This window comes from Lacinutrix salivirga, assembly GCF_053604675.1.
In genome coordinates, this window is the sequence record NZ_JBSHNP010000141.1 from 229,336 (window position 1) to 344,678 (window position 115,343).

At 31.9% G+C, this 115,343-nt stretch carries 115 protein-coding genes and 2 tRNA genes (2 of these 117 only partly in view); 50 read left to right on the forward strand and 67 right to left on the reverse strand.

What is annotated here, in order from left to right; translation table 11 throughout:
• The 6 genes from ACVC5O_RS14880 to ACVC5O_RS14905 form a co-directional block, all read right to left on the reverse strand.
• On the reverse strand, positions 1–1,399 hold the 5' portion of the coding sequence (locus ACVC5O_RS14880; RefSeq protein ID WP_452222263.1) for an efflux RND transporter permease subunit. 2,330 nt of this gene lie to the left of the window's left edge; the window shows 1,399 of its 3,729 coding nt (coding positions 1–1,399); the start codon lies at positions 1,397–1,399; its stop codon lies off the left edge, out of view.
• A 108-nt stretch (positions 1,400–1,507) separates the two neighbouring features.
• Positions 1,508–1,921 carry an HYC_CC_PP family protein gene (locus ACVC5O_RS14885; RefSeq protein ID WP_203255973.1) on the reverse strand — a complete coding sequence of 138 codons (414 nt, stop codon included), beginning with the start codon at positions 1,919–1,921 and terminating at the stop codon, positions 1,508–1,510.
• An 89-nt stretch (positions 1,922–2,010) separates the two neighbouring features.
• The gene (locus tag ACVC5O_RS14890; protein ID WP_452222264.1) at positions 2,011–3,114 is read right to left on the reverse strand and encodes a DUF4238 domain-containing protein; all 1,104 of its coding nucleotides are present in this window, start codon (positions 3,112–3,114) and stop codon (positions 2,011–2,013) included.
• 4 nt (positions 3,115–3,118) lie between these two features.
• Positions 3,119–4,804 (reverse strand): hypothetical protein, encoded by a 1,686-nt coding sequence (locus ACVC5O_RS14895; protein ID WP_452222265.1) that lies wholly within the window; start codon positions 4,802–4,804, stop codon positions 3,119–3,121.
• Complete coding sequence (locus tag ACVC5O_RS14900) at positions 4,801–6,462, reverse strand: hypothetical protein (protein WP_418181876.1); 1,662 nt, start codon at positions 6,460–6,462, stop codon at positions 4,801–4,803. Before ACVC5O_RS14900 ends, ACVC5O_RS14895 begins: the two co-directional genes overlap by 4 nt.
• A 138-nt stretch (positions 6,463–6,600) precedes the next feature.
• Positions 6,601–6,682, reverse strand: a tRNA-Leu gene (locus ACVC5O_RS14905).
• Positions 6,683–6,895: 213 nt separating this feature from the next.
• Here ACVC5O_RS14905 and ACVC5O_RS14910 point away from each other — a divergent pair.
• Complete coding sequence (locus ACVC5O_RS14910) at positions 6,896–8,284, forward strand: dipeptidase (RefSeq protein ID WP_452222266.1); 1,389 nt, start codon at positions 6,896–6,898, stop codon at positions 8,282–8,284.
• Between the two features lie 175 nt (positions 8,285–8,459).
• Here ACVC5O_RS14910 and ACVC5O_RS14915 read toward each other — a convergent pair whose 3' ends face one another.
• Positions 8,460–9,830 (reverse strand): M28 family peptidase, encoded by a 1,371-nt coding sequence (locus ACVC5O_RS14915; protein ID WP_452222267.1) that lies wholly within the window; start codon positions 9,828–9,830, stop codon positions 8,460–8,462.
• 121 nt (positions 9,831–9,951) lie between these two features.
• Between ACVC5O_RS14915 and ACVC5O_RS14920 the strand changes: the two genes are divergently transcribed.
• The 8 genes from ACVC5O_RS14920 (at position 9,952) to ACVC5O_RS14955 (ending at position 19,958) form a co-directional block, all read left to right on the forward strand.
• Positions 9,952–10,317, forward strand: coding sequence for a BlaI/MecI/CopY family transcriptional regulator (locus tag ACVC5O_RS14920; protein ID WP_452222268.1), 366 nt, complete (start codon positions 9,952–9,954; stop codon positions 10,315–10,317).
• Between the two features lie 2 nt (positions 10,318–10,319).
• The gene (locus tag ACVC5O_RS14925) at positions 10,320–12,770 is read left to right on the forward strand and encodes a M56 family metallopeptidase (RefSeq protein ID WP_452222269.1); all 2,451 of its coding nucleotides are present in this window, start codon (positions 10,320–10,322) and stop codon (positions 12,768–12,770) included.
• 132 nt (positions 12,771–12,902) lie between these two features.
• Positions 12,903–14,003, forward strand: a complete 1,101-nt coding sequence (locus ACVC5O_RS14930; RefSeq protein ID WP_452222270.1) for a DUF4407 domain-containing protein — start codon at positions 12,903–12,905, stop codon at positions 14,001–14,003.
• Between the two features lie 105 nt (positions 14,004–14,108).
• Entirely contained in the window at positions 14,109–15,068 is a 960-nt protein-coding gene (locus ACVC5O_RS14935) for a bifunctional Delta(1)-pyrroline-2-carboxylate/Delta(1)-piperideine-2-carboxylate reductase (protein ID WP_452222271.1), read from the forward strand.
• A complete protein-coding gene (locus ACVC5O_RS14940) occupies positions 15,061–16,128 on the forward strand; it encodes a proline racemase family protein (protein WP_452222272.1) in 1,068 nt (355 codons plus the stop codon). The genes ACVC5O_RS14935 and ACVC5O_RS14940 overlap by 8 nt, the downstream gene beginning before the upstream one ends.
• Entirely contained in the window at positions 16,125–18,125 is a 2,001-nt protein-coding gene (locus tag ACVC5O_RS14945; protein ID WP_452222273.1) for an MGH1-like glycoside hydrolase domain-containing protein, read from the forward strand. Before ACVC5O_RS14940 ends, ACVC5O_RS14945 begins: the two co-directional genes overlap by 4 nt.
• A 44-nt stretch (positions 18,126–18,169) precedes the next feature.
• Positions 18,170–18,601: a YybH family protein gene (locus ACVC5O_RS14950; RefSeq protein ID WP_452222274.1), complete on the forward strand. Its 432-nt coding sequence runs from the start codon at positions 18,170–18,172 to the stop codon at positions 18,599–18,601.
• 43 nt (positions 18,602–18,644) lie between these two features.
• Entirely contained in the window at positions 18,645–19,958 is a 1,314-nt protein-coding gene (locus tag ACVC5O_RS14955) for a S28 family serine protease (protein WP_452222275.1), read from the forward strand.
• Positions 19,959–19,962: 4 nt separating this feature from the next.
• Here ACVC5O_RS14955 and ACVC5O_RS14960 read toward each other — a convergent pair whose 3' ends face one another.
• From ACVC5O_RS14960 to ACVC5O_RS14980, 5 genes are all read right to left on the reverse strand, one after another.
• Positions 19,963–21,183, reverse strand: coding sequence for a M24 family metallopeptidase (locus tag ACVC5O_RS14960; RefSeq protein WP_452222276.1), 1,221 nt, complete (start codon positions 21,181–21,183; stop codon positions 19,963–19,965).
• A 6-nt stretch (positions 21,184–21,189) separates the two neighbouring features.
• A complete protein-coding gene (locus tag ACVC5O_RS14965) occupies positions 21,190–22,482 on the reverse strand; it encodes an aminopeptidase P N-terminal domain-containing protein (RefSeq protein ID WP_452222277.1) in 1,293 nt (430 codons plus the stop codon).
• Between the two features lies 1 nt (position 22,483).
• The gene (locus ACVC5O_RS14970) at positions 22,484–23,731 is read right to left on the reverse strand and encodes an NAD(P)/FAD-dependent oxidoreductase (protein WP_452222278.1); all 1,248 of its coding nucleotides are present in this window, start codon (positions 23,729–23,731) and stop codon (positions 22,484–22,486) included.
• Positions 23,732–23,962: 231 nt separating this feature from the next.
• The gene (locus ACVC5O_RS14975) at positions 23,963–24,970 is read right to left on the reverse strand and encodes a 4-hydroxyproline epimerase (RefSeq protein WP_452222279.1); all 1,008 of its coding nucleotides are present in this window, start codon (positions 24,968–24,970) and stop codon (positions 23,963–23,965) included.
• A gap of 72 nt (positions 24,971–25,042) precedes the next feature.
• Positions 25,043–26,644: an aldehyde dehydrogenase (NADP(+)) gene (locus tag ACVC5O_RS14980; protein ID WP_452222280.1), complete on the reverse strand. Its 1,602-nt coding sequence runs from the start codon at positions 26,642–26,644 to the stop codon at positions 25,043–25,045.
• Between the two features lie 290 nt (positions 26,645–26,934).
• Here ACVC5O_RS14980 and ACVC5O_RS14985 point away from each other — a divergent pair, with 290 nt between their 5' ends.
• The 3 genes from ACVC5O_RS14985 to ACVC5O_RS14995 all read left to right on the forward strand — a co-directional run bounded on the left by ACVC5O_RS14985 (position 26,935) and on the right by ACVC5O_RS14995 (position 30,820).
• Complete coding sequence (locus ACVC5O_RS14985) at positions 26,935–27,903, forward strand: dihydrodipicolinate synthase family protein (RefSeq protein ID WP_452222281.1); 969 nt, start codon at positions 26,935–26,937, stop codon at positions 27,901–27,903.
• 219 nt (positions 27,904–28,122) lie between these two features.
• Positions 28,123–28,968 (forward strand): AraC family transcriptional regulator, encoded by an 846-nt coding sequence (locus tag ACVC5O_RS14990; protein WP_452222282.1) that lies wholly within the window; start codon positions 28,123–28,125, stop codon positions 28,966–28,968.
• Positions 28,969–29,053: 85 nt separating this feature from the next.
• A complete protein-coding gene (locus ACVC5O_RS14995) occupies positions 29,054–30,820 on the forward strand; it encodes a tetratricopeptide repeat protein (protein ID WP_452222283.1) in 1,767 nt (588 codons plus the stop codon).
• On the opposite strand, the gene ACVC5O_RS15000 is transcribed toward ACVC5O_RS14995, so the two are convergent.
• The 7 genes from ACVC5O_RS15000 to ACVC5O_RS15030 all read right to left on the reverse strand — a co-directional run bounded on the left by ACVC5O_RS15000 (position 30,817) and on the right by ACVC5O_RS15030 (position 35,987).
• Positions 30,817–31,395 carry a PhnA domain-containing protein gene (locus tag ACVC5O_RS15000; RefSeq protein WP_452222284.1) on the reverse strand — a complete coding sequence of 193 codons (579 nt, stop codon included), beginning with the start codon at positions 31,393–31,395 and terminating at the stop codon, positions 30,817–30,819. The genes ACVC5O_RS14995 and ACVC5O_RS15000 overlap by 4 nt on opposite strands.
• 113 nt (positions 31,396–31,508) lie before the next feature.
• A complete protein-coding gene (locus tag ACVC5O_RS15005) occupies positions 31,509–31,874 on the reverse strand; it encodes an MmcQ/YjbR family DNA-binding protein (RefSeq protein ID WP_452222285.1) in 366 nt (121 codons plus the stop codon).
• Positions 31,875–32,148: 274 nt separating this feature from the next.
• Positions 32,149–32,760, reverse strand: a complete 612-nt coding sequence (locus ACVC5O_RS15010; RefSeq protein ID WP_452222286.1) for a DUF4230 domain-containing protein — start codon at positions 32,758–32,760, stop codon at positions 32,149–32,151.
• Positions 32,761–32,815: 55 nt separating this feature from the next.
• The gene (locus tag ACVC5O_RS15015; protein ID WP_452222287.1) at positions 32,816–33,568 is read right to left on the reverse strand and encodes a cyclase family protein; all 753 of its coding nucleotides are present in this window, start codon (positions 33,566–33,568) and stop codon (positions 32,816–32,818) included.
• Entirely contained in the window at positions 33,565–34,716 is a 1,152-nt protein-coding gene (hemW, locus tag ACVC5O_RS15020) for a radical SAM family heme chaperone HemW (protein WP_452222288.1), read from the reverse strand. Before hemW ends, ACVC5O_RS15015 begins: the two co-directional genes overlap by 4 nt.
• 90 nt (positions 34,717–34,806) lie before the next feature.
• Entirely contained in the window at positions 34,807–35,361 is a 555-nt protein-coding gene (gene ruvC, locus ACVC5O_RS15025; RefSeq protein ID WP_452222289.1) for a crossover junction endodeoxyribonuclease RuvC, read from the reverse strand.
• Positions 35,361–35,987, reverse strand: a complete 627-nt coding sequence (locus tag ACVC5O_RS15030; RefSeq protein ID WP_452222290.1) for an outer membrane beta-barrel protein — start codon at positions 35,985–35,987, stop codon at positions 35,361–35,363. Before ACVC5O_RS15030 ends, ruvC begins: the two co-directional genes overlap by 1 nt.
• Positions 35,988–36,034: 47 nt before the next feature.
• On the opposite strand from ACVC5O_RS15030, the gene ACVC5O_RS15035 reads away from it, so the two are divergent.
• The 4 genes from ACVC5O_RS15035 to ACVC5O_RS15050 are packed head-to-tail and all read left to right on the forward strand — an operon-like array spanning position 36,035 to position 39,780.
• The gene (locus ACVC5O_RS15035; protein WP_452222291.1) at positions 36,035–37,003 is read left to right on the forward strand and encodes a hypothetical protein; all 969 of its coding nucleotides are present in this window, start codon (positions 36,035–36,037) and stop codon (positions 37,001–37,003) included.
• Between the two features lies 1 nt (position 37,004).
• Complete coding sequence (locus tag ACVC5O_RS15040) at positions 37,005–38,132, forward strand: glycosyltransferase family 2 protein (RefSeq protein ID WP_452222292.1); 1,128 nt, start codon at positions 37,005–37,007, stop codon at positions 38,130–38,132.
• Between the two features lie 35 nt (positions 38,133–38,167).
• Complete coding sequence (locus tag ACVC5O_RS15045) at positions 38,168–39,049, forward strand: hypothetical protein (protein ID WP_452222293.1); 882 nt, start codon at positions 38,168–38,170, stop codon at positions 39,047–39,049.
• Entirely contained in the window at positions 39,049–39,780 is a 732-nt protein-coding gene (locus ACVC5O_RS15050; RefSeq protein ID WP_452222294.1) for a Bax inhibitor-1/YccA family protein, read from the forward strand. Before ACVC5O_RS15045 ends, ACVC5O_RS15050 begins: the two co-directional genes overlap by 1 nt.
• Here the strand turns inward: ACVC5O_RS15050 and ACVC5O_RS15055 are convergent.
• From ACVC5O_RS15055 to ACVC5O_RS15070, 4 genes are all read right to left on the reverse strand, one after another.
• Entirely contained in the window at positions 39,777–40,193 is a 417-nt protein-coding gene (locus ACVC5O_RS15055; RefSeq protein ID WP_452222295.1) for a hypothetical protein, read from the reverse strand. The genes ACVC5O_RS15050 and ACVC5O_RS15055 overlap by 4 nt on opposite strands.
• Before the next feature lie 113 nt (positions 40,194–40,306).
• Positions 40,307–40,903 carry a hypothetical protein gene (locus ACVC5O_RS15060; RefSeq protein ID WP_452222296.1) on the reverse strand — a complete coding sequence of 199 codons (597 nt, stop codon included), beginning with the start codon at positions 40,901–40,903 and terminating at the stop codon, positions 40,307–40,309.
• 81 nt (positions 40,904–40,984) lie between these two features.
• Positions 40,985–42,406, reverse strand: a complete 1,422-nt coding sequence (locus ACVC5O_RS15065) for a M56 family metallopeptidase (RefSeq protein WP_452222297.1) — start codon at positions 42,404–42,406, stop codon at positions 40,985–40,987.
• On the reverse strand, positions 42,406–42,768 hold the full coding sequence (locus ACVC5O_RS15070) for a BlaI/MecI/CopY family transcriptional regulator (protein ID WP_452222298.1): 363 nt from the start codon (positions 42,766–42,768) through the stop codon (positions 42,406–42,408). The genes ACVC5O_RS15065 and ACVC5O_RS15070 overlap by 1 nt, the downstream gene beginning before the upstream one ends.
• A 134-nt stretch (positions 42,769–42,902) precedes the next feature.
• Between ACVC5O_RS15070 and ACVC5O_RS15075 the strand changes: the two genes are divergently transcribed.
• A complete protein-coding gene (locus ACVC5O_RS15075; RefSeq protein ID WP_452222299.1) occupies positions 42,903–43,406 on the forward strand; it encodes a DUF456 domain-containing protein in 504 nt (167 codons plus the stop codon).
• Between the two features lie 250 nt (positions 43,407–43,656).
• On the opposite strand, the gene ACVC5O_RS15080 is transcribed toward ACVC5O_RS15075, so the two are convergent.
• The 7 genes from ACVC5O_RS15080 to trxA form a co-directional block, all read right to left on the reverse strand.
• Positions 43,657–44,334, reverse strand: a complete 678-nt coding sequence (locus ACVC5O_RS15080; RefSeq protein ID WP_452222300.1) for a response regulator — start codon at positions 44,332–44,334, stop codon at positions 43,657–43,659.
• A 6-nt stretch (positions 44,335–44,340) separates the two neighbouring features.
• Positions 44,341–46,365: an ATP-binding protein gene (locus tag ACVC5O_RS15085; protein ID WP_452222301.1), complete on the reverse strand. Its 2,025-nt coding sequence runs from the start codon at positions 46,363–46,365 to the stop codon at positions 44,341–44,343.
• Between the two features lie 122 nt (positions 46,366–46,487).
• Positions 46,488–46,661 carry a hypothetical protein gene (locus ACVC5O_RS15090; RefSeq protein ID WP_452222302.1) on the reverse strand — a complete coding sequence of 58 codons (174 nt, stop codon included), beginning with the start codon at positions 46,659–46,661 and terminating at the stop codon, positions 46,488–46,490.
• 454 nt (positions 46,662–47,115) lie between these two features.
• Positions 47,116–47,189 (reverse strand) — tRNA-Asp (locus ACVC5O_RS15095).
• 80 nt (positions 47,190–47,269) lie between these two features.
• Positions 47,270–48,199: a DUF58 domain-containing protein gene (locus ACVC5O_RS15100; RefSeq protein ID WP_452222303.1), complete on the reverse strand. Its 930-nt coding sequence runs from the start codon at positions 48,197–48,199 to the stop codon at positions 47,270–47,272.
• Between the two features lie 32 nt (positions 48,200–48,231).
• Positions 48,232–48,777: a ClpP family protease gene (locus tag ACVC5O_RS15105; RefSeq protein ID WP_452222304.1), complete on the reverse strand. Its 546-nt coding sequence runs from the start codon at positions 48,775–48,777 to the stop codon at positions 48,232–48,234.
• Positions 48,778–48,854: 77 nt separating this feature from the next.
• The gene (trxA, locus tag ACVC5O_RS15110) at positions 48,855–49,172 is read right to left on the reverse strand and encodes a thioredoxin (RefSeq protein WP_452222305.1); all 318 of its coding nucleotides are present in this window, start codon (positions 49,170–49,172) and stop codon (positions 48,855–48,857) included.
• Positions 49,173–49,299: 127 nt separating this feature from the next.
• Here trxA and ACVC5O_RS15115 point away from each other — a divergent pair, with 127 nt between their 5' ends.
• Entirely contained in the window at positions 49,300–50,778 is a 1,479-nt protein-coding gene (locus ACVC5O_RS15115; protein WP_452222306.1) for a Fic family protein, read from the forward strand.
• A gap of 4 nt (positions 50,779–50,782) precedes the next feature.
• On the opposite strand, the gene dnaE is transcribed toward ACVC5O_RS15115, so the two are convergent.
• The 3 genes from dnaE to ACVC5O_RS15130 all read right to left on the reverse strand — a co-directional run bounded on the left by dnaE (position 50,783) and on the right by ACVC5O_RS15130 (position 56,672).
• Entirely contained in the window at positions 50,783–55,171 is a 4,389-nt protein-coding gene (dnaE, locus tag ACVC5O_RS15120; protein WP_452222307.1) for a DNA polymerase III subunit alpha, read from the reverse strand.
• 159 nt (positions 55,172–55,330) lie between these two features.
• Entirely contained in the window at positions 55,331–55,783 is a 453-nt protein-coding gene (locus ACVC5O_RS15125; RefSeq protein ID WP_452222308.1) for a ferritin-like domain-containing protein, read from the reverse strand.
• A 190-nt stretch (positions 55,784–55,973) separates the two neighbouring features.
• The gene (locus ACVC5O_RS15130; protein ID WP_452222309.1) at positions 55,974–56,672 is read right to left on the reverse strand and encodes a DUF6252 family protein; all 699 of its coding nucleotides are present in this window, start codon (positions 56,670–56,672) and stop codon (positions 55,974–55,976) included.
• Between the two features lie 141 nt (positions 56,673–56,813).
• Between ACVC5O_RS15130 and ACVC5O_RS15135 the strand changes: the two genes are divergently transcribed.
• The 5 genes from ACVC5O_RS15135 (at position 56,814) to ACVC5O_RS15155 (ending at position 61,178) form a co-directional block, all read left to right on the forward strand.
• Positions 56,814–57,329 carry a 30S ribosomal protein S16 gene (locus tag ACVC5O_RS15135; protein ID WP_452222310.1) on the forward strand — a complete coding sequence of 172 codons (516 nt, stop codon included), beginning with the start codon at positions 56,814–56,816 and terminating at the stop codon, positions 57,327–57,329.
• A gap of 170 nt (positions 57,330–57,499) precedes the next feature.
• The gene (gene rimM / locus ACVC5O_RS15140; protein WP_452222311.1) at positions 57,500–58,030 is read left to right on the forward strand and encodes a ribosome maturation factor RimM; all 531 of its coding nucleotides are present in this window, start codon (positions 57,500–57,502) and stop codon (positions 58,028–58,030) included.
• Positions 58,031–58,129: 99 nt separating this feature from the next.
• Entirely contained in the window at positions 58,130–58,843 is a 714-nt protein-coding gene (locus tag ACVC5O_RS15145; protein ID WP_452222312.1) for a tRNA1(Val) (adenine(37)-N6)-methyltransferase, read from the forward strand.
• 112 nt (positions 58,844–58,955) lie between these two features.
• The gene (locus tag ACVC5O_RS15150) at positions 58,956–60,134 is read left to right on the forward strand and encodes an acyl-CoA dehydrogenase family protein (RefSeq protein WP_452222313.1); all 1,179 of its coding nucleotides are present in this window, start codon (positions 58,956–58,958) and stop codon (positions 60,132–60,134) included.
• Positions 60,135–60,278: 144 nt separating this feature from the next.
• Complete coding sequence (locus ACVC5O_RS15155) at positions 60,279–61,178, forward strand: serine/threonine protein phosphatase (protein ID WP_452222314.1); 900 nt, start codon at positions 60,279–60,281, stop codon at positions 61,176–61,178.
• A gap of 155 nt (positions 61,179–61,333) precedes the next feature.
• On the opposite strand, the gene ACVC5O_RS15160 is transcribed toward ACVC5O_RS15155, so the two are convergent.
• The 7 genes from ACVC5O_RS15160 to trmB form a co-directional block, all read right to left on the reverse strand.
• Positions 61,334–61,666 carry a 2Fe-2S iron-sulfur cluster-binding protein gene (locus ACVC5O_RS15160; protein WP_452222315.1) on the reverse strand — a complete coding sequence of 111 codons (333 nt, stop codon included), beginning with the start codon at positions 61,664–61,666 and terminating at the stop codon, positions 61,334–61,336.
• 198 nt (positions 61,667–61,864) lie between these two features.
• Positions 61,865–62,926 carry an NAD(P)/FAD-dependent oxidoreductase gene (locus tag ACVC5O_RS15165; RefSeq protein ID WP_452222316.1) on the reverse strand — a complete coding sequence of 354 codons (1,062 nt, stop codon included), beginning with the start codon at positions 62,924–62,926 and terminating at the stop codon, positions 61,865–61,867.
• 228 nt (positions 62,927–63,154) lie between these two features.
• A complete protein-coding gene (locus tag ACVC5O_RS15170) occupies positions 63,155–63,397 on the reverse strand; it encodes a NifU family protein (RefSeq protein ID WP_452222317.1) in 243 nt (80 codons plus the stop codon).
• Positions 63,398–63,403: 6 nt separating this feature from the next.
• Positions 63,404–64,540 carry an Mrp/NBP35 family ATP-binding protein gene (locus tag ACVC5O_RS15175; RefSeq protein WP_452222318.1) on the reverse strand — a complete coding sequence of 379 codons (1,137 nt, stop codon included), beginning with the start codon at positions 64,538–64,540 and terminating at the stop codon, positions 63,404–63,406.
• Between the two features lie 169 nt (positions 64,541–64,709).
• Positions 64,710–65,039: an MGMT family protein gene (locus ACVC5O_RS15180; RefSeq protein WP_452222319.1), complete on the reverse strand. Its 330-nt coding sequence runs from the start codon at positions 65,037–65,039 to the stop codon at positions 64,710–64,712.
• On the reverse strand, positions 65,039–65,668 hold the full coding sequence (locus ACVC5O_RS15185) for a LysE family translocator (RefSeq protein WP_452222320.1): 630 nt from the start codon (positions 65,666–65,668) through the stop codon (positions 65,039–65,041). Before ACVC5O_RS15185 ends, ACVC5O_RS15180 begins: the two co-directional genes overlap by 1 nt.
• A gap of 2 nt (positions 65,669–65,670) precedes the next feature.
• The gene (gene trmB, locus ACVC5O_RS15190; RefSeq protein ID WP_452222321.1) at positions 65,671–66,345 is read right to left on the reverse strand and encodes a tRNA (guanosine(46)-N7)-methyltransferase TrmB; all 675 of its coding nucleotides are present in this window, start codon (positions 66,343–66,345) and stop codon (positions 65,671–65,673) included.
• Positions 66,346–66,434: 89 nt separating this feature from the next.
• On the opposite strand from trmB, the gene ACVC5O_RS15195 reads away from it, so the two are divergent.
• Entirely contained in the window at positions 66,435–67,493 is a 1,059-nt protein-coding gene (locus tag ACVC5O_RS15195; RefSeq protein WP_452222322.1) for a glycosyltransferase, read from the forward strand.
• On the opposite strand, the gene ACVC5O_RS15200 is transcribed toward ACVC5O_RS15195, so the two are convergent.
• Positions 67,467–68,510, reverse strand: a complete 1,044-nt coding sequence (locus ACVC5O_RS15200; RefSeq protein WP_452222323.1) for a sensor histidine kinase — start codon at positions 68,508–68,510, stop codon at positions 67,467–67,469. The two genes, ACVC5O_RS15195 and ACVC5O_RS15200, sit on opposite strands and share 27 nt — an antisense overlap.
• A 10-nt stretch (positions 68,511–68,520) precedes the next feature.
• Positions 68,521–69,204 (reverse strand): response regulator transcription factor, encoded by a 684-nt coding sequence (locus ACVC5O_RS15205; protein ID WP_452222324.1) that lies wholly within the window; start codon positions 69,202–69,204, stop codon positions 68,521–68,523.
• Positions 69,205–69,448: 244 nt separating this feature from the next.
• Here ACVC5O_RS15205 and ACVC5O_RS15210 point away from each other — a divergent pair, with 244 nt between their 5' ends.
• The 4 genes from ACVC5O_RS15210 (at position 69,449) to ACVC5O_RS15225 (ending at position 73,544) form a co-directional block, all read left to right on the forward strand.
• A complete protein-coding gene (locus tag ACVC5O_RS15210; RefSeq protein ID WP_452222325.1) occupies positions 69,449–71,107 on the forward strand; it encodes a T9SS type A sorting domain-containing protein in 1,659 nt (552 codons plus the stop codon).
• Positions 71,108–71,202: 95 nt separating this feature from the next.
• Positions 71,203–71,955, forward strand: coding sequence for a T9SS type A sorting domain-containing protein (locus ACVC5O_RS15215; protein ID WP_452222326.1), 753 nt, complete (start codon positions 71,203–71,205; stop codon positions 71,953–71,955).
• Between the two features lie 125 nt (positions 71,956–72,080).
• A complete protein-coding gene (locus tag ACVC5O_RS15220; RefSeq protein ID WP_452222327.1) occupies positions 72,081–73,061 on the forward strand; it encodes a LuxE/PaaK family acyltransferase in 981 nt (326 codons plus the stop codon).
• Between the two features lie 78 nt (positions 73,062–73,139).
• Positions 73,140–73,544, forward strand: a complete 405-nt coding sequence (locus ACVC5O_RS15225) for a YHS domain-containing (seleno)protein (protein ID WP_452222328.1) — start codon at positions 73,140–73,142, stop codon at positions 73,542–73,544.
• A gap of 258 nt (positions 73,545–73,802) precedes the next feature.
• Here the strand turns inward: ACVC5O_RS15225 and tyrS are convergent, their stop codons facing one another.
• On the reverse strand, positions 73,803–75,113 hold the full coding sequence (tyrS, locus tag ACVC5O_RS15230) for a tyrosine--tRNA ligase (protein WP_452222329.1): 1,311 nt from the start codon (positions 75,111–75,113) through the stop codon (positions 73,803–73,805).
• Positions 75,114–75,213: 100 nt separating this feature from the next.
• Here tyrS and ACVC5O_RS15235 point away from each other — a divergent pair, with 100 nt between their 5' ends.
• Positions 75,214–76,224: an NAD-dependent epimerase/dehydratase family protein gene (locus ACVC5O_RS15235; RefSeq protein WP_452222330.1), complete on the forward strand. Its 1,011-nt coding sequence runs from the start codon at positions 75,214–75,216 to the stop codon at positions 76,222–76,224.
• A gap of 3 nt (positions 76,225–76,227) precedes the next feature.
• Here the strand turns inward: ACVC5O_RS15235 and ACVC5O_RS15240 are convergent, their stop codons facing one another.
• Genes ACVC5O_RS15240 through ACVC5O_RS15250 form a run of 3 tightly spaced genes read right to left on the reverse strand, consistent with a single transcriptional unit; the run spans position 76,228 to position 78,853 of the window.
• Positions 76,228–76,722: a DUF4296 domain-containing protein gene (locus tag ACVC5O_RS15240; protein WP_452222331.1), complete on the reverse strand. Its 495-nt coding sequence runs from the start codon at positions 76,720–76,722 to the stop codon at positions 76,228–76,230.
• Positions 76,723–76,774: 52 nt separating this feature from the next.
• A complete protein-coding gene (locus ACVC5O_RS15245) occupies positions 76,775–78,121 on the reverse strand; it encodes a dihydroorotase (protein WP_452222332.1) in 1,347 nt (448 codons plus the stop codon).
• A 3-nt stretch (positions 78,122–78,124) separates the two neighbouring features.
• Positions 78,125–78,853 (reverse strand): polyprenol monophosphomannose synthase, encoded by a 729-nt coding sequence (locus tag ACVC5O_RS15250; protein ID WP_452222392.1) that lies wholly within the window; start codon positions 78,851–78,853, stop codon positions 78,125–78,127.
• Positions 78,854–78,961: 108 nt separating this feature from the next.
• Here ACVC5O_RS15250 and ACVC5O_RS15255 point away from each other — a divergent pair, with 108 nt between their 5' ends.
• Together ACVC5O_RS15255 and ACVC5O_RS15260 are read left to right on the forward strand one after the other, a co-directional pair.
• Entirely contained in the window at positions 78,962–79,606 is a 645-nt protein-coding gene (locus ACVC5O_RS15255) for a DUF4271 domain-containing protein (protein ID WP_452222333.1), read from the forward strand.
• A gap of 34 nt (positions 79,607–79,640) precedes the next feature.
• Positions 79,641–80,390, forward strand: coding sequence for a uroporphyrinogen-III synthase (locus ACVC5O_RS15260; RefSeq protein ID WP_452222334.1), 750 nt, complete (start codon positions 79,641–79,643; stop codon positions 80,388–80,390).
• A gap of 67 nt (positions 80,391–80,457) precedes the next feature.
• Here the strand turns inward: ACVC5O_RS15260 and pckA are convergent, their stop codons facing one another.
• On the reverse strand, positions 80,458–82,074 hold the full coding sequence (gene pckA, locus ACVC5O_RS15265) for a phosphoenolpyruvate carboxykinase (ATP) (protein WP_452222335.1): 1,617 nt from the start codon (positions 82,072–82,074) through the stop codon (positions 80,458–80,460).
• 66 nt (positions 82,075–82,140) lie between these two features.
• Positions 82,141–82,530: a DUF423 domain-containing protein gene (locus tag ACVC5O_RS15270; protein WP_452222336.1), complete on the reverse strand. Its 390-nt coding sequence runs from the start codon at positions 82,528–82,530 to the stop codon at positions 82,141–82,143.
• Positions 82,531–82,611: 81 nt separating this feature from the next.
• Between ACVC5O_RS15270 and ACVC5O_RS15275 the strand changes: the two genes are divergently transcribed.
• Both ACVC5O_RS15275 and ACVC5O_RS15280 read left to right on the forward strand, forming a co-directional pair.
• The gene (locus ACVC5O_RS15275; RefSeq protein WP_452222337.1) at positions 82,612–83,976 is read left to right on the forward strand and encodes a saccharopine dehydrogenase family protein; all 1,365 of its coding nucleotides are present in this window, start codon (positions 82,612–82,614) and stop codon (positions 83,974–83,976) included.
• 188 nt (positions 83,977–84,164) lie between these two features.
• Positions 84,165–84,635, forward strand: a complete 471-nt coding sequence (locus tag ACVC5O_RS15280) for an Lrp/AsnC ligand binding domain-containing protein (protein ID WP_452222338.1) — start codon at positions 84,165–84,167, stop codon at positions 84,633–84,635.
• Positions 84,636–84,760: 125 nt separating this feature from the next.
• Here ACVC5O_RS15280 and ACVC5O_RS15285 read toward each other — a convergent pair whose 3' ends face one another.
• Both ACVC5O_RS15285 and ACVC5O_RS15290 read right to left on the reverse strand, forming a co-directional pair.
• The gene (locus tag ACVC5O_RS15285; RefSeq protein ID WP_452222339.1) at positions 84,761–85,774 is read right to left on the reverse strand and encodes a T9SS type A sorting domain-containing protein; all 1,014 of its coding nucleotides are present in this window, start codon (positions 85,772–85,774) and stop codon (positions 84,761–84,763) included.
• A gap of 69 nt (positions 85,775–85,843) precedes the next feature.
• Positions 85,844–86,386 (reverse strand): phage tail protein, encoded by a 543-nt coding sequence (locus tag ACVC5O_RS15290; protein WP_452222340.1) that lies wholly within the window; start codon positions 86,384–86,386, stop codon positions 85,844–85,846.
• Positions 86,387–86,565: 179 nt separating this feature from the next.
• Here ACVC5O_RS15290 and ACVC5O_RS15295 point away from each other — a divergent pair, with 179 nt between their 5' ends.
• From ACVC5O_RS15295 to ACVC5O_RS15305, 3 genes are all read left to right on the forward strand, one after another.
• Entirely contained in the window at positions 86,566–87,009 is a 444-nt protein-coding gene (locus ACVC5O_RS15295) for a hypothetical protein (RefSeq protein ID WP_452222341.1), read from the forward strand.
• 645 nt (positions 87,010–87,654) lie between these two features.
• A complete protein-coding gene (locus ACVC5O_RS15300; RefSeq protein WP_452222342.1) occupies positions 87,655–88,443 on the forward strand; it encodes a sensor histidine kinase in 789 nt (262 codons plus the stop codon).
• Positions 88,436–89,113 (forward strand): response regulator, encoded by a 678-nt coding sequence (locus ACVC5O_RS15305; protein ID WP_452222343.1) that lies wholly within the window; start codon positions 88,436–88,438, stop codon positions 89,111–89,113. The genes ACVC5O_RS15300 and ACVC5O_RS15305 overlap by 8 nt, the downstream gene beginning before the upstream one ends.
• 68 nt (positions 89,114–89,181) lie before the next feature.
• On the opposite strand, the gene ACVC5O_RS15310 is transcribed toward ACVC5O_RS15305, so the two are convergent.
• The 3 genes from ACVC5O_RS15310 to leuS all read right to left on the reverse strand — a co-directional run bounded on the left by ACVC5O_RS15310 (position 89,182) and on the right by leuS (position 93,838).
• Positions 89,182–89,877 carry a zinc metallopeptidase gene (locus tag ACVC5O_RS15310; protein WP_452222393.1) on the reverse strand — a complete coding sequence of 232 codons (696 nt, stop codon included), beginning with the start codon at positions 89,875–89,877 and terminating at the stop codon, positions 89,182–89,184.
• 82 nt (positions 89,878–89,959) lie between these two features.
• A complete protein-coding gene (locus ACVC5O_RS15315; RefSeq protein WP_452222344.1) occupies positions 89,960–90,313 on the reverse strand; it encodes a hypothetical protein in 354 nt (117 codons plus the stop codon).
• A 183-nt stretch (positions 90,314–90,496) separates the two neighbouring features.
• The gene (gene leuS, locus ACVC5O_RS15320; protein WP_452222345.1) at positions 90,497–93,838 is read right to left on the reverse strand and encodes a leucine--tRNA ligase; all 3,342 of its coding nucleotides are present in this window, start codon (positions 93,836–93,838) and stop codon (positions 90,497–90,499) included.
• 223 nt (positions 93,839–94,061) lie between these two features.
• On the opposite strand from leuS, the gene ACVC5O_RS15325 reads away from it, so the two are divergent.
• The 6 genes from ACVC5O_RS15325 to ACVC5O_RS15350 all read left to right on the forward strand — a co-directional run bounded on the left by ACVC5O_RS15325 (position 94,062) and on the right by ACVC5O_RS15350 (position 97,909).
• Complete coding sequence (locus ACVC5O_RS15325) at positions 94,062–94,937, forward strand: cell division protein FtsX (protein ID WP_452222346.1); 876 nt, start codon at positions 94,062–94,064, stop codon at positions 94,935–94,937.
• A gap of 140 nt (positions 94,938–95,077) precedes the next feature.
• Positions 95,078–95,224 carry a hypothetical protein gene (locus ACVC5O_RS15330; RefSeq protein ID WP_452222347.1) on the forward strand — a complete coding sequence of 49 codons (147 nt, stop codon included), beginning with the start codon at positions 95,078–95,080 and terminating at the stop codon, positions 95,222–95,224.
• A 68-nt stretch (positions 95,225–95,292) separates the two neighbouring features.
• Positions 95,293–95,550: a DUF3098 domain-containing protein gene (locus ACVC5O_RS15335; RefSeq protein ID WP_452222348.1), complete on the forward strand. Its 258-nt coding sequence runs from the start codon at positions 95,293–95,295 to the stop codon at positions 95,548–95,550.
• A gap of 58 nt (positions 95,551–95,608) precedes the next feature.
• Positions 95,609–96,406, forward strand: a complete 798-nt coding sequence (gene uppP, locus ACVC5O_RS15340) for an undecaprenyl-diphosphatase UppP (protein WP_452222349.1) — start codon at positions 95,609–95,611, stop codon at positions 96,404–96,406.
• A gap of 1 nt (position 96,407) precedes the next feature.
• Positions 96,408–97,106, forward strand: coding sequence for a tRNA pseudouridine(55) synthase TruB (gene truB, locus ACVC5O_RS15345; protein WP_452222350.1), 699 nt, complete (start codon positions 96,408–96,410; stop codon positions 97,104–97,106).
• Positions 97,107–97,195: 89 nt separating this feature from the next.
• A complete protein-coding gene (locus tag ACVC5O_RS15350) occupies positions 97,196–97,909 on the forward strand; it encodes a TonB family protein (protein ID WP_452222351.1) in 714 nt (237 codons plus the stop codon).
• Here the strand turns inward: ACVC5O_RS15350 and ACVC5O_RS15355 are convergent.
• Positions 97,902–98,516 carry a thioredoxin family protein gene (locus ACVC5O_RS15355; protein WP_452222352.1) on the reverse strand — a complete coding sequence of 205 codons (615 nt, stop codon included), beginning with the start codon at positions 98,514–98,516 and terminating at the stop codon, positions 97,902–97,904. The genes ACVC5O_RS15350 and ACVC5O_RS15355 overlap by 8 nt on opposite strands.
• Positions 98,517–98,596: 80 nt before the next feature.
• On the opposite strand from ACVC5O_RS15355, the gene ACVC5O_RS15360 reads away from it, so the two are divergent.
• Positions 98,597–99,160 carry a DNA-3-methyladenine glycosylase I gene (locus tag ACVC5O_RS15360; protein WP_452222353.1) on the forward strand — a complete coding sequence of 188 codons (564 nt, stop codon included), beginning with the start codon at positions 98,597–98,599 and terminating at the stop codon, positions 99,158–99,160.
• A gap of 224 nt (positions 99,161–99,384) precedes the next feature.
• Here ACVC5O_RS15360 and aat read toward each other — a convergent pair whose 3' ends face one another.
• The 3 genes from aat to ACVC5O_RS15375 form a co-directional block, all read right to left on the reverse strand.
• Entirely contained in the window at positions 99,385–100,008 is a 624-nt protein-coding gene (gene aat / locus ACVC5O_RS15365) for a leucyl/phenylalanyl-tRNA--protein transferase (protein ID WP_452222354.1), read from the reverse strand.
• A gap of 88 nt (positions 100,009–100,096) precedes the next feature.
• Positions 100,097–100,471 carry a DUF3127 domain-containing protein gene (locus tag ACVC5O_RS15370; RefSeq protein WP_452222355.1) on the reverse strand — a complete coding sequence of 125 codons (375 nt, stop codon included), beginning with the start codon at positions 100,469–100,471 and terminating at the stop codon, positions 100,097–100,099.
• 46 nt (positions 100,472–100,517) lie between these two features.
• The gene (locus tag ACVC5O_RS15375) at positions 100,518–101,372 is read right to left on the reverse strand and encodes a flavin reductase family protein (protein WP_452222356.1); all 855 of its coding nucleotides are present in this window, start codon (positions 101,370–101,372) and stop codon (positions 100,518–100,520) included.
• Positions 101,373–101,499: 127 nt separating this feature from the next.
• Here ACVC5O_RS15375 and ACVC5O_RS15380 point away from each other — a divergent pair, with 127 nt between their 5' ends.
• The gene (locus ACVC5O_RS15380) at positions 101,500–102,645 is read left to right on the forward strand and encodes a sensor histidine kinase (RefSeq protein WP_452222357.1); all 1,146 of its coding nucleotides are present in this window, start codon (positions 101,500–101,502) and stop codon (positions 102,643–102,645) included.
• Between the two features lie 24 nt (positions 102,646–102,669).
• Positions 102,670–103,014, forward strand: a complete 345-nt coding sequence (locus ACVC5O_RS15385) for a hypothetical protein (RefSeq protein WP_452222358.1) — start codon at positions 102,670–102,672, stop codon at positions 103,012–103,014.
• Positions 103,015–103,097: 83 nt separating this feature from the next.
• Here ACVC5O_RS15385 and ACVC5O_RS15390 read toward each other — a convergent pair whose 3' ends face one another.
• Both ACVC5O_RS15390 and greA read right to left on the reverse strand, forming a co-directional pair.
• Positions 103,098–103,487 carry an HIT family protein gene (locus ACVC5O_RS15390; RefSeq protein ID WP_452222359.1) on the reverse strand — a complete coding sequence of 130 codons (390 nt, stop codon included), beginning with the start codon at positions 103,485–103,487 and terminating at the stop codon, positions 103,098–103,100.
• A gap of 115 nt (positions 103,488–103,602) precedes the next feature.
• Positions 103,603–104,076 (reverse strand): transcription elongation factor GreA, encoded by a 474-nt coding sequence (gene greA, locus ACVC5O_RS15395; protein WP_452222360.1) that lies wholly within the window; start codon positions 104,074–104,076, stop codon positions 103,603–103,605.
• A gap of 147 nt (positions 104,077–104,223) precedes the next feature.
• On the opposite strand from greA, the gene ACVC5O_RS15400 reads away from it, so the two are divergent.
• Entirely contained in the window at positions 104,224–104,673 is a 450-nt protein-coding gene (locus tag ACVC5O_RS15400) for a hypothetical protein (protein WP_452222361.1), read from the forward strand.
• A gap of 57 nt (positions 104,674–104,730) precedes the next feature.
• Here the strand turns inward: ACVC5O_RS15400 and ACVC5O_RS15405 are convergent, their stop codons facing one another.
• The 8 genes from ACVC5O_RS15405 to ACVC5O_RS15440 form a co-directional block, all read right to left on the reverse strand.
• A complete protein-coding gene (locus ACVC5O_RS15405; protein ID WP_452222362.1) occupies positions 104,731–106,992 on the reverse strand; it encodes a TonB-dependent receptor in 2,262 nt (753 codons plus the stop codon).
• A 434-nt stretch (positions 106,993–107,426) separates the two neighbouring features.
• Positions 107,427–107,912, reverse strand: a complete 486-nt coding sequence (locus tag ACVC5O_RS15410; RefSeq protein WP_452222363.1) for a hypothetical protein — start codon at positions 107,910–107,912, stop codon at positions 107,427–107,429.
• A 116-nt stretch (positions 107,913–108,028) separates the two neighbouring features.
• Positions 108,029–108,430 carry an alternative ribosome rescue aminoacyl-tRNA hydrolase ArfB gene (gene arfB, locus ACVC5O_RS15415; protein ID WP_452222364.1) on the reverse strand — a complete coding sequence of 134 codons (402 nt, stop codon included), beginning with the start codon at positions 108,428–108,430 and terminating at the stop codon, positions 108,029–108,031.
• A 3-nt stretch (positions 108,431–108,433) separates the two neighbouring features.
• Complete coding sequence (locus ACVC5O_RS15420; protein WP_452222365.1) at positions 108,434–109,987, reverse strand: DUF4301 family protein; 1,554 nt, start codon at positions 109,985–109,987, stop codon at positions 108,434–108,436.
• The gene (locus tag ACVC5O_RS15425; protein WP_452222366.1) at positions 109,984–110,553 is read right to left on the reverse strand and encodes an AAA family ATPase; all 570 of its coding nucleotides are present in this window, start codon (positions 110,551–110,553) and stop codon (positions 109,984–109,986) included. The genes ACVC5O_RS15420 and ACVC5O_RS15425 overlap by 4 nt, the downstream gene beginning before the upstream one ends.
• The gene (pnuC, locus tag ACVC5O_RS15430; protein WP_452222367.1) at positions 110,514–111,224 is read right to left on the reverse strand and encodes a nicotinamide riboside transporter PnuC; all 711 of its coding nucleotides are present in this window, start codon (positions 111,222–111,224) and stop codon (positions 110,514–110,516) included. Before pnuC ends, ACVC5O_RS15425 begins: the two co-directional genes overlap by 40 nt.
• Positions 111,221–111,952 (reverse strand): phosphoglycerol geranylgeranyltransferase, encoded by a 732-nt coding sequence (locus ACVC5O_RS15435; protein WP_452222368.1) that lies wholly within the window; start codon positions 111,950–111,952, stop codon positions 111,221–111,223. The genes pnuC and ACVC5O_RS15435 overlap by 4 nt, the downstream gene beginning before the upstream one ends.
• Positions 111,949–112,581, reverse strand: coding sequence for a 4'-phosphopantetheinyl transferase family protein (locus tag ACVC5O_RS15440; protein WP_452222369.1), 633 nt, complete (start codon positions 112,579–112,581; stop codon positions 111,949–111,951). The genes ACVC5O_RS15435 and ACVC5O_RS15440 overlap by 4 nt, the downstream gene beginning before the upstream one ends.
• 134 nt (positions 112,582–112,715) lie before the next feature.
• Here ACVC5O_RS15440 and ahcY point away from each other — a divergent pair, with 134 nt between their 5' ends.
• The 4 genes from ahcY to ACVC5O_RS15460 form a co-directional block, all read left to right on the forward strand.
• Complete coding sequence (gene ahcY / locus ACVC5O_RS15445; protein WP_452222370.1) at positions 112,716–114,032, forward strand: adenosylhomocysteinase; 1,317 nt, start codon at positions 112,716–112,718, stop codon at positions 114,030–114,032.
• A gap of 115 nt (positions 114,033–114,147) precedes the next feature.
• Positions 114,148–114,612, forward strand: coding sequence for a DUF1569 domain-containing protein (locus tag ACVC5O_RS15450; protein WP_452222371.1), 465 nt, complete (start codon positions 114,148–114,150; stop codon positions 114,610–114,612).
• Positions 114,613–114,700: 88 nt separating this feature from the next.
• Positions 114,701–115,117: a S24 family peptidase gene (locus tag ACVC5O_RS15455; protein WP_452222372.1), complete on the forward strand. Its 417-nt coding sequence runs from the start codon at positions 114,701–114,703 to the stop codon at positions 115,115–115,117.
• A protein-coding gene (locus ACVC5O_RS15460) for a Y-family DNA polymerase (RefSeq protein WP_452222373.1) crosses the window boundary here: on the forward strand, positions 115,114–115,343 show its 5' end (the start). The gene runs 1,042 nt beyond the window's last position; 230 of the gene's 1,272 nt are visible here — the first part of the coding sequence; the start codon lies at positions 115,114–115,116; its stop codon lies beyond the right edge, outside the window. Before ACVC5O_RS15455 ends, ACVC5O_RS15460 begins: the two co-directional genes overlap by 4 nt.

Below are 115,343 nucleotides of genomic sequence, written 5' to 3' on the forward strand. Positions count from 1 at the left end.
TCGCATTATAAACTACTTCATTCATAGTTAACTCTGTACCATCTTCTCGTAATCGTAATTTGTCATCATCGAGATGGCGAATCATATTTTCTGCGAGAATGACGCCTACATCTACCATAGTTCCAATTGCAATAGCAATACCAGAAAGTGCTACAATATTGGCATCTACGTTAAACAGTTTCATGGTTACAAATACCATTAATACTGCAACAGGCAACAATCCAGAAATTAAAATAGAAGCTCTTAAATTGAAAACCATAACAATAATAACCAAAATGGTAATTAATATTTCTAGTGTCAACGCTTCATTAAGCGTGTCTAATGTTTCTTCAATAAGCTCGGTACGATCATAGAAAGGAACAACTGTTAATTGAGATGTTCGTCCATCTGCCAATACCTTTGAAGGTAATCCGCCTTTCAGCTCCTCAATTTGCGCCTTTACATTATTAATGACTTCCATTGGATTTGCACCATATCGTGCAACTACAACACCACCAACGACTTCCGCACCTTCTTTATCCAATAAACCTCTTCGTGTTGCTGGACCTAATGATACTTTACCAATGTCTTTAATCTTAATTGAAGTAAAATCCTCTGAAGTAACTACAGTATTTTCAATATCTTCAACAGATTTCACATAACCCAAACCACGTACTAAATATTCAGCTTGATTAATTTCTATAGTCTGCGCACCAATATCTTGATTGCTACTTTTAACCGCTTTTACAATCTGGTTTAAACTAATGTTATATTGACGCATCAACTCTGGATTGACATCAACTTGATACTCCTGAACATAACCACCAATGGAAGCTACTTCAGAAACACCGCTTGCAGTAGATAAAGCATATTTTACGTAATAATCTTGAATGCTACGCAGTTCGTGTAAATCCCAACCACCAGTAACATTTCCATTTTCATCTCGACCTTCAAGAGTGTACCAAAATATTTGTCCCAAACCTGTGGCATCTGGTCCCAATGCAGGATTAACACCTTCTGGTAATAATCCACTTGGTAATGAATTGAGTTTTTCTAGAATACGACTGCGACTCCAATAGAATTCTATATCTTCTTCAAAAATGATATAGATACTTGAAAACCCAAACATAGAAGAACTACGAATGGTTTTTACTCCTGGAATACCGAGTAAAGAAGTCGTTAATGGATAAGTGATTTGGTCTTCTATATCTTGTGGCGAACGACCATCCCACTTTGTGAATACAATTTGTTGGTTTTCTCCAATATCTGGAATGGCGTCAACCGCTACAGGGTTGCTTGGCAAAAATCCTGTATCCCAATTAAAAGGTGCGTTTACAGTTCCCCATCCTACAAAAAGGACGAGTAACAGAACTGCTACGAGTTTATTTTCTATTAAAAATTTGATGCTTTTATTTAGCATTGGCTTTGATTATTAAACAGTTAGACATTGGCGTTAGGAAAACACCGAATACAGCAAATTATCCTTATGACATAAAGTCATAGGATAAATCAGTCTATTGTTTAAAAATCAAATTAAATACGTCTCGTCAATTTTGTAGAGTTGCCTTATGACGAGTGGCGGTTTGTATTCTTCAAAAGAAGACACATTGTTATCTAAACCTTCAAAAAGGTTAATATAGGTATAAACAAATGAAGCGATGAATACTTGTTGTTCAAAAGAAATTTTGTCAACTTGTAATTGTAGTTCGTCTTGACCATCAACTACCAATTGTTCATCATTACAACAATTCTTTTTTGTAATAGAACAACCTTCAGTTGAAGGATTATCCATTTCCATTCCGCATCCTTCTGCTTTATGGAACATAGCAGTTTCTACCAAAGTATCTCCACAATAATGCATACTGAGCGTAAATGACATTGTAGAGAGTAACACTACAAAAGCCATTGCCAAAGACATTGCTTTATGGAATACTTGTTTCATATTGAGTACAAAGGTATAAAATTTTAACAACTCCTAAATTTTGTTTAACAGAAGTTTAGATATAAAACTGCAAAAAACAAATAACCAATTTACCACTTACCCATTTTTGATAGCACCTTTTTGTACTTCAACATTTGGATATCGTCTTTACAATATGGATGTTCTAAAAGTTCTTTAAGTTTACCTATAAACTCTTTTGAAACAAACCCTTTTTTCTTTAAAACATCAAATAAAACGAGGGCTTGCTCTGCCCTGTATTTAGCTTTTTTCAAAAACTCTTCTCCATTTTCTGGGTTTTCATAATGGTTTTGAATATCAAAATGTTTATCAATATCTCCTTTGTATGCTACTAATAAGTTTTCAGCATTCTGTTGTGTAACTCCATTTGTTGTAAATACATAGTCTCTGTCTTGAGTAAGTCTATTAATTCTCGTTTGTCCATCTGCGTAATCATTAGGATGAATCTCTAAATAATGTGAACGATCCAAGGGTAAAGTAATAACTGCTTTGGGATCATATAAACCTTGAAATTTATTAGTTTCAAAATGCCTAATTGAAACTGGATTATCACAAGTAATTATTGGCGCATTTGAATCTTCTATTTTAATTACATTTATTGTACAATCGTATTTGTATTTAACAAAGTTCCCCCATTGTTCAAGATGGTTAACTAAGAAGGCCGTTCTTGAACGTTCATCGTACTGTTTTTTAACCTCCTCTATTTCATCAATATGAAATTCCATTTTCTCTCCAAATAAATTCATTTTTATCAAACCATGTTCATTTGCTGTTTGATCTGCCCTATCAAAGATTTGTTTATTCATACCTTTTTGAAGATTTAAAATTCTTGGTGTACGAAAATATAATGATAGACATACATATAGTATTTGAATTTTTTGCTCTTGACTAACTGTCAATACCTTTTCATCAACAAGTAATTTATATATTTTTGGAAACTCGCTATCAACATTTTCAGCATAATGTTTTTCTAAGGCGTATTTTACTTCATCTGATTCAGCAGGAATTGTATAAATGTTTTTTTCAAAACAAATATCTTTTGTGCTTATTTGCTCTAAAAGCATATCATTGTCCATTTTATAAACATCGACAAAATAATTTCTTTTTCTTCCTTCAACTGCAAAGTTCTTTAAATATGAACGTGGTATATAATGTTGCTTTATTGGATTTGACATTATTCTATTCTTTTGTTGAGACTTCTTGTTTCATTAAAACTCGCCACGTTAAAGGAAAAGGTTGGCTTTTGTAGTGCCTACTTGCAACGTGAGCAACAATATCGAAACTATGTTTAAAAATTTTAAAGTTCTTTTCTGGTCCGAAGAGTTCCATTTCTGATACCATTTCTTTTTTGTACTCTTCTACATTCTCGTATAGTGTTACAGAATGTTTTAGTGTTCCTTCGCCACGACTATAATCCTGAACACATATTTTATTTTCCATTTCTTCAAGTGGAAACCATATTTGTAAGTTCAAATCTGGAAAAAGTTCAGTAGGGATCTTGCGAACAAACTGATATAGGTCTTCATCCTTTAAAACTAAAGTGTATTCTGCCAATATAAGAACTATCATTGAAGACTGAATTTCACATTCTTCATCTCCATTATGAATATCCACCAGCTTATCATAACTTTTTCTAAACAATGGGAAAAACTTATTTATTTTATATCTGTTATTAAAACCTAAAGTCATTTCAGAAATCCATTTTTTGGCTGGGTTAAAGTTTCTTGTAAAATTCATTAAGTTAAGTGCTAAAGCTATTTCAATACTATGCACATCGTATTCTGGATATTTTGAAGGTGGATTGTTTTTTATAAACAAACATAATCCGTTACTAATTGAAAGAGCGCTTTGGTAATATGTTTGAGCATGCTCTTCATTACCTTCTCTATAATGGATTCTAAACTCTTGTATTTCCGTTAACCCTATAGTTGCTATAATTCCTATTTCTTCCCAAACATTAAGACTGTACTCTAGACTATTTCTGCTGTATTTATATATACTGTGCTCTGTTTTGTAATGTTTAGCAACTTTGTTAAAATAATAGACACCTATATTTCTTTTTAAAGAATGGATTTTGTAAAATTCCTGTCTTACAAAATTTTTCTTCAAATGATTACCTTCTTGCATAAAGTGCCAACTTAGTAACAAGCATCGTTCACTTGCATAAATTGAAGGTTTCAAATTATTATTGTCTTGAGACCATTTATATATAATGTTAAGGCATAATCGTACCAGTCTTAACTTTTTTAATATTTGTCTTTTTTGTTTGGGTTGCTTGTCTAAAATTTTTTGAATCAGCGTATAGAAATGTGATAAATCATAATCAGGTAAATCTAAAAATGCCAAAGACTTTCTTAATAATGATTGATATTCTTGTGGAAATAGTTTTTCACTAACAAGATAGTCGTCAAGCATTGCAGTTATTTCGCCTGTACCCCAAAAATCATATTCAACAGCATCTGTAGTATTCTGGTCGATATATTGTGTCCAATCAACTAAAACATTTTGATTTATAACACCATTAGTACAAACTATTATTTTTTTAGGAAGTTTTTTTAAACGATTTGTAAGTGATGTTGGAATAAATGTATCTTTAATTTGGTTTAGAGTTGAGCGTATGGCGTTGACATCTCCATCCCAAGTGGTTCTTGTTAGATTACCTTGTTTTACAGCGAACAAAAACACCTTCTTAATACTATCTTCTGGATCAATACCTACAGCTGAAATATCTACACCAAATTGACGACCTTTCATTGGCTTTGAGATAGTTGTAAATTTCATTCCAACTAGCAGATCAGTCAGCAACACATCAAGTTCATTATCTTCTTTTAAAAGATTAATATATTCACTCAGTAAAAATCTCATTGCCTTCTTTTAAAATTTTGCCATAGTAACCGTTCTGTTGCTTGACCTATGGGATCTATAAATTCGCCTCTTGGCATTTCGCCACTATGCGAAATAAGTGCTGGTGTCATCTTTTCGGTGTATTTGCCTTGGTATTTTGAAAATGTAGACTTTCCCGTTCTGTAATTGATATTCGTAATCATACTTAAAAATGATGAACTTTCTGACTCACTCTCTTTATAGGATTTATTAAATTTTCTATTCTGAATTTTATTATAATATATCATTCTTCTCTCTGAAGGCGCAAATTCTTTTAGGTTTTCTAAATCTGAATACGCCTTGTATTTATCTTCTCCTTCTTCAACAATATCTTTTATTATTTTTTTTAATTTCCTATTGGCCGTCTTCTTTTTTAAATTTAAAAATTCAATAGTTGAATAATAATTAAAAATTAAGTGGTTAATAAACAAATCAGCTAAGAAAACTACAACCTCTTTATTATCTACTTTTTGTTCAAGTATAGAATATACCAAAGACAGAGAGGTGTCTTTATCATAAACATAGGCAAGTATTTTGTACGTGATATATTCAATATCGTAATCTGAAAAGTCCTTTATTAGAACTTCTGAAACCGTCAATCCTGATAAATCTCTCATATATCTAGCACTATTCATTTCAAAAATGGCAATATGAAAATTTGGATTGTCTTTATTTAACCAATTTGTATATAGCTTTTGGAAATCTGAATAAAAATCATCGCAAAGTGTATTCAGCAAATGGCTGAAATATTCTATTTTTCTAGCATTTTTTGGACTTATCCCTACCCAATCTGTAATAAAACCAACTACCAAATCTAAATTGGTTTTAGCCATATTTTCCAATCGATAAGCCAATTGATTATACGCTCCTGCATGTTCTATATCAATGTGAAGCAACAATGGAAGATATTTTTTAAAGAGGTGTATTTCGTTGCCTAAATCTATATTGTAATCCAAAAAGTAAATGAGCTCTAATTGAATTTCAATAGTCTTAATACTTGATAGCTTATCTATAATTTTATCTGCATTTTTTAATTCATTTCTTTTATTTCTAATGGTAAAGAAAACGGATGGCCATAACTCCTCAAGAGTCTTATTATTAATAATACTATTGAATTGTTTCTCAATCCAGCTCACAAATGTTTTTGGTGTTGTTTTCGCTATCAAATCAATTTTGACGATAGATTTTATTCCTATTTCATTTAAGCTTATGTTATCATCTTCGATTAGGCGTTTAATTTCATCTATTGAAAACTTTTGGTCTGAATGATATAATCCGGATAGAATATCCATTAATATAAAATACGAATCAGGATTTTTCGTTTCAAGTGTTTTTAAATAAATTTCTTTACCAAAAGAAGCATCCTCTTTTGCTTCGCGAGTAATGGCTATTTGAAGATTTCTTACAGGATAATTACTTTTTAAGTTTTTAAGCAATTCTGGTAGTGCCTTAACATAAAGGTCTATATCAACATTTTTAATATTGTCACAAAAGGTTCTATAATCTTGCCATCGATTGGAAGGCTCTTTATTGTCTAATAAGTCTTGTAGAAATTGCAAATGAAAAGGGTTATAATTTTTGACTAAAGTTAAAAAAGAATTGATACCGTTCTGTAAAAGAGTAACAAAGTTTTTTTCCATTCTACCAAAAGAAATCAAACTATATCAAATACTATTAAATGGACAAAAAGAAACAAAATGTTGTACCTATGTTGTACCCAAACATTTTTCCGAGCTTATTTTAAATAAAAAAAGCCGAAGATTTCTCTTCGACTTTTGTACAGGCGGCGAGACTCGAACTCGCACACCTCGCGGCATTAGATCCTAAGTCTAACGTGTCTACCAATTCCACCACGCCTGCATTTTATTTTTTTAACACTAATAATTAGGTTAAATCCTAAGTCTAGCGTGTCTACCAATTCCACCACGCCTGCAACTTATTCCGATAATTTTCGGACTGCAAATATAAACAATAGTTTCAATATTCATAATATACCATCAAAGAAAATACTTTCGTTTTTGTACTTTTACATAAACTCATAAAAATTTCATTAAAAAATATAAAAACTAAACAATGAAAGACATTCAATCTTACGTAGAAAAAAATAAACAACGCTTTTTAGACGAATTAATTAGTTTACTCAAAATCCCTTCGATTAGCGCAGATTCCGCTTATAAAAAAGACACTATAAATACAGCAGAAGCTGTTGCAAAAAGCTTAACAGAAGCGGGTTGCGATGTGGTAGAAATTTGTGAAACCGAAGGCTACCCAATTATTTACGCTCACAAAATAATAGACAAAAATTTACCAACTGTTTTAGTGTATGGTCATTACGATGTGCAGCCACCAGATCCATTAGATTTGTGGCATTCACCACCTTTTGACCCTGTAATAAAACCAACCGACTTGCATCCTGAAGGTGCTATTTTTGCAAGAGGCGCTTGCGACGACAAAGGACAAATGTACATGCATGTAAAAGCAATGGAGTTTATGACTAAAACTAACCAGTTGCCATGTAACGTTAAATTTATGATCGAAGGCGAAGAAGAAGTTGGCAGTGTAAATCTCGCCAAATTTGTAAAACAAAACCAAGACAAACTAGCTAACGATGTGATACTAATTTCAGATACAGGAATGATTGCCAAAGACGTACCATCAATCACCACAGGATTACGTGGCTTAAGCTATGTAGAAGTTGAAGTTACAGGACCTAATAGAGATTTACATTCTGGTTTGTATGGAGGTGCAGTTGCTAATCCCATAAATATATTAACTAAAATGATTGCCTCATTACACGATGAGAATAACCATATTACAATTCCAGGTTTTTACGATAATGTAGAGGAGCTCTCCAAAGAAGAACGCGCAGAAATGGCAAAAGCACCTTTCTCTTTAGAGGAGTATAAAAAAGCATTAGATATAGACTCTGTTTACGGAGAAGCGGGTTACACAACCAATGAGCGTAACAGTATTAGACCAACTCTAGACGTTAACGGAATTTGGGGAGGTTACACTGGCGAAGGCGCAAAAACAGTAATTGCAAGCCAAGCCTTTGCAAAAATATCTATGCGATTAGTGCCAAACCAAGATTGGGAAAACATTACAGACTTATTTAAAAAACACTTTGAGAATATTGCACCAAAAGGAGTTAAAGTCAAAGTGAATCCGCATCATGGAGGACAAGGTTACGTTACACCAATTAACAGTATTGGCTACCAAGCAGCAAGTAAAGCTTATGAGCAAACGTTTGGCAAAACACCAATTCCGCAACGTAGTGGAGGAAGCATTCCTATTGTTTCGCTTTTTGAGCAAGAGTTAAAAAGCAAAACAATATTAATGGGATTTGGTTTAGATAGTGACGCCATTCACTCACCTAACGAACATTTTGGTGTTTGGAATTATCTAAAAGGTATTGAAACCATACCTTATTTTTATAAGTATTTTACCGAAATGAATTCTTAATATTTTTATGGTGTTACCACCTTTTGCTTTAAAGTGGCAAAAGGTGGTCGTGCCATCCATTATATCTTTATTTTGCCATATATGGCAGCAAAATAAAGGATGCCATTACTACCACTAACACGTTGCAAAAACACTAATAGAGCTCTATTTAAATTATTTTCAAATTATTTTCAACTTACTCCTTAACAACTTTATAAGTGCCAGACTTTGTGTTGGTTTTAGCTTCAATAAAATAAACACCAGCTTGTAAATTACTAATATTTAAAACTTTAAAATTGCTTTCTATCTTTGTCTTAATAAGCAATTTACCAGTAATATCGTAAATTTTTAAATCAACATTATCAGCTAAAAAAGTTTCAATAGTAAGTTGACCTTTAGTAGGATTTGGAAATATTTTAATTTCATTATCGTTAAATAAATCAACACTTAAACTATTAAAATTATAACACTCACTCACTTCTGTACAAGAGCCAGAAACAATTTCAACAGCATAATTACCAGTGTTGGTTGGTGAATACGTTTGGTTTGTGGCTCCAGAAATAGGCATTCCTGTATCACAATTTATCCATTGGTAACTTGCAGAATTTTGGTTAGCTATTAGAGAGGTACTGTTTTGTGTTACAGTATTATCTACATTAACAAGACCTGCTTTAGTAACCATGTAACCCATAATTAATTTAGAAAGCTCATGATAATAAGGGAAATTTAAAGTGTTATATCTATCGTTAGAACTATGGTAAAACGGCGTTTGATCGTTTGTTTCCCAAGATTCTCCAACCAAAACTGCGCTATAACCTCTGTTCCAAAATCTAGAATGGTCACTAGCTGTAGTTCCTGGGTTTACAACGTTTACATTTAAATTAAATCCATAAGCAGGCGTGTTTAAAATAGCTATAATATCGTCCTTCATACTCAAAGAATTAGCAATATCTCTAACATCTATATCAAAATCATTATCGTTATTACCATCGTAACCCATCATATCAATATTTAAAACACCCAAAATATTGTCTCCATTGGCTTGCGCTTGGTTAGCGTAGTAAGCAGAGCCTACCAATCCGTTTTCTTCTTCGTCCCAAAGTGCATAAACAAGGGTATTATCTAAACATTGTTTGGATAAAATTCTTGCAATCTCTAAAATTGCTGCAGTTCCACTGGCATTATCATCTGCACAGTAATCTGCTACAGAATCGTAATGTGCACAAATTATATATATATTATTTGGGTTTGTTTTTCCTATTTGTGTAGCGATTACATTTCTTCTTCCTGCTTCTCCATTAATTAATTGGTTAGTTACAGTGAGGTTGTCTAGCTTATCGAGTTTTTCGTATAAATAATCTGCGGCTAACTCATTATTAGCTTGTACTCTACTAGTAATTGTAACAGTACTCCCATTTACAATTGTAGCTTGTTCGCCAGTAAATTCTCTTAATGTTAATTGAAGCGAATCTAAATTCACTTCATTGATAACCTCTCCAATAGTTTGTCCTAATGCAGAAAACACAAAAACAAAACTCCCTAAAACACTAAAAATCAATTTTTTCATAACACAAAAAGCTGTAAACTATACTTACAAAGGTAACCGATTCGCAAAAAAAATGAATAATAATTTGTTAATTTAAAATATTGCTCTACATTTGTAGAGTACATTCTAATAATGTAGAACAATGCAATTATCAAAAACCGAAGAAGATTTAATGAACCATCTCTGGAAGCTAGAAAAAGCGTTTATGAAAGATTTGCTAGACGCTTACCCAGATCCAAAACCAGCAACAACTACTGTTGCCACCTTATTAAAACGTATGACAGACAAAGGGTTTATTGCCTATAATTTGTTTGGAAACTCAAGAGAGTATTACCCATTAGTGCAAAAAAAGGACTATTTCTCTAAGCACGTTAACGGATTAATTAAAAACTTTTTTAACGATAGTAGTACACAATTTGCTTCTTTTTTTACAAAAGAAACTAACCTTACTAAAGTAGAGTTACAAGAATTACGCGCTATTATAGATAACGAAATTAAAAACAAATAATCATGGTAATCCTGCTTTTAAAATCTGCAAGCTGTTTGGCTATTTTAATGCTATTTTACAAATTAGCTTTAGAAAAATTAACCATACATAAGTTTAAGCGTTTTTATCTTTTGGCTGCTTTAATTGCATCTGCAGGCATTCCATTTATAACATTTATTGAGTATATAGAACCTGTTGTAACTAGTAATACACTTAATTTAGGCACATTTCAAACGCCAAATCATATTCCGGAAGCTATTACCAACACTGAACCAACACATTATTTACCAATAATTTTATGGAGTATTTATGCCTTAGGTGTTTTGGTGTTTACTATTCGGTTTAGTCACAATTTATATAAAATAATTTCTAAAATTAATAGCAACGAGAAGCAAAAGCAACGTTCTTATGTTAACGTATTGCTTCAAAAATTAACAATTCCGCATACGTTTCTACATTTCATATTTTTAGATAAAAAATTATTTAAAAATAATGCCATTCCTCAGGAAGTCTTACTGCACGAGCAAACACATGCTAGGCAAAAACACAGTTTAGATATTCTATTTATAGAGGTGTTACAAATTGTTTTTTGGTTTAATCCCTTACTTTATTTTATTAAAAAAGACATTAAACTTAATCACGAGTTTCTGGCAGATCAAGCTGTTTTAAAGCAAGGTTTTGCAACCTCTAAATACCAACATACCTTGTTAGCGTTCTCATCAAACCAACAGGAGTTAGCATTAGTAAATGCAATCAATTATTCATCCATCAAAAAACGATTTACAATTATGAAAACACAAACATCAAAAAAAGCGACTTGGCTTAGAAGCTTTCTAATATTGCCATTATTAGCGTTATTAGTTTACGGATTTAGTACCACAAAAGAGGTTGAGGAAGAAATTGTTCCTAAAATGAAGTCAGACGCCAATACTATTTTAACTTCAACGCACACAGCAAGAAGCATTAACATAGAGGTATTTAAAGACGGAACTTATAAAATTGATGGAATTAAAGCTACCAAAACCAGCTTTCTAAACGTAATTAATAGATTACATCAAGACATTACACCTGAAATAAGAAACAACATCATAAATATTCATGTTAATAGTCCAAAAGACATTTCTGATAAAGAAGTATGGTTTATATTTAATTCTGTTCAAGAGTATGGCTTCCATCGGATTGTAGCTTACAATCAAGAAGTAGTTAGATCAAAAGGTAACACTCCTTTTGCAATTGTAAATACAAACCATCAAAACACAAAAATCCTAGTTAACGGAATAGAATGCGATGGCTGCCAACTTAATTTATCTAAAAAAAGTATTGAAAACCTTATACTTTCTACAACTACAAATAAAGACATTACAGCTTTCAAAATTAAATTTAAAGGTAAAAAAACAGAATCAATAAAAGGAAACAGATTAAATTCTACAGCAAGAAACAACTTAAAACAAGAAGTTAATGGATCCATCGTTCAGCTTTTTGATATTAAAGCTGGGAAACAAAAATTCTCTCCAATACTAATTACTTTAGTAGATAAAAACGATCCTAATTATTCTCATTCACCAACAGTAAAAAAGGGAGAACAATCGCCCTTACCTCCTCCACCTCCTGCTCCACCAAAAGTGAGAAAAGGTGATAAATCGAATATTCCTCCTCCACCTCCTACATCAACTCCAAAAAACGAAGGTGACACTGAGTCTGGCTACATCGACATTAATGGCGAAACACACTTTTATATTGTTTCAGATGGAAAAACAAAATATTACAATCGTTGGGGAGTTTTGGTAGATAGCAGTGGCAAAAAGATTTCCAACAAACAAACCGAAGGAGATAAAGTTGTAAAAGGACAAAACATTACTAAAGTTTATAAAGACAATAAAATAATTAGCGAATTTAAAAAAACTGGCAACGATAAGATGGATTCAACAATTCCTCCTCCTCCACCTCCAATGTCAACAATAGATCATGTGGTATTAATGGCAAAAAAAGGAGCTAATTTCTATTATAATGGAGAGTCTATAACTTCTGATAAAGCAATTGCTATTGTTAAAAACAACACTAAAATTAACATAAGTTCGCATACAGATAATGGAAAGTCCACAGTAAGCCTATCTACAAATCCAATTAATAGAAATAACAGATCTATAACCGTAGAACGTGGTAAAGCTATGGAAGAGAGAAAGCAAGCGCTAAACCAAAGAAAAACAATGAGAAAACAAGCTTTAATGGAAAGAAAGGAAGCGTTAAGAAATAGAAATAGTCGTTTACCACTTTCAGAGCGTTTTGTTGGCATGGAAGCCAATGGTACAATGTTTTATTATGAAGGCGAGAAAATTTCAGAACAAAAAGCCATAAAATTAATTGATGAAAATCCTAAATTAAATGTATCTATACATAGAGATAATAGCAAAGGCACTGTACATTTATCTAAAAAAGGAATTAAAACTATTAATGGAAAAGTGATTAAAAATTAAAATCATATTAAAAAAATTAATTCAGACCTGTTAAATTTTAAAAAATTAACAGGTCTTTTTTTGTTAAATAATGTAACAATAAACACCTTTTAGCGTTCTAATAGTCTAATCATCAATCAAAATCAACACATCATGCTAAAACAATTTTTCATTATCTGTTCTGGTGCAGACACCACAATTTTAAAAGAAGCTTCCAATGGCGAACAAAATAAATTCGCAGGTATTGGAGCCACAGTATTTTTTACGGCTTTAATGGCATTTATAGCTTCAAGTTATGCTTTATTTACTGTATTCGACAACTATTTTACTGCCATAGCTTTTGGTATAGTTTGGGGCTTACTTATTTTTAATTTAGACCGTTTTATTGTCTCCACAATTAAAAAACGAAATAGTTTTTTAGATGAATTACTACAAGCAACACCACGCCTTATTTTAGCAGTTATTATTGCTATTGTAATCTCCAAACCACTAGAACTAAAGATTTTTGAAAAAGAAATTAATCAGGTGCTTTTAACCGAAAAGAACCAAATGACTTTGGATAACAAAGATCAAATTGCATTACAATTCTCACCAAAAGAAAGCGCTTTAAATAGTGATATCGAAGCATTAAAAACTCAAATAATCACTAAAGAAAATGAAGTCAATGCGCTTTATGATATTTATATTACTGAAGCTGAAGGTACCTCTGGAACAAACAAACTAGGAAAAGGTCCTGTTTATAAAGAAAAAAGAGAAAAACACGATGCTGCTTTAGCAGAATTACAACAACTAAAAACAAACAATACCACTAAAATTGAAGCTTTAGAGACGCAATTACTTCAACTAGAAAATGATTACGCCACTCAAGTTGCAACCACGCAACCAATAATTGATGGTTTTGATGGTTTAATGGCTCGTATTACTGCACTTAACACACTGCCTTGGCTACCTTCGTTTTTTATATTTTTATTATTCTTAGCAATAGAAACCTCTCCAATAATTGCAAAATTATTATCTCCAAAAGGCGAATATGATTTTAAATTAGAAGCACAAGAAACGGCTTTAAAAACGTGGACAGAGCAACAAGTAAACCAAAGAAAAGAGTTACTTAAAGCAGACACGATACTAAATGATAAAGTGTATGGAACCATAGCCAAAGAGGAAGATCTTTTAGAGTATAAAACAAAACTAGCTCGAAATTTAATGAAAAAGCAACAGGACGCTTTTTATAGTAAACAGTCTCAGGTTTTATAGATTAAAAATCAACAGCTTGTACTAAATTATCCAAGATTAGTATAATTTTAGCAGATTCATGAGTAAATAGTGATAAAAATGGTAGTTTTTGTTACTTTTAACAGTATGGAAAATATATTGCAAATAGAAGCTAATTTTATTGAAAAAAATACGGTCTTTACAGAATTAATCCAAGAGTTAAAACAAAGCTTTTCTAATCAAGGCATTATTGTACCAATGCGTCATCATCATGATTTCCCAAATCCAGCAGTAAAAAAAGACTCTACTCTTTTATTAATGCCTGCTTGGAATACCAATGAAAATGCTGGCGTAAAAATAGTTACTGTTAGTCCAGAAAATGGTCAATTTAATTTACCATCTATTCAAGGAGTTTATATTTATATAGATGCTGTAAAAGGAAACATAAAAGCAATTTTAGAAGCCAAAAGTTTAACTGCAAAAAGAACTGCTGCAGCTTCTGCTTTAGCTTCCTCTTATTTATCTAAACCTGATTCCAAGTCTTTATTAATGCTAGGCACAGGAGCATTATCTACCAATTTAATTCAAGCGCATGCTTCTGTTAGACCTATAAAAACAGTTTATATTTGGGGAAGAAATTTTGAAAAAGCACAAGCTATTGCTTCCAAATTAAAAAATGATAAATTTACTATTCAAGCCATACCAACTATAGAAGAAAAAATTTCTGATGTAGATATCATTTCTTCAGCAACACTTTCAAAAAATCCTTTAGTTTTAGGTAAATATTTAAAAAACGGACAGCATGTAGATTTAGTTGGTGCTTATAAAGTGGACATGCGCGAAGCAGATGATGAAACTATTACTAAAGCTTCGGTTTTTGTTGATACTTTTCAAGGTGGATTAAAAGAAAGTGGAGATATTGTAATTCCGCTTCAAAATAAAACACTAAAAAAAGAAGATATTAAAGCTGATTTATTTCAATTGACTTCAAACGAAAAACAAGGAAGACAAAACAATAATGAAATAACTGTTTTTAAATCTGTTGGTCATGCTTTAGAAGATTTAGCTGCTGCAACTTATTATTATACTAAATTTAAAAATGAATAATACATACCAGAATATTCTCAACAATACCAATTTTAAAGCGCCTCAAGATTGGTTGCAAATAAAAACCATAGACATGCATACTGGAGGAGAACCATTACGAGTAATTGTAGATGGTTTTCCAGAATTAAAAGGAGATTCGGTTTTAGAATATAGAAGATATTGTAAAGAAAATTTTGATCATTTACGTACAGCTTTAATGTTTGAACCTAGAGGTCATGCAGATATGTATGGTTGTATTTTATTACCACCAAATGATGAAGAAGGAGATTTCGGAATTATCTTTTTACACAACGAAGGCTACTCTACCATGTGTGGTCATGCCATTATTGCAATTTCTACTTTAGCAATAGAAATGAATTGGATAGACGTAAAAGAAGGTGACAACATCATTAAAATTGATGCTCCTTGTGGCAGAATTACATCTTTTGCAAATGTAAAAGAAGGTAAAGTAACAGGAGTTCGTTTTCATTGTGTACCAAGTTTTGTGGTTGGTTTAAACAAGACTGTAGAAGTGGATGGACTAGGAAAAGTAACCTATGATTTGGCTTATGGAGGCGCTTTTTATGCGTATGTAGATATGGCAAAAAACAATTTTGATTTTGATTTAAGCGTTGCTTCTTACAGAAATCTAATTACCAAAGGAATGGATATTAAGCATGCTGTGATGCAATCTGATAAACATATTCTTCATCCTTTTGAAAACGATTTAAGTTTCCTTTACGGAACCATTTTTATTGATAACAACAAACAAGTTTCTGGAATAGATAGCAGGAACGTTTGCATTTTTGCCGAAGGTGAAGTCGATAGATGTCCTACAGGATCTGGAGTTTCTGGAAGAATGGCAATACATAAGGCAAGAAAAGAAATTGACTTTGGAGAAACAATGACAATTGAAAGTATTACAGGTTCTGTTTTTACAGGTTCTGTAGTTTCTGAAGAAGATTATGGACCTTTCCATGCAGTAATTCCGCAAGTAGAAGGAACAGCATATATAACAGGAAAACATACTTTTTTAATAGATCCAAACGATCCTATGAAAGATGGATTTATTTTAAGATGAAAAATGCACTAACACTATTATTTATAGTTTTCGTTTTTGGTTGCAATTCAAAATCAAAAAAAGAAACAAAAAAGGATTATCTAGTATTTAGTGAAAATATTTTAGATTATCGCGTTTCACCAAAAGACTCTGTAGATAAATCTGGTTTAATGTTTTCAGATCAAGGTGCTTGGTTTGCTTATAGTTTGCCAAAAAATTCTGGAAATTATATTGGCTTTTCTGGTCCTTTTTTAATGACGCAAGAAAATGGTGTTTGGATTAGCAAAAATTTAGCAAATATTGGTATAACACAACAATCTCAACCTATATATTTAAACAAAAGCAACTTAATCTCTCAAAAAAGTTTTGCTAGCCATTTAGAACAAATTTATCAATATAATAACCTTAATATTAAACAGGAATTGGTGTTTTTGTCTGGAAACACAGCATTTATAAGACACGCTTTTACTAATCTTGGTGAAGTTTCTCAAGAAATCTTTTTGCAAGCAAATTTTAATGTCTTTGATAACGGTTTTCTATTGAAGCAAAAATCTGAAAATGAAATTCATATTACATCTTCAAAATCAGATGCTGTTGGACTTATTATTTTACCTAAAGGAATCACTTCCACATTCATTGAAAACAAAAATGCCGAACAACAAAAAATTATTCTAAAACCTAACGAGTCTAAAAAATTTGTTATCTCACAAACTTTTATTTTTCTAGAATATAATTTAGAAACGGAAAAAGATTTAATCAAAACTTCCAATTTTGATTCAATATTACAAGCTAGAAAATCTGAAAAAAATAAAGAATTAAAAGCTTTAATTTCTAATAGAAAACCACAATTTAAAGACAGTATTTATGCTCATGTTTTAGCAAAATCGCATTTGACATTACAAAATAATTGGCGCATTGCAGCTGGCGAACTCAAGCATGAAGGTCTTTTTCCTAGTTATCATTACAAATGGTTTAATGGTTTTTGGTCTTGGGATTCTTGGAAACATGCAGTTGGCTTATCCTATTACAATACAAAATTAGCTAAAAACCAAATACGAGCAATGTTTGATTTTCAGCTTGAAAACGGATTTATAGTCGATTGTGTTTTTAGAGATACAACCATAGAACCTCATAACTTTAGAGACACAAAACCACCTCTTGCAACTTGGGCAGTTTCTAAAATTTACGAAAAAGATAAAGACCTAGAATTTGTAAAAGAGCTGTATCCAAAATTAAAAAAATACCATTATTGGTGGTACAAAGATCGTGATCATGATCAAGATGGTCTTTGCGAATATGGCTCTACAGATGGCTCTTTGATAGCTGCAAAATGGGAAAGCGGAATGGATAATGCCATCCGATTTGATACTTCTAAAATTTTAAAAAATGCAGAAAACGCTTTTTCTATAAACCAAGAAAGTGTGGATTTGAATGCCTATTTATATGCTGAAAAAATATTTTTAAGTGAATTAGCTTCTGTATTAAAACTTGATGAAGACAGTAAGCAATTTTCAATGGAAGCTATTGCGTTAAAAAATAAAATTCAAACGCAATTCTATGATACAACAGATGCTTGGTTTTACGATACAAATCTAGAAGGAAACACGTTTATTAAAGGAGAAGGAAGCGAAGGTTGGACAGCACTTTGGGCAAAAGCAGCAACACAAGAACAAGCAGAAGCTATAAAAAACAAAATGATGGATCCTGCAAAATTTTTCACTAAAGTACCTTTTCAAACTATGAGTGCTGACCATGAAAAATTCAATCCGTTAAAAGGCTATTGGAGAGGTCCAAATTGGTTAGACCAAGCATATTTTGGAGTAAAAGGTTTGCGTAATTATGGATTTAATAACGAAGCAAACCAAGCAACTATTCAATTAATTGAAGGAGCAGAAGGCGTTTTAGGCAAAGGAAAATCAATTAGAGAAAATTACCATCCAATTACTGGAGAAGGTTTAAATGCTAAAAATTTTAGTTGGAGTGCTGCACACCTCATCATGCTTTTACAAAACGATTAAAAAGCTTATATTGAAAATTAAATACAATCGTATTACACAACATCATGAAAAAAATCATTCTACTATTTTGTCTAATTAGTTTAACTAGCTGTACATCTCAAACCACAGAAAAAGAAGATAAAGACGCTATAATATCTGTTTTAAGACAGCAAGAAAAAGCTTGGACAAACAATGATATTGATGGTTATATGCAAGGCTATTGGAAAAGCGATTCTTTAAAATTTTATGGTAGTAGTGGACTTACAAAAGGTTGGCAACAAACGTTAGATAATTATAAAAAAAGGTATCCAACCAAAGACCATTTTGGTACATTAACTTTTAAAATAAATGACATTTCAAAAATTAAAGAGGAAAGTTATTGGGTTATGGGAACCTACCATTTAAAACGAAATTTTGGTGATGCAAATGGCTTTTTTATGATTATATTTAAAAAAATAAATGGTGAGTGGAGAATTGTTGCAGACACTACTTGCTAATCTTGAAATAATCCGATAAATAAAACTTAAAAAAATAACTACTATGAAATTATTTCGCTCTTATTTAATACTATCATTAGCCATATTATTTGTTAGTTGTAAGACTTCACAAGTTGCTACAAAAACACTTGCAGAAGTTTCTACTTTTGAAAAACTAGCAAGTATAAAAAACGTTGTTAGTATAGAAAAAAGAGATATTGTAAGTCATTTTGATGAAAATTACGAAATCTGGTTTGAGCAACCAATTGACCATAATGATTTATCTAAAGGAACATTTAAACAACGCGTATTTTTAGGTTTTGAAGATAAAAACAAACCTGTAATTGTAGAGCTACGTGGTTACGGAATTGGTTCTGATAGAGCTGGCGAATTAGCAGATCATTATCAAGCTAACCAATTAGCTATTGAACATAGATACTTTAATAATTCGCGTCCTGAAAATATAGATTGGAACACACTAACTGTAGAAAATGCAGCAAAAGACCAAGCTTATATTATTACTGCAATAAAAAACGCATTATATCCTGAAGCCAAATTTGTAACCACTGGAATTTCTAAAGGTTGCCAAACCACAATGGCTCACAGAAGATATTTTCCAAATACTGTAGATGCAAGTGTTTGTTATGTTGGTCCATTAAACTATCAACGTGAAGATCCAAGAGTATATTCCTTTTTAAAAAACGTAGGCACAAAAGAAGATCGAGATAAGATTACTGCTTTTCAAAAATTATGTTTTGAAAACAGAGCTGCTCTTCTAAAAATGATGAAAAATGTTGCTAAAGAGAAAGATATGTCTTGGGAGTTTGGTGTAGAAAAAGCTATTGATTATACCATACTAGAATACTCTTTTGCTTTTTGGCAATGGGGAACTCCAATAGATGCTATTCCTTCTAAAGACGCAAGTGTAGAAGCTATTTACAAACACTTAATTGATGTTGTTGGTTATGGCTTTTTTGAAGATAAATCGGTTGCAGGTTTACAACCATATTTCTGGGCTGCTTTAACAGAACAAGGCATTTATGGATATGAAACTGCACCTTTTAAAGAATATTTAAACACAGAAGAAATTTACAAATTTGATTGGGCTTTTCCTGAAGGAGTTTCTAAAAATTATAACTTGAAACCAATGCAAGACATTAAATCTTTTTTAGATACTTCAGCAGAAGACATGCTATTTATTTATGGCGAATATGATTCTTGGAGTGCTACTGCTGTTGAGCTTCCTGAAAATGCTTCGGAAAGAGAAGTGTATAAATTTGTAAACCCAAAAGGAAGTCATACCACAAGAATAAAGAGTTTTAATCCAGAAACGAAACAAAGAATCTATCTAATTATTGATAGTTGGTTATCAGAATAAAACATTATTTTTCTTCTGAATATCCAAACGGATTTTCAATGCTGTGCATTGGTTTTGTAAACCATTGTGGACCTTCATTTGTCATATAAATATGATCTTCTAATCTTATTCCAAATGTATCTGGAACACAAATCATAGGTTCATTACTAAAGGTCATTCCTGGTTCTAAAATCGTTTTGTCATTTCTAACAATATAAGGCCATTCATGAATTCCTAAACCAATACCATGTCCTGTTCTATGTGGTAAACCTGGTAATTTATACTCTGGTCCTAAACCATGAGATTCTAATACAACTCTAGACGCATTATCTACATCTGCACAAGTGTTTCCTAATTGTGCAGCATCAAAAGCAGCTTGTTGTGTTTCTTTTTCTATATTCCAAATGCGTGTTTGTTCTTCATTTGCTTTCCCAAAAACATAGGTTCTTGTAATGTCTGAAATATAATCGTGTAACAAACAGCCAGTATCTATTAAAACAATTTCGTTTTCCTCTAAATCTTTTGGTGATTTTACACCATGCGGAAAAGAGGAATCTACGCCAAACAACACGATACAGAAATACGATCCAGATGGAATTCCGTATTTAACATGTGCCTCATGAATAAAATTAGTTACTTCTTTTGCAGAAATACCTACTCTTAAAATTCTTGCTACTGCCTTATGCACTTCTAAAGTAATATTCATGGCATGTTGCATAATAGCAATTTCAGCATCAGACTTAATCATTCTACAACCTGCAGTAATAGGCTTTGCATCAATTAATGTATAGCTGTTTTGGCAACAATCAATTCCGTTTGAAATAAAAAAAGGAGTTGCTTCATCTATTGAAATTTCACCTGAAACTACTCCATTCTCTTTTAATACATTAACAAATAATTGGTATGGAGATTCATGTTCTTCCCAACATACAATCTCTCCTTCCATTAGCATAAAATCAAAAATAGTTCCTTTTTCAAATTCTGGAGCTATGTATATTAATTTTCCATTTGGAAACAATAAAGCACCAACCATGCGCTCACTAGAATTCCATTTCATTCCTGTAAAGTAGAATAAATTGGTACCAGCATGTAAATACATAGCAGGAACTTTTTGCTCTTGCATTAACAGACAAGCTTTATTTATTCTTTGTTGAAATTCTTCTTTTTGTATTGGCTGTACTAAATGTGCTAATGGTTTAATTGCCTTTAACTCTGCTTCTATGGTTGAACCTCCTATTCCTATCATTATTATTTAGTTATTCATTAAAGCTTCAATTGCATCTATTTCAATTGGCATAGCTTCGGTTAGATTGATATTTCCTGTTGTTGTAATTAGATAATTATTTTCTAATCTGCAACCAATATTTTCTTCTGGAATATAAATTCCAGGTTCGCAAGTCAATACCATTCCTGCTTCAAAAGGACGAGAATACAAACCAACATCATGCACATCTAATCCAAGATGATGAGCAGTACCATGCATAAAGTATTTTTTATACAATGGTTTTTCAGAGTCTTGCTTTGCAACTGCATCAGCATCTAACAAGCCTAATTTTATTAATTCGGTTTCAACTATACTAGCCATTTTAGATTCATAATCTAAAGAGAGTATTCCTGGTTTTAATAGTTTACTACCCTCTGTTAAACAATGTAAAACAGATGTATAAACTTCTTTTTGTCTTTTTGAAAATTTTCCGTTTACAGGAAAACATCTAGTAGTATCACTATTATAATTTGCATAGCAAACGCCAAAATCCATAAGCACCATTTCGCCATCTTTACAAACTTCATCATTGGTATTATAATGTAAAGCACAAGCATTTTTACCTGAAGCTACAATTGGTTTAAAAGCATGACGTGTTGCTCCAGATTTTATTAAATTATAGGCTAACTCTGCTTCTAACTCGTATTCTTTTATATTTGGTTTGCAAGTTTTTAATACGCGTTTAAAACTTGCAACACTTATATCTGCTGCTTTTTGAATTTGAGCGACTTCTTCTTCCGATTTAATTGGACGTAAATCTCTAGTTATTTTTGCTACTCTGTAATAATCGTGCAAAGGATATTTTTCTTTACACCATTGTATCATTCGGTCTTGTTGCGTTTCTTGATCTTTAGTTACACGCTTTAAATGTTCATTGTGTCCTAGATAAAATCCATCAGCTTCAAAAGCCATGTATTGTAAAAGCATTTCAAAATCTTGAATCCATTCTACTCTTTTAATCCCAGAAATTGCAGTTGCTTGTTCTTTGCTTAATTTTTCGCCATCCCAAATTTTTATATGTTCATTGGTTTCTTTAATAAACAAGATAGCTTTATTTTCTTTTTTATGTGCATCAGGATATAACACCAAAATGGTTTCTTCTTGGTCAATTCCTGTGAGATAAAACAGATCATTATTCTGTGCAAAACCCATAACATCATCTGCATTGTTATGCTTTACATCGTTAGACGCTAAAATAGCAATGGTATTTGGTTTCATTTTAGAAATAAAATTTTTTCTATTTCTAATGAATAATGTATTCGGAATTGGCTCGTATCTCATATTAAAATTTTCTATCTGGATGAAAGGCACTTAAATCTAAAGTAGTCTTTTTTTCTGAAATTACTTGAGAAACTAGTTTTCCTGTTGCTGGACCTAAACTCCAACCCATCATGGCATGACCAGTTGCAATGGTTAAGTTTTTACACTTTGAAGATTTGCCAATATATGGTAATCCATCTGGTGAACAAGGACGCAATCCGCAATCTGCAGACGCTTTTTCTGCTTCCGAAATAGTTAAATTCCCATAATAATTTTTCGCTGCATTAGCAATAGATTGTACTCTAACTGGATTAATTTTATGATTAATTCCTGCAATTTCCATAGTACCTGCAAAACGTGTAAAGCCTTGCATTGGAGTTACTGCAACTTTGGCTTCGCATAATATGGCTGGAATGGTAATTCCTGTTTCTCTTTCTACGTTTATTCTATAGCCTTTACCTGCTTGAATTGGTATTTGTAATCCTAATTTTTTAGTGAGTAAAGAGCTCCAACTACCTGCAGCCAAAACAACCTCATCTGCTTGTAATTCTTGTTTATTTGTAATTATTTTTGAAATGCTTCCGTTGGAAACTTCTATATCTTTTACTTCTTCATTGGCATAAAAAACAACGCCTTTACTCTTTAAATAATCTGCCATTTCAGACATGAAATCTGTTGGAGTCATGTGTGCATCAGAATCGTAATAAACTGCTCCTTTAATATTCAAATTTGCATGAGGCTCAAGAACATCCACCTCCTCTTTAGTTAGGTTTTTTACTCCTAAACCTTCTTCAATTCCGCGTTGTCCAACCTTCCATTCTTCTTCACCAACTTTATCAGATTGGTAACACATGAGCAATCCTTTGCGTTCATAGTGAAAATTAAAATCTTTGGATGCTTTTATGTCTTCGAATAGATCGCGACTTAAAAGATTAATATCTTTAATTACAGGAATTGCTTTTTCTACTTTTGAAGCTGTTGCAGATTTTTTAAACGCTAAAGTCCACTTTAAAAAATCAGCATTTAAACGAGGTTTTACATAAAAAGGACTAGACGAATTAAACATCCATTTAATGCCTTTATTAATCATTCCTGGAGCTGCCAACGGAATAAAATGACTTGGCGTAATATAACCAGCATTTACATACGATGCTCCACTTTTAAAGTTAGATTTATCAATAATAGTTACTTGATGACCATCTTTTTGTAGGTAATAAGCTGTGCTTAAACCTATGATTCCGCCTCCAATAATGATTACTTTTTTACTCATTTAATTTTTAATTAATTAAAAGGGTTGATAAATTTAATTTATTAAATCTTCTCGATACAATTTCGCTAAAAGCGAAATCACTCGAAGTGACAGCATGTTCTTACTCATTCCTAATTATAGTAGATGTTGTCACATCGAGTGAAATTCTTTTTTTTTAAGAATTTTGTATCGAGATGCTTTCTACAAAATGAATTACTATTTAAACTCATAATTAAGTAGTCTGAAAACAAATCAAATCACCTGAAATCCATAAGCATAAGGATCATCTTCATAATCTATAGTTATGGTGTTTTGTCCAAAAATTTTTGCCCAACCTTGAATGCTTGGTATGATGGCTTTTTTGCTATCTAAAGTGGTTTCTTCTTCTACGCGACCAATAAATTTACTTCCAATAAAACTTTCATGAATAAAAGGCTCACCAACTTGTAGTTTTCCTTTTGCATGTAATTGTGCTAAACGTGCTGAAGTTCCTGTTCCGCAAGGACTTCTGTCTATTGCTTTGTCTCCATAAAACACTGCGTTTCTACCAGAAGATGTTGGATCTATTGGGTTTCCTGTCCACAACATGTGCGTGACATCTCTAATGGTTTCGTTTTCTGGATGCACAAATAGATTTGGATATTTGGCATTAATTCTATCACGAACTACTTGAGAGTATTGAATGATTTTTGAAGCTGTAAAATCATGCACACCAGAAAAGTTTTTCTGTGGATCTACAATTGCATAGTAGTTTCCTCCATAGGACACATCAAAAGTAATTTCGCCTAATTCTGGACAATCAATTGTTAAATCTTGAGCTGCTAAATAACTTTTTACATTCGTCAATTTTACCCAATCTACTTTGTTTCCTGTTTGTTGGTATTCAATTTCAACCAAACCAGCTGGAGCTTCCATTTTAATTTTTCCAGGAATTTTTGGAGTTACCAAACCTTCTTCAATTGCAATGGTAATGGTACCAATGGTTCCATGTCCACACATTGGCAAACAACCTGAAGTTTCAATAAACAGAATAGCAAAATCGTTTTCTGGATTGTGAGGTGGAAATAAAATGCTTCCGCTCATCATATCATGACCACGAGGTTCAAACATGAGTCCTTTACGAATCCAATCGTATTCTTTTAAAAAATGTTGGCGTTTTTCGCTCATGGTGTTTCCAATTAAATTTGGACCACCACTTTTTACAACTCTTACAGGATTTCCGCAAGTGTGTGCATCAATACAAACAAAGGTTTTTTTCATAGTTATTTTCCGTGAAAGCGGGAATGTTATTAAAAAACCTACAAGGTTTTAAAAACCTTGCAGGATATTACTTTATATTTTTGCTTTTGTTTTTTCTCCATCTACATGTCGCAAAATGTTTAATGGATTTTCATTTTTTAATTCCTTCGGAAGTAATTCATTTGGCCAAGATTGAAAACTAAATGGTCTTACCCAACGTTTTATAGAATCTACACCAACTGCTGTAAAACGAGAATCTGTAGAAGCTGGATATGGACCACCATGTAACATGGAAGGACAAACCTCAACTCCTGTTGGAACACCATTAAATATTATACGTCCAACTCTACTCTGTAAAGCAGAAACAATATTTGGGTTTGCAGCAATTTCTTTATCTGTAGCTACAATTGTACCTGTTAATTGTCCTTCTAATGTATTTAAAATTTGTTCTAATTGTGCTTCATTTTCACTTTCAACTAATAAAGAAAATGGTCCAAATACTTCATGATGTAAGGTTGGGTTTTCTAAAAATGTTTTTCCGGAAACTTTAGACACTATTTGGCGACCATAATTAGCATTTGGTGTTCCATCATAATCTGCCAACACTTCTACACCTTCTTGAGCAAGCGCTTTTTCTTTATTGCTCTTATAATTACCAACAATATTTGGATGCAACATGCACGAAGGTTCAATTTTTACAATTTCTTCTGCTAATGTTTGCGCAAATTTATTTAACTCTTCTCCTTTAATTCCTAATAACAAACCAGGATTTGTGCAAAACTGTCCAGCTCCTAAAGTAATAGAACCAGCATAAGTTTTTCCCCAAGTATCTGCTTCAGTTTTTAAAGCTTCTGGTAAAAATACTACTGGATTTATGCTTCCCATTTCTGCAAAAACTGGAATTGGTTCTGGTCTTGTAGCTGCCAAATCATATAATGCTCTACCACCACGAATACTTCCTGTAAAACCTACACCTTTTACGTTTGGATGCTTTACTAATGCTTGTCCTACTTCAATTCCGCTAGAATTTAAATTTGAAAACACACCATTTGGCATTCCTGTTTTTTCTGCTGCTTTAATTACTGCAGAAGCTACCATTTCTCCAGTTCCTGCATGCATTGGATGCGATTTTACAATTACAGGACAACCAGCTGCTAAAGCTGCTGCTGTGTCTCCACCTGCTGTAGAAAATGCTAATGGAAAATTAGAAGCACCAAAAACAACAATTGGTCCTAAAGCCACATTCATTTTACGTAAATCGCCTTTTGGCATTGGTTGACGTTCTGGTTGTGCAGTATCTATGGTTGCTTCAACCCAAGACCCTTCTTCAACATAATCTGCAAAGGCTCTTAATTGACCTAGTGTTCTTCCTCTTTCTCCCATTGCTCTTCCTGCTGGCAAACCAGATTCTGAAGTATAAACAGTTAGCAAATCTTCTCCTAAATTTTCAATTTCTTCTGCTATTGCTCTTAAAAAAGCTGCTTTTTCTTTTCCAGATTTTTTGGAATAGACATGAAATGCTTTAGCTGCTAAATCTGCTGCTTGATTGATTTCTTCTTGCGTTGCTTCTGTAAAAACATGTTCATTTTCAATATTTAATTGCGGATTAAAAGTTGTGTATGTTTTGTTTCCTTTGGCAGATAATTGATTGCCTATATAGTTTTTTCCTGTAACTGTTGTTGCTGTTGTGTCCATTATTAATTTATTTTAAGATATTTTAAATTGAAATACATAAAATACTTCAACTTGATAACGATATTGATTTATGTAGTGTAAACTATTAATAAGCTAATAATAAATCTTTTGATTACAAAAATAATATTGATTTAATGTTTTTTTGCTCCTTTCTTATCTTATTGTAATACTATTTTATCCAATAATATGATTTTACCTATAATATGTGCAAATATAATACATATCGAGTTGTTTTTTCTAGGTATTATGCATAATTTTACAAAAATTTACTGACATAATTATTAGAAAATATGATACAAACAAACACTTCAGATTGGAGACGTAGCGTTATGCCAGCCGTTTTTACATGGCTGAAAGAGTCGAAAAATGGCGACGTTGAAATAGATTTAGATGCAACACAAAAATACGCTGCAGGTATTTTAAAAGTTCAAGGCAAAGGTGGAAGCAGAATGGGTGGACTTGTTGGTTCTGGCACTTTGGGTGAGAATAGTTACCTGAGCTCCGAACAGCGACTGTCTTTACTTAAAGCTCTTTCTGAGGTTGCTAAAGAATATAATGTGCCTTTAATTAGTGGAGCAGCTGCAGAAACTAAAGAAGAGCTTGCTAAAATCATTGAAGATCTTGCGACTGTTGGAGTGGATACTATTATGGTAATGCCTCCAAAAACTACAGCAGTTCCTTCTGATGAAGAAATGTATGAGTACTATGCGCTTGCTGAGGCAACTGCAAGAGGTGCAGGCGTAACTATTATGCCTTATAACAATCCTGATGCAGCTGGATATCATGCGCTTTCAACGGATCTTCTTTTACGAATTTCTGTTCTCCCTAATGTAACAGCACTTAAAATATCAACCATAGATGTTTCCATTATTGAAACATTAATGTTAGAGAACAAAGATCTAAAAGTTTTAGCAGGCGTAGATACAGTAACTGTGCATGCTGGACTTGCTGGAGCATATGGAGGAATTACTGGTGTTGGTTGTATCTTTCCAAAAGCTAGTGTTACTATGCAAGAGTATGTAGTAAATGGAGAATGGGCTAAGGCAAATCAAATTTCTCAGGCCATGAATTCAATTTCATACCTAGATGCGCAACCACTACTTATGGAATATCTTAAATATGCTTTCGGGATTCACCATAATGATGCTGATGGAGGACTCCGTACCTTTGGTAAGAAATTAACACAACAGCAAATTGACGATGTTCGTGTAAGATATATTTTAGCTAAAGAAAGACTTGAAGCTTTAGACTTATTATAGACTATTTCTTTTAAAAATTCAAAAAAGAAAAAGCTCCGTTTTACAGGAGTTTTTTTTTGCTCAATACGTTTACTTTGTCGAGTATTTTGGTTCAATTTGACCTAAAATTCACAAGAAAAAAATCTCTTTTAATAATACTATTTAATTCTTTTTTATAAAAATTAGACATATTTTGAATAGTACTTGCGTAATTTTGTTTTGAATAACACACAAAATTTAATGAAAGTTTTACCTTTTAAGATACCAAAACATCAAAATATTGGTTTGATTTATCAAGAAGATAGAGTACACTATTTTTATGATAAGTTACATCAACATGAAGAAATACAGTTAAGTTTTATTGTAGAAGGTGAAGGAACGCTTATTGTTGGAGACACTGTAAATTATTATACCAAAGGCGATATTTTGGTAATAGGTAGTAATATTCCGCATATTTTTAAAAGTGATTTGAAAGTTTCTGAAACATCACATATGATTAGTCTTTTTTTTACAAAGGAAGCTTTTGGTGAACATTTTTTTGAGCTTGAAGAATTAAAAGAGTTACAAAAATTCTTTAAACGTACCATGCATGGTTTTAAAATAACATCTAAACAAAAGCAGATAAAAACTTTGTTTTCAGCGCTTGAAAAAGCTTCAAAACTAGATAGATTTATTCTGTTATTGCAGTTATTAAAACACATCTCTAAAGCAAACTACAAAAGCTTATCTTCTTTTATTTACGATAAAAAATATACAGATAATGAAGGATACAGAATGCGAAATGTTTTTGAATATACTATGAATAACTTTGATAAAGAGATTACATTAAACTCGGTTTCTGAAGTTGCAAATATGACTAAAAATGCGTTTTGTAAATATTTTAAAAAACGCACAAACAAAACCTATATTCAGTTTTTAAATGAATTACGTATAGAACATGCAAGCAAGCTGTTATTAAGTGATAATGACTTCTCTAAAGCTGAAATTGCAGAACGTTCTGGTTTTAATAATATCTCTAATTTTAATAGACAGTTTAAGGCTATTAAATTATTAAGTCCTTCGCAGTTTAAAACTATTAAAAGCTAATTTGTAAAAGAAATCTATTTATTGTTTTAGGCTGATTTATAATTAATTGCTTAACTTATTGCTTTGTAAGCTATTAATCTATATTATGTTTCGGTTTTTTAAAGAATTAAAACGAAGAAATGTTCATAAAAGAGCCATTTCTTATGTTGTATTTTCCTGGTTAGTAGTGCAAGTTATTGCAACTATGGCTTCGCTTATTTCTCTTCCTGATTGGTTAGGAAAAACAACACTTATAATTTTATGTGTATTTTTTCCGATATGGCTAACTGTTTCTTGGTTTTATGATATTACGCCTTCTGGAATAAAGAAAATAGAAACCATTGAAGGCGACATTATTGAGGAGCAAAATGTAGCTATAGGGAAACGATTAAATATTTTTATTCTTGTGTTTTTATCGCTTGCAGTAGTTCTTTTAATAATAGATAGAACACGATTGGTTTCTAAACACGAAAACGTTTCTATTTCTAATCTCCTAAACGATTCAAACAGTATTGCAGTACTTCCTTTTAGAGATATTTCGGTTAATAAAGATCAAGCTTATTTTGCAGATGGATTAGCCGAAGAACTTATAAGTATGCTCTCTAAAATTTCTAATATAAAAGTGACTTCGCGAACCTCAGCATTTTCATTTAAAGATAAAAAAGCAGATATACCAACCATTGCAAAACAATTGGGTGTTAATTATATTTTAGAAGGCAGTGTGCGCACTTACGACTCTATTGTTAGAGTTAGTGTACAGTTAATAAATACTAAAGACGATAGCTATTCGTGGACACAAACTTGGGATAAAAAATTAAAAAATATATTTTTAATACAAGATGAAATTAGTAAGATTGTTGCACAAAAACTAGAACTAGAAATCACAGATAATTTTATTAATTCTGATAACAAAGTAGATCCAGAAGCGTATAGATTATACCTTAAAGCGAAATACGAAATGCGTAATTTTGTAGATGAGCAAAACTTAATTAAAGCTGAAGATTATTTAAACCAATCGATGGCTTTAGACTCTTTATTTGCGCCTTCTTGGAGCTTGTTAAGTGTTTTATACCATAAGCAAAATGTTGAAAGATTAATGACTTTAGAGCAAGGCTACAAAAAATCTAAAAACGCTGCTTATAAAGCTTTAGAAATAGATAGTACTTATGCAACGGTTTACGATATCCTTGCTACTATAGCTATAGATTACGAAAAAGATTATGATAAAGCGCAGAGGATGGTAGATAAAGGCTTAAGTATTGAGCCTCAAAATAGCGATGTTATTCTTCGAGCTTCGGAAGTCGCAATGATTAAAGGAAATATAGATAAAGCAATTAAATTTAACGAAAGGTTAGTTGCTCTAAACCCTTTAGACGAAGCCTCGTATTATAATTTAGGAAACACTTATTATGCTGCTAAAAAATTTAAAAAAGCTGAAAAACATTTAAACAAATCTCTTGAGTTAGCCCCTTCTACAATTCTAACAAACTACAAACTTTCTTTGGTATTAATGTACCAAAATAGATTAGAGGAAGCTTTAGAAACTATTAAAAAAGAACCTTTAGAATATATACAACCACAAGTATTCTCTATGATTTATTACGCAAAAGGTGATCAAGATAAAGCTAACACCTATTTAGATGAAATAATTAACAAACACGAGGAAGAATTGGCTTATCAAATAGCCTGTATTTATGCCTATCACAATAAAAAAGATGAGGCCTTTTTATGGCTAGACAAAGCCATACAATATAAAGATTTTGGAGTAGTTGAAGCTATAACAGAACCAACAATAGAAAGCCTTAAAAATGATGTGCGTTGGCAGACTTTTTTAGCAAATAAAAAAGCATTTATAAATAAGGCACATGATTAAATCTTTTTTACATATTCTGTAATAATTACTGTTAACGTTGGACCAACTTTACCTTCAATATACGTTTCGTTTTCACGGTCTAAACGAATATTCCTAACAGCTGTACCTTGTTTAGCGATTTGGCTAGAACCTTTTATTTTTAAGTCTTTAATTAAAACTACAGAATCTCCAGTTTCTAAGACAACACCATTAACATCTCTGTGGATTAGCTTGCCTTCTTCATCCTCGCCTTCTCCTGTAGATTTTGCAAATTCAAGAATGTCTTCTTCCAAATACATCATATCTAGTAAATCTTGTGGCCAACCTTCTTTTCGTAAACGCGATAGCATTCTCCAAGCTGCAACTTGCACTGCTTGGTGTTCGCTCCACATACTATCATTTAAACATCTCCAATGATTTGGGTCTGTAGCATCTGGATTATCTATTTGCTCAACACAGGTTTTACATGCAGTAAGTGTTTCTGTTAAGCTTTGGTCTTTTCTTGGTGCTAAAGTATATAACTGTAAGTGCTCTTCGTTTTTACATAATTCACACTTACCATCTGCACGTTTGTTTAATTCTCTTTCTAAACTCATAACTGTATTTGTAGATGGTAAAAGTAAGGAATATTATTAAGCTGATTTATTTTATACACATTATCGATACATAAATTCTAAAAAAACCAATTTTACTCAAACTAATACTGTGTTTAAGTATTTAAGCTTTCGCGAAGTTTTTTTGGCATGCCTTTTACAACCATATCGTAAGAATGGTCTATTAACTCGAAAATAAATTTGGGTTGTAATTCGCCTTTATAGATATATACAGAATTCCAGTGTTTTTTATTTGAGTGCCAACCACCTTCAATACTTTCATAGTTTTCACGAAGTTCTAATGCATAAACCGGATCGCATTTTAAGTTTATAAACGCTTCGCCACTTTCCCATTTTTTTAATGGCGCAAGTGCAAACATTTTATCCAATACTTTAAATACTAATGTATTTTGATCAAAAGGAAACTCTTCAGTCACTTTAGGCTTACTTAAACAATAATTTCTAAGTTGTTCAATATTCATGCAATAAAAATAGAGTTTATTTTATTGTTCAATAAATCTTTGCATTTAAGATACTGAATCTTCAGTTTTATTTTTTGACGTTTTAATTTGAGGAATATCTAAACTTTGTAAAATTTCATTTATATAGTTTAATAATATGGACATAGTAATAGCATTTAATTATTTAAAGCTAATAAAATCACTATCAAAGCCTTACAGAATTTTTATTTTATAAGAAATTTTCTATAAAAGGGTTGTATTTTCAGACCAACAGCACTTTTATAAACTAAACATACTACTTACTTATTTTTTTAACAGATTCAGAATCAATCTCTAAAGCCGAATAATCCAATGTCCAACCAATAGTTTCTACTATACTTTCTATTAAAGCAATAGTACCTATGGCTTCTTTTTGAGCAATCTCTATTAAACCACTTTCTGGTACTTTATCTAAAATATGTTTTTTGGCTTCTTTATTTAATCCTGTTAAATCTGAAGCTTCAAACTTATTAAAATAACCATCTTTTTTATCGTAATAATTTAAATTAGTTTCGATACTTAAAATTTCTGGTTGCGGAAAATGTTCTAAAATTATTCGTTTGGTATTGGTGTCTGACTTTAAATTAATTTTAGACAAATCGTAACCAATATGTGCTTTTGCATTGATAACTACTAGTGCTTTTTTTCTGCTAGATACTAATTTTAAAAAGCGTTCTTTTACATCTTCATAATGGTAAATTTCTGCAAAATCACCTTCGACTGTAATAAATTTACACACTGTTTTTATTTTTTCTAATAGGATAACAGATTGTGTGTTTACGCGCTTTTTTTCTTTTAAAGATTTAAAGTAAGTGACTGCTCCTAAACTTGCTAGTATGCCAATAATAACTCCTAAAAAGGCTTCCATAATAGTGTTTTGATTGTTAGTTTAGTTATAAGTTATCAATTAATATTCCAAACCTTTAATTGGTTTCAATTTTATATAAAACGGGTTTGCTTGGTGAAGCGTCATTCTCAAAAGGTGCAATTTGCAAATTTAAAAAATAGGCGCCATCTTCTATAGTATTTGGCACGTAAATAAGTTCGGTTATTGTTGCCTTCATCCTTAACTTACCATTGGTATTCCAAAAGGCATTATGTGCTAATAATAATCCATCGTCTTTTTCTTTATCTACACTTGGCAAATCTATTAATAAATGTTTAATCCCTTTTTCTTTTAAATACTGTGCAGCTTCCTCTAATAAATAAGGCGGATTTGTATGCGAGTAGTGTCTGGATAATTTATCGGTTGTGTTTGGTAACGTTCTAATTACAATGGCTTCTCTTTTTTTATTACCTATAGCAAACTGTAATTGTTTTTTAGAAATTACAAAATCGTCGTTTAATTTTTCTGGTGCAACAGTAACTACTTCTGCATGAAAAAAGAATTGTTTTAACTGCTTATTTATAGAGTGTACCTTTTCTGTTATATGCCCAACACATTCTGTATGTGTGCCATGAGCATGCGGATTAAAATTTATATTATTAAAATTTATCACTGCACCTTCTGCAACACTTGCTGTCCAATTATTGGAAGTCACTGGCTCAATTTTTGGAGCGTCTAAATACCATGCGTTTACATTGTTCTCGGAAGCCTGTAATGGAATTGAAATATCTAAAGGTTTAGATAAATTAATTACAAATTTCTGACTTTTATGTTCTATTGTTGTTTTCATTTTAAGTTAAGCATAAATAGGTTGGATGCCATTCCATCGGTTAAAAATTTACCTTTTTTTGTGGCTTTTAAATGGTCGTTTTCAATATACAATAATTGTTCTTTTAAATAATTATTGCATTGATTTAAAATATAGATTTTGTAGTGTTCTCCAAAGTCTTTTTCTACTTTTTTTAGAGAAACGCCCCAAACAGTACGTAAACCTGTCATTACATACTCGTTATATTGGTCTGTTTTGGTTAGTGTTTCTATCTCTATTGGTAATTCGCCAGCTTCAATTTTATTAATATATATTGAATTGTTTCTTACATTCCAACCACGTTGTGTACCGTTAAATGAATGTGCAGATGGTCCAATACCTAAATAATGCTTCCCTTGCCAATAGGCCGAATTATTTTTACTATAAAACCCTTTTTTAGCAAAGTTAGACAACTCATAATGCTCAAAACCTTCGGCTTTTAAAGTCTCTAATAATATATGAAACTGCTCGTGTGCCAACTCGTCGTCCACGTTGTTCACCAATCCTTTTTCAATAAAGCTAGCTAAAGCTGTTTTGGGCTCTACAGTTAAGGCATAGCTAGAAATATGTGGCACTCCAAACGACAGTGCTATTTGTATATTTTCTCTCCATTGCGCATTGGAAGCACCAGGAATACCATAAATTAAATCTAAACTTATATTCTCAAAATATTGAGTTGCTATTTCTAAACACTGTTTGGCTTCGTTGGCATTGTGCGCACGATTCATAAGTTTTAAATCGGTTTCAAAAAAAGATTGAATCCCAATACTCAAACGGTTAATTCCAATGGAAAGGTAGTCTTCAAAAATAGTTCTCGTCTGCGCTCGAACAGACAACAAATCGTCTGGATTAGCTTCGAGTGTGATTTCTGGTTGCTCAGTAACTGTGTAGTTTTTATACACCGAATCTATTAAAAATTTTAATTCTCCCAGAGTTAAAAGCGATGGTGTTCCGCCTCCAAAATAAATGGTTTCTACAGTTGTATTTTTAAATTCTGCTTTACGTAGCTCTAATTCTTTGGCTAAAGCCGAAAGTAAGGCATCTTTCTTTTTTAACGACGTCGAAAAATGAAAGTCACAGTAATGACAAGCCTGTTTGCAAAATGGTATGTGGATGTAGATTCCGCTCAATTCAATTATCAGTTATCAATTATAAATTATCAATTATTGAGATTTAGGCTATTTATTATTAATTCTTGTTGTTTTTAATATTGAAAAGAATTACTTTTTAATTCTTTTCTCATTCTGCTTCACAAAAGCACTCCAACCAGTATAACTTTTACCAATAGTAACGCGTCCTGCATTATAAAAATGGCACACTGCTGCTGCTAAGCCATCCATAGAATCTAAATTTTTAGGTAAGGTTTTAAGACTTAACATGCTTTGCAACATTTTAGCCACTTGCTCTTTACTGGCATTTCCATTACCAGTTATTGCCATTTTTATTTTTTTAGGTGCATATTCTGTAATTGGGATTTCGCGCGATAAACCTGCTGCCATTGCAACTCCTTGCGCACGACCAAGCTTTAACATACTTTGTACGTTTTTACCAAAAAAAGGCGCTTCGATTGCAATTTCGTCGGGATTATGAGTATCTATAAGTTCTATAGTACGTTCAAAAATGAGTTTCAATTTTAAATAATGATCGTCGTATTTTTTTAAATCCAACTCATTAAGCTGTAAAAATTGCATTTTTTTATTCGCCACTTTTATGAGTCCAAAACCCATAATTGTAGTTCCTGGATCAATACCTAATATTATTTTTTCGTGTGTCATTAATTACAAAAATAGCAACCACTTAATGAAACCGAAACACCTATTGTTGCAGTAAATAAGTTTCCGTTAAAGGATCCAAAACCTTCTGTAATGGGATCGAATTCGTCGCCAAAGCCTAATATATAAGAGGCATCTAAAAATACAGATGTTGTACGTCCCACTTTATAGTGTAACTCCAAGCCTGCCATTGCGTTTAAAAAACTTACTTTATTGTCTTTATAATCGCCTAACGGTTTTACCATACTATAACCAGGTCCTAAATGTGCTACTAAACCCATTTGTGTTGGTAAAAAAGTAGCATCTGGAGTTAAATCGTACACAAACTGCACATTAATACGTGTGTAGTTTATTTTAAATTCTGGTGTGTTGTCTTCATTTTGAAAACGATTATATCCAAAATCTAATTTTGCACCCAATTGTGGTTTAAACATGTGTTGCACACCTAAATTAATAGTTGGAAAGTTCATGCCTTTGGCCTCAAAAACATCTACAAAACCATCTTGCGACGGACTATTAATACCAACTGCAAAAAGCGCTTTCCATTCGCTAGTTTCACTTTGCGAAACTCCTTTAATTGAAATTAAAAAAAGGAATAAAAAACAATAGTATTTAAGTTGTGATTGCATAGCTAAAAATTTGTTTTAATTTGTGGTCTTACTTTAGCACTCTATTTATGTATAGCGCGTTGCCTTACAAAACTAAACAATTCTTTTTTGTACTCATTAAATTGAGCATAGTGTTTGGCGCTTTTTATTTTATTTACAATAAATTGGTAAATAACGACACGTTAGATTTTGTTGTTTTTTATGAGTATTTGAGCAAAAACAAGGTGTTTTCGTTAAAAAATAGTCTTTTTTTAATTTTTTTATCTGTTTTAAACTGGCTTTTAGAAGTATTTAAATGGCAGAATCTTGTTGGATGCATTCAAAAAATTGATTTTAAAACTGCTTTAAAACAAAGTTTAGGCTCGTTAACCGCTTCTATTTTTACACCTAATAGGATTGGTGAATATGGAGCAAAAGCCATCTATTATCCAAAATCATTTAGAAAACGGATTCTTTTATTAAATTTTATTGGAAACCTGTTTCAGCTTTTAGTCACTGTTATTTTAGGTCTTGTTGGCTTATATTGTTTTACACACTATTATAATCTAGAGATTAACTACAATAGAAGTTCTCGTTTTTTTATCATAATCCTTGTAATTACTGGGTTTTCAATTTTTGGATTACAACAAAGTAGGTTTAAAATCAAAGGGTTTTCAATTAAAAAGATTAAAGTGTTTTTTAAAAAATTACCTATAAAAACAAAAACACTAACTTTTGTATTTTCTGTGTTGCGCTATGCTGTTTTTTCGTTTCAATTGTACTATATATTAATACTTTTTGGTGTGGAAATAACCTATTTTAAAGCAATGATTGTGATTACTAGTATGTATTTAATGGCGTCCATAATACCTACACTATTTATTTTCGATGTGGTTGTAAAAGGCAGTATTGCTGTCTATTTATTTTCTATAGTTGGTGTAAATGCATTTACTATTGTGTGTGCAATTACGCTTATGTGGTTGCTTAATTTTGCATTGCCAAGCCTGTTAGGAAGCTATTTTGTGAGTACATTTACCTTACCTAAACAAAAGGATTAACATGGTTTTAGTCTCATTTATTTGTATTCTCAGTTATCTTATTTTAATAAGTGTACTAATTTATGGATTTGATAAAATAACCTCTTTTTATTTAGAAGAGATTACACCAAAAACTACATTTACAGTTGTAATTCCATTTAGAAATGAAGCCGAAAACTTACCGGATTTATTAACTTCTATTGAAGGGTTAGCGTACACTAAACGCTATTACAACATTATATTTGTTGATGATGCTTCCGAAGATGCTTCGGTTGAAATTATAAATACATTTATTACTAAAACTGAAGCCAAAAACATTTCAATACTTAATAATAAACGGCTTACTAATTCGCCTAAAAAAGATGCAATTACTACTGCAATCACTTCAGCAAAAAATAAATGGATTATAACTACAGATGCAGATTGTGTGTTGCCAAAATATTGGCTAGATAGTTTTGATGCGTTTATACAAAAACATAATAGCCAATGTATTGCTGCTCCTGTGAGTTATTACAAAGTAAATTCGGTTTTAAAACGGTTTCAAGTATTAGACTTTTTAAGTTTACAAGGTGCAACAATTGGTGGTTTTGGTATCAAAAAACCGTTTTTATGTAATGGCGCAAATTTTGCTTATAAAAAATCATTATTTGTAGCTGTAAATGGTTTTGAAAACAACGCTAATATTGCCAGTGGAGACGATATTTTTCTGCTTGAAAAAGCTTTAAAAAACCACAAACATCAGGTTCATTATTTAAAAAGCAAACAAGCCATTGTACTCACAAAACCTCAGCAAAACTGGTCGCAATTAGTCTCTCAACGTAAACGTTGGGCAGCTAAAACAAGTAGTTATTCTAATGGTTTTGGTAAATTTACAGGTTTTATAGTGCTATTAGCAAATGTGAGTTTGGTGGTTTGTTTAACACTAGCAGTATTGCAATTATTTTCATTTAAAACATTATTATCTTTATTTATTTTAAAAAGTAGTATTGATTTTTTATTACTCTATAAAACGAGTCGGTTTTTTAATCAGGTTAGTTATTTAAAGTCCTTTTTACTATCTAGTATAATGTATCCCTTTTTTAGCGTTTTTGTTGCTTTTTCTTCGGTTTTTAAATCTTATAAATGGAAAGACAGAACATTTAAAAAATAATTTTTACATTTACCTAAATACCAATCTACACAATCATGAAAAAAACACTTTTTGCATTTTTATTTATTAATGCATTTCTATTTTCTTTTGCACAAGAAACGTACACTATTAATAACGAAACTTTAGTTCTAAAAACTGAAGCTGATGGCGCTTTAGACTTACTTTGGAACACAATAGATGGTCAATATCGTTACTTTGTTAGAACCGAAAATGGAGACATAACCGAACTTAAAAACACTAAAGGAACAAGTAATAAGTTTCAAAACGAATATAGAGCAACATTAGAAGGTTTAACAAATGGCCTGCCTGCAGACCAAACTAAACTTACAGTTTATAGTTTAAAAGATTATGTCGATGCCTATAATAAATCTGTAGATAGCTCTTATATTTTTGAGGACAGAACTATTAAGCTAGGCACAAGACTTGGTGTTTTTGGAGGTTTAACCAACCAGCCTTTTGTAGAAAACCCAACTAATAAATCGGTTACTTTTTTTGGTGCTGAGTTTGAAATCTTTGATCAAAAAAATTATTACAATCACGCAGGTTTTTTAAATGTTAGACATAGCTTAGATAGTAATGAGTTACCTTACACCTCAACACAACTGTCTTTAGGTTATAGATATCGTTTTATAAATAAAGACCGTTTTAGTATTTACGGACAAACAAAATTTGCCACTTATACACATTCTAAAACCACAATAACATACGAGAATCCAAATAATTTAGGAACATTTATTACTCAAGATGAGTCTGGATCGTCTTTTAATGTGCCTTTTGTTTTTGGAATTGGAGCAGATATAAAAGTTGGTGATTCTGGTTACATTATTTTTGTTTATGACTCTCTATTTGCTGCATTTGTGGATAGCGAAGGTAATTTTCCGGTTGACTTTGCTATTGGATATAAATTTAATCTGTAATGGATTTCGGTAAAACATCGAACCCAGCTTTTTCAAATTACTTTTGGGATAGCCATCGTGATAATTATCACACAATGACTGTTCGAGGCATTTTTTTTAAATCTATGTTCTGCATAGCTATTATTGCGAGTATAGTAGTTGGTATTTGGTATTTATACACCAATGGAACAAGTATTAAATGGTTTTCTTCTGGTGGCATGTTAGCTGCTATTGTAATTAGTATTGTCATTTCGGTAAGACAACATTGGGCTCCATTTTTAGTGCCTCTATATTGTGTAGCCAAAGGGTTTTTTCTTGGTGGTATTACAGCCTATGCGCAAGAGCGTTTCCCAAATATGCCTTACCAAGCCATTGGTGTTACTATTGTAACTTTTTTTGTAATGCTTGTGTTTTACCAAACACGAATAATTGTAGTAACTAAAAAACTTAGAAGTGTAATTATAACTGTTGTTTCTAGCATTTTTGTAGTTTATATAATCTCTTGGATTTTATCGTTTTTTGGTATAAAATCGTTTATTTGGGGAACTTCTTGGATTGCTATAGGGTTTAACATTGTTGCAGCAACCTTTGCGGCTTTATCCTTGCTTTTAGATTTTGATTATATAGAACGTAAAAAAAATAGAGCACCTAAATATTTAGAGTGGTTTGCAACTTGGGGACTTTTGGTAACCATTATTTGGTTGTATGTTGAAATACTACGTTTGATGCGCAAATTCGCCATTCGTTTTTAATCAGATATTATAATTACAGGCAGTTTAAACTCAACGTTTACTTGTTGACCTCTTTTTATTGCAGGAAGAATTTTTGGAATAGAATCGAAACTCGATTTTAAAATGTCCTGAAGATTTGGAATCTTTGCTGAAGCTGTTGAGTCTATCTCTACAGATTTTACAGTTAGTTCGCCAGTGTTAGAAATATGCAATCCAATTTCTACAGTTTCGTTAAAATCACTATTAAGAACAATGTTTTCGTTTTTAAAATTTTTAGAGACTAAACGGTTTAGTTCGTTAACAAAACATTCTTTTTTAAAAGTACTCGTCATATTAGAATCACAAGTTTCGAAGGTTGGAAACTCATCTACATTAGACCAATTGAAGGTTTTTAACTCTTCTTCTAAAATAGCATTAGAGGAGGTTTTCTTCACATCAAAGTAATTACATGATGTTAGTGAACTACATAAAAGGAAAATCCAAAATTGCTTCATCGTGTTAAACTAGTGCTGAAAAGTACAATTTTTTAACTTATTAATTTTAAATGTTATTGGTCGTCGCTTAGTATTTCTTCTTCTAGCGTGCCTTTATCGTTTCGTTTAATTTCTTTTGTAGTTAAAACATCTGTGACTAACACACTTTTTATAAAGGATTTATCGCTTAAAAATTTTAGTAGCTCGTCTAATTTTTGTTGTTCGTTTTCGGTAATATTTTTAAGGTTATTTACTTTTAACTTTAAAATACTATCGTTAAAATTATCTTCCCAATTTGCTATGGCTTCGTCAGATTTTTTATATGCTAAATAGTCCTCGTAGGTTTCATATTCATTAACCTGTATGGCAATTTCTTTCTCATCTTCTGGAGTTAATGTACCTTCTAATATTTTGGCTTCTATGTATTTTTCTTTTGCAAAATCTAGTAAGACTTCTTTTCTATAAAATTCTTCTTTAGTGGCAATATATCGTTTTGTTTTTTGCTTTAAAAATGCAGTAAACAAATCCTGAAACGTTGCGCCTCTTTTATCCATTTCCACCAATTCTTTATACAGCTCTTTTTTAAGTTGTTGATCACTTTTACTCTGCGATTGCATTTGTAAGCAGAAAAACAGAGCGAGAATAAATAAAAGTAATTTAAGCTTTAGCATTTTTTAAAATGAAATGTTTTTATAAAAATAGAAAAACCGAAGGAATTCCTTCGGTTCTAATAGCTTTTTTATACGTTGAATTTAGTCAGTTTTAAATTTAATTGGTAAAAAGAAGGTGACGCTTACTGGTTTACCTCCTTGTTCACCAGGAGTCATTTTTGGTAATCCTTTTACTAGCCTAACAGCCTCTGCATCTAAATCTGGATGTGGAGATCGTGTTTTAATTTTTTCTATTTTACCTTCTTTATTAATAGTGAAAAAGATGTTTATTTTTTGAACTCCTTTGGCTAAATCTAAAGATTTGGCTAGTTTGGTATTGAAGTTACTCGATACATAATTACTTATACTTTTACTAAAACAAATTTTATTGTCTTCGTTAGAGTCTGAAATAGAACAACCAGGATATATTGGTACTTTCTCTATGGTTGCAAATGAAACAGCTTCTGGGTCAACAGATTTAAAATTATCAATAGCATACATGATTTCTAAAGAATCTTTTTTTGTGCCAAGCACAAGTAGCATAAGCTCTTTTCTTTCTTGTGCTGTTAACTCTTTACCCTCAATACTCTGTTTAAAAAGTTGAATTTGCTCAGAAACAGAGAGTTCTTTTTCAATAATTTCTTCTTGATTAGAGCATGAGGTGTATATTAACATACCAACTACCATTGGGATTAATAGCGCATACTTTAGTACATTAATTTGTTTTGATTTTGATTTACTTAACATAATAATTCGTTTTTTGATTGATGATTGTTTATAAAATGGATTGATAAATGAAAATTGCTTGACCGCAAAAACTTGCGTTAAAAGGTTTTGGTAATACGTTTGTCTATCATATTGCTTTGCCACTTTGGCATCTGCAATGTACTCGTGTAGAGTTGCTATTCTTTTTTGATACATATATACCAAGGGATTAAACCAGAATAGGATGCGCAATACTTCGAAATAAAGCAAATCTAATGTATGCTTTTGCTGTATATGAATGCTCTCGTGTGCAATTATACTAGCTTTATCTTCTTGCTTAATTTTATTACCTAAAAAAATGTATTTAAAAAATGAAAACGCAGTATTGGTATTTAGTAATTCAATAAGATAATATCCGTTTTGCTTTACTTTTTTATTGCTATATATTAGTTTAATTAATTGTAAAAGTTTAATTAAAAACAACGTTAAAGCAATACCTGAACCGATATAAAAAATAAACTCTAGAGGAATGGTTGTTTGTTCAGAAATCGTAATTTCTGGAAGATGTAACAACGATGTATTTGTGGTGTGTTCTGAAGCTTTACCATTAAAAAGCTCTGGTAATTTTACAAAGTACTCTTTAGGTATAGTGGTTTTTAATAATTCTATTTTTATAAAAGGTAATGCAAATGCTAAAAAAGAAGTTATTATTAAATACAAGCGATTGTAATTAAAAAATGTTTCCTTTTTTAAAAACACATCGTACACAATGATAAAAAATAATTGAAAGGCTATTATTTGAAATATAGAGTATAACATTATTTTTTGTTTTTATCAATTTCTTTTAATACAGATTCTAGCTCTTTTATACTAATGTCGTTTTTCTTTGCGAAAAAAGAAACCATGCTTTTAAAAGACCCTTGAAAATAATTATCTACCAATTTTGTAATGGATTGATTACTGTATTCCTGTTTTTTTAACAACGGAAAATAAATATGTCCTTTACCTTGTTTCTTATAATCTACAAAGCCTTTGGTTTGTAAAATTCTAACAATAGTGGAGACTGTGTTGTAAGCTGGTTTTGGCTTTGGCAACTGCTCTATAATTTGTTTTACATTAGCGTTTTCTAGTTGCCACAGCACTTGCATTATGTCTTCTTCTGCTTTAGTAAGTTGTTTCATTTGTTATTAAAATTTTAAACTAAACTCTTAGTTGAACATTACAAATATAACTAAAAAATTAGTTTAAACTAATTTTTTAGTTTAAAAGTGTAACATTTTCTATTTTATATCGTCTTACTTATAAATAAATGTTAATGGATATTTTTCTGGCCTGTATTGGCCTATTGTTTATGTTTTTAGGTTTAGCTGGTAGTATTTTACCTGTTTTACCTGGACCACCTTTAAGTTGGGTTGGACTATTGCTTTTATACTTAACTAATGCAGTCCCTAATAATTGGTGGTTTTTAGGAATTACTTTTGGTATTGCCATGTTAGTTTTTGCTTTAGATTATATTATACCTGCTATTGGAACTAAAAAATTTGGAGGTAGTAAGCTTGGTATGATTGGAACTACTGTTGGACTTATTGTAGGTTTAATTGCTCCTATTCCTGCAGGAATAATTATAGGTCCATTTTTTGGTGCTTTAATTGGTGAACTTATTAATGAAGCCGACTCTAAAACAGCTATAAAAGCAGCTTTTGGTTCGTTTTTAGGTTTCATTACAGGAACGTTTATGAAGTTTATTGTAGCAATCGTGTATTTTGGTTTTTTTATAGCAACAGTTTGGGAGTTTAGAGCGTCTATCTTTTCTCTTTAAATGAAGAAACCTCACGATTTTCAAAGTTTAGAGAATCGCAAGGTTTTATAAATGCTATTAATCAACCAAATTGTAAGGGATAAAATCAATTTAACTGTTGACTGATTCAAATATAATACAAACTTTAAATATGCTTTTGCGGATTTCCCGTAAAGAAATTGCGGATTTCCCGCAATTGCCTTTGATAGCGTAGCTTACCAAGGGAAAAGAAAAATGATAAAAATCAAAATTTTAACATTTTTGTTAATTTTTAAAGTATAAATCCCTTTTTTCTGGCTTCATTTATTAATGTTTCGTCATCGATATTATCTAAGGCAAAAGTTTTTCTTAAGTTCTTTTTTCTCTTTTCGATAGCGCTAGTAGATAATTTTATGTGAAGATGCAAGTTTTTTGTCCGTACGCCTTCTGATAGTAATTGTAAAATTTTACGATCTGTTGCATCTAATTTTATTTTGTTAGTATATTCTTGCTTAATGTAATTGGTAACGGTTGTACTGTAAAATGGAGGGTTTTTTAATACTGCCTGAAAAGCACTTGCAAGTTCTCTAGAGGTTAAATCACTTTTAATTAAAAATCCTTCTGGATCAATATTTTGAATAATACTTTGTATTCTATAAGGCTCATTAAACATGGTGAGTATAATGATTTTTGATTGATTAGATATTTCTCTGGCTATTTGTGCTAAATCTTGTCCATCTGCTATTTTACCATCGCTGCTTGGAGGTATGCTAATATCTACAAATAATATATTATAAGGGTTTTTTATTGCTAATGATTTTCTAATTAATCGGATGGCTTCATCACAATTGTGAGCCATATCAATTTTTAGTGTTAACGTTTCTTTTTTGGTAGCCATAATGGTGTTTTTATAGCCTTCGATAATCATTGGATGATCATCAATCGTAAGTATTTTAAGAAATTCCGCCATGATGTGTTAGTTTTGTTGCTGTGTTGGTACTTCTATATTTATAACTGTTCCTTTATTTTTAACAGACTTAATTACTAAAGTTCCATTAATTTCTTTAACCCTAGAGTTTATATTTTTAAGTCCTATCCCTTTTTTAGATTTATCGGTATCATAACCAATTCCATTGTCTGCTAAGAGAAGACAAATTACATTATTTTTTAATTTAAAACTAATAATAACTTGTGTTGCTTGTGCATGTTTGTAAATGTTTTGTAACGATTCTTGTATAATTCTATAGATATGTATTTTGGTTTTATTAGCTACATCTTCCCAATGTATGGCATCATCGTGCTTAAATTTATATTTAAATTTATAGGCTTTGGATTGGGTGTCTATAAGTGTTTTTACAATATCGACATAACTAGATCCTGAAACAAAATCTGTATTAAGATCGTGCGACACTTTTCTAATATCTTCTTCAATCTTTTTTAATTCTTCTATATAATCTCCTCTAGTTTCTGCAGCTTCTGCTGTAGTGATAAAATTAAGGCTGTCTAAACTTAATCGTGTACCAAATAAACGTCCTAATATTCCATCGTGTAGTTCTTCAGATATTCTTCTTTTTTCTTGGACACGTCCTTCTTCAATTTTATCTTGTTGAGATAGCATTAAATTATATATCTCTTCATTAGACTTTTGTTGTTGCTGTACAAATTGTAATTCTTTATTCTTTTCGCGTTGGTTTTTAATAATATAAAGTAATATTAATGTTAAAAGTAAGGCTATTGATATTGCCATAAACCATAGTCTTTGCTTAGATATTTCTCTGTTTTCCTCTTTTATCTCTTCAGTTTCAAATGCTATTCTGGCAAATTTATTTCTTATTGCTCTTTCTTTTAAAACCAAACTATCGTTTAATGCTATATGCTCTAATAAATATTTTTTTGCAGGCTCACCACCTTTTATTTTAGATTTTAAAATCAAGGCATTTAGTAACGAAATGTTAGCGTTTGTTTGTTTTGATTTTTCATAAGCAATTTGTGCATATTTAAATGCCGAATCGTTTTGTTTTTGTTTTAAATAGAAATCTGCTAAAAACTCGCTTATGCTTATGGTTTCTGCCATATCCTCTTCTTCAACAGCAATTACATAGGATTCTTTTAATGCTAATTCTATGTCCTTAATTTTAGTGCTTCCATTTAAAAATCTATTATAAGTTAATTCTGATTTAGCAGTTATATAACTTGAGGGATCGTTAGTTTTTAGATTTTTATCTTTTAAAATTTCTTCAAATAACTTAATAGCTTTGGCATACTCTCCTTTTCTTCTATACACCATTCCAATATTAGTTTTAGAATAAAGTGCATAATCTTTATCTTGCATTTTATCGCTGTAATACAAGGCTTTGTTATGGTATTCTATTGCTTTATCAAACCTATCGATTTGGCTAGATACGATTGCAATTAAATTATTAAAAGCCCAATAGGATAATAATACATCTTCGTTTAAAGGCAAGTCTTTTAAAATTTTTAAACCTTCAACTGCATTAATTTCGGCTCCAATAAAATCCCTTTCTGTTTCTTGAATATTAGACATATTTAGCAGCGCACCAACGACTAACTGTTTTTTGCCCTTAAGCCTATAATATTTTTGAGCATTGTAATAGTAATAATACGAACTGTCTAAAACCTTACTGTCTAAAAAATGATAGGCTACATTTTCTGAAGCATAAGCAATTTTTAAGGTGTCTTTTAGCTTAGTGGCTAGTTTTATGTTTTCCTTATTAATTCTATATAAAGAATCGTATTGTCCATTTACTAAAAACAAACCCGAAAGTACTTTATTGCTCGCTAACTTTGTTGAATCTAGCCCTAACTTGTTAGAGAGTTTGATTGCTTTTCTAGCATATTCAAAACTTTTATCTATAGCTTCTGTGGAGTTTGCAAGATTTCTATATTTTAAAATATTTTCTATACTAGCCTCAGTATTATCTTGAGCTTGCAAGACAACAGTACACATTAAGGTAAGTAAATATGGAATTAGATGTTTCAATATAGTTTTCAAAATCCTATTTAATCAAAAGTAAATAAATAGTTTAACATTAGTTAAAGTATAACACATAAAAAAGCTCCTCAATACGTATTGGGAGCCTCTATATATTTGATATTAATATCTTAACCTTGCGTAGGTAATTTAACTGCCTTTTTATCTTTCATAGCGGTTAAATCTATATGTACTTTTTTAACCTCGTGGTTGTTTGTGTCATTAGTTGTTTGCTCAGTTTGAGTAAAACTTGCTAATAAAGCGATTGAAAAAATGGCTACTGCAGTAATTTTTAGGAATTTCATAATTTAAGTATTTATATAGTTATTAATAAATTTTAGACATAAAAAAACCCACTATTTCTAGTGAATATGTACAATAACATAAAATACTAAGCTTAAAGAACACTAGGTAGTGTGTTCAATTCAATGGATTCCTTATTAATACAATTACTATTGCATAGGGATTTAATAAGGAGACCAAATATATGTTAATGCCATAGTGAAAAGAATAAAAAATCGATTATCGGTATTTTTTGACGTTATATTGCTAAAAATGAAGTCTTTAATACAAAAAGGAGGTAAAATAAAAAAGCATCCCAATTTTCGGTAAAGAAAAAAGGAAAGCTTTCCATCGGTTTGGCACTCAATAAAATTGGTGCCTCAACCATTGATAGACTTTAACATCTATCAAACAACACAACTACTCTTTATTGCTAAAAAAAGCTTCAAATTTCTTTGAAGCTCTTAAGCAATTTAGCGGTCTGGACGGGACTCGAACCCGCGACCTTCGCCGTGACAGGGCGACATTCTAACCAACTGAACTACCAGACCGTTGCTTTATTGCGAAGGCAAATATACACTGCAAAATTAATATGACAAATCTTTTTTTATATTTTTTTTAAAAAAAAGTACTAAACAAATTTTTGACGCTCTATCATATACGTTGTCAGTATGTTATTAAACGAATTATTTATATCGGCTTCCACATACTTTATTCTAAACTGAATACACTTTAACTTTAACTCTTCAAAATAATTACCAACGGCTTCTTGGTAGTTTGCTTTTATAGATTCAGCATACAAATTAATATGCTCGCCAGTTTCAACATCAATATAGCGTTTAGGTGTATTATCAAAATCAAAAGCGAGCTCCTTATTTTTATCTATAACATGAAACAACACAACCTCATGCTTATTATGCTTTAAATGCCTTAAAGCATCAAATAATTTAGTGTCATCCTCACTAGTCTGAAACATATCTGTAAACAAAAAAATTAACGAACGTCTGTGGATTTTTTCAGCAATTAAATGCAAATATTTATACGTTTCGGTTTGCTTATTAACTGGTTTTGATATAATAGAATCACTTAATTGATTTAACAACATTTGGTGATGCCTCTCGCTTCCTTTTTCTGGCGAATAAAAATCGTAAGCATCACTATAAATACTCAAACCTACAGCATCGCGTTGCTTTTTTAAAATATGCATTAACGATGCAGAAGCTAATGCCGAAAAGGCAATTTTATTTAACTTATTTATAGAGAAATTAGCTAATTCCGGATAATGCATAGAGCTACTGTTATCCAAAATAATATGACACCTTAAATTAGTTTCGTCGTCATAACGCTTAGTGTATAATTTATCGGTTTTAGCAAATAATTTCCAATCTATATGTCGTGTGCTTTCGCCTTGATTATAGATTTTATGCTCAGCAAATTCTGCCGAAAATCCATGAAACGGACTTTTATGCATCCCAGAAATAAAGCCCTCAACCACTTGTTTTGCAAGTAACTCTAGGTTTTTAAAACCACCAGCTTTATTGAGTTCAAACTGTAAATCCATTTCAGTAAAATTATTTACCCTTTAAATTATTATTATTTTAAAATACCATCTACAATACCATAAGCAACAGACTCGTCTGCTCCCATCCAATGGTCGCGATTAAAATCCTTCATTACTTGCTCAAAATCTTGTCCGCAATTTTCTGCCAAAATCCTAGCACTTAACTCTTTAGTTTTTACAATTTCCTGAGCCGTAATTTGTATATCACTTGCTTGTCCTCTTGCTCCACCACTTGGTTGGTGTATCATCACTCTTGCGTGCGGTTGGATAAAACGTTTTCCTTTTGCACCAACAGATAACAAAATAGAACCCATAGAAGCTGCCAAACCAGTACAGATTGTAGACACATCGCTATTTAAGGATTTTATGCAATCGTACATTGCAAAACCAGACGTCACATAACCTCCAGGACTATTAATATATAAATGGATGTCCTTAGTCTCTAAAGCATCTAAATATAAAAGCCTATCAATAACATGTTTGGCACTTTTATCGTCCACTTGTCCCCAAAGAAACACCTTACGCTCTTCAATTAATTTGCTATCAATAGCATCTTGTATTTTTGTTTGTTTACTCATTGTCTCAAATTTTTATCTAAAATAAAAAAAGGTTTACCATAATGGCAAACCTTTTAAGTTTTCTTTTAGTTTAAATATTATAAAAGGGTGTCAATAGCTTCTGTGTAAGCATTTTTTGGTGCTACACCAACTTGTCTTCCAACAACTTCACCATTTTGAAATATTAAAACTGTAGGTATGTTACGCACACCATATTTTGCAGCAAACTCTTGGTTCGCATCTACATCAACTTTACCAACAACGGCTTTTCCGTCGTACTCTGTACTAATTTCGTCAATAATTGGTCCAACCATTCTACAAGGTCCACACCAAGCTGCCCAGAAATCTACCATTACAGGCTTATCACTTTTTAATACTGTGTCTTCAAAATTTGCATCTGTTATCTCTAATGCCATAATACTATAATTTAATTGTGTTTAATTCACTGTTAATATACAATATTAGTCAAAAATTTTGCCAAAGCTTACAAACTGACAATTTGTTATGTTTATCTATGTATTGTTTTACTCTATCGCAATTTTTATGGCGCATAAACCAGGCTTTCCGTTATATCTTTTTTTGCCATTTATGGCAGCAAAAAAAGGATGCCACTGCAATCCTTTGCGCGGAATAATAAATAGTAAACAAAAAAAATTATATTTAATTTATATAAATATTATATTTGATATAATGGAAAATATAGAAAAAGCCATATTACTTAAAGGAGAACTTGACGAAATGAGACCTCTTAAAAAAGAGAACTTGCAAAGAATAATGCAAAAATTCCGTCTAGATTGGAATTATCATTCAAGTAAAATTGAAGGTAATAAACTAACCTATGGAGAAACTAAAGCTCTTATTTTACATAATATTACCGCTCAAGCAAAACCTTTAAGAGATCATATTGAAATGACTGGTCACAATGAAGCAATTAATTTAATAATTGATGTTGTTGATGGAGAAAGGCCATTAAATCAAACTTTTATATGTGAAATTCATAAGTTACTTCTTAAAGAACCTTATGAAGTTGATGCTATAACTCCAGATGGAAAACCAACAAAAAAGCTTGTAAACGTTGGAGAATACAAGAAAACACAAAATCACGTAAAAACAAAAACAGGAGAGATTTTTAGGTTTGCTGAACCTGAAGAAACTCCTGCAAAGATGACCGACTTACTAGATTGGTACAGAGAAATAATTAAAACTGAAAAAACTAATCCAATATTAATCGCATCTAAATTCCATTATGAACTAATAAGAATACATCCATTTGATGATGGGAACGGTAGAACAGCGCGATTATTAATGAACTTTATTTTAATGAAATTTGGTTATCCTCCAGTTGTAATAAAAACAGACGATAAAGAGAACTATTTTAAAGTGCTACAATTGGCTGACGCTGGTCAAATAGAACCTTTCGTAAACTACATAGCTAGAAATTTAATTCATTCGTTAGAAATAATGATAGCAGGAGGAAAAGGAAAAAATATAGAAGAAGATGATGATATAGATAAGGAAATTAAACTACTTGAAGATAGATTAAATAATATTTCTGACAAGTATAAAGATCTAAAAAGCAAAGAGGTTTTAAAGGAAGTTTATGAAAAAAATCTATATGACTTTATAAAGGGATTTATTCATTCAAATTTTAAATTTAAAAATTTATACCAAAACGTATCTTTTTCAATAAATACAGGGAGTTTAGGTCACACTTATAGTATAGATAATTGGGAAAACTTAAATGAAAGTTTTACAGATACTACAGTGCAAATACAAATTGATGTAAATTTTGAAAAACTAAAGAATCTTAATTATGAAGAACCGAATTACACATCACATTGTCGTATAATTTTTGAACCCTCTAAGTTTAGGATTAGATTACATCCTTCTGATCAAGAATTGAAGTTTTATTATAAAGAGGATATAGATAAAGATCAGCTTACAAAGCTCCTAAAAAATATGTCTGCACATCACAAAAAAGACATTCAATTCAAGATAAGCGAAGCAACAACAGAGAAATAATTCATTAATTCAACTTATAAAACACCTGTTGGTTATCCAACTCTTCCAACAACTCTTGCGAGACTTTTACTTTTTGTTTACGACTTGGCATTGTTAATTTTATTTGGTCTCTATTGTCATAAATCACAAAATTTAAGGCTTGATTACCAGGATGCATATTAAATAACTCTTTAAGACTATGTATTTTATCTTCTTCAAGCTCTTTAATATTTAATTGTATAGAGAGTTTTTTAGCATAATTATCTAAAACATCATGCAGTAATTGGAAACTATTAAATTGTAAACGAGGATCACTTTTTCTGCCTGTTTCTCTATTTACCCAACCTTCGCGAATAAAGGTTTTAACATACACAAAGTTGTTTTGCATTAAAAAATGCCTAAATTTTAAGTACTCTTCTCCAAAAATCCTAAATTCAAAACTATCTGTATAATCTTCCATGGTAAACATAGCCCAACCTTTGCCTTGTTTACTCACTCTATGTTGTATATCTGTGACTACACCTCCAAAAGTTATTTCTCTATTTACATAGGTTTCTAAATCATTAAATAAGGCTAAATTTCCATTGCAAAACGTTTTCATTTCGGTTTTAAAATCATCCAAAGGATGACCAGAAATATAAATTCCAACCACTTCGCGCTCTTGCGCTAATTTCTCCATAGTTCCCCATTCTTCACAAGGCGGAACTTCTGGCTCTGCTATTTGTACATCACTGGCTGCGCCAAACAAACTTACTTGAGCAGAATTCTCATTTTCTTGGTGTTTTGCGCCATATTTAATCGCTTTTTCTAAAAAGGTAATATCGTCGCCTTCTTTATGGAAATATTGCGCGCGATGTGTACCTTCAAAACAATCAAAACCTCCTGCTAAAGCTAAATTTTCAAAAGCCTTTTTATTTGCAGCTCGTAAATCTATACGTTTAGCAATATCAAAAATCGATTTATAAGGACCATCTTCTTTTCTGTTATTAACTATCGTCATTACTGCACCATGACCAACACCTTTAATTGCTCCCATTCCAAAACGCACTGCATTATCTTGGTTTACAGAGAATTTATAATAACTCTCGTTAACGTCTGGTCCTAAAACGGGTAATTTCATTCGTTTACATTCTTCCATAAAAAATGTAACCGATTTGATGTCATTCATGTTATTAGACAGTACAGCTGCCATATATTCTGCAGGATAATGTGCTTTTAAATACGCAGTTTGATAAGCAATCCAAGCATAGCAAGTGGAGTGCGATTTATTAAAGGCATAACTTGCAAAGGCTTCCCAATCTTTCCAAATTTTTTCGAGCTTTTTAGCATCGTGTCCTTTAGCTTCGGCTTGTGCAATAAATTTTGGTTTCATTTTATCTAAAACCGCAATCTGTTTTTTACCCATAGCTTTTCTAAGTACATCTGCTTCACCTTTGGTAAAATCTGCTAACTTTTGCGAGAGTAACATTACTTGCTCCTGGTACACTGTAATTCCGTAGGTTTCTTTTAAATACTCTTCCATTGCTGGTAAATCGTATTCAATATCTTCGTCACCATGTTTTCTACGTACAAAACTTGGAATATATTCCATTGGTCCTGGTCTATAGAGCGCATTCATTGCAATTAAATCTTCAAAAACTGTTGGTTTTAGGTCTTTAAGGTGTTTTTGCATTCCAGGAGATTCATATTGGAAAACACCAACGGTTTCTCCTCTTTGAAAAAGTTCGTAGGTTTTCTCATCGTCTAATGGAAAGCTATCTGGATCCAACAAAACATCGTGTTTTGCTTTTACAATTTTTACTGTATCCTTAATTAAAGTTAAAGTCTTTAATCCTAAAAAATCCATTTTTAATAATCCTGCATCTTCCACCACAGAGTTATCAAATTGAGTGACATATAAATCGGAATCTTTTGCAGTAGCAACAGGAACAAACTTAGTGATATCGTCTGGTGTAATAATAACTCCACAGGCATGAATTCCTGTATTACGAACAGAACCTTCTAATGTTCTTGCAAGATTTACGGTTTCGGCTTGTAAATCTTCTCCATCCGAAATATTAAGCAGTTCGTTTACTTTTTCTAAATCTTCAGCACGAAACATACTTTTTAACTTCTTCTCGTCTGCACCAAAAATCTTTCCTAACTTGGACATTGTTGGGATTAATTTCGCTATTCTATCGGCATCAAAAAGTGGTAAATCTAGTACACGAGCAGTATCTCTAATCGAAGATTTTGCAGCCATTGTACCATAAGTAATAATTTGTGCAACCTGATTGCTTCCGTATTTATCAATTACATAATCCATCACTCGACTTCGGCCTTCATCATCAAAATCGATATCAATATCTGGCATACTTACACGATCGGGATTTAAAAAACGCTCAAAAAGTAGGTTGTATTTTAAAGGATCTATATTGGTAATTTTTAAGCAGTAGGCCACAACAGATCCAGCTGCAGATCCACGACCAGGCCCAACAGACACATCCATATTTCTGGCTTCGCGAATAAAATCTTCTACAATAAGAAAGTAGCCAGGATAACCAGTGTTTTCAATTACACTAAGCTCAAAATCCAGACGCTCTGTAATTTCTTGAGAAAGGTCTTCGCCATAGCGTTTTTTAGCGCCTTCGTAAGTTAAGTGTCTAAGAAATTTATTTTCTCCACGTTTTCCTCCATCTGCTAAATCGGCTTCATCTTTAAACTCTTCAGGAATATCAAAAGCAGGTAATAAGACATCTCTTGCAAGTTGAAATGCTTCAACTTTATCGACTACTTCTTGAATATTACTTATCGCTTCAGGCACATCTTTAAACAAAGATTTCATTTCTTCAGAAGACTTAAAATAATATTCTTGGTTTGGTAAACCATAACGATAACCACGACCTCGACCAATTGGTGTGGCTTGCTTTTCGCCATCTTTTACACACAATAAAATATCGTGAGCATTGGCATCTTCTTGTTTACGATAATACGTGTTATTAGTAGCAACCAGCTTTACATCATGCTTTTTAGAAAACTCGATTAATACAGGATTTACACGGTTTTCATCTTCCTGATTGTGTCGCATTAATTCAATATACAAATCGTCTTTAAACGCTTCTTTCCACCATAGTAAGGCTTCTTCTGCTTGATTTTCGCCAACATTCAACACTTTACTTGGTACTTCGCCATATAAGTTTCCTGTTAAACAAATTAAATCGTCTTTATATTGCTGTATTAATTTTTTATCAATTCTTGGCAAATAATAAAATCCATCTACAAAAGCATGAGACGATAGTTTTGCTAAATTATGATAGCCATTTTTATTCTTGGCAATTAATACAATTTGGTAACCATTGTCTTTTCTGGTTTTATCTGCATGATCTTCACAAACAAAGAACTCGCAACCAATAATAGGTTTTATTTCTTTAAGGTTTGCTGGTTCGCCTTTCTCTGCAGCTTCAGTATTTTTTGCTTTAATCGCTTTATTATGATTGTTTACAGCTTTTACAAAATGAAAAGCTCCCATCATATTAGCATGGTCGGTTAGTGCGACTGCTGGCATATTATGCTCTGCTGCAGCTGCAACCAAATTAGGAATACTAATTGTAGATTGTAAGACCGAAAATTGCGAGTGGTTATGCAAGTGCACAAACTCAACTTCTGCTAATTCCGAAATATTTTCTTTTATTTCAGCATCTGAAAGATCACTTGTTTGTGCTTTTTGAAGTCGCTCATTAATTTTAGCACTTTCTTTTTTAAGGTTAATATGCTTTAAACCAATAAGCGTAATGGTTTGCGGATTCTCCTTATTAAAACGCTCAAAATAATCTGGCTGAACGTCTAATTGTTCTTCCGTATATTCTCGTAAACGTATTAATTCAAAAAAACAACGTGTGGTGGCTTCAACATCTGCAGTTGCATTATGCGCTTCGGCAAATGGTTTATTAAATAAAAACTGGTGTAGCTCTGTTAAGGTTGGTAATTTAAATTTACCATATCGACCACCAGGAATTTGGCAAAGGGCTGCAGTGTGTTCTGTACAGGTATCTAAAACAGGTAGTTCCTGTAGTTGGTTAGCTAAATCACCTCTTACAAATTCTGCTCCCATAATATTGAGATCGAACTTTACATTTTGTCCAACAACAAATTTTGTTTTTTCTAAGGCTTGGTTAAACTTTACTAAAACCTCTGCCAATGGGATACCTTGCTCTTGTGCTAACTCTGTAGAAATCCCATGAATTTTCTCAGCATCGTAAGGAATATTAAATCCTTCTGGCTGTACTAAATAATCTTGATGTTCGATACAGTTCCCCATCTCATCGTGCAATTGCCACGCGATTTGAATGCATCTTGGCCAATTATCCACATCAGTAATTGGAGCATCCCAACGTTTTGGTAAACCTGTAGTTTCTGTATCAAAAATTAAGTACATATTTTGCTTTTAAATAGTGAAGCTGTATTTGTAAAATCACAAATTACGAGCTTATAAAAATACATAGAATTTTCACTTTTTTAAAGTGAAGTTATAAACAATTGTAAACAAAAAACGCAACCAATAAGGCTGCGCTTTTAAAATGTATTTAATTGGTGATTATGACACTAATTCTTCGTGCACTTTCACTGTATTAATTGCAGATTGCACTGCATTTTTCTGTTTTGCTAATAATGAGTCTATTGATGGTGGAAATACCATATCTGAATTTATAATGTCGTTATACTCTTTTAAACTCGCTTCCTCACCTTTTAAGGCTTCTTCTAAAATAGCCTCTTCATCGTTTGAAGTGAATAAAGATTTTAAACTCATCCAGTTTCTATGCATTGTACCTTTAAAACTACCTGAATCTTCTGGTATTTCTCCATAACGCAGAATTTCGGTTCTTAGTTCTTTAGCAAATTCGCTTCTCTCTGAGGCTCTTCTTTTAAAAAACATTTTTAGGCGATCGCTTTCTACATTATCAATAGCGTTTAAATAGCCTTTTTCAGCATCATAATTTTTTACTAATAACTCATTTAACTTGTTTGAAATTTTTTCTGTGAACTTCATATTATCTTTTACATTTTTAAATTTCAATAACCTTCTTTAAAGATGCGTATTGTTCGACATCCTTCCTTAATATAACATAATTAAGAGTGGTTGTCAAGTGATTTAACAGTGTTTGTGATAGATTTAATAGTTTTTAACAAAAAAAACAGGCTAGTTAGCCTGTTTTAGTATGTGATAATGTATTTAAAGGTTAATTTGTACAATCACCTAAGCTATCAATAATATCTTGTAAGCTTCCATCTTCGTCTCCACATTCCTCAATTTGTCCTTCTAAAGCTATTCTATAAGCATTGCATACTGTTGGATACGTTGGAGCAGTAACATCTACAGCGTTAAAATTTATAAGCGTTACTGCCACAATTGCTTGTGCATTTTGGCAAGATAAATCAGGATCTGTTGGTTCTCCTGGTATTGCAATTGATCCTCCTACGGGAATTCTATGAAAATAACCTTTACTAAAATTAACGCCTAACAAACCTGCTGGAGTAAATGCATTAAAATGAAATTTCCCAGAAACAGTATTACTACTTAAGTTATATTCGGTTAATTCAATTTCTAAATCTGCAGGATATATTTGTAAGTCTTCATCTGGATTGTTGTTTGTAGAATAAAAAACATCTTGGAAGTCGGAAAAATTAGCTTCTGTATTCGCATTATCTTGTGTGTAAACTCCAGGTGTAAGTGATGGTAATATTAAATTTATTCTTTCAAAATTATCGCTTCCTGTAATCCTTAAGGTTCCATTAGATTGAATTTGCGCGTTAAAACTCACTGCATTCCAATCTACTCCATCCTTTTCGCCAGCTAAAGCAGGTGTATTGAATTTTAAATCATCACCACAACTCCAAACCAATAGTGTTGTTAAAACTAAAGCAAATATTTTTCTCATGATTAATTACAATTTGACTTCAAAAATAGCATAAAAAAATAAATAGAACAGAAAAGGAACAAAAACTTAATATTTAAATAAAAATTGTATCTTTGCAGAATTATTAATAATCGAGGTCGAGAACCTCACAAATTAATTTTTATGCCTGTAAAAATAAGATTACAAAGACATGGTAAAAAAGGGAAACCTTATTACTGGATCGTAGCAGCAGATGCTCGCGCGAAAAGAGATGGTAAATACCTAGAGAAATTAGGTGCTTACAATCCAAATACTAATCCTGCAACAATCGAATTAGATGTTGATGGAGCAGTACAATGGCTACAGAATGGTGCACAACCTACTGATACTGCCAAAGCATTATTATCTTACAAAGGTGCTTTATTAAAAAATCACCTTGCTGGTGGTGTTAAAAAAGGCGCTTTAACTGAAGAGCAAGCTGAGAAGAAATTCGCTGCTTGGTTAGAAGAAAAAGCTGGGAAAGTAAATGCTAAAAAAGACGGTTTATCTAAAGCGGAAGCGGAAGCTAAAGCTAAAGCATTTGAAGCTGAAAAAGCAGCAAATGAAGCTAGAATTGCAGCAAACGCTCCAGTTGTTGAAGAAGAAATTGCAGAAGAAGCTCCGGCTGAAGAAGCAAAAGCTTCAAACGAAGAAGAATAGAAAATTATTTTTTTATACTTTTAAACTCCGATAAAATTTATCGGAGTTTTTTTATGAAATAGTTTTTTAAAGCAAATTGCATAATTGAACAAATCCCATTAAAAATGGGATCTTAATCACTAATTAAAAAGATTCCCTATTTTTAAGGGAACGAAAAATAAAATTTTTCGATGACTAAAGACGATTGTTTTTTTCTAGGTAAAATTGTAAAAAAATACAGTTTTAAAGGTGAATTACTTATAAAATTAGATACAGATGAACCTGATTTATACGAAAATTTAGAGTCTGTATTTATTGATTTACGTGGTCATCTCATTCCTTTTTTTATTGAAAGTTCTCAACTGCATAAATCGGAATTACTTAGAGTGCGATTTGAAGATGTTGATACAGAAGCTGATGCAGATGCATTACTAAAAAGCGAAGTCTATTTACCTTTAGAGTTTTTACCAGAGCTGGAGGAGGATAAGTTTTACTTTCATGAGATTATAGGTTTTAAAGTAGAAGATAAAACTTTTGGCTTTGTTGGCACTATTAAAAGCGTTAATGATACTACAGCGCAATCGCTTTTTGAAATTGATAGAAATGGTGTTGAAATTTTAATCCCTATGAACGATGAATTTATTTATAAAGTTGATAAAGAGAATAAAACTATTTTTGTTGATTGTCCTGATGGTTTAATTGATTTGTATTTAGAGGAATAATGCTAGTCATTCGCAAGGGGTTCCAATTATCTTCGGATAACTAAAAAATCTTTTAAATCAAGATTCTTCGCTGCGCTCTGATTGGCAAAACAAATAGCTATGAATAAACCTTTTAAATTCAAACAATTTACTGTAAATCAAGACCAATGTGCTATGAAAATTGGTACAGATGGTGTTATACTTGGTGCCTGGTCTCCAATAGGGCAACAGCCTTTTGCTATTTTAGATATTGGAGCTGGTACAGGCATTTTGTCTTTAATGTTAGCACAGCGTAGCAACGCAGAAGTTATTGATGCTTTAGAAATAGATGAACAGGCTTACGAGCAATGTGTAGAGAATTTTGAAAACTCTCCTTGGAGTGATCGCTTATTTTGCTATCATGCAGATTTAGCTGAATTTACTGAAGAAATTGAGGACAAATACGACCTTATTATTTGTAATCCTCCGTTTTATGCAGAGGATTATAAAACTGAAAGTAAACAGCGAGATTTAGCGCGTTTTCAAGATGCTATGCCATTTGAGCATTTGCTAGATAGTGTATCTAAATTACTAATAGAAGATGGTGTTTTTGCAACTATTATTCCGTTTAATGAAGAAGCTAAATTTATCACATTAGCTTCTGCTGTAAACTTAAAGGCTAATAAAATTACTCGTGTAAAGGGGAATTTAAGTTCTGAAATAAAACGTTCTTTAATTACAATGTCTTTCAGCGAAAGCGAAATAAAAACGAATACACTTATAATTGAAAACGCAAGACACAACTACACAGATGAGTATATAAATTTAACAAAAGATTTTTATCTTAAAATGTGATATTTATATTGGGCAATGCCAAGCTTTTAGTTATTTTTGTTAAACTTTTAAAATAACGCTTCTGATTTTTGATATTTCTTCAAAATTTGAAGCCTTTAATACTAAAATTAGGATGAAACCAGATTTATTCGAAGCTCCAGATTATTATAATCTTGACGAATTATTAACAGAAGAACATAAATTAGTACGCGATGCTGCCAGAGAATGGGTTAAGCGAGACGTCTCGCCTATCATCGAAGAGGCTGCACAAAAAGCAGAATTCCCGAAATCTATTATTAGTGGATTGGCAGAGATTGGTGCTTTTGGTCCTTATATTCCTGAGGAATATGGAGGTGCTGGCTTAGACCAAATTTCTTATGGTTTAATTATGCAAGAGATTGAACGTGGTGATTCTGGTGTACGTAGTACTGCTTCGGTACAATCCTCATTAGTTATGTATCCAATCTGGAAATACGGAAACGAAGCACAACGTAAAAAATATTTACCAAAATTAGCGAGTGGAGAATGGATTGGTAGCTTTGGGTTAACAGAGCCTGACCATGGTAGTAATCCTGGCGGAATGGTAACTAATTTTAAAGATATGGGAGACCATTATCTTTTAAATGGAGCAAAAATGTGGATTTCTAATTCTCCTTTTTGTAACGTTGCTGTTGTATGGGCTAAAAATGAAGAAGGACGCATACATGGTTTAGTTGTTGAGCGTGGCATGGAAGGGTTTACTACTCCAGAAACTCACAACAAATGGTCACTTAGAGCAAGTGCTACTGGTGAACTTATTTTTGATAACGTAAAAGTGCCAAAAGAAAATTTGCTACCTAACAAATCTGGGCTTGGAGCACCTTTAGGGTGTTTGGATTCTGCTAGATTTGGTATAGCTTGGGGCGCAATTGGAGCAGCAATGGATTGTTATGACACTGCTTTGCGTTATAGTAAAGAACGAATTCAATTTGGCAAGCCAATTGGACAGTTCCAACTACAACAAAAGAAATTGGCTGAAATGATTACCGAAATCACTAAAGCTCAATTATTAGCTTGGAGACTTGGTGTAATGCGTGAGAATGGCACTGCTACTTCTGCTCAAATATCTATGGCAAAACGCAATAATGTAGATATGGCCTTAACTATTGCTCGCGATGCTAGACAAATGTTAGGTGGAATGGGAATTAGTGGAGAATATTCTATTATGAGACATATGATGAATCTTGAAAGCGTAGTGACTTACGAAGGCACACACGATATCCATTTACTAATTACTGGTTTAGATGTTACTGGCTTAAATGCCTTTAAATAGTCGCTAACCGATATTTAATTATCTTACTTTAATTAAAATGTTATAAAAAATTACTTTTAACTATACAACATTTATATTGAAAGAGTTTTAATATAAAATACGCATCTATTTGATGCGTATTTTTTTTATGCTATTTTTACTTCTATGTTTTCAGCAAAAAAGAAATTAGACAGAGCCTATAAAAACGCTAAAATTATAGATTTTGATGATAATTCTAAATTTATTTTATTTAGTGATTGCCATAGAGGTGATAATAGTTTTGCCGATGATTTTGCAAATAATCGAAACATCTACTTTCATGCCTTAAAGCATTATTATGCTGAAGGCTTTAGTTATGCTGAAATTGGAGATGGAGATGAGCTTTGGGAAAACATTTCGTTTACACCAATTTTGGAAGCTCATAAAAATGTATATATGCTAATGAAACTTTTTCATGAGCAATGTAGATTACACATGATTTGGGGAAACCACGATATGGTTTATCGCAATCCTGAATATGTAAAAAAGAATCTCTCTACTTATTTCGATCCTAAAACAGGGAAAGATGAAGTATTATTTAAAGGCATTGAATATCACGAAGGAATAATATTAAAACACACAGACACCAAACAAGAGCTTTTTTTAACGCATGGTCACCAAGCAGATTGGTGGAATTATACCTTTTGGAAATGGAGTCGTTTTGGTGTTAGAGCACTTTGGAAACCGCTTAACGTAATGGGAATTGCAGATCCTACTAGTCCTGCAAAAAACTACAAAGAGCTTATAAAAGTTGAAAAACGAACAAAAAAATGGATAAGCGAAAACAATAATTTAATTACAATTGTTGGTCATACGCACAGACCTCGTTTCCCAGAACCTGGAGACATTGCCTTTTTTAACGATGGTAGTTGTGTGCATCCAAGAAGTATTACTGGTATTGAAATTGAAAATGGAGCAATCTCTTTAATTAAATGGCAAATAGCAACTACAGATGAGGGTGTTTTAAAAATTGTTAGAATTTTATTAGAAGGTCCTCAAAAATTGATTGATTATAAAACGGAGTAATATTCCTGCGAAGGCAGGAATCTCATCAGTTCAGACACGATTCGCAATTATATATATTCAACCAAATTGTTTATATAGTTTGATGCTAACTTTGTATTTACAGTCAAGGGTTGTTACTTGTTTAATAAGAGATTCCTGCCTTTGCAGGAATTTGGTTAAGATTCTGGAGCCAACTCTACCTCTAAACCTTCCATTTCTGGAGTCATTTGTATTTGGCAACCTAAACGCGAATTATCTTTTACGTAATAAGCTTCGCTAAGCATTGCTTCTTCGTCGTCTTGCATTTCTGGAAGTTCCGTTTCACTTAATACATAGCATTGGCAAGACGCACACATTGCCATACCTCCACAAATACCAATGGTGCCTTCTGGAGCAAGCTCGTAAGAGCGCACGACTTCCATGAGGTTCATTGCCATATCTGTTGGAGCAAGCACCTTATGTGTTACACCATCTCTATCTGTTATTTTAATGTTTATGTCTTGTTCCATGTTAACTTTTAGTGAAAGCAGAAATCTATTTTAATTTACACTAAAACTGTCTGAACTTACAAAGAAGGTCACAGAGTTTTAATTGTTTTTGACCTGCAAGGTTTTAAAAACCTTGTAGGTCTCAAATTTTACTATTTTTATTTTTACAATATCCTTTATTACTTAAAGGTTTTAAAAACCTTGCAGGATAAAGTTAGTTTATTCTATTTTTTTTACAACTGCCTTTGGCGCTTCTTTTCTAGTACCATCAAAACCATCTACACCACTAACTGTTGTGTATTTAAGCACATATCTTTTTCCTGGATTTATAATTTGATAGGCTGCTTGGCACATTAATGTTGCTTCGTGAAAACCACAAAGAATTAATTTTAATTTTCCTGGATAGGTGTTTCCGTCTCCTATTGCAAAAATTCCTGGAATATTTGTTTGGTAATCTAAAGCGTTATTAACTTTAATAGCGTTTTTTTCTATTTCTAAGCCCCAATTTGCTATTGGTCCAAGCTTTGGAGATAAGCCAAATAATGGGATAAAATGGTCGCATTCTATTTCAAATTCTTTTTCAATATGCTCTGCTTGTTTAACAACTACGCCTTTTACTTTATCTGCTCCTAAAATACCAATAACTTCGGCAGGAGTCACTAAGTTTATTTTACCTTTATTTTTTAATTCTTGTACTTTGTCTACAGAGTCTAAATGACCTCTAAATTCGTTTCGTCTATGAATTAAAGTAACTTCGCTTGCAATATCACTTAAAAAGATGCTCCAATCTAAAGCTGAGTCTCCTCCACCAGCAATTACAACCTTTTTATCTCTGTACATTTCTGGTTCTTTAATCATATATTCCACACCTTTGTCCTCAAAGTCTGTAATATTATGTATTAAAGGTTTACGAGGCTCAAAACTACCTAATCCACTTGCAATTGCTATTACAGGAGCTTGGTGTTTGGTGCCTTTATTTGTGGTTACAATAAATGTACCATCGTCTTGTTTATCTATGGTTTCTGCACGCTCGCCTAGAGTAAAACCTGGTTCAAATTGTTTGCATTGCTCCATTAACTTGTTGGTTAAATCGCCTGCAAGAATTTCTGGATATGCTGGTATATCATAAATGGGTTTTTTTGGGTACAATTCGGAGCATTGACCACCTATTTGTGGTAAGGCGTCTATTAAGTGGCATTTTAATTTGAGTAGGCCAGCTTCAAAAACGGCAAATAAACCTGTTGGTCCAGCACCAATAATAAGTATATCTGTTTTAATCATTTTATTCCTGCGAAGGCAGGAATCTGATAATTGCTACCTTCATTTTTTTATTTTAAAACCTACAAGGTGTTTAAAACCTTGCAGGTTGTAATTTGTGTTTTACAAAGTTCTAATAATAAACTTTTATTTTTTATGATATTTATCAGTTTGCGTGAAGGATTGAACGGCTTGTTTGAGCTCCTCGCAGAAAGCGAGTAGTGAAAGCCTGACCCTTGTGGTCACGCCATATTAAGCTTCAATATTTATAACTTGTTCTATTTGAGGCGCGTATTTTTTAATTGTCATTTCTACGCCAGATTTTAGTGTCATTTGATTCACACTACAGCCTACACAAGCGCCTTGCAACTGTACTCTTACCAACTTATCGTCTTCTATTGAAAGTAATGAGATATCGCCTCCATCGCTTTGTAAAAACGGACGGATTTCTTCTAGTGCTTTTTCTACATTTACTCTTATCTCTTCTGTAGTCATTTATTATTATTTTTTAACTGCTGAACATCCAGCCATTGTAGTTATTTTAATTGCTTCGGTTGGAGGCAAATTGTCGTTTCGTTTTACAACTTGTTCAACTACGTTTTGTGTTATTTTTTCGAAAGATTGCTCTAACACTGTTGCGGTTTGCATAGCTGCTGGTCTTCCTACATCTCCTGCTTCTCTAATGCTTTGCACAAGAGGTATTTCGCCTAAAAATGGGACTTTTAAATCTTCGGCAAGGTTTTTAGCACCTTCTCTTCCGAAGATATAATATTTGTTTTCTGGCAGTTCTTCTGGTGTAAAATAGGCCATGTTTTCTATAATTCCTAAAACAGGTACGTTAATACTGTCTTGTTGAAACATTGCTACTCCCTTTTTAGCGTCTGCTAAGGCTACATTTTGAGGCGTACTAACAATTACTGCTCCTGTAATGGGTAACGATTGCATGATGCTTAAGTGGATGTCTCCTGTTCCTGGAGGTAAATCGATTAGTAAAAAGTCTAAAGTTCCCCAATCTGCATCAAAAATCATTTGGTTTAGTGCTTTTGCTGCCATTGGTCCTCTCCAAACGACTGCTTGATCTGGACTTGTAAAAAACCCTATAGATAATATTTTTACGCCGTAACTTTCAACGGGTTTCATTTTAGATTTTCCGTCAACATTTACAGCTAGCGGTTTCTCGTTTACAACATCGAACATTATTGGGACAGATGGTCCGTAAATATCTGCATCCAAAATTCCTACTTTAAAACCCATTTTTGCTAATGTTACTGCAAGATTGGCTGTTACTGTAGATTTCCCTACACCTCCTTTACCAGAGGCTACTGCAACAATGTTTTGAATTCCAGGAATTGTTTTTCCTTTTATTACGTTTGGTGCAGATTTGGCTGGTGCTTCTACTTTTATATTAATTGTAATTTTAGCTTTTTGGTAAACTTTATCGTGAATAGTTTTAAGGATATCCACTTCTGTCTTCTTTTTTGCTTGAAGGCTTGGGTTTTTTATAGTGATATCTACAATAACTTCGTCTCCAAAAGTGACTACGTTGGTTACTGCTCCACTTTCTACCATGTTTTGTCCTTCGCCAGGAACTGTAATGGTTTCTAGTGCTTTAAGTATGTCCTGTTTGTTTAATTTCATCTTTATAATTTAGATTTATTCTAAAGTGCAAAGATAATACATAAAGCTTGAAGTATAAAGCGTGCTATTTGAAGATTTTCTATACCATTATTGTTGAAATTTATGGCTTTAAAAAACTAGTTTTTTGTAAATTTTTAAAATATTAGGAAATAATAGGGAATTTAAAAAACTATAATTCTTTTGAAGGATCCCAATACACTTGTTCTAAATTCTGTATTTGGTTATCTAAAACCTCAATGCCTTCATTTTCTAAAAGCTGTTGCATAAGGTTGGTACCTTCAAAATGGTGTTTTCCTGTTAACAAGCCTTTTCTGTTAACTACTCTGTGTGCTGGCACATCTTTATTGTGTGAGCCATTCATAGCGTAACCTACCATCCTAGCGCTTCTGGGTTGACCTAAATAGTTACCAATTGCGCCATAACTTGTTACTCTCCCAAAGGGAATTTGCTTTGCTACCTTATAAACTTTTTCGAAAAAATTAAGTGTTTCTGGCTTCATTACATATCCTTAATAATATTAATAAGTGTAATTATTGAAATTATTCCTGTAACTGCTCCTATTATGTAATTCATCGCTTTTTGGGACTTGAGTTTTTTGCTTTTTATTTTTTCGAAAAAAAACACATAAATATAGAGCATGACAAATGTTCCTGTTGCTGCTCCTGCAACATAAGAGGTAATATAGGTTGCTTCGAAAACCAACCAACCAAAACCTGCAATAGTTAACACCATATAGGCTTGGTAAGGAATTGGAAACACATTTAATGCAGAAAGCAGCATACCTTGAAAAAAACGACTGCTTTTACTTTTTACCTCTAAATCTAATTTTGGTTTGTCTTCGCTTTTAGATATAAATAAAAAATAGACTGTAATTAGCACAAATATCACTAATGCAACGCGACGTAATATTTCTACAATTTGTGGATGATTACTTAAGTATTTGGCAAAATTAGCTGCAATTAATGTTTGGATAACTACCACGACACAAACTCCGAACGAGAATACTAATCCACGCGAATGCCCTTCTTTTAAACTAATTTTTGCAGCGCTTAGATTGAGCAGTCCTGGTGGAATTACACCTATAAGCGCAATAATTAGTCCTAATAAAAAGGTTATAGTAATATTCAAAATTAGTTAATTTTGAATCTAATATACGTAATTGGTTTGTTTTGCTCTAAATAGATGCTTTCGTAATGTGTTTGAATACTGGTTACTTCTTCTGGAGCTCCTTCTTGTTTATAGACATTATGATTGGCATACAGCACTTCGTGTCCTTTGCCATGTAACAAGCCAAGTGTATAGCCATGCATAAATTCGCTATCGGTTTTTAAGTTTACAATACCTTCTGGTTTTAGTATGGTTTTGTAGCGTTTTAAAAAAGCAGAATTTGTCATTCTATGTTTTGTGCGCTTATATTTTATTTGTGGGTCTGGGAAGGTAATCCAGATTTCGTCCACTTCATTTTCTGCAAAAGCATATTCTACAAGCTCAATTTGCGTTCTAATAAAAGCCACGTTTGGGATATTTTCTTCGATTGCTGTTTTTGCTCCTCTCCAAAAGCGTGCGCCTTTAATATCGATACCTATAAAGTTTTTATTTGGGTATTTTTTAGCAAGCTCTACACTGTATTCGCCTTTACCACAACCTAATTCTAATACTAGAGGGTTATTGTTTTTAAAAACTTTATTGTTCCATTCGCCTTTAAACTCATAGTTGCTTTTAACCAAATCGTCTCGTTTTGGCTGAAATACGTTTTTAAAGGTTTCGTTTTCGTTAAATCTCTTCAGTTTATTTTTACTTCCCACACTCTTAAAATTTGAGCAAAATTAGTAAAATAAATGGGAGTAGTATTATTGTTACCTTTGTTTTAAACATAGAAATGATTCTATTATAAATGAAAAAAAGAATCCTTGTTGCACCTTTAAATTGGGGATTGGGTCATGCTACACGCTGCATTCCTATTATAAAAGCGCTTATTAATGAAGGTTTTGAGCCAATACTAGCTAGTGATAATGAGGCATTACGCTTGCTATCTAAAGAGTTCCCAGATTTAATTTGTTTGCAGTTACCTTCTTATAATATAAAATACATAAAACAAGCTCGGTTTTTAAAGTGGAAATTTTTACTAAATGCACCTCGTTTTTTACAAACTATTAAAGCAGAACGGTTAAAAACGGATACACTAATTTTAGACTATAATATAAAAGGAATTATCTCTGACAACCGATTTGGCGTGCATTCTAATAAAGTTCCTTCAGTTTACATCACACACCAAGTTAATATTTTAAGCGGAAACACAACTTGGCTAACTAAAAATTTACATAAAAAATATATTAAGAAATTTAACGCGTGTTGGATACCAGATTACAGTACCACTGAAACTAATTTAACTGGACGACTAAGTAAAACCGATACTAAACACTTAGTTTTAAAATTTATTGGTCCTTTAAGTAGGTTTAAATATAAATCTATTGTTCCTGTTTACGATCTTATGGTTTTGCTTTCTGGTCCAGAACCTCAACGTACACTTTTAGAGCAAAAGATATTTAAAGAACTGAGTAATTTTAAGGGTTCGGTATTAGTTGTTAAAGGCATTATTGATGGCCAACAAACTATAGAAAAAAAAGGTGTTTTTACTATTTACAATTACATGTTAACTAAAGACTTGGAGAAAGCAATCCAAGGGAGTAAAATTATAATTTCTCGGTCTGGCTACACTACAATCATGGATTTAGAAAAATTAAAAAAGAAGGCTTTTTTTATACCAACTCCTGGCCAACACGAACAGATGTATCTAGCAAAGCGATTGGAGAAGTTAAACAAGGTACCTTTTTGTAAACAAAACAATTTTGATTTAAAACAACTAGATAGGCTTAAAAATTACGCAGGTTTAAATCTAAATGAAGAAAAAATAGATTTTAAAGAGTTATTTGCTCTTTTCCAAAGTGAATGAAAATTCGCTACCAACACCTAGTTCACTTTCTACATATATTTTTTCGTTATGCGCTTCTATAATATGTTTAACTATAGACAATCCTAAACCAGAACCACCTTCTCTGCGCGAGCCACTTTTATCTACTCTATAAAAACGCTCAAAAAGTCGTGGTATGTTTTCTTTAGCTATTCCTTCGCCATTATCTGTAACACGTATTATAACTTTATTTTTTATTAAATTTTCTATACTTATCTCTGTGGTCCCTTTTTGTCTTCCGTATTTTAAAGAGTTGACAATTAAATTACTAAGCACTTGCTGAATTCGATCTTTATCTGCTTCTACAAATATTTTAGAATCATACTCTTTATCGAACGTTAAAGTAATTTTCTTTTTTGCTGCTTTTATTTCTAAAAGCTCAAAAACATTTTCTATTAACTTAACAATATCAAACGTTTCTGTATTTAGACTTAAATCGCCAACTTCTAATTTGGTAATCATGTCTAAATCTTTAATAATATAAGTTAATCGTTCTACACCTTTTTCAGCTTGTTTTAAATATTTATCTCTAACCGTTTTATCGTTAATTGCACCATCTAAAAGTGTAGATATATAGCCTTGTATGGTAAATAATGGTGTTTTTAACTCATGCGATACATTACCTAAAAATTCTTTCCTATATGCTTCTCTAATTTTTAGAGCTTCAATTTCTACTTTTTTATCCTTTGCATATTTATCAATTTCTTCTGTTAGAGTAGCCATATCAGTAGTTATAGCACGATTGGTAAGTACAGAAGATTCTAAAAGGGTTAAGTCGTCGTATATTTTTTTAACACGTCTATAGATAAATCGTTCTACTCTATATTGTATAATAAAAAAACAAATACTAAAAATAAAAATGGCATAAGGAAAAAGATAGTGCCATAGTGTTATTTTAAATACGTAAAAAAATAAACTTGTAAGAATTATTAAAGATAAGGTAACGTATAGAGAGGTCTTAAACGCAAATTTATATGTTTTTTTAAATTTTGTATTCATTTAAAAATAGCTATTCTACAAACTTATACCCAACACCTTTTACGGTTTTAAAAGAGTGGTCTCCAATTTTTTCTCTAAGTTTTCTTATGTGAACATCGATGGTTCGTCCTCCAACAACCACTTCGTTTCCCCAAACTTTTTCTAAAATATCTTCGCGTTTAAAAACTTTTCCTGGTTTAGAAGTTAACAAGGATAATAATTCGAACTCTTTACGAGGCAAGATAATTTCTTCTTCTTTTAAAATAATCTTATACTCTTCTCTATTAATAGTTAAATGTCCTATTTTAGTAATAGCATCTGTTTGTTCTTCGTTTTTTAATCGTCTAAGCAACGCTTTTACTTTACTTACTAAAACTTTAGGCTTTATGGGTTTAGTAATATAATCGTCTGCTCCTGCCTCAAAACCAGCCACTTGCGAGTAGTCCTCTCCACGTGCAGTTAAAAAGGTAATAATAGTATGTTTTAAATCTGGTAATTTCCTAATATGTTCACAAGCTTCAATACCATCCATTTCTGGCATCATTACATCTAAAATAATAAGGTGTGGTTTTTGCTTTTTGGCTTTTTTAATGGCTTGGGTTCCGTTTTCTGCAGTAATAACCTGATAGCCTTCAGCAGATAAATTATACCTAACTATTTCTAGAATATCTGGCTCATCATCTACTAAAAGTATTTTAATGTCTTTTTTATTCATACTCATTGCATACTATGTGGTAAAGATAAAACATAAATAACAATCTATTTTTTATTTAAAAATAATAACTATAACTTAACATAAAGCGTTTGTTTCCCTCTTATAAATAGAGCAATAGCACATTGAAAACCAGCACACTAAATTTAATGTTATCAAATTGTAAAAACTGTTATTGTAAGTTAAAATTTTAGAATAAACTAAGATTTCTTCGTATATTTGCATCCTAATTTTACAACACTTTATTATGAAAAAAATTTACTTTTTACTTTTTACATTAATCGCTTCTGTAACTTACGGACAAAACTTAGCTGTAAACGGAAGCTTTGAAAACTGGACTGCTGGTGTTCCAGACTCGTTTACAACTATCGATTTTAATGACATGGATTTAACAGAAAACACCAATGCAGCTTTTGTTACAGATGGAACAAGCTCTGCAAGTGTTAATGTACTAACTCAAAGCCAAGGAAGCACAGATATTAGACAAACAATTGCTTTAACTGGAGGTGTAACTTACACAATGAGTTTGGATGTTTATGCTACAAATAACGAGGCTAGAGCTCGTATTTTTAATGGAGATGGTTTTTCGCCTTCTCAATATTCTGATGAAACGATTTTAAACACATGGCAAACAATTTCTATAGAATACACACCTGCTGCTAATGAGGATTTTGATTTAGGAATTCGTTTTTACGATATTGCTGCAAACTGGACTGCTGGAACGCAATCTTCTTTATTTTACATAGACAATTTACAAGTTGTTGCTGCTGTAGATCCAAGTATTGCAATTACTTCTCCTGCTGAAGGTTCTACAATACCAACAACAGATGTTGATGTAGAACTTAGTGTTCAAAACTTTACTGTTGCCGCAGCTTCTGCTGGAGATGGATACATTGAGTACTCTATAGATGGAGGAGCAACAATAGATAAATTTGATGTTACACCTATTAGTTTAACTGGTTTAGCAGAAGGTGCTCACATGGTAACTGTTGAGTTAGTGGATAACGCTGGTCAACCATTAGCAAATGCTGCTACAACAACGGTTAATTTTACGGTGTCTTCAATTGCACAGGTGGCTACAATTGGTGATTTAAGAGCAGGAACTATTGGAAATTTCTATGAGTTAACTGGCGAAGCATTAATTTCTTACATTGTTACAGATAATAGTAGAAATCAAAAATATATTCAAGACGCAACAGGAGGTATATTAATAGATGATACTGCTGGAAACTTAAGTACTGCATTTAATATTGGTGATGGTATTACTGGTTTAAAAGGAGAATTAAGTGCGTTTTCTGGTGTGTTACAATTTGTACCTTCAGAAAATGTAGCGACTGCCTCTTCTACAGGAAATACAATTACTCCAGAAGAAGTTTCAGTTTCGCAGTTCTTAGCTGCTAGTGAAGATTACGAAAGTGAGTTAATAAAAATTACAAATGTAACGTTTGAAGATACTGGTGTTTTTGCTAATAACACGAACTACAACATTGCAGATGGAGCAGATGTTACTATTGCAAGAGTTACTTTTGCTGATGAAGATTTAATAGATGCTAATATTCCTACTGGAACATCTTCAGTAATTGGACTTGGTGCAGAATTTAATGGTACTTACCAAGTATTACCAAGATATGTTGCAGATGTTGAAGGCGCAACACTTTCAGTAAACGAGTTTAATACTGCTACATTTAATATGTATCCAAACCCAACAAATAATGGATTTGTTACTATTAAAAGTGCCAATAATGAAGCAATATCTGTAGCTGTTTTTGATGTATTAGGTAAGCAAGTTTTAGCAAATGAATTAACAAACGAAACCTTAAATGTTTCTGGCTTAAACGCTGGCATATACTTAATTAGATTATCTCAAAACAACAATACAACAACTAAAAAACTTATTGTTAAGTAAATTTAACATTATGTTAAAGTTAAAAAGGCTAGTAAAATTTACTAGCTTTTTTTTTATACATATATTTGTAATCTAAATCTTAAAAAATTATAACTATGAAAAAAATTTACTTTTTATTATTTGCTTTAGTTACTTTATCTGTAGCTGCGCAAAACATTACTACTAATGGTGGTTTTGAAAATTTTACTGGTACAACTCCTGATGATTGGACAACAATTGATTCTGGAATAACAACTGAAGAAGAAACTACAATCGTTAATGAAGGTTCAAAATCTTTAAAAGTTACTGTAAATACTGCTAGCCAAAGTAGTACAGATTTTAGACAAAATGTAACTGTTGTAAGCGGTATAACTTATACAGTTTCTGTAGATATTTATCAAGTTGGTGGAGATAACGATGCTAGAGCTAGACTTTACGTTGATGGTTTTGAAAATTACTCTTCTCCAGGCACTGTAGATGCTTGGCAAACAGTAACTACAACTTATATTGCTACTGCAGACGAAACTATTGAAGTTGGTTTACGTTTTTACGATATAACTCCGTTTGATGGTTCAACAGTTATTTATGTAGATAATTTTCAGGTAATTGATCCTACATTAACAGTAGATCAAAACAATGTAGCTGAATTTTCTATTTACCCTAATCCTGCAACAAACGGATTTGTAAATATTAAAACCTCTAACAACCAACCTACACAAGTTGCTGTTTTCGATGTTTTAGGAAAACAAGTAATTAATACTACTTTAAGTACAGAGCGTTTAAACGTCTCTAGTCTAAAGGCTGGTATTTATGTTGTAAGATTAGCGCAAGGAAACAATACAATCACTAAAAAATTAGTAATTAAATAATTACCAATTTTAACAGTTTAAAAAAGCGTTACCTTGTGTAACGCTTTTTTTATTTTATCTATTTTTGTTTTCGGTTCACTGTTTTGTTTTATAAACAAAAAATCAATGGAACTGAAGAATTAGTAATGATAGACACTAAATCCATATTTAACATTAAAACCAAACAAGACTTCGAAGATTTGACGTTTCAAATTTTTAAGTTTCAGTTTGAAAATAATGCTGTATATCGTTCGTTTTGCGATTTATTATACAAGCATCCTAGTGCTATTGGCAAAATTGAAGACATCCCGTTTTTACCCATTCAATTTTTTAAATCACACCAAGTATTAGCCTCTAAAACCACTATTGAAAAAACTTTTTCTAGCTCTGGAACCACAGGAAGCATTACAAGTAAACACTTTGTAACTGATTTAGAATTATACGAAAAAAGTTTTCGTAAAGCTTTTAACCACTTTTATGGCGCAATAGAGGATTATGTTGTGCTTGCACTTTTACCTTCGTATTTAGAGCGCGATGGCTCGTCGTTAATTTACATGGTAAATGATTTAATACAGCACTCCAAACATAAAAAAAGTGGGTTTTATCTCGATAATCTTTCTGAATTAAGCACAACATTAAAAACGCTAGACAGACACAATAAAAAAGTACTATTAATAGGTGTGTCTTTTGCATTATTAGATTTAGTTGAACATGAAACATTCCATTTAAAAAACACAATAGTTATGGAAACTGGTGGCATGAAAGGCAGACGAAAAGAACTGGTTAGAGAAGAGCTGCATGCCATTTTAAAAATTGGCTTTGGAACCTCAGCTATCCATAGCGAATATGGCATGACAGAGTTATTAAGCCAAGCCTACTCCAAAGGCAATGGCGTTTTTGAGTCTCCTAATTGGATGCGTATTTTAACGCGAGACACGGAAGATGCGCTAACCATAAATCCTACAGGAAAAACAGGAGGAGTTAACGTTATTGATCTTGCCAATATTAATTCTTGCTCGTTTATTGCGACTCAAGATTTAGGAAAAACACTCTCAGACCACTCTTTTGAAATTATTGGAAGATTTGACACTAGCGATATTAGAGGTTGTAATCTTATGGTGTTATAAAATTTGAAAGGTTTTATAATTTTTACCGACTTAAAGTTAATGAAACATTTACTATTCATTATTTTTTTATTCGGAATTATGAGCACTCAAGCACAAACCGATTACAATACTAAAAAAGGCTTTGTTGCAGAAGGTTATGATGTGGTCGCTTATTTTAATAATGAAGCTATTGAAGGTGATAAAAAATTTACAGCATCACACGATGGCGTTAATTATAAATTTGCAACAGAAGCTCATTTAAAAACTTTTAAAGCAAACCCTAAACAATACGTACCACAATATGGTGGCTATTGTGCTTATGCTATAGCAGATAAAGGTAAAAAAGTAAGTATAGATCCAGAAACGTTTGAAATTAGAAATAATAAGCTCTACTTATTTTATAATAGTTGGGGAATTAATACGCTTAAAAAATGGAATGCTGAAAAGCCAGAACTACTAAGAGAAAAAGCAGATAAAAACTGGTTACAAGTTTCTAAAAAATAAAATAAAAAATAAAGTGTAAGGTATATAGATTAATAGCGACTAATTATATGCTTGAAAAAGGAAAATTAGTTTTTGGTTGGTTAACTAATTTTTAAAAGCCTGGTTATTTTATATAATCAGGCTTTTCTTTTTTATATGCTGTTACTTTTATTGTGTTTTAAAAGCTTATAAATAAACTTTAAGGTCTCGACTGCGCTCGACCAAACAATAAATTAGACTAAGCTGAAGCAAACATCTAAGTGTTATAAATATATAATCTTAAACCGCTTTTATAATAAAAGTACTTTTCTTTCCTCTATTAATAATAACGTATTTATTGTGTATTAAATCTTTAGTTGTTATTTGGTAAGCTTCGGTTACTTTTTCTTTATTAACAGAAACCGAATTTTCTTTTAAAGCTCTACGTGCTTCGCCATTGCTGGCTAAAAAATTAGTTTCGGCAGCCAGCGCAGCAATCATATCTAAACCAGCTTCAATTTTGTTGCTTTCAACTTCAGCCTGTGGTACGCCTTCAAACACATCTAAAAATAATTTTTCGTCTAGCGTTCTAATATCTTCATTAAAATTCTTGCTAAACAATATTCCAGATGCTTTTTCGGCATTTTCTAATTCTTCCTTAGAGTGCACAAAAGTGGTTACTTCTTCGGCTAAACGCTTCTGTAAAATACGTAAATGAGGTGTTTGTTTATGTTCTTCAATTAAAGCATCAATAGTATTTTTATCTAAAAAAGTAAAAATCTTAATATACTTTTCGGCATCTTCATCTGTAGAATTTAACCAAAACTGGTAAAATTTATACACAGACGTTTTATCGGCATCTAACCACACATTTCCTCCTTCAGATTTGCCAAATTTAGAGCCATCGGCTTTTGTAATAAGAGGACATGTCATGGCATAAGCCTTTGCTTGGTCGTCACCATCATGCATTCTTCTTACTAATTCTGTTCCTGTAGTGATATTTCCCCATTGATCGCTTCCTCCCATTTGTAGTTTACAACCCATAGTTTTGTACAAATAATGAAAATCATATCCTTGAATTAATTGATATGTGAATTCCGTAAACGACATTCCAACACTTCCTTCTTCTCCAGAAAAGCGTTTTTTTACAGAGTCTTTGGCCATCATATAATTTACTGTAATGCGTTTACCAACATCTCTTGCAAAATCGATAAAGCTAAAATCCTTCATCCAATCGTAATTATTAACTAAAACTGGAGTGTTTGCTGCTTTAGAATTAAAGTTTAAAAAACGAGATAATACACTTTTTATTCCTGCTACATTGTGCGCAAGCGTGGCCTCATCTAACAAATTACGCTCATCACTTTTACCTGAAGGATCACCAATCATTCCTGTGGCTCCACCAACTAATGCAATAGGCTTATGTCCTGCTTTTTCTAAATGCACCAATAAAATTATAGGCACTAAGCTTCCAATATGCAAAGAGTCTGAGGTTGGATCAAAACCTATATAAGCGGTTGTCATCTCTTTATTAAGTTGGTCTTCTGTTCCTGGCATGATATCGTGTACCATTCCTCTCCATCGTAATTCTTCAACTAAACTATTAGCCATAATTATGTGTTATTTTTATTATCTCGCAAAGATATGTTTATCGCGCAAAAGACAAAAGACAATTCTTAAAAAGACTATTTTTGAATAAAGTTAGTATTCTATGATTTTAGTAACAGGCGGAACAGGTTTAGTAGGCTCTCATTTACTCTACACTTTGGTAAGTGATGGCAAAACAGTAAAAGCAACTTACAGAAACGAAGCTAAACTAGCCTCAGTAAAACACGTTTTTTCTTATTATACTGAAGATTACGATGCCTTATTTAAAACTATAATTTGGGTAAAAGCAGAGCTCTCTAATATACCAGATTTAACGGAAGCTTTTAAGGATATTGACTATGTTTACCATTGTGCTGCATTAATTTCTTTTGATCCTAAACGCTACCACAACTTACGAAAAACCAATATAGAAGGTACTGCAAATATTGTAAACCTTAGTTTAGCCTATGGTGTAAAAAAACTATGTTATGTGAGTTCTATTGCTGCTTTAGGCAAAGAATTGGACCATAAATTAATTACCGAAACCACAGCATGGAATCCTGAAAACGATAATAGCGTTTATGCCATTACTAAATATGGTGCAGAAATGGAGGTTTGGCGTGGCACACAAGAAGGTTTGGATGCTGTGATTGTAAATCCAGGAGTTATTATTGGTCCTGGTTATTGGCATACAGGTAGTGGTTACCTTTTTAAATGGGTGTATAAAGGCTTATCGCATTATACCTCAGGAAGCACTGGTTATGTAGATGTTTTAGATGTTGTTGCTATAATGAAACAACTAATGGAAAGTACAATTAAAAACGAGAGCTATATTACTATTGCTGCAAATTGGTCTTTTAAACAATTTACTGAAGCTATTGCTAAATCCCTAAAGGTTTCGCCTCCAAAAAAAGAAGCGGGAAAATTACTTTTACAAATGGCTTGGCGATTAGATTGGCTTAAGCAAAAACTTACAGGAAAAAGCAGAAAACTCACCAAACAAACCGCTAACTCTGCACGTTCTAAAAGCGAATTTGATAATAGTAAAGTAAAAACAGCTTTAAATTATACCTTTATTCCTGTTGAGAAAAGTATAAAAGATACTAGCGCTTTGTTCTTGAAGGATGTTAAATAAGTATTAATTAACTACTGGATTTGGTTTTTGTCTGTTAATAGATTGATCTGGCTTATTTAGCTCTCTTTTTAATTTAATATTATACTTTTTTAAAGAATCTCTTCTTTTTAATTTATTAATTGAGTCTGTAACTCTTTTCTCCTCACTCTCTTTCTCGTCTAGTTCTTTATATATTTTTTTTAGCTTATTCAAACTATCTTTAACTCTAGCATAAATACTCTCATAGGTTTTCACATTATACGCATAATATTCATTACTTAAAGCAAATTGAGTACTGTCTATTTTATGTTTTGTGTACACGTAATGTTTTGGAACTACACCATTTTTTTGTAACGTTTTTTTGTCTAAGCCTTTAGCAGAAGAAAATAAGGACATGTCTAAAATAATAGCAACCATTTTATCTTCTGGTATTAAATTATCTGGAGTGTCTGGTTTATTTACTTTATAGCAAGCCGTAAAACAAAGAGTTACAATTATTAACGTTAAAAAATGTTTCATCTGTTTTTATATGTGTTTGTTTTACTATATACTATTAACACTAATTCCATTTTTAGCGATTAAACGTTAATTGTTTGGCATATTTAGTGTCGTAAAATTTAAAATTTTTATAGGCTAAACCTCCATTTACAAAGGTGTGTGTAATTCGAGATTTAAAGGTTGTGCCTTCAAAAGGTGACCAACCACATTTGTATAATATATTGTCTTTTTTTACAGTCCAAGGGTTATTTAAATCTACTAACACTAAATCTGCATAATACCCTTCCTTTACATAACCACGTTTTTCAATTTCGAATAATATGGCTGGATTGTGGCATAGTTTTTCTACTATTTTTTCAATTGAAATTTTTCCTTTGTGATGCATTTCTAACAATGCTGGTAAAGCGTGTTGCACTAATGGTCCACCAGAAGGTGCTTTTGTGTACACGTTATCCTTTTCTTCTATAGTATGTGGCGCATGGTCTGTAGCAATAACATCTATTTTATCCTCTAGTAATGCTTTTAATAAAGCGTCTCTATCTTTTGGTGTTTTTACAGCAGGATTCCATTTAATTTTTGTGCCTTTCTCCTCGTAGTCTTCACTAGAAAACCACAAGTGATGCACACAAACCTCTGCTGTTATTTTCTTCTCTTTTAATGGAATTCTATTAGTAAATAATTCCATTTCCTTTGCAGTAGATAAATGGAAAACATGCAAACGTGCTCCTGTTTTTTTAGCGAGTTCTATAGCTTGCGATGAGGATATATAACAAGCCTCTTCACTACGAATTATGGGATGAAAATGTACAGGAATATCATCGCCATAACGTTCTTTATAAATTGCTGTGTTTTTTCTTATAGTTGCTTCGTCCTCACAATGTACAGCAATAAGCATATCTGTACTCGAAAATATTTTTTCTAAAACTTCTGGATTATCCACTAACATATTTCCTGTAGATGAGCCTAAAAACAATTTTAAAGCGGCGACTTTGGTTTTGTCAACTTTAAGAATCTCGTCTAAATTATCGTTTGTACCACCAAACATAAATGAGTAGTTGGCATACGCTGTTTTGGCAGCAATATCAAACTTATTGTCCAAAGCTTCGATTGTAGTGGTTTGCGGATTGGTGTTTGGCATTTCTATAAAAGACGTAATACCTCCTGCTATTGCAGCTCTACTTTCTGTTTCTATATTGGCTTTATGTGTTAAACCTGGTTCTCTAAAATGTACTTGGTCGTCTATTGCACCTGGTAAAACATATTGTCCTTCGGCATCAAAAATATGTACATCTGCAGATTTTGCACTAATTGATGGACTTATTTGTTTAATAAACTCCCCTTCAATTAAAATATCTCCATTAAAAATTTCGCCTTCGTTTACAATCTTAGCATTTTTAATTAATGTAATTTTATTTTCCATTTTCTATTTTTCTTTTTTAAAAACACTGTTAAACTTCATTGTAATTACTCCAAATATAGCTTCGGAAATAATATTTGAACTCAGTTTCGACTTCCCTTTTATCCTATCGGTAAACACCACAGGAATTTCAATAATTTTAAATTTTTTAAGATAGGACTTAAATTTCATTTCTATTTGAAACGCATAACCTACAAACTTAATAGCGTCTAAATTTAATGTTTCTAACACTTTTCGTTTATAACATACAAAGCCTGCAGTTGCATCTTTAATTTTCATACCAGTAATTAAGCGCACATAAAACGATGCTCCATACGATAAAATAACTCTGCTTAATGGCCAATTTACGACGTTTACTCCTTTTATATATCTGCTTCCAATAGCTACATCTGCACCATCAATCTTACAGGTATTATACAAACGCTCTAAATCTTTTGGGTTATGTGAAAAATCGGCATCCATCTCAAAAACATACTCATAACTTCGTTTTAAGCACCATTTAAATCCATGTATGTAAGCAGTACCTAATCCTGCTTTTTCCGATCGTACTTCTAAAAACAAACGGTTTTTATATTGCTCTTGTAATACTTCAACTTTTTTATAAGTTTCATCTGGCGAATTATCATCAACTACAAGCACATCGAAAGCTATCGATTGAGAAAATACAGCATGAATAATAGCTTCAATATTTTCTATCTCGTTGTAAGTAGGAATAATTACAATAGCGTCTTGCATCAAATGGCTTATAAAAACAATGCAAATGTACATTTTTATAAACTCTTTTTTTTTAAATATTCCTTAATATTAAGTGTAAACTAAGATAATTTATAATAATTTTATAGCATGCTTAGAGAAGTGGCTTTTAACGATTTTTTTACTCTGCTATTTTTAGTCTGCTTAATAGCATTAGCTGCTGCTAAAACCAAATTCGCAAAGCGTTTTAACGAGTTTATTACCATTTCTATAAACTCCAAGTATTTAAAAAAATATGTAAAAGACCAGAAATTTATTGATGGTTTTGACGCATTACTTTACATAAACACTGTGCTTTCTATTGCCATTTTTTGTTTTTTAATGTTAAAACAACAGTTTTTAGAGTTTAAATCTATCGATATACTAGTATTAAAATTAGCTTTTGCTATTGGTGCTTTTATGTTAATTAAAATTATGTTAGAGCGTTTAATTGCAAGTGTATTTGATATTGATAGTATTGTAGATAAGTACTTATTTCATAAAATGAGTTTTAAAAACTTTTTAGGTTTAGTACTAATGCCTATTAATGCCTTTTTAATTTATAGCATTACTCCATCTACTATTTTAGTGATTGTTTTGGGAGTTATTGTCTTTGCATTTTATTTTTTTGGAATTCTTTCATTTTATAAAGCCAATCAAAGATTAATTAAAAACAACTTGTTTTATTTTATTTTGTATCTTTGCGCACTTGAAATTTCGCCTTATGTTGTACTGTATGAATTTATTACGGTTTAAATATTACAAAAGGCAACTAAATTAAGCTAGTTATATGAAAGTGAAAACGATTTTAGTCTCTCAACCTGAGCCAAAAATAGAAAATTCCCCTTATTTTGATTTACAGGAAAGACAAAAAGTTAAAATTGATTTTAGACCTTTTATCCATGTAGAAGGCGTGCCTTCCAAAGAAATTAGACAGCAAAAAGTTGATTTATCAAATTACACTGCAATTATTTTAACCAGTAGAAATGCTGTAGATCACTTTTTTAGAGTAGCAGAAGAAATGCGTTTTAAAGTACCAGATACCATGAAGTACTTTTGTCAATCTGAAGCTGTAGCTTACTATTTACAGAAATACGTAGTGTACAGAAAACGTAAAATTTATGTTGGTAAGCGTACATTCCCGGAATTATCTCCTTTAATTAAAAAATATAAGGACGAAACGTTTTTATTGCCTACAACAGATAAATTAAAACCAGAAGTTCCTCAAATATTAAATGATTTGGGAGTAACCTGGAAAGAAGCAGTATTTTATAGAACAGTAATTAGTGATTTGTCTGATTTAGCTAATGTGTATTACGATATATTAGTATTTTTTAGTCCATCCGGAATAGAATCTTTATTCCATAATTTCCCAGAGTTTAAACAAAACGATACACGCATTGCTGTGTTTGGCAATACAACCATTAAGGCTGTAGAAGAAAAAGGATTACGTGTAGATATTGCTGCACCAACACCAGAAACACCTTCTATGACTATGGCGCTTAAAAAATATATAGATAAAGTAAATAAAGGTAAATAACATAAAATTTACCTCATAAAAAAAACCGATGCTTGCGCATCGGTTTTTTTGTGTCTAATATTTTCTGTTACTCAGCGTAACGTTGTGGTCCTCCACGTCTAATTTCTTCAGATGCATTGTCTTCAAACTTCGTAAAGTTTTCTCTAAAGGCATTTGCTAATTTAAACGCAGTAGTATAGTATTTTTTATCGTCGTTCCAAGTAGTTCTTGGACTAAGTACTTCTTTTGGCACTCCAGGACATGTTCTTGGTTGTGCTACTCCAAACACAGAGTGTATATGGTAATCGTTATAATTATACAGTCCTAAATCGCCATTTAAAACAGCATTAATCATTGCTCTTGTATATTTAAGTTTCATACGTGTTCCAACACCATAAGGACCTCCTGTCCATCCTGTGTTTACTAACCATACGTTAACTCCAGATTCTTTCATTTTTTTACTTAACATCTCAGCATATTTTGTAGGATGTAAAGGCATAAATGGTGCTCCAAAACATGCAGAAAAAGAAGGTTGTGGTTCTACAACTCCTGCCTCTGTACCTGCAACTTTAGCTGTATAACCAGAAATAAAATGGTAAGCCGCTTGTGCTGGTGTTAATTTAGAGATTGGAGGCAAAACTCCAAATGCATCTGCTGTTAAAAAGAATATGTTTTTTGGGTTTTTACCAATAGAGGGTTGTTGTATATTATCGATGTTATAAATAGGATAACTAACCCTTGTGTTCTGTGTAATTGAAGTGTCTGAAAAATCAACCTCACCTTTATCATTTAAAATAACGTTCTCTAGGATTGCTCCTTTTCTAATCGCTCCATAAATTTCAGGTTCTTGTTCTTGAGATAGGTTTATAACCTTAGCGTAACAACCACCTTCAAAATTAAAAACAGTATTTTCTGCAGTCCAACCATGCTCATCATCACCAATCAAACTCCTTTCAGAATCTGTAGATAATGTTGTTTTTCCTGTTCCAGATAAACCAAAGAAAATTGCTGTATCTCCATCTTTACCAACATTTGCACTACAATGCATTGGTAAAGTGTTTTTATCTACTGGAAGTATAAAGTTTAAAGCAGAAAATATTCCTTTTTTAATTTCGCCAGTATAACCAGTTCCTCCAATTAAGGCTATTTTTTTTGTAAAGTTTAAAATGGCAAAATTATGTTGTCTGGTACCATCAACTTCTGGATTTGCCATAAAACCAGGCGCATTAACTATAGTCCATTCTGCATCAAAGTGCTTAAGCTCCTCCTCTGTAGGACGTAAAAACATATTATAGGCAAACATATTACTCCAAGGATACTCGTTAATAACACGAATATTCAGTTTGTAGTTTTCGTCTGCACAGGCATAACTATCTCTCACAAAAACTTCTTTTTCAGAAAGATAATCTACAACCTTGTCGTATAATTTATCAAAAGCATCTGGTTCAAAAGGAATATTAATATTTCCCCACCATACTTTATCTCCTGTAATCTTATCTTTAACAATAAAACGATCCATTGGAGAACGACCTGTAAACTCACCTGTATTAACAGCTAGAGCTCCAGATGAGGCTTCAACACCTTGTCCTTTTTCTATTGTAATGTTGTGAAGTTCTTCTGGTGATAATTGGTATTTAACTTTGGCATTTTTAATTCCGTAGTGGTCTAGCGAAATCGATTTCGTAGTCTTTGTATGGTTTACCATAATTGTTTGAGTTGTTTTGTCTTGCAAAATTACATATTATTATAAGACTACGCTTAAAAAAAAAGGTTAATTCTTATTATTTTTAACAAAGTTTATTAACAACATCAACCAAGCTACTATTAATAGCAAACCTCCAATTGGAGTTATTAAAGCAATAGATTTAAAATCGAAACTAGACATGCTATTAGTAGCTAAACCATATATAGAACCAGAGAAAAACACAATACCAATTAACACTAAGTAAAAAATTGTTTTTTTTGTTTGTTGAGTGACTTGATTAGACAAACCAACAAATAAAAGCAATAAAGCATGATACATTTGGTATTTAACTCCTGTTTCAAAAGTCTGTATGTTTTCCGCAGTAATAGCGTCTTTTAATCCATGTGCTCCAAAAGCACCTAAAACCACACTCAACAATCCTAAAACTGTTCCTAAAATTAACACCTTTTTGTTCATATAAATTATACGTTTTCGTTTTTATCCCAATCCAATTTTACTACATTCGCAACAATACAAAATTACTCAACAAAAACGATTATGCGAAAGATTTTAGTTATTGGTTCCGGAAAATCCACTTCCTATTTAATAAAATATTTACTAGATAAATCTAAAACCGAAAACCTACACATTACTGTAGGCGATCTCAACATAGAAAATGCCAAAGCCTTACTTGGCAATCATCCCAATGCTACAGCAATAACATTAGATGTTTTTGATGCATCTTCTCGTGTAGAAGCAGTACAAAATGCAGATATTGTAATCTCAATGTTACCAGCACGTTTTCATATAGAAGTTGCAAAAGACTGTGTAACCTACAACAAAAATATGGTTACAGCATCTTACGTTAGTGAACAAATGCAAGCTTTAGATGCAGATGTAAAAGCCAAAGGTTTAGTGTTTATGAATGAGATTGGTGTAGATCCAGGTTTAGACCACATGAGTGCTATGCAAGTTATAGATGGCATTAGAGAAAAAGGTGGTAAAATTATACTTTTCGAATCCTTTACTGGTGGATTAGTGGCTCCAGAAAGCGACACCAATTTATGGAACTATAAATTTACGTGGAACCCTCGTAATGTTGTGGTTGCAGGACAAGGTGGAGCAGCAAAGTTTCTGCAAGAAAACACCTTTAAATATATACCTTATAATAGGTTGTTTAGGCGTACCGAATTTTTAGAAGTCGAAGGTTATGGACGTTTTGAAGGCTATGCCAATAGAGATTCCTTAAAATACCAAAGCGTTTATAAATTAAACGATGTAAAAACGCTATATAGAGGTACAATGCGACGCGTAGGTTTCTCTCGTGCATGGAATGTTTTTGTACAACTTGGCATGACAGACGATAGCTACACCATAGACGACAGCGAAAACATGAGCTATCGCGATTTTGTGAACGCCTTTTTACCATACAGTCCTACAGACTCTGTGGAGCTTAAATTTAGGCATGCCTTAAAAATTGACCAAGACGATATTGTTTGGGATAAGTTTTTGGAGTTAGACATTTTCAACTCTAAAAAAATGGTAGAACTTAAAAAAGCCACACCAGCACAAATTTTACAGAAAATCTTAATGGATAGTTGGACGCTTTCACCAGACGATAAAGACATGATTGTAATGTATCACAAATTTGGCTACGAGTTAGACGGAAAACAACACCAAATAGATGCCACAATGGTAACATTAGGCAAAGACCAAACCTATACAGCAATGGCAAAAACCGTTGGATTACCAGTTGCCATAGCAACTTTAGCCATTTTAAACAACAAAATTACAACACCAGGAGTCCAAATCCCAATAACAAAAGAAGTTTACGAGCCTATACTTAAAGAACTCGAAGATTACGACATTACCTTTAAAGAAACTCACGTTCCTTATTTAGGCTACAACCCATTACATCTTTAAGTTTTTTATAGCGTTTCCCTACTTAGCTTTTTTTAAGAAAGCTAAGTAGCGTCAGGCTGTACGTTATATCTTTTTTTGCCATTTATGGCAGCAAAAAAAGGATGCCACTTCCATCCTTAACGCGAGCTTTTAGTTTCAAATTAAAATCATTTTACTACATTTAAGTTTTTAATTGAAACTATAGTACAATGAAAACTCAAAATAATACCATTATAATCGATGGTATCGATAAAAAAATATTACGAGCCTTAATGGAAGATGCCAGAACCTCAGTTCTGGAAATAGCTAGGCAAGTTGGTATTTCTGGTGCAGCAATACACCAACGCTTACGTAAATTAGAAAAATCTGGTTTAATCGCAGGCTCCAAATTTGTAATTAATCCAAAAGTATTAGGCTATACAACTATGGCATTTGTAGGTATTTATTTAGATAAAGCCATAAGTAATCCGCAAGCAGTAAAACAGCTAAAAAAAATACCAGAAGTATTAGAATGCCATTACACCACAGGAAACTGGAGTATTTTAATAAAAATTCTATGTAAAGATAATGCCGATTTAATGCATTTACTAAACAACGATATTCAGTCTATCGAAGGTGTGTCGCGTACAGAAACCTTTATCTCTTTAGATCAACAAATAGAGCGACAAATTAAAATATAGCTGTCGTGATTTCTTGTTTAATATGAAATATTTTCAAATAAAGTTTTGCAAAAAAACTCAAGACAACGCAAAAGAAACTCCTAAATCACTTTAGGAGTTTTTGTTTTTTAATATAAAACAAATTACTATTCAATAATTAGCTTTTTAGTAACTGTCCCTTTTTTAGATACAATAGATACAAAATATAATCCAGAAGATATTTCCGAAGTTAAGTCTAACGTCACATTAGCAGTTGTTCCCTTAAGGTTAATGGTTTCAATTTTACGACCATTTAGATCTGTAATATGTAACTCTTCAAGGCTAATTCCATTATTTCTAATATTAATTACACCATTAGATGGGTTAGGATATAAAGCCAAAGCGTCTAATTGATTAAAATTAACAGATAGCGTAGTAAACGTAAATCCACTGGCAACCATAGCATCTCCAGCGACTTCTCCAGTACCAGCATTAGAATTCTCACCAGTCCAATTAGCTATATTAGTTATAGCTGTAAGCGCTTCGGCTGGAGTAGCAAAAGTGGTAGGTCCTGTGTACCAAGAATTATCAAACTCACTATTAGGAGTGGCACCAAATGCAAAGGTTATACCTGAGCTAGGCTCCACAGATTCTGTTCCAGAACAGTTACCAGCACATGCAGCAACATCGTCCCAAGACGTGCCATCAAAAAAAGCACTATAAATAAACGTTGGTGCAAATTCAGGTCCAGTATATACAATTGTTTGGTCTCCAGCAGTAGAAACTGCATAACCTGTAGGTGAATTACCATCTGTAATTAAAGGTATATTGCTTGTTCTACCTTGGTTTAATTGGTCTTTAGACACTAAATCAATTACAGTTCCTGCGGTTAAATCAGTTTGCGCTGTAAATATAATTACACCTTCATCTAATTCTAAAGTAGAACCATTATTACTTCCATTCTCAGTAACTTTAAAAGTTGTTCCTGTAGCAATATCTGTTAAGAGTACTAATCCAATTCTATCAATATTAGCTGTAGTTCCTTCTGGTGTTGTGCTTGTTTCCGACAAATGATAAATCACCGCAACATCACCAGAAGCCAATGTAGTTTGAGCATTAGTATTAATGCTAAAAAGTAAAGCACTTATAAAAAATGCTGTTAAATGTAGTTTTGTTTTCATAATATTAAATTTAATGATGAAAATCAAAGGCTATACAAATTTTATAACCTTTGATTATTATTGTTTTTGTTAACTTCTTGACGGAAATACACCTTGCAATGCAATTATGTAATTAACTCCTAAATAAGGGTTTCTTATATTAAAAGCCTGACTTCCTCCTTGTGGTCCAGTATCTCCAGTTATATTTCCTGCTGCCATTGTAGCATCATTAGTATCACTGTTATAAGGCGTTCCAGATGTTGCTAAACCAAGGTTTCTTCCGTTTGGTTCTTCACTATTTCCATCAGACTCATTACAGCCTATACCAAGTCCAGAGCCACTGTGGTTATGATTTGGCATTTCATTAATTGTTAATGTATGAATTTCTGCACCTCCTCTTTGACCTCCTTTAATATTAGAAAGTCCTGGTCCAGTACCTGGATGTATTGGTGCTCTACCTCGTAAGTCTGGCAATGCAAACGTTGTGCGTCCATCACCTCCATAAGTTGTTCCTATTAACGAAAACAATGCTGTGTATTGGCTAATAGCTAATAATTGTCCATCGCATAATGCCCAACCTCGTGGCGCAAAATTCCCTCCGAACATGAGGATTTGTGCAATAAATGGTTCCATAATTTTAAGTTTTTATTGATTAATAACGACTCCAAAACTATTGATTATTAGGATGTTATGTGAGAGTAGATGTACTGAGAATAAAAACAAGTAAAAACACCTGATTTCAAAAATTTATAGTGTTATGTTAAAAATAACTAGTAGCTTTAAGAACTATTAATCAATAAAAACTTAAAATTATGTCAGCAAAAACTATTAAAATGCATGATGCTAAAATTTATGCAAAAAAGTGGCAAAGTGAAAATGGGTTTCATGCAAAAGCATTTCTAATTCCTGTGGATGATTTAATTGCTTGCCTTAAAGAAATGGATGTATTGGCAGAGCAACAAGATGGTCACTACCAAATACAAAATGTTGATGGTGCAGGAATAAGAGCCTATATGGCAATTAAACGCCCAAAAAACGATGTACCAACAGCATTAAGCGAAAAGTTACTAATTGTTGGAACATTAAAGGATAAAGATGGAATACACAGAGACCTTGTGGTAGATGAAGCTATGTCTAACGATTATGATGAAACTTTAGCCGCAAAAATTGCAATGATAGATGGCAGTGGAGTGTATGATTTTACAGAACCTTGCCCAAGCAATTGCGATCCAAACAGTCCTTTATTTAATCCATAAAAATGGAATGAAAGTAATTGACGATGTTCTAAAAAATTTTAGTTTATTATTACTTTTTGTAAACACCGTTTTATATATATTCAGTTATTTAAAAAATAATAAAAACAAAACAATTAAATACTTTGTGACGTATTTAACGCTTACTTTTTGTATTCTAATTGCAAGCTTAATTATTGTGCATTTTTATGAAGAACTTAATATTAAACAAGATAATTTATTTCTATCTCATTACTATTTTATATTTCAGTTTATTTTTTTGTCATTGTTTTATAATCAGCTCTTTAATAAAAAGCAAAAAACATATTTAAAAGCAATTAGTGTTGTAGTAGTCTTAATTTTAATAATACAGTACGCTACAAATCCTAACTTATATTACAAGTTTAATCTGTTAGAAATTTTTATCACTTCGTTTCCACTAGTTATATATTCTATTTTTCACTTATATAACTCGTTAAGCAAACCTGGAAAGTTTATGTATATAAATGCTGGAGTGCTTATTTACCTATCAATAAGTACTCTAATTTTTATATTAGGAAATTTATTAAACACTGTAGATAGGTCATTGTCTAAAGATATCTGGTTTTTAAATAGACTGTTTTATATTGGCTATTTGGTACTGATTTTAATTGAATGGAAAAAGAGTTTATGGAAAACGATAAATTAATTATACAAGCTTTAGTTTATGGTATCATTTTTTTAGTTTTAGTAACTACAGGGTTGATCTTGTTTTTTCACTATTCAAGACAAAAAATAGTACAAAAAGAACTTGAAAAAGCAGCTTTAAAATTGGAGAATCAGCAAAAAATATTGCAGACCTCAATTGCTATTCAAGAAGTTGAACGTAAACGAATTGCACAAGATTTGCATGATGCTATTAGCTCTAAACTCAATATTGTAAGTTTATCTACTAATGTTCTTTTGGATGATGACTCTTTAAATGAAAAACAAAAAACATCGTTAAAACAAATATTGGACATCACATCGACTACTTTAGAAAGTTCTCGGAAAATCGCACATGATTTAATGCCTCCAATTTTAGAAAAATTTGGACTTAAAGTTGCTTTAGAAGAGTTGTTTGAAGATATTTCGTCGCATACAAAAATTGATATTGAACATAATACCGAAGACCTTTTAAAACTTTCTAAAACAAATCAGCTTCATGTGTTTAGAATTTTTCAAGAATTAATAAATAATTCTATTAGACACGGAAAAGCTAATGAAATAGCTGTGTATATGGAACAAAAACCTAATGGCTTTAGTCTTCAATATCAAGATAATGGTATTGGTTTTAAAGTGAGTGAGATTGAAAAGAAATCTGGTATAGGTTTACAGAATATTAAAAGTCGAGTTCAGATTTTAAATGGCACATTAAAAATGGAAAGCACCAAAAATACTGGTAGTGTTTTTATAATACATTGTAACTATCATGAATAAAATTAATATAGTATTGGCAGACGACGAGCAATTGTTTCTTCAAGGTCTTAAAGCTATTTTAGGTAATGAAGAGCATATAAACATTCTTTTTGATGCCAAGGATGGAGACCATTTAATTTCACAATTACGCGAAGCAGAGGTATTACCAGAAATAGTGGTTACAGACCTAAAAATGCCTGGTTTAAATGGCGTGGAAGTCACAAAAATTATAAGAAAAGAATTCCCTAAAATAAAAGTAATTGCACTTACAAGTTATTTTAGCAAACCATTTATTTTAAATATGATATCCATTGGAGCTGTTGCCTATTTGGCTAAAAACAGCACACCAAAATTGATGCTTAAAACTATAGAGGAAGTGGCTAAAAAAGGGTTTTATTACGATGGTAAAGTAATGCAATATGTACATGAAAGCGTTACTAATCCAAAAGAAAAAAAAACAAAATCTACATTCGATACTAATTATTTTACCAAACGAGAATTAGAAGTATTAGAGCTTATTTGCAAACAATGTACAACTAACGATATTGGCGAGAAGCTATTTATTAGTCCACGTACTGTAGAAGGTCATCGCAATAATTTGCTTTTAAAAACGGAAGCAAAAAATGTTGCTGGCTTAGTTATTTATGCTTTAAAGAATAAATTAGTTTCTTTGGATAATAATTCATTTTAACAAAAAAAGCATCACTTGTTTACAAATGATGCTTTTATATTTTTATGTAAATTTTAATCTCTACACTTTTAATCTCTTCCTCCAAAAACTTGCATTGCCCAATACAATAACGAAGCTAATGCTCCAATTGCAGCAACTAAGTACGTACGTGCTGCCCATTTAAGAGCATCTTCCGAGCCTTTATATTCTTCTGGAGTAACAATATTTTTGTTTTTTAACCAAGCTAAAGCTCTGTTACTCGCGTCGTATTCTACAGGTAGTGTTACAAAACTAAAAATAGTTGCAAAACCCATCATCACTAAACCAGCTACAGATACCCAATAACCTAATCCCAAACCTGCTCCTGCTGCCAACATTAATCCTCCAATTACAAGCCATTGCGACATGCTAGAAGTTACACTCACTACAGGTACTAATTTAGAACGCATAGTTAACCATTGGTAGGCTTGCGCGTGTTGTACTGCATGACCAACTTCGTGTGCTGCGACTGCTGCTGCTGCTGCATTACGCTGGTTATAAACAGCTTCACTTAAATTTACAGTTTTATTTGTTGGATTATAATGGTCTGTTAAACGACCAGGTGTCGAAATGACTTCGACATCTCTAATACCATTATCAGACAGCATTTTCTCTGCTATTTCTGCGCCACTCATTCCGTTGCGCAATTGCACTTTAGAGTAGTAGGCAAATTTTCTTTTTAATTTGTTACTTACTAACCAGCTTACTAATCCAATAGCACCAATTAATATATAATAACCCATCATTCCTTGCATAATATTATGTTTTAAATTACTAGTGTAAATATAGCAAAAAGTAAGCCAATTTTTACAAGCGAAATTTTGTCAGTTATTTATAAGTATTAATTACGCTACTTACCTTTTCGTTGTCAAAAGTTATAATTAGCGTTTCCATCTTTTGTTCAAAAAAACTTGGTGTTTTCCCTAAGTTATACGACACGTATTCCTTACCATTTAAGGTAGAGGTTTCCGAAGGCCCTAATAATTGAATTACTTCTGTTTTTGTTTTCCCAAAAAGTAGTTTGTTTTCAATAATAGCATTCGACATTTTATAACGTGTTTGCGGATTCGCATTCCATTCGTTAATATCGAATTCTTTTTCGTTAGCGTCTATGAGGAAATAGCTTATTGCTATGGCTAAAGCGAATACTCCTGCTATTATTTTTAGTTTTTTACCCAACATGACAATATTATATTTTTTATCTTTTTAACAAAGCATATTTCACTTCTAGTGATTTGTAAAATTATATTTTGAATAAAAACTATTAAACACAACTTAAACAAATTCTGTTGAGAAGCAATTATTGGTTCTCGATACAAAATTCTTAAAAAAGAATTTTACTCGAACTGACGTTATTTTTACTAACTATCCTACTATGTTTACAATTTTACCAGGTACTACAATCACTTTTTTAGGTGTTCTTCCATCCAATTGCGCAATGGTTTTCTGGTGTGCCATTACTGTTTTTTCAATTTCGTCTTTAGATAAATCCATTGGTAACTCTAAGGTAAAACGCATTTTCCCATTAAACGAAATTGGATAATTTTTACTGCTTTCTACTAAATAACTCGCATCAAATTTAGGGAAAGACACAGTTGAAATTGAACCTGTATTACCTAATTTGCTGTATAATTCTTCAGCAATATGTGGTGCATAAGGTGACAGTAACACCAACAAAGGCTCTAGCACTTCTCTACTTGTACATTTTTGCGCAGTAAGCTCATTAACAGCAATCATAAAGGTAGATACAGAGGTGTTAAATGAGAAATTCTCTATATCTTCTTCAACCTTTTTTATGGTTTTGTGTAATGTTTTTAAAGCCTCTCCTAGCCTCTCCGAAGGAGAGGAACTCTCACTCGACACGTAAAAACTTCCGTTCTCTCCTTGATGATACAATTTCCATAGTTTTTTAAGAAAACCATGAACACCTGTAATTCCTGCAGTATTCCATGGTTTTGCCTGCTCTAAAGGACCAAGAAACATTTCGTATAATCGTAAACTATCTGCTCCATATTCTTTTACAATGTTATCTGGATTAACGACGTTGTATTTGGATTTGGACATTTTTTCGACTTCGCGACCTACTTTATAAACACCATCTTCTAAAATAAATTCTGCATCTTTAAAATCTTCACCAAACTCACTATCATTTTTTAATCCTTCAATATCTAATTCATTAGAAGCATTAACATATTGTACTTTAACGTGAATAGGAACTACCTTTTTATCTTTAATTAAACCATGAGAAAGATATGTATTTGTTCCATTTTCTCTATAAACAAAAGCACTAGTTCCAAGGATCATCCCTTGATTAATCAACTTTTTAAAAGGCTCATCTACACCAACAAATTCTCTATCTTTTAAAAACTTTGTCCAAAAACGTGCATATAGTAAATGTCCTGTAGCGTGTTCGCTTCCACCAATATACAAGTCCACGTTTTCCCAATAGTCTAGTGCGTCTTTGCTTGCAAAAGCTTCATCTCTATTGGCTTTTTCTTCCATATAACGAAAGAAGTACCACGAACTTCCTGCCCAACCAGGCATGGTGTTGAGTTCTAGAGGGTAAACTCCGTTATGAGATTCTTCGCTTTGCTCTGAATGACAAAGAGCGTTAGAGACTACTTTATTGTTTTTTGTATCCCAAGCCCAAACATCTGCACGACCTAAAGGTGGTTCGCCAGTTTCGGTTGGTAAATATTTTTCTACTTCCGGAAGTTTAATTGGCAGATGTTCTTTATCAATCATTTTAGGCATTCCATTAACGTAATATACTGGGAATGGTTCTCCCCAAAAACGTTGTCTGCTAAACACGGCATCACGCAATCTGTAGTTGGTTTTTCCTTCGCCTTGACCTAATTGCTCCAACTCGTAAATAGCACGTTTGCTTGCTTTTTTGTAATTCATTCCGTTAAGGAAATCGCTATTTGCAATTTTTACGTTGTCTTTAGAGGCGAAAGCTTCTTCACTAATATCCACACCTTCAAAAATATTAGGAATTGGAATATTAAAATGTTTTGCAAAATCGTAGTCGCGTTGGTCACCACATGGTACAGACATTACTGCTCCTGTTCCGTAGCCTGCTAGCACGTAATCTCCAATCCATATTGGAATTGGTTCTTTAGAAAAAGGATGCTCTGCATAAGCACCTGTAAAAACACCAGAAATGGTTTTTACATCTGCCATTCGATCGCGTTCGCTTCGTTTTGCAGTGGCTTTAATGTAGGCTTCTACTTCTTCTTTTTGCTCTGGAGTTGTTATTTTTTGTACTAACTCGTGTTCTGGAGCAAGAGTCATAAAACTCACTCCAAAAATGGTGTCTGGACGTGTTGTGAAGACTTCTATTTCCCATCCTAAATCCTTCCCAGAAGGAAGGACTTGCTTACTCGAACTATAATCACTCTTTTCTTTATTTTTTTTAATTGATTCTCTTTCTGTTAATTCTTCTGAAATTTTACTTAAAACAGTATCAATATCTCCTAAAACTTCTTCGTTTTTAAATCGAATAACTTTGTAGTTATCATTCTCTAACTGTTGTGTTCTTAAAGTATCTTCTTCAATTTGAGAATCATGAATTTTACCATCAACTTCAACTATTAATTTTTTATCTAGACAAACAAAATCAACTATAAAGTCTCCTATTAAATGTTGTTGCCTGAATTTTACATCTAATTTTTTCCCTCTTAAAGCAGACCAAAGCGCAGCTTCTGCTTGAGTTGGTTTTGCACGCATTTCTTTTGCTCGTTCAAGCAATAGATGAGAATTATTTCCACCAGTCATATAACCATGTCGGATATCAGAATCAGATTTCTCTTTCCCTTTGGGAAAGGATAAGATAGGGAATCTAACACTTGCTCCAACCGATTTTCCTATCCAATTACGTTGACTTTCTTTAAGTGACTCTGTCCAATCAATCGTATCTAAACCTTGTAAAAGCCGTTCTGCATAGGCAGAAATTCGCATAGACCATTGTGTCATTTTTTTACGCACAACAGGATGTCCACCACGTTCTGAAACGCCGTTTACAATCTCGTCGTTTGCTAAAACAGTTCCTAAAGCCGGACACCAATTTACTTCAGTTTCCGCTAAGTAAGTTAGTCTGTATTTAAGTAATATTTCTTGTTGTTTTTTTTCTGAAAATTGTTTCCATTCTTCAGCAGAAAACGCTTCTATATTATCATCACAAGCGACGTTTGTGTCTTTATTTCCGTTAATGGTAAACACATAGATTAATTCTTTTATATGCTTCGCTTTATTATCGTTAAAACAATAATACGACTCAAATAATTGAATAAAAATCCACTGCGTCCATTTGTAATATTCTGGACTTGAAGTACGCACTTCGCGACTCCAATCGAATGAAAAACCAATTTTATCTAACTGATTTCTATATGTTTTTATATTGGTTTCTGTAGTAATTGCAGGATGCTGCCCTGTTTGTATTGCATACTGCTCTGCTGGTAAACCAAAACTATCGTAACCTTGTGGATGCAGTACATTAAATCCTTTATGGCGTTTGTAACGTGCATAAATATCACTAGCAATGTAGCCTAACGGATGACCAACGTGTAATCCAGCTCCAGAGGGATAAGGAAACATATCCAAAACGTAATATTTTGGTTTGTCGCTGTTATTGGTTGCTTTAAATGTTTGGTTTTCTGCCCAATATTTTTGCCATTTGGCTTCTATGTCGTTAAAATGGTATTGCATGAAATAATATATAAGTCGTTGCGAATTACACTTTATAAAATATTGATTGACAATATGTTAAACTTGTGCTACAGTAATGAGATTACTACGTCACTGTGCTCCTCGTAATGACATTTAAAAAGGCAAATTTAAACTTATTATAACAATGTTGAAAGTTTAAACGTTCTAAACCCTAAGCAAATCAATTTCTTTTATATTTTTACATAAATAATTAAAATAATTTATGAGTTCTTCTTTTGAAACCTATCAAAAACGAAAATTAGTTTCTTCTTATTTTTCTGTAGTATTAAGTATTGCTTTAGTCTTATTTTTATTAGGCTTGTTAGGTCTCTTGGTTTTAAATGCTAAAAAAGTTGCCGATCATTTTAAGGAGCAGGTTACAGTAACCATTTACTTAAAAGATACTGCTAAAGATGTTGAAATTAAACAACTTGAAAAAAGCTTGAAGATGTCTGAATACGTAAAATCTACAGAATACGTCTCTAAAGAACAGGCTGCAGAATTTATGAAAGCTGAAAATGGTGAGGATTTTATGGAGTTTTTAGGGTATAATCCTTTAAAAAACTCAATGGATGTAAACCTAAAAGCAGATTTTGTAACTTCTAATCAATTACAAGCAATTGCTGAAGAAGCATTATCTAAAAATTTTGTAGATGAAGTTAATTACGATAACGACCTTGTAAAACTTATGAATAACAACGTTAAAAAAATAAGTATTTGGGTATTAATATTAAGCTCCATTTTTACATTAATTGCTGTGTTATTAATAAATAGTTCTATTCGATTGGCTGTTTATGCTAAGCGTTTTACCATTAAAACCATGCAAATGGTTGGTGCTACAAAACGATTTATTCGCAGACCTTTTGTCTGGAAAAGTGTACGTTTAGGGATTATTGGCGCTGCTTTAGCCTTAATTGCATTAGCAATAGTGTTATATTATGTTAATCGCATGTTCCCAGAACTTGAATTAATGCGAAATCCTATTTTAATTGGCAGTTTATTCTTTGTTATTTTTGCTTTAGGCATTGTAATTACATGGATTAGCACACATTTTGCTACACAACGTTTTTTGAATTTAAAGACAGACCAGCTGTATTAAAAACTTCACAATTAACATCTTTTAACGTATCTCTTAACAATATTTAGGAGTAATAGCTGTTATATTTACAATAATAAAAATTATAAAATACTGACTATACCATTACTTTAAATACAGTTTAATTTTAAAACTAGAACGTTATGAGACGAATAACATTTGCAATTTTAGGTATAGTGACCATTGCCATATTTTCTTTTACAACTAAAAAGTATTTTAGTGATAAAAACACAAAAGATGAAAAAGTAACTATGGTTAAACCACAAACTTTAAAAAAAATTTATCAATAATTAATTGATCTTCTTTTTAAGAAGACTATTTTTTGACTAAATTTGACCTCAATTAATTTAACTACATTTTGGGAGAACAAAAACGTAAGAAACAAGCAAGTAGCACATTTATATTTGGTAAAAAAAATTATAAATTTATGGCTATTGGACTTGGTGTGATTGCACTAGGCTTTATTTTAATGTCTGGTGGAGGAAGCGACGATCCTAATGTTTTTAACCCAGAAATCTTTCATTGGAGACGTATAAGACTTGCTCCTACATTAGTACTTATTGGATTTGGAATACAAATCTATGCTATATTACTAAATCCAAATAAAACCTCTTAAGTTTTAAATTTTAGAACTTATTTAGCGATTGCTACTTCTAATTTAATATTTTTGCCAAATGGATATATTAGATGCAATCATTCTTGGTATTATACAAGGCCTTACCGAGTTTTTACCAGTTTCTTCTAGTGGACATTTAGAATTAGGAAAAGCCATATTAGGCGATAATTCTGTGCCTGAAGAGAGTTTACTATTTACAGTCGTACTGCATTTTGCTACAGCTTTAAGTACTATAGTTGTATTTAGAAAAGACATTGTAGAAATTATAAAAGGTTTTTTTGCTGCTAAATGGAATGAGGAAACCAAGTTTATTTCTAAAATCGCACTCTCAATGGTACCAGCAGCTTTTGTTGGTTTGTTTTTTGAAGACCAATTAGAACAACTCTTTGGTGGTAACATCTTTCTTGTAGGCTGTATGCTTATTGTAACTGCTGTATTATTATTTTTTGCAGATAAAGCGAAAAACACCAATAAAAACGTCACTTTTAAAGATGCCTTCATCATTGGTATTTCTCAAGCCATAGCAATGCTTCCTGGTATCTCTAGAAGTGGAGCAACTATTTCAACCTCAGTATTATTAGGTAACGACAAAACAAAAGCTGCACGCTTTTCTTTTTTAATGGTCGTCCCTTTAATTTTTGGGAAAATTGCCAAAGACGTATTTAGTGGAGATCTTAATTTAGAGAGCCAAAACATCACAGCATTATCTGTTGGTTTTATTGCTGCATTTATTTCTGGCTTATTTGCCTGTACTTGGATGATTGCTTTGGTTAAAAAAAGTAAACTCTCCTATTTTGCTATCTATTGCGCAATAGTTGGAGTCATTGCCATAATTTTTGCGCTATTAAATTCTTAAAATGAACACTTTAGAAGACTACCAATCTGGTCAAGTTTTATTAATAGACAAGCCTTTAAATTGGACTAGTTTTCAGGTGGTGAATAAACTGCGTTGGGAAATCAGGCAAACCTTTGGGATTAAAAAAATTAAAGTTGGTCATGCTGGCACTTTAGACCCTTTAGCAACGGGACTTTTGGTAATTTGCACAGGTAAAATGACGAAGCAAATTAATACGTTCCAAGCACAAATAAAAGAATATACAGGAACTATTGTTTTAGGAAGCTCTACACCTTCATTTGATTTGGAGACTGAAATAAACGAAACTTTTAAAACATCTCATATTACTGAAGCTTTAATTAAAGACACAACCAAGCAATTTATTGGCGAAATTTCTCAGTATCCACCAGTATTTTCAGCTATAAAAAAAGGAGGTAAACGCTTGTATGAGTTTGCCAGAGCAGGAGAAACTGTAGAAATAAAACCGAGAACTATTACAATTCAGGAATTTGAAATCACTAAAATTGAAGGCCTAACTATTGATTTTAGAGTAGTTTGTAGTAAAGGCACTTATATTCGCTCTTTGGCTAGCGATTTTGGAAAAGCCATGCAATCTGGTAGTCATTTAGCTGCTTTACGACGCACAAAAATTGGAGATTTTAATGTAAATAATGCGCTTTCTATAGAAGAATTTATACACACTTTACCATCTAAAGCGTAAATTAATTTCCCTATAAAATCTTTTTAAATAGTTTTAACGTATTTTTAAATATATTAATGTCCCAAACCACGTTATATTATTAACCTATTATGCCTTTAAGCAATTCTCATAAAGCACTTATTATTACATTTCTACTAGTAGGAACAGTGTTGCTTATGGTTTTAAATCTATCAATAAATAAAACACAAGCTGCATTAGTGGAAGAAACTTTTTATGACCTAGAAAAGATTGACGATATTGCAGAAAAAGAACCTCTGGAAGTTGATAATAAATCCATTTCTACAAACAAAGCCTATAATGCTACAAAACGCTATAAACCTTTTTCTGAAGCCTACCAAATAATTGAACCACCAGAAGATTTTAAGCCAAATATAGCTACAGAACAATCAAATTCTGACCATGAAAATAATAGTGAAAGTGATGGAGAATCAACAATTGCAGATAATGAAATAACCACGTTTAAAAGTGTAAATAGCATTTTAAGCAAACGCTCGCAAAACATTAAATCCTCTACTCCAAATGAAGATGCAGCAAACACAAATAGTTCGATTTACTATTCTTTAAAAAACCGAACACATATCTATTTGCCAATTCCTGTGTATTTATGTGACGAAACTGGTAAGATTGTAATTAATATTACAGTTAATGAAAGCGGCAAAGTTATAAATGCTTATTATAATAATAGCTCTACATCCAAAAACGAATGCTTAAAAGATCATGCTTTAGAGTATGCCAAACAAGCACGTTTTAATACCTCTAGCAAAAAGAAACAACTAGGTTCTATTACTTTTCTTTTTAAATAATAGACACTAAATCATTAAGCGCAGTTTGTCCTTTATCTTTATTATACCAATGCTGTAAATCTTCCTTAAACTCTGGCGTTAAACTGCCATGTTTTTCCTTATAGTCGTTTACTAATTTTGTTGCAGTACTTGGTCTTGGACCATAAGTTGTTACAACTTGCTTAGTCTCATTATCTACAACAATTAACTTAGGTATTGCGCGTCCTCCATTGGTTAAAAAGGCATCCATAAGCGCTTCGTTTTCGTCTCTTAAAACTACTTTTAAATTTATGCCTTTATTTAATTCTGCTACTTTATTAATTACAGGCATAACATGTGCTGCATCTCCACACCAACTCTCGGTTATTACAATCCAAGTTTGGTTTAACGGTTTAGTTTCAACCTCATTTTTTATACTCTCGCTAACTTTAACGGTTTTATCCCAACGCTTCATGCGCTTATCGTTAAGCAGTGTATAATTTGCTAAGGCTTCGGTTTTCTCATTGCCTGTATTTGAATTTTCACTAACTAAATTTGAAACTAGTAAGCGATAATTGCCATAAGTCATACTTTTACTTAAGCTTTGAGAGATTAGGCTTTCTATATTTAAGTCTTTAATTGTTTCCATAAGGTAAAAGTATAGATTTTTTTAGTTGTTTAATGTTACTCTTGTTACATTAGTAGCTTTAAAACAAATTCCTTACAATTATGAAAAAACACAGATGTGGTTGGTGCGTTGGTGATGATTTATATGAAGCATATCACGACCAAGAATGGGGAAAACCAGTATATGATGATGCTACTTTATTCGAATTTTTAATTCTTGAAACCTTTCAGGCTGGTTTAAGTTGGATTACTGTTTTACGTAAGCGCGAAAATTTTAAAAAAGCTTTAGATCATTTCGATTATAAGAAAATTGCTAGATACGACCAATCTAAAATGGATGGTTTATTACAAAACGAAGGAATAATTAGAAACAAATTAAAAGTAAAAGCCACTGTTAGCAATGCTGAAGCGTTTATGAAAGTCCAAAACGAATTTGGTACTTTTAGCAAATATATTTGGAGTTTTGTAGATGGAAAACCTATTAAAAACTCAATCGAATATTATAAAGATGCTCCTGCAAATACAGCTGTTAGTGATGCTATAAGTAAAGATTTAAAAAAGCGAGGCTTTAAATTTGTGGGTTCAACAGTAATGTATGCATTTATGCAAGCTGTAGGCATGGTGAACGATCATGAAGTTGGTTGTTTTAGGTATAATGAAGTGTAGTTTTTCTCATTACACTAAATTTTTATTGAGTTGTGAGTTCTCACTGTGTTCGAATTTACAAAGTATTATTGTTAGGCATTGTCAGTTCAAGTAAAATTCTTTTGTCAGAATTTTGTGTCGAGAACATTCAAAAGTTACTAGTAAAACTTTCAGTACAATTTAGTTTTGTTGATTTAAAAACTTTCAAGCTTCAAAAGCTCTCAAATTAACAAGGATTAAAACTTTTAAAGAAACTCTAAAAATGCTTCTCTAGAAATGTCTTTTGCTCCCAAACGTTCTAAATGGTTGGTATATACTTGGCAATCAAAAAGTGTATAATCTGTATTTTGAATAAAGGTAATAAAGCCAGCTTTACTGGCATTACTCTCTTTGGCAAACATGCTTTCGCCACAAAACACGCCATTACCTAAATCTACACCATACAAACCGCCAACAAGTGTTTTGTCTCTCCAAACCTCAACAGATTTAGCATAGCCTTTTTTATGTAATTCACAATAGGCTTCAATCATATTTTTAGTAATCCATGTACCAGATTGACCTTCGCGTTTTGCTTTTGCGCACTCTGTAATTACTGCTTTAAAATTTTTATTAATTGTTATGTCGTAATCGCACTTTTTAAGAAATTGCTTCATACTTTTAGAGACTTTTAATTCCTCTGGAAACAAAACAAAACGTGGATCTGGTGACCACCATAAAATCACTTCGTCTTCGTTAAACCAAGGAAAAATTCCGCTTTTATAAGCAAGTAATAATCGCTCTACAGATAAATCGCCTCCATAGGCAAGTAAGCCCTCTTCATTAGCTAAATTAACCTCTGGGAATACTATATTTTGATTTAGAATGTGCATTGCTTTATTTTACTAAAATAAAAAAACCTCAATGATAATTAACATTGAGGTTATATTTATGATTCCTGCTTTTGCAGTAATAAAAGCATTAGAACGGTAAATCGTCGTGCTCCTCTTCTTTTACATCTTTTGCTGGCTCAAAAGCTGCTGCTGGTGGCACTTCTGGCATTCCTGCTGGTGCTGCACCTTGTGTTGCTTCAATTCTCCAACCTTGTATAGAGTTAAAATATTTTGTTTCTCCTTGTGGATTAACCCATTCTCTACCACGTAAGTTGATGTTTACTTTTACATCTTGTCCTACTTGGTAATTGTTAAGTAAATCTACTTTATCTTGAACAAACTCCACAAGTATGTGTTGTGGATACTGCTCTTCAGTAGTCACTACCAATTCTCTTTTTCTAAAACCGTTACTCCCAAATGTTTGAGTTTCTCCAATTAATTTTACTTTTCCTTGTACTTCCATTGTCTATATAATTATTTAAATATTCGTCTATTTTTTAAATGCTATGTTACGATAATAACATATTCCACGCACTTTCTACATCTCCAAAACTAAGAAATTTTTTCGCTTGCTTATGCTTTTCTTCTAAAGAAAATGTTTTAGTATTATGTTTTATTGCAAAAGTATTTATTGTCTCTGCATTTGGCAAAGCTTCTACATTACCTAAAAGGCCTAAGTCGTTACCAGATAACACAGTGCTATTTTTAATTATTTTTGGCAAAGCATCGACTCCAATTCCTAAAGTAGAGAGTGGTTTTGGGATTTCAAAAAATCCTGTTTTCGCTCTACTGTAATAACTGCCTCCTGCTCGTGCTACCAAATCTAATTTTTCTTGGTCTATGCTTCCGTTTTCATCTAAAACAGTGGGATTTATATGTAATTTAACCACTTCGCAAATCACTAAATTTCCTGCTCCTCCTTCATTTCCTAAACTAACCACTTCATTTACTTTACATTCTAATTGCACAGGAGATTCTGCTACTCTAAAAGGTTTAACTTCATCACTTTTAAGCATGGTTAAACCTGCTTTTTCAAATTCGTTTACACCTTCTGGATATTCTGTACTACTTAATGACATTTGTTGTACAATGCCGTAATTAACCACATTTATAACCACTTCTTTAGTCTCTAAAACATTTTCTAAAGTATGTTTAGTAGTATTATTTCTTACGCGACGCGCTGGCGAAAAAATAAGAATTGGAGGATTGGCACTAAACACATTAAAGAAGCTAAAAGGTGATAAGTTTGGTCGTCCTTGAGCATCCATCGTACTCGCAAAAGCAATAGGTCTTGGTGCAACTGCACTTAACAAGTAGCCATGTAATTTAGCTGTTGTAAGGTCTTTTGGGTGAAACGATTTCATTATTAAAATTGATTAATTTTTGACAAATGTAACTATTCTATTAGTGACCAAAAAGCGAATTGAATTTATGATATACAATATTATTAACAGTTTTGCATTATATTAACAGTTCTAAAAAAAGAGTTGAATGTTTTCAAAAAACAGAAATACAGTTAGGTGGATTATTATTGGTGTTTCCTTTATTATTATCTCTTTAATTTTGTGGAATACTTACACGTTTTTTCAGCAATTTAAAGCAGAGGAACGTGCTAAAATGGAAAATTGGTCCTTTGCAGAAACCGAACTTATTAAAAGTGACACAGATGTTAATTTAGATTTAATACTTAAAATAATTGAGAGTAATAAATCTACACCAATGTTAGTTATAAATAGTGATGGTGGACTTGCAACTTCTAATAACATTGATGAGAAAAAATTAGAGAACGAAAATTATGTAAAAAAATTAATTTCTCAATTTAAATCTGAAAACACACCAATTGATATTCATTATAAAGATGAAGTATATCAAACGTTATACTACGGAAACTCGCCTCTTTTAAATAAACTTAAATACTATCCTTTAGCATTACTACTTATTATTTTCTTGTTTGGGACAGTAATTTATTTCTTTTATCGAAGCTCTAAAATTGCAACGCAAAATAAACTTTGGTCTGGTATGGCTAAAGAAACTGCTCACCAAATTGGCACACCTTTATCGTCTTTAATTGGCTGGAATGAAATTTTGAAAACAGAAAATGTAAATCCAGAATACATTAAAGAAATAGAAAAAGATATTAGCAGATTGCAAACCATTACAGAACGTTTTAGCAAAATTGGATCTCTACCAAAATTAGATAAAACAGATATTGTAAAAGAAACATTAGAGACTTACAGTTACCTTAAAGCACGATCGTCCAAATTGGTTGAATTTGAACTTACGCTACCCGAAAATGAAATTTTTGTTAACTTAAATCCTCAATTGTATAGCTGGACGATAGAGAATTTGGTTAAAAATGGTATTGATGCCATGAAAGGAAAAGGTAAGTTAAACTTAGAAATTAAACAGTTAGAAAAAGAGGTTTATGTTTTAGTTACTGACACAGGTAAAGGACTACCAAAAAATAAATATAATACTATTTTTGAGCCTGGCTATACTAGTAAAAAAAGAGGTTGGGGCTTAGGACTCTCGCTTGTTAAACGTATTATTGAAGATTTCCATAATGGAAAAGTAAAAGTATTAAAATCGGAAATTGACAAAGGAACCACTATGCAAATGACTTTAAAATCGTTATAATTGTACTATCGCTATTAACACCATATGTCTGAAAAACTAATAACTATAAAAGAAGTTTCCCTAAACAATAACTGTCCTGAGTGTTTTAACACCAACGGATTGGAATTGACGTTTAAACAAAAGTTTGTTGAAACTTTATGGATGAAACGAGTGACTCAAGACACCATTTACGAATTGCACTGCAACACCTGTAACACTGCTATTTATCCTGTACGATGGACTGATGATATTGAACGTGTTTTTGAATATCAACAACGAGCGTTTACTCCAAAAAAAAGTAGTACTAAATTAAAAAAAGCGAGTTGGATATTAATTGTTACTATAGTTATTTTAATAGTTACACTAACTACTCTTGTAATTGTTAAATGATTTTTTAATAAGAAATTTTAAAACAAAAGAGGTCTCGACTGCGCTCGACCAGAAATTAATATTTAACCTTAAATTTATATTAATTATAAAGCGTTGGAAATAGCTTTTGCAGTGTCCTCAAATTCTTGAGGAGTTAAGGTTGTTTTATTAATAAAACGAGCATCTTCCATTGTATTTAAAGGGATTAAATGCACATGTACATGTGGCACTTCTAATCCTATAACCGACATTCCAACACGCTTGCAAGGCACTGCTTTTTCTAAAGCAAGAGCTACTGTTCTGGAAAAAGCCATTAAGCCAGTATAAGTTGTTTCGTCCAAATCAAAAATTTTATCAACTTCTTTTTTAGGAATACAAAGCGTATGACCTTTTGCATTTGGATTAACATCCAAAAACGCTAAAAAATCTTCAGTTTCTGCAACCTTATAACTTGGAATTTCGCCATTAACTATTTTTGTAAAAATTGATGCCATAATTTTGTTTAAAAATTAAAGATAAAAAAAGATTCCTGCTAAACTTATTAAATTAAGTTAAAACAGGAATTTATGAAAGCTCTCAACTACGCTAAAGTTGAGACTTAAGGTTAATTTATCTGGAAATTTCAATAATATCAAATTTCATAATACCACTTGGCACTTGGATTTCGGCAACATCACCAACAGATTTTCCTAATAGTCCTTTTCCAATTGGTGAATTTACAGAAATTTTACCTGAAGCTAAATCTGCTTCTCCATCTGCAACCAAAGTATATTTCATTTCCATACCATTGGTTTGGTTTTTTATTTTCACTTTAGAAAGCACTAAAATTTTAGAGGTATCCATTTGAGATTCATCGATAACACGTGCTCCAGCCAATTGATCTTCTAGTTTAGAAATTCGCATTTCTAGCATACCTTGTGCCTCTTTAGCTGCATCGTACTCTGCATTTTCACTTAAATCGCCTTTATCTCTTGCTTCTGCAATTGCTTTGGACGCTTTTACACGCTCTACATCTTTTAATTGCCTAAGTTCGTCTCTTAACTTTTTTAAGCCTTCAGCTGTATAATAAGATACTTTACTCATAACTTTTTCGTTTAATAAATAAAACATGCCGAAAATTTATTCAGCATAAAAAAAATCTCGCAACAACGAGATTTGTAGTACAAATATACAAAATATTTAATTCAACACTGTTTTTGTTGTAAATTTGAATCCATTAAAAAGAAAACTATGAATTATCGTTTTTTAACCATATTATTTGTTTTTATTCTTTGCGCTTGTAATAAGAATGACGACGATAACAGAAACAGAAACAATAACTTACCAAATGCTGTTTTTGATACTGGTGGACAAATAAATTTGGACTTACCACAATATAATAACCTTAAATTTCCTGGTGGTGTTTTGGTGCTTGGTAACTTTGGTTTAAACGGAATTATTATTTATTACGAAGGTGGAACAAACTACAGAGCTTACGAGCTTAGTGACCCAAACCATCCCTTAAGCGATTGCTCTAATTTAACAGTTGAGTCTGCCATTGCAACCTGTAGTTGCGACGATGGCAACAGCTACCAAGTTGCTGGTTTAGGATTGCCTGTAACAGGCACTACTGGACAGTTTGGACTGTTATCTTACTTTGTGGAATTTAACGGAAACAATGTAAGGGTTTATAATAATTAAAAAACCCATTCTAAACCTTTTTTATTGAGAAAGATTTAGAATGAGTATTGTATAATTCTAAAATTTCAACGTCATTCCTAATAAAAAATTTGTTGTTGCTTGCGGATAGTAAAAATTCTCCGTTACAGGAGCATCGTTTGAGTTTTCTGGTCTGTAGAAATAACTAAACGTATAACCATTAGACACGTATTTTTCATTTAAAATATTATTAACCAGAAGATTAAATGCAATTTCTTTAATCCAATTAGGTTGTACCTTATACGAGAGGTTTAAATTATTTACAAAATAAGCCTCAATACGCTTACTATCGCTAGAGGTATTGTCTAAAAACTGTTTTCCAACATACTTAGATAATAGTGAAATGCTTCCGTTTTTTATAGGCGAATACGTTATGGAACTCCCATAAATTACATTTGGCGAAAATGAAATGTCTGTGTCTTTATAAGTCGTAACAACTGGCTCGTAGGATACGGTTTCAAAAGTATCTGGATTGTACTGCGTATCGTAAACCAAATAATCAAATTCCTTTATTTTATTTTTACTAAAGGTTGCATTGGCATCGATTCTAAATTTCTTTGAAAATTGATAACCTGCTTGCAACTCAATTCCTGCTCTGTAACTCTTTGCAACGTTTTGCCTAATCGCATCTCCAACATCGTCTAAATCTCCTGTGAGAACCAACTGGTCTTTATAATTCATATAATACAAATTTGCAGTGGCGTAATAGTTGCTCTTTTTTAACTTATAACCAAATTCGAAATCGTGTAATTGCTCCGATTTTGGTGTGATTGGGTTTTTAGTTAAATCGTCTCGATTTGGCTCTCTATTTCCTACAGCATACGACCCATAAATAGAATTGTAATTGTCTATTCTGTAGGTTAATCCAAACTTAGGGTTAAAAAAATTGTAGTTTTTATCTACATCAATACCCAGTAAATCGGAACTTGTACCTTTAGTCTCATAATTAACCACTCTGTATTGTAAATCTAATAACGCAAAGAGATTAGAATTAATGTTATACTCTGCTTTTGCATAGGTATTAAAGTCTGTTTTTTTTCCATTACTGAAATAATATTGACTATTTATAGGAATTTCAGTTTCGAAAGAATCCCAAATTACGTTTCCAAAATGATCGCCATTATAATTAGTGTAACCTCCTCCTAAATAAAGGTTTAGCGCTTCTTTTTTATAATTTAATGAATATACAACAGCAGTAAATTCGTTATCTAACCAACGACGTCTAATAACATCACCTTCGTTTGAAGCATTAGCGTTATTAGGAAAGTAATCTCCTAATTCTTCATCATCTTTAAACTGCTCAAAATAGCCTTTTCCTCTTGTAAAGTTTCCAGATATATTTGCAGAAAAATTACTGTTAAATTGATGTGATGCATGTAATTGATAATGCGTTTGCTCATAATTATCGACTTGGTTATCGTAGGTGTAAAAATTATATGTTCGTCCGGAATTTAGTAAGTTCTGTGCTTCTTCTTCCGACGAAAAATTTCGATCTATGAATGCCTGTATTCCTGCTTGGTCTCCATTTACAACCGCTTCTGGAGTACCATACCAAGATTGGTACGTTATTTCTTTACCTCCAAATACTATTGCTTTAATCGAAGTGGTTTCATTTAAAAAACCAGCTTCTGTATAAAAAGATTTTAGATCTGCCGACGCTCTATCGATATAACCATCACTTTGTATTTTAGACAGGCGACCTTCTGCATAAAAGTTATTTTTAATACCAGAACCTATACTAATATTGTGTTTTCTAGTTCCAAAACTTCCAATAGCATTTGTGGTTGTGGCATATCCTTTTTCTGAAGGGTTTAGCGTTTTTAAATTTAAACTGGCTCCGAAAGCACCAGATCCATTAGTGGAAGTTCCTACGCCACGTTGTAACTGGATATCCTCTACAGAGGACACAAAATCTGGCATATTTACCCAAAATGTGCCTTGACTTTCGGAGTCGTTATAAGGAATCCCGTTAATAGTTACATTTACTCGCGTAGCATCACTACCTCTAACTCTTATACCTGTGTAACCTACTCCTGCTCCTGCATCACTAGTGGTAACTACAGAAGTAAGTTGGTCTAATAAAATGGGTAGGTCTTGACCTAAATTGGTAGATTCCAACTCGGCTTTGGTAATGTTGGAAAAAGCAACTGGTGTTTTATCCTTTGCTCTGGTGCCTGAGAGTAGAACTTCTTCTAAACTTTGAATTTTTGTAGAGTCCTGTTGTTTAACAGGTTCGTTTTGTTGTGCTTGAGCACAGACTGTTAACACTAATAGTGTTAAAAAAAGAAAAGTGTTTTTCATTACGATTATGTTTTATAATCGAATAAAAAGAGGTCATTATTCTTTAATAATTAATAAATAAATTAAAACGAAAAGCGATTTATAATAGTTACAAAATTGTATTTCGCTTTTAAATTTCCCTAAACAGCATTACCTGTTCTAGGTTCGTTGGGTATGATCTCAGCCAAAAAGATTGAAGATTTTTGATTTTCGATTTTTGAAATAAGAACTCAATAATTCTTGTTTCTGCAATCTTTAATCAGCAATCGGTAATCTAAAAAGCACCCCTTTTTTGAGAACGTTGCAAAGATAAATTAGAATTTTGATATACTAATGAAGATTGTACTATTTTTATTTTTGAAATGAATTTTTTTAGAATAAGAACTTTACTTAAGTAATATTGCAATATCACGATAATACTTTGAATAAAATAAACAAACACTTAGAAAAATCTATTAGTTTTTAATTTCTCCTTTAAATAATTCTGCTAATTTTTTTCTGTTATTTTCGGTTTTCAATAAATTCTGCAACCACATTTGAGGTTGTTCTTTTGCACTTTTATACTCCTTGTTTTTATATTCTTTAAAATCAGGAAAATCAAACCAATTCTTTTTGTGAATATGTTGAAGTGAATAAACAGCCATTTCACCATTTGTTGCACCAAAAAACGGACAAGTATGAACTTTCGTTTTTGTTGTATCTGAAAGTTTGGTAATTAAAAAATCTGTTAGTTTTAATTTGTCAAAATTGACAAAATTTTTCCATTCAGCTTCACTAAAAAAAAGTGGTTTTTCACTAATTTTATGTTCCTTGTTTGATATATACTGCTCTCCACCTAAACAACCTCCTTTAATAAAAACTAAATTATTCCATGATTTAGTTAATGAATCTGTTTGAATGTTTTTAATAAATGAAGTATTTTGAATTTGACCAATTTCCATTTTTAAATTAGAGTTTGAATTGTTTTCACACGAATTCAAAATAAAAAATAAAAACAAAATGTTTAATGCGTATCTCATTTTAGAATATTTTCAATAGCTTTATAATAATACATTTACTAAACATCAGGCTTTTTCCTATTTGCCTTTTTCTCAGAATTTCTTTTCTTATTAGTCAATCTTTTTCGCACAACTGCCTTTGGGATAGTTGTTTCTATTCTTTCTTTGGGTATTACTAAAGCTTGCTCAATTGTGTCTAAAAAACGTTGTGTCACTATTTTTTTGTTTTTAAACTGACTTCTACTTTCTCCGCACTGTAAAATCAAAACATGACTATTAGTTAATCTACTAGAAAGATTAGAGATTATTAACTCCTTTTGCGTTTCACTTAAATGTATAGAATTTGCAACATCAAACTGTAACTCTACTTTAGAAGATACCTTGTTTACATGTTGTCCTCCACTGCCTGAGCTCCTGATTGCTTTATAACTAAGTTCTGATATGAGTAGCTGTAAATCCAAAAATTATTTTATTTGATGTGCTGCTTTTAATAAATCGTTTACAGTTTTTACAGGACTAAATGTTACTAAAGGAACTTCAACAAATAGTGTATTCCAATGTGCCATACTACCATTCCATAAGCCAGGAAGTTCAAGCGCTTTAAGATCCTTACCTACTTTAGTTTTCATGGTAATAAAACCTGTTTTATTATCAACAAACTTTTTTAAATCAAAGGCGTTTCCTTTGTAGTCTTTAATCCCACAAACAACATCTACAGGATTAAAATGGGTTGCATTTTTAAGGATGTCTTTTTGAACTCTGTTCTTTTTATCTATTTGCGCAGATTCTACAATTTGTAAAGACACTTTCCCACTTTCGTCTTTAACCCAAAAAGGGCCACCTCCTGGTTCGCCTTCGTTTTTAACCATTCCGCAAACACGTATTGGCCTGTTTAATTTATTCCTTAAATAAGTGATTTGGTGGTTTAAGGAGTATTTCTCAAATTCTGTAGAGATCTCACTATTCATTTTATTGGTTAAAAATTCTGCAATCGTAATCAATTCTTGTTCAGATATATTATTTTGATCCAACTGGCTTAAAAATTTAAACGCCTGCTCTTGGGTTTCTAGCAACAAGCCAGCTAACATTTTTTTATATTTAGCCACTTCCTCTTCATATTTATAAACCACTACATTGTCTATGTTTTTAATAAAAATGAGGTCTGCGTCCAAATCGTTTAAATTTTCCAATAAAGCACCATGACCAGAAGGTCTAAATACAAGGTTATTATTGTCGTCTCTAAACGGTTCGTTTTTTGTATTAAGCGCAATGGTATCTGTAGATTGCTTTTGAAAAGAAAATGTAATATCGAATTGCGTATTTGTTTTCTTCTCTATTATAGTTTCAATACGCTTAAATTCTTCATCAAAAATATTTTTATGCGCTTCAGAAATTGTAAAATGTAAATAGGCTTTATTATTGGAAGTCGCATAACGTACAGCTTCAAATAAATGCTCCTCGAATGCTGTAGAAATATGTTCTTTGTATTTATGAAAAGGAAATAATCCTTTAGGATAAAACCCATAATTTAATTGATCTTCCTCTAACATGGTTTTAATGAAGAGGTATTTTTGCTCATCATTATCTAAAGTCTCGAAATTGGGATGATCTTTTTTTAATTTTGAAATTACTTCGTTATAAAACGGAAATTTTTCTAACCCAATTAAAAACATGGATAACTCGGAGGCTTTATGTTTATTGATATAAGAATTAATACTCTCTTTATTAGGCTCAAACTCTTTAAGAAAATCGAATAGGAATTTAAACATACGCGTTGCTGCACCAGAAGCAGGCACAAACTTTAATAGCTTTAATGTGTCTCTTTTAGTGTTAAAAACACCGATATACTTGTTTATTTCTTCTTCAGAAAAACTATATATACCATTACCAATTGTAGCAGCTTCTTTTATATTAATAAATGGTAAACCTTGTTTAAAAAGCCTAATTTGCCTTTTAACTGTTTCTAGTGTTAATCCTTTATTTTCAATATATTGTATGTCGGTTTCTGTAAAACTCACTCTTTATTTTTTAATAACTTGTCAATATGCTTTGTTGCTGTTTCCAAACGCGTTTTTTTATCGCCTTTTAGCAACACATAAGGTCTTTTGTTTGTTTTTAAAGCAGATTCAAAAATTTTAAACATAGCCTCTCTCTCTTCTGGTTTATCTCTTAAATCATCTGCTTCCCAAGGCGTATCAATATACGTTAAAAAGTATAAATCGTAAGTATTCTCTAGCGCATATTTTTCTAGTATTGGATCACATGTTCCCGAGTAATAGGCTTCAGAATACACTTTGGTTTCTAACAAATCTGTATCGCAAATCAATACTGAATCTGTTTTCTGACTCAACTCATTTTCTAACTTCATCTGTCCTACTGCTATAGGCAATAAATCTTTAGGCTCACAAGTTTTACGCTCGTTATTCCATTTGTTTTGAAGGTATTCTCTAGCATATTCTGGTACCCAAACCGAATTATAATAACGTGCTAATTGTTTAGATAGTGTTGTTTTGCCTGTAGATTCAGGTCCAAACAAAACCACTTTTATACAATTGCTGTCTTTTTGTTTAAGCTTTTTTTCCATTGCTTATAAGCTAAAATTGCTAGTGTTAAAAATATTATATATTGAATGCCTGTAAAACCATAGCCTTTTACAAAATATAATGGAATAGAGGCTATATTTCCAATAATCCACAGTGTCCAGTTTTCTATTTTTTTAAGTGCCATTAACCACATTGCAGCAAAAAATATGCCTGTAGTAAATGTATCTATAAATGGTGTTGCCATCCTAAACTGCTCTAAATTACCAGAAGTTATATTTGTGACAGCATAATTAATACTCTCACTAAAATTTAATGTATTTGGCATTACATTATAATAGCGGTAAACTATAACAACAAATAGTGAGGTGAATAAAAATATACCTAAAGCCTTTAATTTATCGGTTGTATTGGTTCTAGAAATGGGTCTGTTATTTTTAGTATTATCATCAATGCGACTCCACATATACCATCCAAAAAGACTCATTAAGGTATAGTATATATTTATTATTAAATCACCATATAAATTCCATTGAGACAGTAAATACACATAAATCCCTGTACTTATAATCCCTGTTGGAAATACCCAAATGTTTTCTTTTTTAGCTAAATAAACACTTGCAACACCAAAAGAAGCGGCAATAAACTCTAGTATAATATTTAGAGTCGATGCTGTTTTATAAGGTTCTATAAAAAAATCTATTATTTGGTTCACTGGTTTTCTTTTTTCAATGCGTCTAAAAAAGACTCGTTTTCTTCAAAAGCTGTTCCAATCACTATTAAATCTGCTCCAGCTTTATAAGCCTCTTCAATTTGTAATTTATTTTTTATTCCGCCTCCAACTATTAAGGGAATATTTAACTCTTCTTTTACTTGGCTTATCATGTCTTTAGCTAATGGAAGTTTCGCTCCACTTCCTGCTTCAAGGTAAATTAATTTCATACCTAAAAGTTCGCCTGCTTTTGCAGTGTCTTTTGTTTTTTGAATAGCGTTTCGCGACAAAGGCTGAGTGTTTGTAACTTGTTGTACAGCGGTTTCTTTTCCGCTTTCAATTAATATATAACCTGTTGGTATAACTTCTAAATTGGTTGTTCTTAATTTAGAAATGGCTTCCACATGTTTACCTATTAAATAGTCTGGATTACGACCAGAAAGTAACGACAAAAACAATAAAGCATCTGCCTTTTCTGTGATTTGGGTAACATCTCCAGGAAATAATACAATAGGTAATTGAGTATGCTTTTTAAGTTCCTTAACAAGAGCATCAGTTAAAAACTCATCCACAATACTGCCTCCAACAAAAAGATGTGAGGCTACAGATTTATTTACTTTATCTATAAATTGCGATGTGTTTTTTAAATTGAATTTGTCAGGATCTAATAAAACCGCTAAATTTCTTTTTCCGTTAGATATAGAGGACAATATGTTTTTTTGAGTTTTCATTTAAAAGGAAAAGCATAAGCACAAGTAAATCCTTCGAATTCTAAAAACTCCGTATCGTAATCTTTTTTAAGACCTTTGTAGTCTATCCAAGCTTTAGTTTTTTGGTCTTGTAACATAAATGGAATGACTAAAAAATGTTCTCTAAATAACATACCAGGAGTGGCAAATAATTTATAAAGCGATTCTTTAATTCCCCAAATAACTGTGAGTTTATTAATATAATCCGAAGCCTTTCTGTCTAAATAATTAAACTCATAATCCACAAATTTTTTAGCAATTACAGCTATTTTCTCACGTTGTTTTTCAATATCAATACCAACTTCAACATCACTAATAATAACACCTGAGAATATAAAAGAATGTGTTATTGATATGTGTTTACCATCCTTTAAATGTGGTTTTCCATTAGCATCGTAATACAAATCTTGGTCTGTATAACCAAAAGCTCTTAAAAGGTGTCGCACACTTAAAAAGCCACGTTGGTGCAACTCACTTTTCATTCCTAAAACACGCTCTAAACTTTGTAGTTTTAAATCTAAAGGAGCAAATAAAGTACTGTAAGACTCTTCAATCTTCCAGATTTTAACAGTAGTTTGTGAGTTTACATTAATGGTTTTATAAAGAGGCATTTAATATTGTAAATGTTATTGATTATCTTTGCATCGCCTAAGGCAGATTTGGCATTATTTGATAAGCGAATTTAACCAATTAAGTGCTAAACCCAAAGGCGAATTATTATAATAAAATTTAAGAAAGAGAGAATATGAGCACAAAAACAATTGCCTACGTACCTAATAAGGTAAAAGATATGTCGCTTGCGGCTTGGGGAAGAAAAGAAATTAATTTAGCCGAAGCAGAAATGCCAGGTTTAATGAGCTTACGCGAAGAGTATAAAAACGAGCAACCTTTAAAAGGTGCACGTATTGCAGGATGTTTGCACATGACCATCCAAACAGCGGTTTTAATTGAAACGTTACAAGCTTTAGGTGCAGAAGTAACTTGGAGTTCTTGTAATATTTTCTCTACGCAAGATCAAGCTGCTGCTGCTATTGCAGATGCAGGAACTGCTGTGTATGCTTGGAAAGATATGACAGAAGAAGAGTTTGATTGGTGTATAGAACAAACTTTGTTTTTTGGTGAAGATAGAAAACCTTTAAATATGATTTTAGATGATGGTGGAGATTTAACCAATATGGTTTTAGATAAATACCCAGAATTATCCGAAGGTATTAAAGGTCTATCTGAAGAAACAACAACAGGAGTACACAGATTATATGAGCGTGTAAAAAACGGCACATTAACAATGCCAGCAATTAACGTTAACGATTCTGTAACTAAATCTAAGTTTGATAATAAATATGGTTGTAAAGAAAGTGCAGTAGATGCCATACGTCGTGCAACAGATATTATGTTAGCAGGAAAACGTGTAACTGTATGTGGATATGGTGATGTTGGTAAAGGTACTGCTGCCTCTTTTAAAGGCGCAGGATCTATTGTTACAGTAACAGAAATTGACCCAATTTGTGCTTTGCAAGCTGCAATGGACGGTTTTGAAGTGAAAAAACTAGAAACAGTTGTTGGAAATAGCGACATCGTGATTACAACAACTGGAAATAAAGATATTGTTCGTGCTGAACATTTTAAAGCGATGAAAGACAAAACCATAGTGTGTAACATTGGCCATTTTGACAATGAAATACAAATGGCTTGGCTAAATGATAATTTTGGTGATACTAAAGATACTATTAAGCCTCAAGTTGATAAATACACTATCAACGGAAAAGAAATTATTATTCTAGCCGAAGGACGTTTAGTTAACTTAGGTTGTGCAACAGGACACCCAAGTTTTGTAATGAGTAACTCTTTTACCAACCAAACTTTAGCGCAAATAGAGCTATGGAATAACGCTGAAGCTTATGGAAACGATGTGTACATGTTACCAAAACATTTAGACGAAAAAGTAGCGAAATTACACTTAGAGAAAATTGGTGTAGAGCTTACTGAATTAGCAGATTATCAAGCGGACTATATTGGTGTAAAAGTTGAAGGCCCTTATAAGCCAGAGCACTACAGATACTAATTGTCATTCAGAGCGCAAGCGAAGAATCTCAATAAAATAAATTACCATAAATCCTGAACATTCGTGTTTGGGATTTTTTTATTTAGTTAACTTCACCATCTACAAAACAAAACCCATGAGCTCACAAAAATTAAATAATCTTATTGCTAAACTACAATCTCACATAGACAACCACGACATTTCAAACCCAAAAGTATCTAAAAGTGATGTCGCTTGGCATATAGATCACAGTCTTAAGGTAATTAATAAAGTCTGTGAAACACTCCAAGCATCAAACCCAAAAGACTATAAAAACAATTTTAGTTTTTTAGGAAAAATATTCTTTACACTTGGCTTTTTTCCTCGCGGAAAAGCAAAAGCTCCAAAACACGTTATACCACCAGACACTATTTTAAAAGAAGATTTGATTTCGCAATTTGAGCAAGCAAAATCCAATAGTAATACTATAGCGAGTTTAGATAAAAATGCATTTTTTAAACATCCTTTCTTCGGAAATGTGAACACTCCAAGAATTTATAGGTTTTTGTATTTGCATACCAATCATCATTTGAAGATTATTAATGAAATTGTTGGAAGGTAGGTTTCAAAAATAGTGCAATCAACTCCAAAGCAGCCATACTTTTGTAGTAATACACGCAAACAATTGATTAAAATTTAAAATGTTAATTGTGAAAAATTATAATGGTTTCTTAGTATTTTTTGTAATTTTACAAAAAAATATACTATTGTCTCAAACATACCACATAAAGAAATCTTCTAAGAATCACAGAGTTACACGACCAACGCAAACTGGCTTTTCTAGTCCTGCTACGCATTATAGCGAACCCAGAATAGATTTAAATGATGCTTTAGTGAGCAACAGCTCTTCAACATTTTTTGTTAGAGTTATAGATAATGTATTTTCAGATTATGACATAACTAAAAACGATGTTCTCATCATAGACAAATCACTTACACCAAAGAAAGACCAACTGGTTTTAGCTAATGAAGACGGTTCGTTTTTAGTAAAAAAAATTGAAGACACAATAAAAAACGAACTTCAAATTTGGGGAGTTATTACTTATATTATAAAATCTACGCTATGATTGCCTTAATCGATTGCAATAGTTTTTATGCTTCATGTGAGCAAGTGTTTAGACCAGAATTAAAAAACAAACCTGTAGTCGTTCTAAGCAATAATGATGGTTGCATCATAGCTGCTAATAAAGAAGCTAAGGCGTTAACTCATATTCCTATGTTTCAACCTGTTTTTCAAATAAAGAAAATATTAGAAGAAAACAATGTGACTTGCTTTTCTTCTAATTACACGCT

Excerpts from the sequence above, each read along its gene's own strand:
- ACVC5O_RS15380 (WP_452222357.1), top strand. The coding sequence starts at position 101,500 with ATGTTTTCAAAAAACAGAAATACAGTTAGGTGGATTATTATTGGTGTT.
- ACVC5O_RS15250 (WP_452222392.1), bottom strand. The coding sequence starts at position 78,853 with ATGCAAGACGCTATTGTAATTATTCCTACTTACAACGAGATAGAAAAT.
- ACVC5O_RS14920 (WP_452222268.1), top strand. The coding sequence starts at position 9,952 with ATGCAATTATCAAAAACCGAAGAAGATTTAATGAACCATCTCTGGAAG.
- ACVC5O_RS15015 (WP_452222287.1), bottom strand. The coding sequence starts at position 33,568 with ATGAAAACAACAATAGAACATAAAAGTCAGAAATTTGTAATTAATTTA.
- ACVC5O_RS15220 (WP_452222327.1), top strand. The coding sequence starts at position 72,081 with ATGATAGACACTAAATCCATATTTAACATTAAAACCAAACAAGACTTC.
- ACVC5O_RS15435 (WP_452222368.1), bottom strand. The coding sequence starts at position 111,952 with ATGAAAACTCAAAAAAACATATTGTCCTCTATATCTAACGGAAAAAGA.
- ACVC5O_RS15165 (WP_452222316.1), bottom strand. The coding sequence starts at position 62,926 with ATGATTAAAACAGATATACTTATTATTGGTGCTGGACCAACAGGTTTA.
- ACVC5O_RS15060 (WP_452222296.1), bottom strand. The coding sequence starts at position 40,903 with ATGCTAAAGCTTAAATTACTTTTATTTATTCTCGCTCTGTTTTTCTGC.
- ACVC5O_RS15400 (WP_452222361.1), top strand. The coding sequence starts at position 104,224 with ATGAATTATCGTTTTTTAACCATATTATTTGTTTTTATTCTTTGCGCT.
- ACVC5O_RS15315 (WP_452222344.1), bottom strand. The coding sequence starts at position 90,313 with ATGTTGGGTAAAAAACTAAAAATAATAGCAGGAGTATTCGCTTTAGCC.
- ACVC5O_RS15180 (WP_452222319.1), bottom strand. The coding sequence starts at position 65,039 with ATGAAGCCAGAAACACTTAATTTTTTCGAAAAAGTTTATAAGGTAGCA.
- ACVC5O_RS15030 (WP_452222290.1), bottom strand. The coding sequence starts at position 35,987 with ATGCAATCACAACTTAAATACTATTGTTTTTTATTCCTTTTTTTAATT.
- ACVC5O_RS15205 (WP_452222324.1), bottom strand. The coding sequence starts at position 69,204 with ATGAATAAAAAAGACATTAAAATACTTTTAGTAGATGATGAGCCAGAT.
- ACVC5O_RS15305 (WP_452222343.1), top strand. The coding sequence starts at position 88,436 with ATGAATAAAATTAATATAGTATTGGCAGACGACGAGCAATTGTTTCTT.
- ACVC5O_RS15330 (WP_452222347.1), top strand. The coding sequence starts at position 95,078 with ATGAGACGAATAACATTTGCAATTTTAGGTATAGTGACCATTGCCATA.
- ACVC5O_RS14985 (WP_452222281.1), top strand. The coding sequence starts at position 26,935 with ATGATACAAACAAACACTTCAGATTGGAGACGTAGCGTTATGCCAGCC.
- ACVC5O_RS14990 (WP_452222282.1), top strand. The coding sequence starts at position 28,123 with ATGAAAGTTTTACCTTTTAAGATACCAAAACATCAAAATATTGGTTTG.
- ACVC5O_RS15300 (WP_452222342.1), top strand. The coding sequence starts at position 87,655 with ATGGAAAACGATAAATTAATTATACAAGCTTTAGTTTATGGTATCATT.
- ACVC5O_RS15260 (WP_452222334.1), top strand. The coding sequence starts at position 79,641 with ATGAAAGTGAAAACGATTTTAGTCTCTCAACCTGAGCCAAAAATAGAA.
- ACVC5O_RS15105 (WP_452222304.1), bottom strand. The coding sequence starts at position 48,777 with ATGAGTAAACAAACAAAAATACAAGATGCTATTGATAGCAAATTAATT.
- ACVC5O_RS15405 (WP_452222362.1), bottom strand. The coding sequence starts at position 106,992 with ATGAAAAACACTTTTCTTTTTTTAACACTATTAGTGTTAACAGTCTGT.
- ACVC5O_RS15225 (WP_452222328.1), top strand. The coding sequence starts at position 73,140 with ATGAGCACTCAAGCACAAACCGATTACAATACTAAAAAAGGCTTTGTT.
- ACVC5O_RS14950 (WP_452222274.1), top strand. The coding sequence starts at position 18,170 with ATGAAAAAAATCATTCTACTATTTTGTCTAATTAGTTTAACTAGCTGT.
- ACVC5O_RS14995 (WP_452222283.1), top strand. The coding sequence starts at position 29,054 with ATGTTTCGGTTTTTTAAAGAATTAAAACGAAGAAATGTTCATAAAAGA.
- ruvC (WP_452222289.1), bottom strand. The coding sequence starts at position 35,361 with ATGACACACGAAAAAATAATATTAGGTATTGATCCAGGAACTACAATT.
- ACVC5O_RS15210 (WP_452222325.1), top strand. The coding sequence starts at position 69,449 with ATGAAAAAAATTTACTTTTTACTTTTTACATTAATCGCTTCTGTAACT.
- ACVC5O_RS14925 (WP_452222269.1), top strand. The coding sequence starts at position 10,320 with ATGGTAATCCTGCTTTTAAAATCTGCAAGCTGTTTGGCTATTTTAATG.
- ACVC5O_RS15275 (WP_452222337.1), top strand. The coding sequence starts at position 82,612 with ATGCGAAAGATTTTAGTTATTGGTTCCGGAAAATCCACTTCCTATTTA.
- ACVC5O_RS15045 (WP_452222293.1), top strand. The coding sequence starts at position 38,168 with ATGAAAAAAACACTTTTTGCATTTTTATTTATTAATGCATTTCTATTT.
- ACVC5O_RS15200 (WP_452222323.1), bottom strand. The coding sequence starts at position 68,510 with ATGAATACAAAATTTAAAAAAACATATAAATTTGCGTTTAAGACCTCT.
- ACVC5O_RS14980 (WP_452222280.1), bottom strand. The coding sequence starts at position 26,644 with ATGGACACAACAGCAACAACAGTTACAGGAAAAAACTATATAGGCAAT.
- ACVC5O_RS15215 (WP_452222326.1), top strand. The coding sequence starts at position 71,203 with ATGAAAAAAATTTACTTTTTATTATTTGCTTTAGTTACTTTATCTGTA.
- ACVC5O_RS15295 (WP_452222341.1), top strand. The coding sequence starts at position 86,566 with ATGTCAGCAAAAACTATTAAAATGCATGATGCTAAAATTTATGCAAAA.
- truB (WP_452222350.1), top strand. The coding sequence starts at position 96,408 with ATGAACACTTTAGAAGACTACCAATCTGGTCAAGTTTTATTAATAGAC.
- ACVC5O_RS15090 (WP_452222302.1), bottom strand. The coding sequence starts at position 46,661 with ATGAAATTCCTAAAAATTACTGCAGTAGCCATTTTTTCAATCGCTTTA.
- ACVC5O_RS15005 (WP_452222285.1), bottom strand. The coding sequence starts at position 31,874 with ATGAATATTGAACAACTTAGAAATTATTGTTTAAGTAAGCCTAAAGTG.
- ACVC5O_RS15425 (WP_452222366.1), bottom strand. The coding sequence starts at position 110,553 with ATGGAAAAAAAGCTTAAACAAAAAGACAGCAATTGTATAAAAGTGGTT.
- ACVC5O_RS15040 (WP_452222292.1), top strand. The coding sequence starts at position 37,005 with ATGGTTTTAGTCTCATTTATTTGTATTCTCAGTTATCTTATTTTAATA.
- ACVC5O_RS15385 (WP_452222358.1), top strand. The coding sequence starts at position 102,670 with ATGTCTGAAAAACTAATAACTATAAAAGAAGTTTCCCTAAACAATAAC.
- rimM (WP_452222311.1), top strand. The coding sequence starts at position 57,500 with ATGACTAAAGACGATTGTTTTTTTCTAGGTAAAATTGTAAAAAAATAC.
- ACVC5O_RS15070 (WP_452222298.1), bottom strand. The coding sequence starts at position 42,768 with ATGAAACAACTTACTAAAGCAGAAGAAGACATAATGCAAGTGCTGTGG.
- ACVC5O_RS15410 (WP_452222363.1), bottom strand. The coding sequence starts at position 107,912 with ATGGAAATTGGTCAAATTCAAAATACTTCATTTATTAAAAACATTCAA.
- ACVC5O_RS14900 (WP_418181876.1), bottom strand. The coding sequence starts at position 6,462 with ATGGAAAAAAACTTTGTTACTCTTTTACAGAACGGTATCAATTCTTTT.
- ACVC5O_RS15000 (WP_452222284.1), bottom strand. The coding sequence starts at position 31,395 with ATGAGTTTAGAAAGAGAATTAAACAAACGTGCAGATGGTAAGTGTGAA.
- uppP (WP_452222349.1), top strand. The coding sequence starts at position 95,609 with ATGGATATATTAGATGCAATCATTCTTGGTATTATACAAGGCCTTACC.
- ACVC5O_RS15290 (WP_452222340.1), bottom strand. The coding sequence starts at position 86,386 with ATGGAACCATTTATTGCACAAATCCTCATGTTCGGAGGGAATTTTGCG.
- ahcY (WP_452222370.1), top strand. The coding sequence starts at position 112,716 with ATGAGCACAAAAACAATTGCCTACGTACCTAATAAGGTAAAAGATATG.
- ACVC5O_RS15355 (WP_452222352.1), bottom strand. The coding sequence starts at position 98,516 with ATGGAAACAATTAAAGACTTAAATATAGAAAGCCTAATCTCTCAAAGC.
- ACVC5O_RS14940 (WP_452222272.1), top strand. The coding sequence starts at position 15,061 with ATGAATAATACATACCAGAATATTCTCAACAATACCAATTTTAAAGCG.
- ACVC5O_RS14885 (WP_203255973.1), bottom strand. The coding sequence starts at position 1,921 with ATGAAACAAGTATTCCATAAAGCAATGTCTTTGGCAATGGCTTTTGTA.
- ACVC5O_RS15195 (WP_452222322.1), top strand. The coding sequence starts at position 66,435 with ATGAAAAAAAGAATCCTTGTTGCACCTTTAAATTGGGGATTGGGTCAT.
- ACVC5O_RS15240 (WP_452222331.1), bottom strand. The coding sequence starts at position 76,722 with ATGAAACATTTTTTAACGTTAATAATTGTAACTCTTTGTTTTACGGCT.
- tyrS (WP_452222329.1), bottom strand. The coding sequence starts at position 75,113 with ATGGCTAATAGTTTAGTTGAAGAATTACGATGGAGAGGAATGGTACAC.
- ACVC5O_RS15075 (WP_452222299.1), top strand. The coding sequence starts at position 42,903 with ATGGATATTTTTCTGGCCTGTATTGGCCTATTGTTTATGTTTTTAGGT.
- ACVC5O_RS14935 (WP_452222271.1), top strand. The coding sequence starts at position 14,109 with ATGGAAAATATATTGCAAATAGAAGCTAATTTTATTGAAAAAAATACG.
- ACVC5O_RS15270 (WP_452222336.1), bottom strand. The coding sequence starts at position 82,530 with ATGAACAAAAAGGTGTTAATTTTAGGAACAGTTTTAGGATTGTTGAGT.
- aat (WP_452222354.1), bottom strand. The coding sequence starts at position 100,008 with ATGCACATTCTAAATCAAAATATAGTATTCCCAGAGGTTAATTTAGCT.
- ACVC5O_RS15310 (WP_452222393.1), bottom strand. The coding sequence starts at position 89,877 with ATGATGGGTTATTATATATTAATTGGTGCTATTGGATTAGTAAGCTGG.
- ACVC5O_RS14965 (WP_452222277.1), bottom strand. The coding sequence starts at position 22,482 with ATGAGATACGAGCCAATTCCGAATACATTATTCATTAGAAATAGAAAA.
- ACVC5O_RS15255 (WP_452222333.1), top strand. The coding sequence starts at position 78,962 with ATGCTTAGAGAAGTGGCTTTTAACGATTTTTTTACTCTGCTATTTTTA.
- ACVC5O_RS15450 (WP_452222371.1), top strand. The coding sequence starts at position 114,148 with ATGAGCTCACAAAAATTAAATAATCTTATTGCTAAACTACAATCTCAC.
- ACVC5O_RS14955 (WP_452222275.1), top strand. The coding sequence starts at position 18,645 with ATGAAATTATTTCGCTCTTATTTAATACTATCATTAGCCATATTATTT.
- ACVC5O_RS15135 (WP_452222310.1), top strand. The coding sequence starts at position 56,814 with ATGCCTGTAAAAATAAGATTACAAAGACATGGTAAAAAAGGGAAACCT.
- ACVC5O_RS15155 (WP_452222314.1), top strand. The coding sequence starts at position 60,279 with ATGTTTTCAGCAAAAAAGAAATTAGACAGAGCCTATAAAAACGCTAAA.
- ACVC5O_RS15050 (WP_452222294.1), top strand. The coding sequence starts at position 39,049 with ATGGATTTCGGTAAAACATCGAACCCAGCTTTTTCAAATTACTTTTGG.
- ACVC5O_RS14915 (WP_452222267.1), bottom strand. The coding sequence starts at position 9,830 with ATGAAAAAATTGATTTTTAGTGTTTTAGGGAGTTTTGTTTTTGTGTTT.
- ACVC5O_RS15280 (WP_452222338.1), top strand. The coding sequence starts at position 84,165 with ATGAAAACTCAAAATAATACCATTATAATCGATGGTATCGATAAAAAA.
- ACVC5O_RS14910 (WP_452222266.1), top strand. The coding sequence starts at position 6,896 with ATGAAAGACATTCAATCTTACGTAGAAAAAAATAAACAACGCTTTTTA.
- ACVC5O_RS15370 (WP_452222355.1), bottom strand. The coding sequence starts at position 100,471 with ATGGAAGTACAAGGAAAAGTAAAATTAATTGGAGAAACTCAAACATTT.
- ACVC5O_RS14890 (WP_452222264.1), bottom strand. The coding sequence starts at position 3,114 with ATGTCAAATCCAATAAAGCAACATTATATACCACGTTCATATTTAAAG.
- ACVC5O_RS15440 (WP_452222369.1), bottom strand. The coding sequence starts at position 112,581 with ATGCCTCTTTATAAAACCATTAATGTAAACTCACAAACTACTGTTAAA.
- ACVC5O_RS14895 (WP_452222265.1), bottom strand. The coding sequence starts at position 4,804 with ATGAGATTTTTACTGAGTGAATATATTAATCTTTTAAAAGAAGATAAT.
- ACVC5O_RS15145 (WP_452222312.1), top strand. The coding sequence starts at position 58,130 with ATGAATAAACCTTTTAAATTCAAACAATTTACTGTAAATCAAGACCAA.
- ACVC5O_RS15130 (WP_452222309.1), bottom strand. The coding sequence starts at position 56,672 with ATGAGAAAAATATTTGCTTTAGTTTTAACAACACTATTGGTTTGGAGT.
- ACVC5O_RS15035 (WP_452222291.1), top strand. The coding sequence starts at position 36,035 with ATGTATAGCGCGTTGCCTTACAAAACTAAACAATTCTTTTTTGTACTC.
- dnaE (WP_452222307.1), bottom strand. The coding sequence starts at position 55,171 with ATGTACTTAATTTTTGATACAGAAACTACAGGTTTACCAAAACGTTGG.
- ACVC5O_RS15125 (WP_452222308.1), bottom strand. The coding sequence starts at position 55,783 with ATGAAGTTCACAGAAAAAATTTCAAACAAGTTAAATGAGTTATTAGTA.
- ACVC5O_RS15170 (WP_452222317.1), bottom strand. The coding sequence starts at position 63,397 with ATGACTACAGAAGAGATAAGAGTAAATGTAGAAAAAGCACTAGAAGAA.
- ACVC5O_RS15175 (WP_452222318.1), bottom strand. The coding sequence starts at position 64,540 with ATGAAATTAAACAAACAGGACATACTTAAAGCACTAGAAACCATTACA.
- ACVC5O_RS15350 (WP_452222351.1), top strand. The coding sequence starts at position 97,196 with ATGCCTTTAAGCAATTCTCATAAAGCACTTATTATTACATTTCTACTA.
- ACVC5O_RS15065 (WP_452222297.1), bottom strand. The coding sequence starts at position 42,406 with ATGTTATACTCTATATTTCAAATAATAGCCTTTCAATTATTTTTTATC.
- ACVC5O_RS15375 (WP_452222356.1), bottom strand. The coding sequence starts at position 101,372 with ATGAAATCGTTTCACCCAAAAGACCTTACAACAGCTAAATTACATGGC.
- trxA (WP_452222305.1), bottom strand. The coding sequence starts at position 49,172 with ATGGCATTAGAGATAACAGATGCAAATTTTGAAGACACAGTATTAAAA.
- ACVC5O_RS15325 (WP_452222346.1), top strand. The coding sequence starts at position 94,062 with ATGAGTTCTTCTTTTGAAACCTATCAAAAACGAAAATTAGTTTCTTCT.
- ACVC5O_RS14945 (WP_452222273.1), top strand. The coding sequence starts at position 16,125 with ATGAAAAATGCACTAACACTATTATTTATAGTTTTCGTTTTTGGTTGC.
- ACVC5O_RS15010 (WP_452222286.1), bottom strand. The coding sequence starts at position 32,760 with ATGGAAGCCTTTTTAGGAGTTATTATTGGCATACTAGCAAGTTTAGGA.
- ACVC5O_RS15390 (WP_452222359.1), bottom strand. The coding sequence starts at position 103,487 with ATGGCATCAATTTTTACAAAAATAGTTAATGGCGAAATTCCAAGTTAT.
- ACVC5O_RS15285 (WP_452222339.1), bottom strand. The coding sequence starts at position 85,774 with ATGAAAACAAAACTACATTTAACAGCATTTTTTATAAGTGCTTTACTT.
- ACVC5O_RS15360 (WP_452222353.1), top strand. The coding sequence starts at position 98,597 with ATGAAAAAACACAGATGTGGTTGGTGCGTTGGTGATGATTTATATGAA.
- ACVC5O_RS15100 (WP_452222303.1), bottom strand. The coding sequence starts at position 48,199 with ATGGATTTACAGTTTGAACTCAATAAAGCTGGTGGTTTTAAAAACCTA.
- ACVC5O_RS14970 (WP_452222278.1), bottom strand. The coding sequence starts at position 23,731 with ATGAGTAAAAAAGTAATCATTATTGGAGGCGGAATCATAGGTTTAAGC.
- ACVC5O_RS14930 (WP_452222270.1), top strand. The coding sequence starts at position 12,903 with ATGCTAAAACAATTTTTCATTATCTGTTCTGGTGCAGACACCACAATT.
- ACVC5O_RS14975 (WP_452222279.1), bottom strand. The coding sequence starts at position 24,970 with ATGAAAAAAACCTTTGTTTGTATTGATGCACACACTTGCGGAAATCCT.
- ACVC5O_RS15115 (WP_452222306.1), top strand. The coding sequence starts at position 49,300 with ATGGCGCATAAACCAGGCTTTCCGTTATATCTTTTTTTGCCATTTATG.
- ACVC5O_RS15150 (WP_452222313.1), top strand. The coding sequence starts at position 58,956 with ATGAAACCAGATTTATTCGAAGCTCCAGATTATTATAATCTTGACGAA.
- ACVC5O_RS15080 (WP_452222300.1), bottom strand. The coding sequence starts at position 44,334 with ATGGCGGAATTTCTTAAAATACTTACGATTGATGATCATCCAATGATT.
- pckA (WP_452222335.1), bottom strand. The coding sequence starts at position 82,074 with ATGGTAAACCATACAAAGACTACGAAATCGATTTCGCTAGACCACTAC.
- ACVC5O_RS15235 (WP_452222330.1), top strand. The coding sequence starts at position 75,214 with ATGATTTTAGTAACAGGCGGAACAGGTTTAGTAGGCTCTCATTTACTC.
- ACVC5O_RS15160 (WP_452222315.1), bottom strand. The coding sequence starts at position 61,666 with ATGGAACAAGACATAAACATTAAAATAACAGATAGAGATGGTGTAACA.
- greA (WP_452222360.1), bottom strand. The coding sequence starts at position 104,076 with ATGAGTAAAGTATCTTATTATACAGCTGAAGGCTTAAAAAAGTTAAGA.
- ACVC5O_RS14960 (WP_452222276.1), bottom strand. The coding sequence starts at position 21,183 with ATGATAGGAATAGGAGGTTCAACCATAGAAGCAGAGTTAAAGGCAATT.
- leuS (WP_452222345.1), bottom strand. The coding sequence starts at position 93,838 with ATGCAATACCATTTTAACGACATAGAAGCCAAATGGCAAAAATATTGG.
- ACVC5O_RS15245 (WP_452222332.1), bottom strand. The coding sequence starts at position 78,121 with ATGGAAAATAAAATTACATTAATTAAAAATGCTAAGATTGTAAACGAA.